The organism is Mesorhizobium sp. M7A.F.Ca.US.010.02.1.1 (assembly GCF_004023085.1).
GTDB lineage: Bacteria > Pseudomonadota > Alphaproteobacteria > Rhizobiales > Rhizobiaceae > Mesorhizobium.
This window is the reverse complement of the sequence record NZ_RZRV01000001.1, coordinates 95,242-209,741: the sequence shown is the minus strand read 5'-3', so window position 1 is coordinate 209,741 and position 114,500 is coordinate 95,242. Positions and strand designations below refer to the sequence as shown.

Genomic DNA, 114,500 nt, shown 5'->3' with positions numbered 1-114,500 from the left:
ATCCGCAACTGGACGCTCTACAGCCACACGCTGGGGCCGGTCTCGTTCACCCTCAACGCGACCTTCTTCATCGGTGCGGTGCTGATGCTGATCATCTTCGCCATCCAGCATCGCGGCATCCTCGGCACTGCCAACGTGCAGAAATATATCGGCCTGCTGGTCATCATTCCGATGCTGATCGTCGGCGTGGTGCCGATCGTCACCGGCCAGATCAACTGGGCGAATTTCTCGCCGCTGGTGCCGCTGGCGGCCGCCTATGCGCCCGAACCCGGCGCCTGGAACATTGCCGGCTGGACGCTGGTGCTTGGCGGCATGTTCATCGCCGCTTGGTCGACCTACGGTTTCGAGACCGCCGTCTGCTACACCTCGGAGTTCAAGAACCCGGGCACCGACACGTTCAAGGCGATCTTCTATTCCGGCCTTTTGTGCATGCTGCTGTTCATCCTGGTGCCGTTCACCTTCCAGGGCGTGCTTGGCCTCAACGGCATGCTGGCGACACCGATCGTCGACGGCTCCGGTGTCGCCGACGCGCTGGCCGGCATGGTCGGCGGCGGCGCACTGATCCACAGCCTCTTGGTGATGCTGATGATCCTGGCTCTGGTTCTGTGCATCATGACCGCCATGGCAGGCTCTTCGCGCACGCTCTACCAGGGCTCGGTCGATGGCTGGCTGCCGCGCTATCTCAGCCATGTCAACGAACATGGCGCGCCGACGCGGGCAATGTGGACCGATCTCGTCTTCAACCTGATCGTGCTGGCCATCGCCTCTGCCGACGCGACGAGCTTCTTCTTCATCCTCGCCGTGTCGAACTGCGGCTATATCATCTTCAACTTCCTCAACCTCAACGCCGGCTGGATCCACCGCATCGACAACGGCCATATCGCCCGGCCCTGGAAAGCACCGAGCTGGTTGCTCGGCGTCGGCGCGATCTTCGCCTATGTCAACATGATCTTCATGGGCGCCGGCGCCAAGGTGTGGAACCCGATGGCGCTGTGGGCCGGCCTGATCACCGCGGCCCTGATCATCCCGGTGTTCTGCTTCCGCCACTATATCCAGGACAAGGGCAAGTTCCCCGACCACATGCTGGCCGATCTCGGCATGACGGGGGCCGACCTCTCGGTCAAAAAGGCGGGCATGCTGCCTTATCTGACGCTGGTCGCCGGCGTGGTGGTGATGCTGCTCGCCAACTGGTTCTTCGTCATCTGACCTCGTAAAAGTGAAAAGGATCGGGCGCGCTTCGGCGCGCCCGATCCTTTTCGACTGGCGTGATCGATCTATTCGGCGGCCAGCGCCAATTGCGGCTTTTCGGCTTCCTGGCTCAGTTCCAGATCGTCCGTCCGGCCCTCCGCCCCGCGCTTCTTCGGCTCCCGGCCGAAGAACAGGGCGTAACCGGCCGGCAGGACCAGGATGGTCAGCACCGTGGCAACCAGGATGCCGCCCATCATGGCGTAGGCAAGCGGACCCCAGAAGACGCCGCGCGAGATCGGGATCAGCGCCAGTACCGCCGTCAGCGCCGTCAGCGTGATCGGCCGGAAACGGCGAACGGCCGAACCGATGATCGCCTCGTAGCGGTCCATGCCCGCGGCGATGTCCTGGTCGATCTGGTCGACCAGGATGATCGAGTTGCGCATGATGATGCCGAGCAGCGCGATGACGCCGAGAATGGCGACGAAGCCGAACGGCGCGCCGCTGATCAAGAGTGCCGCGGCAGCACCGATAATGCCAAGCGGACCGGTCGCCAGCACCAGCATCGCCTTGCCGAAGTTCTGCAGCTGGATCATCAAAAGCACGACGATGACGGCCAGCATGATCGGCGCCTTGGCGGCGATCGAAGCTTGGCTTTCCGCCGAATCCTCCGCACCGCCCTGGATCTCGACCTTGTAGCCGGGCGCCAATCCGTCACGCAGGCCCTGCATATCCTTGTACAGTTTGGTGACGACGTCATTGGACTGCACGCCGTCGGGCAGCGTTGCCCGCACACTGATGGTCGGCAGACGGTCGCGGCGCCACTCGATGCCTTGCTCCAGCACCGGCACCACCTTGGCAACCTGCGACAGCGGCACGAAGCCACCGAAGTCGGTCGGGATATAGACCGAGTCGACCGAGGACAGCAGGCTGCGGCTGGCATCCGGCTCGCGGGCGACGATGGACACCGTCTCCTCGCCGTCGCGGAAGTCATCGAGCGGCGCGCCGGACATCGCCGCCTGCAGCATCTGGCGGATGCGCTGCGAGGTGACGCCGAGTGCGCGGGCACGATCCTGGTCGATGACCAGCTTCATCGCCGGAACCGGCTCCAGCCAGTCATCATGCACGGCGCCAAGCAGCGGATCCTCGCGGAACTTCGCCTTCACCTGGTCGGCGATGCGGCGCACCTCCTGGCGATCCGGCCCCATGACGCGCATCTGCACCGGCCAGCCGGTCGGCGGGCCGAGGAACAGACGATCGACTTTGGCACGGATGGATGGGAAGTCTTGCGCCAGGACGGTGCGCAACTTGACGATCAGCCGTTCGCGGGCCGGTTCGTCATTAGCCATGACGAGCAGCTGGGCGAAGTTGGGGTTGCTCAGCTGCTGGTCGAGCGGCAGGAAGAAGCGCGGCGCGCCTTCGCCGATATAGGTGGCGATGAAACGCTTGTCCTTGTCGTCCATCATCTTGGTTTCGAGCGCCTTGGCCTGCGCCTCGACTTCCTTGATGCTGGTGCCTTCCGGCAGCCAAAGGTCGACAAGGATTTCCGGCCGCGACGATTGCGGGAAGAAGTTCTGCGGAATGAACTGGAAAGCCCACAGGCTGGTGCCGAAGGTGACCAGCGTCATCACCAGGACGATGATGCGATGGCGCACGGCCCAGCTGACGGTAGCACGAAGCCGGCGGTAGAAACGTGTGTCGAAGACATCGTGATGGCTGCCGGCATGCTTGCGCTGCTTGAGGATCATGTTGCCGAGCCATGGCGTGAAATAGACCGCGACGAACCAGGAGACGATCAGCGCGATGCCGACGACATAGAACAGGGTGCGGACATATTCGCCGGCGGTCGAGGCCGCGAAGCCGACCGGAATGAAGCCGGCCGTGGTGATCAGCGTGCCGGTCAGCATCGGGAAGGCGGTCGAGGCATAGGCGAAGCTCGCCGCCTCGACCTTGACCATCCCCTCCTCCAGTTTGCGCTCCATCATCTCGACGACGATCATCGCGTCGTCGACCAGAAGACCGAGCGCGATGATCAGCGCGCCGAGCGAGATGCGCTGCAGGTCGATGCCGAGTTCGTACATGATGGCGAAGGTCGCAGCCAGCACCAGCGGGATGGCAATGGCGATGACCAGGCCGGAACGCCAGCCTATCGACAGGAACGAGACGACGAGCACGATCAGCAGCGCTTCGCCAAGCGCATGCATGAACTCGGCCACCGCATCGGTGACGACGCCGGGCTGGTCGGAGATCTGGTCGACCGCAACGCCGTAGGGCAGCGCCTCTTCGAAGCGCTTGTAGGTGGCCTCGACATCCTTGCCGACGTCGGTAACCTTGAAGCCCTTGGCCATGACGACGCCCAACTGCACGCTGTCGTGACCGTTGAAGCGGTATTTGCGCTGGAACGGATCTTCCAGCCCCGAGGTCACCGTGGCGATGTCGCCCAGCCTTGTGACCTGTCCGCCGGCGCGCAGGCGCAGGTTCCGGATATCCTCGACCTTGCCGACATCGCCCTCGACGGAGATGCGTACCGAGTTGGTGCCGGTATCGACGGAGCCGGCCGGGTCGACATTGTTCTGTCCCTTGATCGCATTCTGCAGATCGGTCAGCGTCAGGCCGCGTTCGGCCAGGGCCTTGGACGAGACGTCGATATAGAGCTTTTCCGGCTGGTCGCCGATGATGACGGCCTTCTCGACGCCGGGCGTCGTCAAAAGCATGTCGCGCGCCTGGATGGCGAACTTCTTCAGCTCGGGATAGCTGAAGCCATCGCCGCTGATCGAATGCAGCGTGATGAAGGTGTCGCCGAACTCGTCGTTGAAATAGGGGCCGAGCAGACCTTGCGGCAAGTCACCGGCAATGTCACCGACCTTCTTGCGCACCTGGTAGAAAGCGTCCGTCACCTCGGCGGTGTTGGTGTCGCCCTTGATCTGCACAGTGATGATGGCGCTGCCGGCGCGGGTGAAGGAGCGCACGAAATCGAGATGCGGCGTTTCCTGCAGCTTGCGTTCGATCTTGTTGACGACCTGGTCTTCCATCTCCTTGATCGAGGAGCCCGGCCAGATCGCCTGGACGACCATGATCCGGAAGGTGAAATCGGGATCTTCCTTCTGGCCCATACGCATCAGGCCGAGCGCGCCGGAAATGATGATCAGGCCGAACAGGAACCGCGCAATGGCGGGATGGCCGATTGCCCAGCGCGACAGGTTGAAGGGCCGCTTCTCTTCCGTGGAATTGGTCATCGACGCTGGTCCATCTATCTAGCGCAACAAAATCGAGGGTTCGTAGTGGCTTCCGGGCGGCAAGGCTCTCCGAGAGGAGAAACGCTCATCGCGGTGGGACGCGAAATCGATGTGGGGGTTACATCAATCGAGCGTCTCGGTCGGGCGCCTGCCGCCCGGAAACCAGCGACTGCGGGAACGCGCAGCCGGTTGTCTGTCGTCAGCGCACCTGCTTGGCGTCGCCGTCTGCCGCGGATGCCGATTGCAGCGCCGTCTCACCGGCGAGCTTCACCTTCAGGTTTTCGGTCATGAATTGCGTGCCGGCGGCGACCACGACATCGCCGGGGTTCAAACCCTCTGCGACACGCACCCCATCGGCGGCGAATTCGGCGACCTTGATCGGACGGGCATGAACGGTGTCGGCGCCACGATTGACGGTCCAGACGATCGATTGCGTGCCTTGCTCGGCCAGTGCGCTCAGCGGGATCGAGACCAGCTGCCGCTCATTGGCCGCCGAGGCTTCGATGCTGGCGGTCATGCCGAGCAGCACACGCGGATCGTTGGGCAGGCTGACGCGGACGGCAAAGGTGCGTGACTGCGGATCGGCGCTGCCGGCGACTTCGCGGACCTTGCCATCGAGCGCCAGCGCATCGTCGGACCAGAAGCCCGCCTTGACGGCCTTGCCCGGCTTGAATTCGGCGATTTCCATTTCGGGAACGGCGATCAGCACTTCCTTTTCGCCGTCGACAGCGACAGTAACAACCGGCGTGCCGGAACCGACCACCTGGCCGACGTCGGCGCTGACGGTGGTGACGATGCCATCCCTGTCGGCCTTGAGATCGGTATAACCGACCTGGTTCTTCGCCTGAGCAAGTGTCGAAAGGGCGGAATCACGCGTGGCGACCGCTTGGTCATAGGTCAAGGTCGCCTGTTCGAGCTGTGATTTCGGGGCAAAATTCTTGGCAAAAAGCTGCTCGGCACGCTTGCGGGCAAGCTCTACGGTCTCGACCTGCCGCTCGGCGGCATCGAGCGCTGCCTGCGCGCTCTTGACCGAAAGGTCGTAGTCAATGGGATCGATGCGGGCGAGCACATCGCCCGAGGCCACATGCTGGCCGATATCGACGAGGCGCTCGGTGATCTTGCCATTGACGCGGAACGCCAGAGCGCTCTCGGTGCGGGCCCGCACCGATCCGGAATAGGAGAGCATGCGGGTGTCATGCACCTTCGCGATCTCGACAACCTTGACCGGACGGATGATATCCTTGACTTCGGCTTTTTCCTGGCTGCAGCCGGCAAGCCCGAGAGTGGCGGTGACAAGCAGCACCGGGCCCACAGCCGGCAGCCTGCCGATGATTGAACTGAACGAAGACACGCGCGTACTCCCGAAATGGAGATGAATCGTTGAACCGGCGCCCGGCGGGCGGCGGCTACTTCAAAGCCTTGATTGCATAGTCGATGAGGTCGTCAGGCATTGCCCGGTTGGTCTTGGCAAGGCATTGCGCCACCATCTGCGGATGACACAGGATGACGGTCGCGGCGCCGAAACAGCGAGACGCGATCACCGGATCCTGTTTTCTGAACTCACCGGCCTCGATGCCGTCACGAATGATTTCCGCAAACAGGTCGTGGATGCTGTCGACATGCTTGTCGATCACACCCCAATCCCGTTCGAGGGCGACGATGACCATCTCGTGGACCTTTTGGTCGTCGAGCATGACCTCCATCGTCATCTTGTATTGCGCATGCACGTAACGCCGGAGCCGCTCCTCGGCGCTGATCGGCAGGCGCGAAATCTCGTAGGCCATCTTGTAGCTGGCACCGAGCATCCGGCCGCAGACGGCCTGGTGGATTTCGACCTTGGAGGCGAAGAAACGATAGATGTTGGCGGGCGACATGCCGAGTTCACGCGCGATGTCGGCGACATTGGTCTTGCCGTAGCCATAATGCCGGAACAGGCGCTCGGCGCAATCGAGAATGCGCGTTACATTTTCCTGTCGGGCGGCTTCGGCGACTATGGTGGCGGCTTCGGACATGATCCTCTGTCAATTTACGAGTGACGAATTTCGATTTTCGTCACTCGTAAATTGAAAAGAGCGGCCTGTCAACGCGGATTCGATGTACGCGTACGAATGGTGACAGATGGTGACAGATGGTGACAGTGAGAAGGTGGAATCGACGATCGCTATTAGCGGCTGGCCCTGATGAATTCGTCATCCTAGGGCGAAGCAAGGAGCGAAGCGAAGCGACGCGGCGCAGACCCTAGGATCCATGCCGCGACGTCTGCTGAAGAGTGTGGCGGATCAAGAAGTTACGCTGGTAAGCGCGCCCTGTCATCCTCGACGTTGGAGCATGGCTGAGAGGTCACGGCATGGATCCTAGGGTTTCCGCGACGTCGCTTCGCGACTGCTCCACCCTAGGATGACGAAGTCAGGTCCTTTGCCATCTCGCGCAACCGGAATTTCTGGATCTTGCCGGTCGAGGTCTTCGGGATTTCGGCGAAGATGACCGCCTTCGGCACCTTGAACCGGGCAAGCAGCGCGCGGCAGTGATCGATGATCTCGGCTTCGGTCGCGATCTTGCCGGGCTTCAGCTCGACATAGGCGACAGGCACCTCGCCCCATTTGTCGTCGGGCCTGGCGACGACGCCGCAAGAGGCAACCGACGGGTGCTTGTAGAGCGCGTCCTCGACCTCGATAGAGGAAATGTTCTCGCCACCGGAGATGATGATGTCCTTGGAGCGGTCCTTGAGCTGGATGTAGCCATCGGGGTGCATGACGCCGAGATCGCCGGAATGGAACCAGCCGCCGGCGAAGGCTTCGTCGCTCGCCTTGCGGTTTTTCAGGTAGCCCTTCATGACGATGTTGCCGCGGAACATGACCTCGCCGATGGTCTCGCCATCGGCCGGTGTCGTCCGCATCGTCTCGGGGTCCATGACTGTCAGGCCTTCGAGCGCTGCATAGCGCACGCCCTGCCGCGCCTTCCTGGCGCTGCGCTCGCCCTTTTCGAGATCATCCCAGGCGCCATGCCATTCGTTGACGACCGCCGGGCCATAGGTCTCCGTCAGGCCGTAGAGATGGGTGACGGCAAATCCGGCATCCGCCATCCCCGATAGCACCGCTTCCGGCGGGGGTGCTGCGGCGGTGTTGAAAGTGACCGTCTGCGGAAATACGCGCTTGTCCTCGTCCCTGGCATTGATCAGCACCGACATGACGACCGGCGCGCCGCACAGATGGGTGACGCCCTGATCGGCGATCGCATCGTAGACCGGCTTCGGCCGCACCCAGCGCAGGCAGACATGGGTGCCGGCCTGGACTGCGAGCGTCCACGGAAAGCACCAGCCATTGCAGTGGAACATCGGCAGCGTCCAGAGATAGATAGCGTGCTTGGCCATGCCGGCATGAATGGTGTTGGTGTAGGCCATCAGCGCGGCACCGCGATGGTGGTAGACGACGCCCTTCGGATTGCCTGTCGTTCCGGAGGTATAGTTCAGCGAGATCGCGTCCCACTCATCGTCGGGCATCGACCAGGCGAAGTCCGCGGCGCCCCCGGCGATGAAGTCCTCATAGTCGAGCGAACCGATGCGCTCACCCTTCGGGTACGGCGCGTCGGCGGCGTATTCGGGATCGTCATAGTCGATGACCAGCGGCTTGACCTTGGCCAGTTCCAGGGCCTGTCTGACGACGCCGGAGAATTCGCGGTCGACGATCAGCACCTTGGTCTCGGCATGATCGAGCTGGAAGGCGATGACCGCGGCATCGAGGCGGGTGTTGAGCGAATGCAGCACCGCCTTGGTCATCGGCACACCGAAATGCGCCTCCAGCATCGGCGGCGTGTTTGACAGCATGACGGTGACGGTGTCGCCCTTGCCGATGCCGCGCCTGTCGAGCGCCGAGGCAAGCTTCAGCGACCGCTGCCAGAAGGTGCGATAGTCGATGCGCTGGCGGCCATGGATGATGGCGATATGGTCGGGATAGGTCTTGGCCGCGCGCTCCAGATAGGTGAGCGGCGTCAACGGCTGATGGTTGGCCGCGTTCTTGTCGAGATCCTGTTCGTAAGGACTGCCCATCCCATGCTCCCCCGCGGTTTTCTTTCAGACGTTCTAATCACAGGCTCGGGCCGCGTCACCACAAACGATGCCACGACAGAGCGCATTCGGCGCAATGATGAACCAGATTCGGCGTAAGCGGGAGCATCGCATACCTCTGCCCAGTTTGACTTTTGTCGAGAGCCGTGAATAATGTCAGCCGAGGAGACGGCATGGCGATCCGACCGGCAGAACAACTCATCCACAAGGCCGCCTGGCTCTACTATGCCCATGGCCTGCGGCAGGACCAGGTGGCGAGCCAGCTTAACATTTCCCGTGCCTCAGTCGCCATGTACCTGCGCAAGGCTCGCGAGACCGGCATCGTCAACATCTCGACTTCGACCCAGCTTTTCACCGACGACGTGCTGGCGCGCAAGCTCGAGGATGCGTTGAGCCTCGACGCCGTCTGGATCGCACCGGAGAATGATCATATTGCCGACCCGTCGACGGAAATCGCCGTGCTGGCGGCGAGTGTCTTTCTCGAACTGGTCAAGAAGGGCGACCGCATCGGCGTTGCCTGGGGCCGAACCGTCTACATGATCGCCGACGTCATGTCCTATGCCGATCTGCAGGACGTCACTGTGGTGCAGCTCTGCGGCAATCTCGGCGCACCCTATTCCTATCGGCCCGACCAATGCACCATGGAGATCGCGCGGCGGCTCAACGCCAAGGGGCTCAATTTCTACGCGCCGCTGGTGCTGTCGACGGAAGAACTCGCGCGGGCGCTGCGTGCCGAGCCGGTGATCCGGGAACAATTGTCGGGTGTCAGCGAATGCGACCTGGCATTATACTCGGTCGGCGCGGTCGACGCCGACAGCCATCTGGTCAAATGCGGCGCGCTGACGCCCAGTGAAATGGCGGATCTGCGCAGCCAAGGCGCTGCCGGCGTGATTGCCGGGCAGATCATAGACGCCGAGGGCAAGGTGCTCGACTGCAGTTATAACAGGCGGGTGATCTCCGCCGAGCTTGCCTCGCTGCGCGCCATCGCCAGGCGTTTGGTGGTGGTGCAGGAGGACAGCAAGTTCGAACCGCTGCTCGCGGCGATCGCGGGCGGCCTTTGCACGCATCTGGTGGTCGGCGCGCACATGGCGCAGCGGCTCCTGGACCATGCGGCTGCCACCATAGAAAAGGCCTCCTAGAAATCCTCCTCTCCGCTGCCGGCGCATTGTCATCAAAGCGTCGCGGCAATCCTGTTTCACCAACAAAGACAGCAACCGGACGAAGCGAACATGAAGAACTTGTGGAATGACGAAGCAGCCGAAAAACTCGTCGGCGACTACGCGAAAAAGGGTGTCGGCCGCGACCTGGCGCTGCGCGTCTACACGACCCGGCTGCTCGGCGGCGAACCGCGGCTGGTTCTGCATGGCGGCGGCAACACCTCCTGCAAGACGACGGCCACCGATCTCGTCGGCGACCAGTGGGACGTGCTGTGCGTCAAGGGCAGCGGCTGGGACATGGGCGTCATCGAGCCGCAGGGCCTGCCGGCGGTCAAGCTCAAGCCGCTGCTCAAGGCGCGCGCGCTGAACAGACTGGCCGACGAGGACATGGTCGCGCTGCAACGCGTCAACCTCATCGATCCATCCTCGCCCAACCCCTCGGTCGAGACGCTGCTGCATGCCTTCCTGCCGCACAAATTCGTCGACCACACGCACTCGACCGCCATCCTCGCCATCGTCGACCAGGAGGACTCCAAGCCGCTGGTGAAGACGGTTTTCGGCAGCAAGATGGGTTACGTGCCTTATATCATGCCCGGCTTCGACCTCGCCAAGGCGGCGGCCGACATCTTCGATGCCGACCCTGATGTCGAAGGGTTGATCCTCGACAAGCACGGCATCTTCACCTTCGGCGACGACGCCAAACAGGCCTACGACCGGATGATCCACTATGTGAATGTCGCCGAGGACTTCATTGCCGCAAGCGGCAAGCCGAAGGCGGCAAAGGCAGTCTTGCCGGCAAAGCTCGCGACACCGGCGTCCATTGCGCCGATGCTGCGCGGAGCGGTGGCGGTAGCGCGCGGCGAAGGCCGCTTCGACCGCATGATCTCTGACTTCCGCACTTCGCCGGCAATCGTCGATTTCATCAATTCATCCGAGATTGCCGATTATGCCGGACGCGGCGTGTCGACACCCGATCTGTCGATCCGCATCAAGACCGGGCCGATGGCGCTGCCGGCGCCCGATGCGGACAAGGCCGGCGACTACAAGGCGGTGATCAAGAGCCATGTCGACGCGTTCGCCAATGATTATCGCGCCTATTTCGAAACCAATGATTCGCTCGACGACGTCAAGCGCACCATGCTCGACCAGATGCCGCGGCTGACGCTGGTGCCCGGCCTCGGCATGTTCGGCCACGGCCGCACGCTGAAGGACGCGAAGATCGCCTCGGATGTCGGCGAGATGTGGATCGAGGCGGTGCGCGGCGCCGAGGCGGTCGGCCGTTTCCACCCGCTCTCCAAGGCCGATCTGTTCCCGCTGGAATACTGGTCGCTGGAACAGGCCAAGCTCGCGTCCAACAAGCCGAAGCCACTGACTGGCCAGGTGGTGCTGATCACCGGCGGCGCCGGCGCGATCGGCGCAGCGACAGCCAAATTGTTCGCCGACAATGGCGCCCATGCCGTCGTCGTCGATCTCGACGCCGAAAAGGCTGCCGACGCGGCGAAGAAGGCCGGCAACAACTCGATCGGCGTCGCAGCCGACATCACCGACCCGGCGCAGGTGCGTGCCGCCTTCGACAGAGCCGTCGCCGTGTTCGGCGGTGTCGACATCATGGTTTCCAATGCCGGCGCGGCCTGGGAAGGCCGCATCGGTGAGCTCGATGACGCACTCCTGCGCAAGAGTTTCGAACTCAATTTCTTCGCCCATCAGTCGGTGGCGCAGAATGCCGTGCGCATCATGCTCGAGCAGGGCACAGGCGGCGTGCTTTTGTTCAACACCTCCAAGCAGGCGGTCAATCCAGGTCCGAAGTTCGGCGCCTATGGCGTGCCGAAAGCAGCGACGCTGTTCCTGTCCCGGCAATACGCGCTCGACTATGGCGCGCATGGCATCCGCTCCAACGCCGTCAACGCCGACCGCATCCGCTCAGGGCTTCTGACCGACGCCATGATTACCAGCCGCTCAGGCGCGCGCGGCGTGTCGGAGAAGGACTACATGTCCGGCAATCTGCTCGGCCAGGAAGTGACGGCGCAGGACGTGGCGCAGGCCTTCCTGCATCACGCGCTGGCCGACCGCACCACCGCCGATGTGACGACGGTCGATGGCGGCAATATCGCGGCAGCGCTGCGCTGATGTAGAGATCCGTTAGACGAAAAGGTGCGGTGCAACTCCGAAACTTGAGCTTATTGCCCGGAAACGCGCTGGAGAAAGGGCGGTTGGGAACTTTCGACCCGACCGGCCATTGAGATCGAGCAAGGTCAAGCAGCCAAATTTTTGCCTTCTCGAGGAGTTCCCTCATGCCAGCCGAAAACTGGTCCCTGCCCGAACGCTTTATTTTTTCGGGTCACCCGATCGCATGGGGAACGATCGGCGACGGCCCGCCGGCGGTCTTGCTTCATGGCACCCCGTTCTCGTCGGTGGAATGGCGGCGGATTGCAGCTTGGCTCGGGCAACGGCGCCGGATCTACTATTTCGACATGCTCGGCTACGGGCAATCCGCCAAGCCCGACGCGGACGTGTCGCGCGGCATTCAAAACCAGCTGTTCGCGGCGCTCTACGCTCACTGGGAGCTGGAGCTGCCCGACATTGTGGCGCATGACTTCGGCGGCTCCGTCGCGTTGCGTGGCCACCTTCTCAACAGGCTCGATTATCGCTCACTGGTGCTGATCGATCCGGTCGCGATCAGCCCTCAGGGATCGCCCTTGGTTCAAGCGGCAAAAGAAAACGAGAAAGCGTTTGCCAGTCTGCCGGCCTATATCCATGAAGCCATGCTTCGCGCCTATATCGGCGGCGCTGTCGCGAACGCATTGCGCGCGGACGAAATGCAGCTCTATCTGCAGCCATGGCTTGGAGACGAAGGACAGAAGGCTTTTTGGCGTCAGATCGCACAGATGGACGACAAGTACAGTCGAGAGGTCGAGTGGCGATATGGCGAGATACGTTGCCCTGTGACGATCCTGTGGGGTGAAGACGACGAGTGGATTCCGCTCGACGACGGGCGAGAACTCGCGCGCCGCATCCCCGGTGCGCCGTTCATCACGGTTCCAAATGCCAAACATCTCGTTCAGGAAGACGCGCCAGAGGCAATAATCTCGACTGTGCTCGACTTCTGGAACGACCAGCATTCTTCAGCCGCCGCGAAACGCGTGCTACAGCAACTCTAGGATGTGTTTCCAGGCCCTGGTTCCCAGCCTCGAATCAGCCTCGTCACTGCCGCCATGCTCATGCGACACCGAGCGCGGCGTGATCTCCCCCGGTAAGAGAATTCGGTGCCCCGCATCCGGCGATGAAACGAGGTGGGTGATCTTGCCGGCTTTGCCGCGCCGCCGGACAATCTCTTCCGCAAACCATAGGGAGGGCCACAGCGCATCGTCGCCACCCGCGACAAGCACAATCTCGGCCGATATCTTTTCCACCGGGATGGTCGCGGCATTCGCCTCCCGCTTGAAGGTTTTCAAGCTGCGTTCGAATAATCCGCTGTAAGACACCAGACCATCCACGAGCTTGGGTACCCAATCCGGATCTGTCGGCACGAATGGCAGGGGGATACCGTCGAGCGACCATGAGGACCGCTCAGGCCAGCTGACGCCATCCCGGCCCGCACCGATATTTCCCCAAACCACCGATGAGGGGCTGATGGCGACCACAGCGTTGATGCGCTGGTCATGGACGGCCGCAAGGAGTGATGCCTCGGCACCCTTGGATGTGCCGACATAGACTATGCGGCGGCATCCCGTTCCAATGAGATAGTCGGTTGCCGCAAAGAAGGTTTCGAGGGGAATTTCGCATATTCCGGGAGCCTGGCCCTCACCGCCGAACCATTGCAGGGCAAGGGCCGACAAACCCTGGTTTGCAAAGAGCCGTGCGCGCCCGACATCGACGCGACCACTCGATCCACCCAGCACCACCACGCCGGTGGTAGCGTGCGGGCATCGAAACAATGTTCCAGCGACGGCGCCGGACAGGTTTTTCTCGATTGCCGCCTGTGCTTCCATTTACGCACCGAATCTTGGCCCGGAACCTGTGAGCCGGCTGCAGATATTCGGCAAAAGGCCGCCTGCAGCAAGCGGCTGCAGGCGGCCTTCGACAGCGAAAGTTACTTGGCGTTCGGGTTGGGCATCCAGGCCGGCATCGCGACATCGGCGTGGGCGAACTGCGGCAGCTTGGCCGACAGGTCCTCCATGTTCTTGATGTCCTTGTCGATGAGGTCCTTCTGGGTGATCAGCGTCGGCGGCACGACGACGTTGTGGCCGGGATCTTCGCCGGCCAGCAGCTGCGCCAGAGCACGCACCGAGACCTGGCCGACGACGGCCGGATTGGTCGCGGCGGTCGCGGCCCAGGCGCTGTCGGGCTCACGCATCGCAGCAATATCTGAGGTCGAAATGTCAGCCGAATAGATCTTGATGCCCTTGTTCAAGCCTGCTTCGTCGACAGCGATCTTCACGCCCTTGGCGAATTCGTCATAGGGAGCGAACATCACCTTGATGTCGGGATGCGCCGTCAGCACCGAACGCGCCTGGTTGGCGACGGAGTTGGCAATCGGATTGTCGAGCGTGCCGAACATCGCGACTTCCTTGATGCCGGCATACTTCTTCTTGACGTCGACCCAGGTCTCGTTGCGGCGGTCGAGCGGCGCGATGCCGGCGACATAGACATAGCCGGCATTCCAGCTTTCGCCATTGTCCTTGACCGCCTGCTCGAGCGCGAGGCGCGCCAGGTCGCGGTCGGATTGCTCGACCTGCGGGATCTTGGGATTTTCGACATTGACGTCGAACGCCACCACCTTGATGCCGGCGTCGACCGCACGCTGGGCGGCGTCCTTCATCGATTCCGTCAGGCCGTGCTGGATGATGATGCCCTGCACGCCGAGCGCGATGGCCTGATCGACCATGTCGGACTGAAGGGCGGCATCCTGGCGGCTGTCGAGGACGCGCAGGTCGATGCCGAGCGCCTTCGACTGTGCCTCGACGCCCGAGAGATAGGCCTGGAAGAAGTCACCGGTCGAGAGATAACGCACCAGCGCGATCTTGACGCCAGGCTTGTCGAAAGGCGCCGGCTTGTCCGCGGCAAAAGCCGGGACCTGCATCAGCATGGTTGCGCCGGCCAATCCGAGCGCCACCTTCCCCAGAAGTCTTCTTGTAATGCTCACTTTGTTTTCCTCCACTCTTGTTGAACTCGAAAATCCTGTTCCGGTCGAAAGCTACCTCCTGCCCCTGCCCGAAAGCGCAAAGGTGAAGACAAGGGCGACGACCAGAACCACGCCCTTGACGAAATCCTGCGTGTAGTAAGGCGCGTTCATCATCGTCAGGCCTTGCAGCAAGATGCCGACGAACAGCGCACCGATGGCAGTGCCGAAGGCGTTCGGCTTGGCGGCACCTAGCACCGCGTAGCCGATCAGTGCCGCGGCGACCGCATCGAGTAGCAGATTATTACCCGAGGCGATGTCGCCGCGTCCAAGCCGGGCAGCGAGCAAAATACCGCCGATCGAGGCAAAAACTCCTGAAATAACGTAGGCCCAGATCTTGTATGCCTTGACAGGCGCACCGGCGAGTTCGGCGGCGCGCTCATTGCTGCCTACGGCATACATCATGCGCCCGAAGCGGGTGTATTCGAGAAAGAACCAGATCAGCACGGCGAGCACGAGCAGCACGACTACCGACACCGGAATGAGGTTCGGGATGAAGAAGTCGAAGCGGTGGCGGCCGAGCGCCAGGAAGGCGTCGGAGAATTTGCCGTTGGCGACCGAACCGTCCGGCATGGTCATGCCGGTGGCGATCGAGCGGCCTTCTGTCGGAATGCGCTGCAGGCCGACCAGCAGGAACATCATGCCGAGCGTCGCCAGCAGATCGGGCACGCGCATGTAGACGATCAGCCAGCCATTGATCAGGCCGACAACGGCGCCGATCAGCAGGCAGACGACGACCGCGACAAGGGCGTTCTGTTCCAGCACCACCATCACATAGGCGGCCGCCATCATGGCTGATGTAGCGACCGATCCGATCGACAGATCAAAGCCGCCGACGACCAGCGTGGCGGTGACGCCGAGCGCCAGCACGCCGGTGATGGCGACTGACTGGAAGATGAAAACGGCACTTTGCGGCGAAACGAAACCGTCGGCGGCGATCGAGAAATAGGCGACGAGCCCGAACAAGAGCACGATGAACCCGTAGCGGATGGCGTGGTCGCGCAATGTCATCCGGCGCTCCCGCGCGCTGCTGCCGTCTTTACCCAACCCGAACCCATGCTCTCTCCATTCCAATTCCTATCGCCCACGCTCAGGCCGCACTGTGCAGCGGCCCGCCGGCGACCTCGGCCAACAGGCGGTCGAGATCGACATCGGCATTGCGGTGCTCGCCGACGATGGTCTGTTCCGACATGACCAGGATGCGATCAGCGGTCTCCAGCGCCTCATCGAGCTCGGTGACGAACAGCAGCGTGGCGCGGCCGTTGGCACTGGCCCTGAGCTTGGCGGCAATGTCGCGCCGGGCCGAGATATCAACGCCCTGAAACGGCTCATCCAGAATGAACAGTCTTGCCTCCTGCGCCATCCAGCGGGCGACCATCACCTTCTGCTGGTTGCCGCCGGACAGCTCCGACATTTCGTCCTTCTCGGAACGGCAGACGATGCTCAGCTCCTCGATCTGCCGGCGTGCCGTGGTGCGTTCGAGGCGGCGCCTCAGGATGCCGAAGCGCGACATGCGCTTGTGAAACGGCAGGCTGATATTTTCCTGGATGTTGAAGCTTTGGACGATGCCGTTCTCGCCGCGGTCCTTGGCGACGAGGAACACGCCGGCGGCGATCGCCTCGCCGGCTGTTTCAGGCGCATAAGGCCTGCCGTTCAGCGTCATTGTACCGGCGAGCGGCTGGCGCACGCCAAACAGCGTCTCGGCAAGCGCCGTCTTGCCGACGCCGACGAGGCCGGTGATGGCAACGACCTCGCCGTCGCCGAGCGTCAGCGAAATCGGCCGAGCGCCGTGTGCAATGCGCAGACCTTCTATCTTGAGGACGGCCTTGGCCGAATTCCTGACGACGATCTGGTCGAGATGGATCTTGCGGCCGAGCATGGCATTGACCGCGCCCTCATAGTCGAGCGGTTTCTTGTCGAAAATGCCCGAGATGATCCCGTCTCGCATCGAGATGATGCGATCAGCCAACCGCCTGATGTCCGACATGCGATGCGAGATGTAGAGGATCGCCACGCCCTGCTCGCGCAGCCTGTCGATCAGCGCAAACAGCCGATCAGCCTCGGCGCTGGAGAGCGATGAGGTCGGCTCGTCGAGGATCAGCACTTTCGGCTTGTGCGCCAGCGCGCGGGCAATCGCCACCATCTGGCGATCGGCCAGCGAAAGATCGCTCACCCGCGCCTTCAAATCGATGGTCAGCCCCATGCGGTCGGCAACCGCCTTGGCCTCCCGCCGCACGCGCATTGGATTGAACAGGGTCGGCGCACCGCTGCCGCTCAGTCGGTCGAGGGTCAGGTTGGTGGCGACGTCGAGATCGGCGACGACACCGTCGTTGATATTCTGGTGCACGGTGACGACGCCGGCGCGGATCGCTTCGGCAGGGGTTTTCGGTGCGAAATCCTGGTCGGCGAGCGCCATCGTGCCGCCGCCGCGTTCGTAGACACCGGAGATGATCTTGACGAGGGTGGATTTGCCGGCGCCGTTGGCGCCCATCAGCACGGTGACTTCGCCGGCATGCAATTCGACCGAGACGCCGCCTAGCACCTCGTTATGGCCAAAGGATTTCCTCAGTCCCTCTACGCGGAACACGGCATTACCGACCATGCGTTCCTCCCTGACATGACGCTATGGGCTGCATCGGCAATTGTCAACACGATTGACAATTGCCAGATCGCTTCCTAGCTTGGCCCAGCCGCCATGCGTCCGTTATGTTCGGAGCGCATAAGCGGGAGGATGACGATGACTGAAAAATTGCCGTTCGAAGCACTATCGGTCGAAACCCTGGCTGCACGCCTTGGCGGCAACGAGGCGCTGTGCGCGAAGATCGGCAAGGACACTGGCGCCTGGAAGGTCCGCGAGGTCGGCGACGGTAATCTCAACCTGGTGTTCATTGCCGAGGGCGCCAATGGTGCAGCCGTCGTCAAGCAGGCCCTGCCCTATGTTCGCCTGGTCGGCGACAGCTGGCCGCTGCCGTTGAAGCGCTCCTTCTTCGAATATCACGCGCTGACCAGGCAAGAGGCGCGCGCGCCAGGCTCGGTGCCGGCGATCCATTATTTCGATGAAGGCCAGGCGCTGATCATCATGGAATATCTTGCGCCGCCGCACATCATCCTGCGCCGCGCCCTGATCGACGGCCGCCAGCTGCCGAACATTGCCCGGGACATCGGCCTGTTCATGGCCCGCACGCTGTTTCGCGGCTCCGACCTGCACATGGCCGCCAAGGACCGCAAGGCCGATCTGGCGCTGTTCGCCGACAATGTCGAGCTCTGCGACATCACCGAAAGCCTGGTGTTTTCCGACCCCTATTTCGACGCCAAGATGAACCGGCACACCTCGCCGCAGCTTGACGGCCTGGTCGCCGAACTGCGCGCCGACCGTGACCTGAAGGTCGAGGCGCAGCGGCTGAAGCACATCTTCGCCGCCAATGCCGAAACGCTGCTGCATGGCGATCTGCATTCCGGCTCGATCATGGTCACTGACACCGAAACCCGGATGATCGATCCGGAGTTTGCCTTCTACGGCCCGATGGCCTTCGATGTCGGCATGCTGCTCGCCAATTTCTGGATGTCCTTCTTCTCGCAGCGCGGCCACGAGCAGGAGGGAAAGCGCGACGCCATGCGCGCCTATCTGCTCGGGGTGACGACCGAGACCTGGGCGGTGTTCCGCGCCGAGTTCTCGCATCTATGGCGGACCGAACGCACCGGCATGCTCTACCAGAGGAGCCTGTTCGAGGATCAGGGCGACAGGCTCGGTGCCGAGCAGGCGCTCGACCATGTTCTGCACCAGATGTGGACCGATTTGCTCGGCTTTGCCGGCATCGAGGTGCACAGGCGCATCCTCGGCCTCGCCCACAATGCCGATTTCGAGACCATTGCCGATGAGGATTTGCGCGCCAGTTGTGAGGCAAAGGCGCTGAAATTCGGCCGTCACCTCGCCGTCAACCGGCGCCAGATCCACAGCATCGACGAGGTCAACCAACTGGCCGCGCTGATCGAACAGGAGAGCAGCCTTTGAACGTCGGCGACCGCCACTATCGCACCATCTGGCTGAGCGACGACGGCCGTTCGGTCGAGATCATCGACCAGCGCTGGCTGCCGCATGATTTCCGCATCGAAACGATCGGCACGGTCGACGGCATCGCCACCGCCATCCGCGATATGTGGGTACGCGGCGCGCCGCTGATCGGCGTCACCGCTGCCTACGGCGTCGCCATGCAGATGGCCGACGATCCGTCGGATGAAGCGCTCGACGCCGTGTGGGAGACCCTGCACGAGACGCGGCCCACGGCGATCAATCTGCGCTGGGCGCTGGACGAGATGCGGCGCTTCCTGCGGCCTTTGCCTCCCGAACAACGCGCGGCAGCCGCCTATCGGCGGGCCAGTGAGATCGCCGACGAGGATGTCGGCCTCAACCGCGCCATCGGCGAGAACGGTCTCGCCATCATCGAGGCGATCGCTGCGCGCAAGCAGAAGGGCGAGCCGGTCAACATCCTGACCCACTGCAATGCCGGCTGGCTGGCGACAGTCGATTACGGCACGGCGACCGCGCCGATCTATCTGGCGACGGAGGCCGGCATTCCGGTCCACGTCTATGTCGACGAGACACGGCCGCGCAACCAGGGCGCCCAGCTGACCGCCTGGGAGATGGCCGGCCACGGCGTGCCGCACACGCTGATCGTCGACAATGCCGGCGGCCATCTGATGCAGCGCGGCGAGATCGACATGGTCATCGTCGGCACCGACCGCACCACGGCCGACGGCGATGTCTGCAACAAGATCGGCACCTATCTGAAAGCACTAGCAGCCGCCGACAATGACGTGCCGTTCTATGTCGCGCTGCCGTCGCCGACCATCGACTGGACCGTGCATGACGGACTGGCCGAGATCCCGATCGAGCAGCGCTCGGCCGACGAGGTCTCGCTGGTCTGGGGCAAGACCGCTGCCGGCGAGATTGCCCAGGTGCGCATTTCGCCGGAGACGACGCCTGCGGCCAACCCGGCCTTCGACGTGACGCCGGCGCGGCTGGTCACCGGCCTGATCACCGAGCGCGGCGTTGCCAAGGCATCGCGCGAGGGATTGAAGGCGATGTTCCCCGAGCGGGCGTAGCCACGTCCCTAGTACAGAGGCTCGGCCATATGCTTCGGCGTCGGCCATGTCTCGGTAATGCCCGGCTGCACCGGCCGCTCCAGATAGGTCGATAAAACCACATAGCTGCGCGTCGAGGTGACGCCCGGCGTTTCGTACAGGCGCGCCAGAAGGCCTTCGAGTGCTCTGGTGTCTTCCGTGCGGACCTTCAGCAGCATGCAGGTATCGCCGGCGACGGTATGGATTTCCTCGACCTCGGGATATTGCGAGACCGCCATCAGTTCCGGTGTCTTTCCCCAGCCCCTGGTGTCGATATGGACAAAGGCAAGCAAAGGCTTTTTCACCGCCCGGGGATCGATGATGGCGACCGTGTTGCGGATGGCGCCGCTGCGACGGAGCCGTTTGACCCGCTCATGCGCTGCGGGTGGCGACAAGCCGACGCGATCGCCGAGTTCGGCGTAGCTGATCGTGGCGTCATCGACCAGGACGCCTAATATTCTTCGGTCAATCGCGTCGAGGTCGCGGGCCGTAGCCTTGTTCTGCGGAATACCATCTGTTTCTTCATCCATGGCGAAATTCCTGGTTCTCCACTGAATAGAATACGGCCATTATGCTGATATGTCGAACATTGATCAAGTTGCGCCATTGACTGCCCGAGCCCCGATCCCGGCGCTTGCCTATCTCTTGACGGGCTGCATCGCCGTCATCGGTTCGAACTCGCTAGTGCTGGGTCCGATTGCACCGGCTGTCGCCTCGTCGTTCAGAACCAGCGTGCCTGCCGTGATGATTGCGGCGGCCGCGTTCGGCCTCGGCACCTCCGCAAGCGCCCTGTTCCTGGCGCGCTACATCGACCGGCTCGGCGCACGCCGGATGCTGCAGGGCGCACTGTTGCTGCTGGCACTGGCGCTGGTGGCGAGTGCCGCCGCACCGACGGTGATCATGCTGGTCTCCGCACAGCTGCTGGCCGGCATCGCTGCCGGGATCGCCATGCCCGCGATCTATGCCAGCGCCGCGGCCATCGCCCCACCGGGCAGGGAGAGCGGCACGATCGGCGTCGTGCTGACCGGATGGACGCTCAGCATGGTCGCCGGCGTTTCGCTTTCGGCCGTGCTTGCTGATCTTGTGCATTGGCGCGCCGTTTTCGCAGCGGTCGCGGTGCTTGCGGCCCTTGCATGGATGGGGCTGACAGTGACGTCGCTTAGCGACATCAGGAAGGCCGGACCGGCGCCCGCCCCGCTGGAAGCGCTCGGCATTCCCGGAATCCTGCCGCTGCTGGTCGCATGCGCGGCCTTCATGACTTCGTTCTACGGCGTCTATGGCTATCTCGGCGACCATCTTCATGTCGGGCTCGGACAGCCGGTGAGCGCCAATGGCCTGGCGGCGCTTGCCTACGGCATAGGCTTCGGCACCGCTGCTCTGCTCGACGGCGTCATCGACAGACTGGGTGCGCGGCGCGTCATGCCGTTCGCCTATCTTCTGGTTGCCGTCGTCTACGTCGCGATGGCCACGACGAGCGGCAGTTTCGGGCTGACCTTGACCATGGTGGCGATCTGGGGACTGGCCAATCATTTCGGCCTGAATGTCCTGGTGATGCGCCTGTCGGCGCTCGATCCGTCGCGGCGCGGCACGATCATGGGCCTGAACAGCGCGGTGACTTATCTCGCGGTCTTCGTCGGCACCACCAGCTTCGGGCCGCTCTACTCCAGCTTTGGTTTTGCCACCTGCGCACTGGTCGCGGCATTGCTGATGCTGGTTGCCGCTTCGGCAGCGGCGTGGCGCACGCGGTAATCGAACGGACTTGGTCCAACCTTCTCACGGTTGACAGCAGCGCCCTGCCCTTTCATACAAAGCCGTTAATGTTCTCAGGGCGGGGTGAGAGTCCCCACCGGCGGTAAAGGTTTCGGCCTGAGCCCGCGAGCGCTTTCCGGTTTCGGAAAGGTCAGCAGATCCGGTGTGATTCCGGAGCCGACGGTTAGAGTCCGGATGGAAGAGAACGAAACGGAAGCCGGCCCGCTTTTCGCGGGCTTAATCCGTATCGTGCGTCCTGATTCTGGTTCGAAACGGAAGGATGGACCCATGAATCAGCATTCCCATAAAGACTATGAAACGACTCGCATCGCCGTTATCCGCGCGCGCTGGCATGCCGATATCGTCGACCAGTGCGTACAGGCCTTCGAGGCGGAACTGGCCGGCATCGGAGGCGAGCGCTTCACCGTCGATGTCTTCGACGTGCCGGGAGCCTATGAAATTCCCCTGCATGCCAAGACCCTGGCCGGGACCGGCCGCTATGCCGCGATCCTCGGCACCGCTTTTGTCGTCAATGGGGGCATCTACCGGCATGAATTCGTCGCAAGTGCTGTGCTCGACGGCATGATGAACGTGCAGCTGTCGACTGGCGTGCCGGTGCTGTCGGCGGTGCTCACCCCGCACAACTACCACGACAGCGCCGAGCACCACCGCTTCTTCTTCGAGCACTTCACGGTCAAGGGCAAGGAAGCGGCGAACGCCTGCGTGCAACTCCTGGCGGCGCGGGAGTCGATCGCGGCTTAAGTCACCAAAACGGCCGGATTTCAACCCTGCAACAAGAATTGCGATCGAGAAGAGCTCTGAAGGTTGCGGTTCCGTTGAAATCCCGCCAGAAGCATCAAGGGCCGACCGGCAACCGGCCGGCCCGCGACGTTGCGCTTGAAACCAGATACGGGAGACTATTGGGTGGCTCGCATAACACTGAGACAATTGCTCGACCACGCTGCCGAATACGGCTACGGCGTGCCCGCTTTCAACATGAACAACATGGAACAGGGCCTTGCCATCATGGAGGCCGCCGAGGAGACCAAGTCACCGGTCATCCTGCAGGCAAGCCGCGGCGCCCGCGCCTATGCCAATGACGTGGTGCTGGCCAAGCTGATCGACGCGCTGGTCGAAATCCACCCCGACATTCCGGTCTGCATGCATCTCGACCATGGCAACAACGAAGCCACCTGCGTCACCGCTATCCAGTACGGCTTCACCTCGGTCATGATGGACGGGTCGCTGAAGGAAGACGGCAAGACGCCGGCCGACTACGCCTACAATTCCGGCATCACCAAGCGCGTCGTCGACATGGCGCATTGGGGCGGCGTGTCCGTGGAAGGCGAGATTGGCGTGCTCGGCTCGCTGGAGAGCGGCGGCGGCGAGCAGGAAGACGGCCACGGCGTCGAAGGCGCGATCAGCCACGACCAGCTTTTGACCGATCCCGAACAAGCGGTCGAGTTCGTCAAGGACACCCATGTCGATGCGCTGGCGGTTGCCATGGGCACCAGCCATGGTGCCTACAAATTCTCGCGCAAGCCCGACGGCGCGGTGCTGGCCATGAACGTCATCGAGGAGATCCATCGCCGCCTGCCCAATATGCACCTGGTCATGCACGGCTCGTCCTCTGTGCCCGAGGACTTGCAGGAGATCATCAACAAGTATGGCGGCCAGATGAAGCCGACCTGGGGCGTGCCGGTCGAGGAAATCCAGCGCGGCATCAAGCACGGCGTGCGCAAGATCAACATCGACACCGACAACCGCATGGCGCTGACCGGCGCGATCCGCAAGGTGCTGACCGAGAACCCGAGCGAGTTCGATCCGCGCAAATATTTGACACCGGCCATGGCCGCCATGCGCAAGCTCTGCAAGGAGCGCTTCGAACAGTTCGGCACCGCCGGCAACGCGCAGAAGATCAAGCCGCTGCCGGTCGCCGAAATGGCCAAGCGCTATAAGTCGGGCAGCCTCGACCCGAAGTTCGGCTGAGCTCCAGCGATTTATCCCAGAGCTGCCAGAAGCAACCTGGCAGCTCTGGCGACGGCTGTTTTACTCCGGAGTCTCGGCCTCGGCACGAACCAGCTTGATATCTGCGCCAGCCGCCCATGCGCCGATATCTTCCCGACGCAATGCCGCCGCCATCATGTCTGGAAACAGATCCGGCGTGCAGGCAAAGACCGGAATGCCGAGGGCGGCCACCGAGCCTGCCATCTTCGGGTCATAACCCGGCCTGCCCTGGTCGGTCAGCGCCAGGAGCACCACGACGTTGACGCCGGAGCGAACGAGTGCAGCAAGCCGCTGCAGCAATTCCTGCCCGTTGCCGCCCTCATAAAGGTCAGTGATCAGCACCATATGCGACTTGGTCGGCCGTTCGATGCGGTCCGCGCAATAGGCCACGGCCTGGTTGATGTCGGTGCCGCCGCCCAGCTGCACGCCGAACAGGACTTCGACAGGATCGCTAAGCTCCTCGGTCAGATCGACGATTGCCGTGTCGAAGCAGACAAGCTTGGTCCGCACCACCGGCAGGGAGGCCATCACCGCCGCGAATATCGAGGCGTAGATTACCGAGCTTGCCATAGAGCCCGACTGGTCGACGCACAGCACCACCTCATCCAGGTCGACCAGCCTTCGCTGTTTGCGCATGAAGCCGACCAGCTTCTCCGGCACGATGGTCTTGTGCTCGGGCTGGTAATGGCGAAGGTTGGCTGAGATCGTACGCGGCCAGTCGATGTCGCGCTGGCGTGGGCGGTTGGTGCGCTGCGATCGGTCGACCGCGCCGCGTATCGCCTCGGCTGTCTTCTGTTCCAGCCGCTGCATCAGCTTGGCAACGATATCGGCGATGATCGTGCGCGCAATGTCCTTGGTCTTGGCCGGCATGACCGAGCGGAGCGAAATCAGGTCGGCGACGAGATTGACGTCGGCCTCGATCGCTTTGAGGAATTCCGGCTCCATCAGCATCTGCTTCAGGTTGAGCCGTTCGAAGGCATCCTTCTGGACGATCTGGACGACCTGTGCGGGAAAGAACGACCTGATATCGCCCATCCACTGTGCCACCCTTGGCGCCGAGCGGCCGAGGCCGCCGCGCCGCTTGCGCGGATCGGCAGCCGCATCGCCGGCACCATCGCCGTAAAGCGCATCGAGCGCCGCGGAAAGCCGCTTGTCGGTGTCGGACAGCGCTGACGAGGTTTCCTCATCGGCACCGATCGCCATGCGCCAGCGGCGCTCCCGTCCGTCGCCGGCTTGGATTGGCTCGCTGATTTCGGCCTCGTCATCCATTGCCGGCCTCGCTCATCAGCAGGGGTCCAAGCCGTTCCAGGTGCCGGCGCCACGCTTCGCCGCCATCCGGAGTCGGCGTCAGTCCGGCAGGCAGCCGTGCGGTGCGGCCGAGCACCGCTTCGATCAACCGTCGCCGCTCCATCGAGTCCAGATGCGAAAAGACCCGGCGCAGCAACGGCAGATGAGCAATGAAGGCCTCTTCGTCGAGGGATGCGAGCCAGGCATCCACCGCACCGCGCAGGCCCTCGTCGTAGATCAGCCGTTGGCCGGCAGTGCTGAAGAAACCCTCGAAGAACCCTGCAGCCTCGGTGACCGGCGTTCCTGGAGACAGACGTCGTGCGATCAGACCGGTTGCCGCGTCGGCTGACAAATGGCCGGCTTCGTAGAGCAGATGCGCGGCACAGCCTGCCACCAGCGCCGTCGAGCGCGATCCATCGAGCACCGCAGCCAGTCCATTGCGCCAGATGTCCAGCACGTCCTGTTCAGGCTCGACCAGACTGATCGCTTCGTCGGCTTTGCGCATGGCGCCGACCAGCGTCGTGGATGCCTGGGCATCGAGGTCGCGGGCGGCATAGGCAAGTGCGATCCCGCCTTCGACGATCAGCCGCTCCAGGAGGCCGGACAGACGGGCGGTTTCCGTCTTGCGAGCCTCGCCGTAGCGGATGATGTCGGCGAGCGGCGGCACCGATGTCAGGATTTCCAGGCATTCGCTGCTGCGCGCCGCCCGTTCCTCCAATGCCGCGAGACCGGCGATCGACGCTTCCGACAGGTTTGCCGTGATGGCGCCCTGGACCAGTGCGGCCATCGCATCAAGAGACGTCGCCGCGCCGATCATCTGGATCAGCCGGCCATTGGCCGCCTTTTCGATGGTTGGTCCGTAGACCAGGTTCTCGACCAGTCGAACGGCATATTCAGGTTCCCACGACAGCATCCAGCGCTCGCGAAAGGTGCCGCGGCTGCGGCCGCTGTCGGTCAGCTTGCCCCAATGCACGCCAAGCACGGACAGCCGGTGCAGCAAGGTCGATCGAAACAGCCCGCTTTCGCTGCGCAGGTCGACCGACAATTCACGCTCCAGCGCTTCGGGCTTCAGCCGCGCCGCCTTCTGGCTGCGCTGCAGGTCCTCGATCAGCGGCGCCAGCGGCGTGTCCGGCGGAATTTCACCGACATCGGCGCCCAGCAGCAATTCGGCTTCGACCAGCGCCCACAGCAGCGCTTCCCCGTTGAACAGGGCGGCGATCGCGGCGTCACGCAATTCCTCGAAACCGGGCTTTGGCCGTTCACGGATCACAGCCAGCGTGCGGGCCAGCCGTTCGGCTTCGATCAGCGAGGCGGTCGAGACCATGTGCCCCTTGGCCCTCAGGACCGCCGCGATCTTCGCCAGCCACAGGACCGAGGAGTCCCCTTGCCCGCGCGTCTGCCACAGATGCTTGCACCAGCCGGGCGCGACAACGCCGGCGCCATAACCGAAGCCCAGCGCCAGGCGCGGCCCCGTCCACGGCGCCCAGGTCATCATGCTTTTGCGGCGGGCGAGCCCCTTGAGTAGCGCCTGGTCCTCCTTCAGCGGTCGCGTCGCCTGCAGTGCCGGCACATGGAAGGCACCGCAAACGATAGCGATCGGCCCATCGAATTCCTTTCGCGCGGCGGCGATTTCAAGTCGCATATGCGCTTCGCGCTTTGCCTCGAATTCGGCAAGCGGACCTTCGCCTTCGCGCAACGTCGTCATCGCGTCGGCTATTGCCGCGAAGATTGGGCCGGGCTCAGGGTTCTGCTCGATGATATCAGCCCACCAGCTTTCGCCATCTTCGTAGCCGGCAGCTTGTGCCAGCGTTCCGATCGGGTCCCGCAGATGCGGCGCCAAGTCAGCCTCAACGCTGGCTTCCGTTCCATCGCTATCGGTTTCCCCCACGGCCTCAATCGGCGCAGTGCGGGCTGAAGACGGCAAATCGATGAAGCGCACTGCCGCATTGTTGGTGACGGCCCAGAGCGTCGCCTGGTACTCCGGCGAGAATTCGGCGAAGGGCCAGAAGCTTGTCGAGGCCGGATCGTCTTCGGGATAGCAGAGCAGCGCCACCGGCGGCTGCATTTCGGGGTGGGCCAGCAACGGCAGCAGCGGGCTGGCGTCGGCCGGTCCTTCGATCAGCACGGCGACCGGTTTCAACTCCTGCAACGCCTGCACCAGGCTGCCGGCGGAGCCTGGCCCGTGATGGCGTATGCCGAAATAGGAAACGTCGCTAAGCGCCATGGCGTCAGATCGCCGCGTTCAAGGCCGCGTAGTAGCCGGCATAGTCTGGCCGCTTTTTGAGCACGGTTTCCAGATACTCCTCCAGCACCAGTTTGTCCTGCACCGGATCCTTCACGATCGCACCGACGAGGCTGGCGGCAAGACCTTCGGCGCCGAGCTTGCCGCTGTCGAACCAGGCCGCCTGGCTGAGGCCGCCGACCATGGTGGCAATGGCTTCGGCCGTGGACAGCGAACCGGACGGCGTCTTCAACGTCACCTTGCCGTCGGCTGTAGCGCCGGAGCGCAACTCGCGAAAAATGGTCAGCACGCGCGCGATCTCCTCACCGACATTCTTCGGCACCGGCAGGTCAAGACCGCCGGCCATCTCGCCGACCCGCTTGGAGACAATCGCCACTTCCTCCGCCATGTCTTCGGGCAAGGGCAGTACGACGACGTTAAAGCGGCGCTTCAACGCCGAGGACAGCTCGTTGACGCCCTTGTCGCGGTTGTTGGCGGTGGCGATGATGTTGAAGCCGCGCTGCGCGTAGATCGAGGTGTTGAGTTCCGGGATCGGCATCATCTTTTCGGACAGCACGGTGATCAGCGTGTCCTGGACATCGGAGCCCATGCGCGTCAGCTCCTCGAGGCGGCAAAGCTTGCCGTCCTGCATGGCGCGGTAGAGCGGCGTCGGCACCAGCGCGTCCTGGCTTGGGCCCTTTGCCAGAAGCTGTGCGTAGTTCCAGCCATAGCGGATCTGGTTCTCGTCGGTACCAGCCGTGCACTGCACGATCAGGGTCGAATCGCCCATGATGGCGGCGGCGAGATGTTCCGACACCCAGGATTTGGCCGTGCCGGGGACACCCAGCAGCAACAGCGCGCGATCGGTGGCGAGCGTCGCCACCGCGGTTTCCATCAGCCGGCGCCGGCCGACATATTTCGGCGTTATCACTGTCCCGTCGTCAGCCTTTCCGCCGAGCAGGTAGGTAAGGACCGCCTTTGGCGAAAGGCTCCATCCGGCAGGCCTTTGCCGCTCGTCATTGCGCGAGAGCGCCTGCAATTCGGCGGCATAGGCCTGCTCGACCGGAAGACGGATGGCTGCGTTCATTAGCTGTTCTCCGGATTGATCATGTGTCAGTTAAGGCTCGGCCAGCGCTGCGTTGAGGCGCAGAAGACCGAGTGAAGGCGCTGCCGGCGCCATACCGCCCGCAACGACGTCTCCGATCAATTTCTCCGCCGTCGCCGCCGTGGCGAGAAAGCCCATAGTTTCCAGGAGCTGGTCGACGCCCCGCTTCACAGCGTCATCGTTTCCTGCAACAGCGGAGCGAAGCGCCGGGAGCGTCTGGCCGTTTGTCAGGTCGGCCCATTCCAGCCAGCTTGCTTCGAGGCCCTCGGCCAGATTGAGCGCGCCGAGATGTTGCGTGTCCTTCAGGATCGACCTGACCAGGACGCGCTTCCTGCGGCTGTCCAGACGCGCCATGAGGTGGAGGACGAAGAGTGCGGGCTTGCCACCTTCGGCGACAAGCATATCCGCCATGTGCGTCACCGCGGCGTCGCTGCCCGACGCCGCGACCATTCGGGCAACAAGGATATCGGCATTGTTCTCAGCGCCGAATTGCCACGCCCCGATAAACTCGGATTCGGTGGTGCCGAAGCGCGTGGCGAGGTCGACCAGGTTGCAGGTCTCGAACAGTTCGGCGCGACGTCTTTCCTGCGCCGGCGATTTGAGTTTTGCCGGCGTGTAGGTGGTGCGGCGGCGGATGAAGCCGGATTTGCCTTCCGCGATGAAGGCAGCGAGTTCGGCCGTCGGATCTTCCGGCCCGCCATCGCCTGGCGAGCCGTGCTCTCCCAATCTTGCCAGCAACCGGCCAGCGAGCTCGCGCAGCTTGCCGGAACGATCGGCGGAGAGGCTCTTCAGGAACGGCACGTCATCAGCGCCCAGGCCGAAGCGCAACAGGTCGACGAGTGCAATCCTGATTTCCGCCGGCTCGCCGGATGCCTTGGTTTCGATCAGCTGCCTAGCCGAAGCCGGTGCGGTGCGGCGCATATCGGCGAGCGCGGTGCGGCGTGCGGCGGGATAGAAGTCATCCCAGTTTTCCACCGTCAGATGCTCCTGGCTTGCAGGTTTTTCGCCGTCCGCGCCTGCCTGCCAGTCGATCCAGGGTGCATAGACGTCCGGACTGCTCTGATCCGACGCGGCTGGCATCCAGTCCATCGGATGCAGCACGAAGCCGCGGCTGGAGACGAGCGTGACCACACGCGACTTGCTTCTTGTGTCGGCGGCATGCTTTAGCGCGGCTCGCAATAGCGGCCGCAGCCGTTCCGGCAGCATCGGCAAGGCGAGTTCGGGCAATTGCGGGCGGCGTTTCAGCGTCTTTGGCGCGGCTGGCCGCAAGGCGATGTCGAGAGCTTGTGCGGCGATCGCCAGCAGCCGGCGTTCGCGCTCGTCGGGGCTGGCACCGCCGGCGATCTCCTTCCACGCGCCCGGAGCCAGGTCGAAGGTGATCCCGCCGGTGATCCAGCAGTCGCGCATGGCCGCCAGGCCGGTCTGCTCGATCTCGTTCACGACAGGTCAAGCCTACCGAAACCGCTTTGCGCCGCCAGCAGGTCAAGCCGGCTGCCATTCCAAAGTGCTGCCGTTGCCATAAGGTCCAGCCCAAGCAGCGTTGGATTGACGGTGTCGGCAATCGGCAAGGCGATACCATGCGGATCGCCGGCGGCTTGCCACCAGGCGGCGCCCCGATCGTCCAGCAGGATCGCGCCGGGCGGCAGCATGACAGGACAATCGGTGAGCCAAGGGGCTGCGTTCTGGTGAGCAGCATGCGCCGCGAGCGGATCGGCTGTGTGAAAGCCGAAATCGGGCCACTCACCTGTCGGGACGTCGCCCTTGCGGTCCGCCACCAAGGCCCGCAGCGGCTGGCGTGCCGGGTAAAAGACCAGCCTGGCATCGAACCGGTCGCCCGGTGTGAAGGCGTTCGACCGGCGACCGGCCGAGGCCGGAAAATAGTCGAGCAAGAGAGCAAATTGCGGGCTCGCGCTCTTCAGGTCGAGGAGCCAGGTCGAATGGCTGACGAGACCGTCACGGCGCGACTCGATCTTCTCGCCAAGCACCTCCCAGACGCTTTCGACCTGTTTGGCATCGGGATTGGCCAGAACCTGCTCACGGCTTTCGGACGTCGATACGAGCCGCCTCAGTTCGGCGTCTCCTGGTGTCGATCGCCAGGCCTTGACCACCAGCACAAGCTTGCCGAGTTCGCGGAGCGCCGCGTCCGGGCGCTCCTCGCTGCGCAGCCCCATCAGCCGTGACGGAATCTCGTCGATGCGGCCGGCAAGCGCTGTCGCCTTCATGTCGACCAGCCGTGCCGCAATCCGGCGGCAACGGTCACTGCTGTTGTCGACAAAACCGGCCAGGCCAAGCCGCAACTGGTCAGCGATCCATTGATCCAGCTCATCCAACGCCGCCGACACCGCGGATTGCGTATCCAGCGTCCGCTTGCGCTGCGCTGCCTCGCGGCGCTCGACCGCAGCGGCGTCCTCGATGTCTGCGCTTCCGTCGTCGCGCGAGGCCTCGCCAATGCTCTTGCCTCCCGCACCGGGCGCTGGCGCCGCCGGCTGTGGCGAGGCCTTCCTGCGGCGGCCGAGCCAATCATTCACCCATTCCGGGGTCGAGCCTGCGGCGGTAAAACTGGCCGGCGTGGTGGCTGCAATCCACATCAGCGCCAAAGTGTGCTTGCAGGGAAATTTCCGCGACGGACAGGTGCATTTGTAGCCATGGTCGCCGGTGTCGACGACCACACGATAGGGATTGGAGCCGGAACCCTGGCATTCCCCCCAGAGGAGCCCCAGCTGATCGCTCTTTTCGAGCCGTGGCCAGTTCGATTGCCTGGTCAACCTGGAAGCGGCGCTCAACGACGCCTGATCGGGCGCGAGCGCTTCGATGGTTTTCAAGTCGAATTCCAAGCCGCGCCTCTCGTCGCTCGAACGATACGGGTAGCCAGTATAGATGGCCGTCTATGACGGATTCTTGTAGCAGCAACCGTACAGAGATCGATACAGCTGAACACAATAGTTGCGCCAGTCAATCTGATCCGTCGGCAATGCAATTGCTATTCAGCGATGTCTCCCCCGAGAAATTACCTCTTGGCGAGGATAAACGCGCGATATGACTTATTGAAGCGTCCGCGCCGGCTGACCGGCGTGGTCGCGTGCGATGCCGGCTTCGGCATCCTCGGCGCCAAAAGCACGGTCGAGGCCCGTCGCCACGACCGAGACCCTGAAGCGGCCTTCCATGCCCTTGTCGAAGATGGCGCCAACGATGATGTCGGCATCCTCGTAGACCTCTTCGCGGATGCGGGTGGCGGCCTCGTCGACCTCGAACAGGGTCATGTCCCTGCCGCCCGATATCGAGACCAGCACGCCCTTGGCGCCTTTCATCGACACTTCGTCGAGCAGCGGGTTGGCGATCGCGGCTTCGGCCGCCTTCATCGCCCGACCCTCGCCGGAGGCCTCACCGGTGCCCATCATGGCGCGGCCCATGTCGCGCATCACCGATTTGACATCGGCGAAGTCGAGATTGATCAGGCCTTCCTTGACGATGAGGTCGGTGATGCAGCTGACGCCGGCATAGAGCACCCGATCGGCAATGACGAACGCATCGGCGAAGGTGGTCTTGGCATCGGCGATCCGAAACAGGTTCTGGTTCGGGATGACGATCACCGTGTCGGCGCTCTCGCGGAGCCGCTCGATGCCCTCTTCGGCCATCTGCATGCGGCGCCGGCCTTCAAAGGCGAACGGCTTGGTGACGACACCAACCGTCAGGATGCCGGCCTTGCGTGCCGCCTGGGCGATGATTGGAGCCGCACCGGTTCCCGTGCCGCCGCCCATTCCGGCGGTGACGAAACACATATGCGTACCGGCCAGATGGTCCATGATCTCGTCGAGCGATTCCTCGGCCGCGGCGCGGCCGATCTCGGGAAGCGATCCGGCGCCCAATCCTTCGGTGACGTGGGCGCCAAGCTGGATCAGCCTGGACGCCTTCGACATGGTCAGCGCCTGGGCGTCCGTGTTGGCGGCGATGAATTCAGTACCCTGAAGCTGCTCCGCGATCATGTTGTTGACGGCATTGCCACCGCCGCCACCAACGCCGATCACGGTGATCTTGGGTCTCATCTCGGAGATTTCGGGCTTCTTGAACTCGGCCATGCCTGTGTCTCCTTCGCCAATTGCGCGCGCTTCACGACCCACCCGCAGACTGCCTTGAAACCTTGCAATCGAGCGGCATGATGCGAATCACTCCGTTGCGATGGGTAGCCCAAAAAGCCAGACAGCGGCCAGAGGTGCAAGTGCATGCGAGGTCAAGATTTGTGATGACCGTTTTGCACAGCGTGGCAGAGACGCCATATGCCTGACAATCAAGCCGTCGGCCTTGGTGCGACGCGTCGGCTTGCCGCGCAACGATCGAAGCGTCTATCATGTGCTTGATAAGTCGCTGACTTCGGCGTTCTCGCCGGGCTCGGCCACGCAGAATCCCCAGCGGCGAAACCAGCCGGCCGCACAGATTTCTGAACCGATGAAGCAGCGCCCCGCCAATGGCCGACAAAACACAATTCGGGTTGACCGCCGTCGACACCGTTCCCTTGCATGAAAAAGTCTATCTGGAACTTGTGCGGGCGCTGATGTCCGGCCAGTTCACGCCGGGCCAGAAGCTGACGTCGCGAAAACTCGCAAGGGAACTCGGCACCAGCGACATGCCGGTGCGCAGCGCCTTCATGCGGCTGCAGGCGCTGCGGGCGCTCAGCCCGATGCCGAACGGCAGCGTCGAAGTGCCGGCGATATCGGCCGAGCGGTTTTCGCAATTGACCGCGGTGCGGACTATCCTCGAAGGCTCGGCGACCGAACTGGCGACAAAACGCATCAATGGCAACAATCTGCGCACGATCCGACGCCACGCCACCGACCTGACTTTGGCGGCCCGCAAAGGCGATATCGATGATTACCTGCGCAAGAACCACGACTTCAAATTCTCGATCTATCGCCATTGCGGCAACGAGCAGATGATCTTCCTGATCGAAACCGTATGGATGCAGGTCGGCCCTTTCCTCAGGAACCTTGCCATGGGTTTCGAGGATAACCTCGCCTCCATCCTCGACATCGACTTTCACGAGGAAGTCGTCGCTGCGATCGAGGCCCAGGATGGCGAGCGCGCCCGCGCTGCCATCGTGCGCGACATCGACGAAGGGGCCTCGCACATACTGCAGCAGGCGAGATTTCCGAAGGCGAGAAACTGATGCGCGTCGCGTTTGTGCGGATTCGGGCGACGCCACTTGGCTTTCCGGCCTCTTGCCTCTATGTTGCGATCGCAGATCGCGCAATTGGTTTTGAAATGCCTCCCGACATCCCGGCTAGTGACTTGAAAAAATAAGGAAAAGCGCTTGGCGACAGCCAAGTCTGTTTTCCTAAAACTCACAAGCTATTTTTATCAGGGACAGTGCAGCCGGTCAGGTTGCGGCACCTTCGAAAACCAGAGGTCATAAATTGAGCGATGCAATTGCGGACGTTTTGAACTGGCTTGATAGCAGGACCGACATCCAGAGCCTGAGAGCCGCGGTGTGCGACCTCAACGGCATCATGCGCGGCAAGCGCATTCCCGTCGAGCAGGCAAGAAAGGCGCTGGAAGGCAAGCTGCGCATGCCTTTTTCGCTGATCGGGCTCGATGTCTGGGGCGAGGACATCGAAGGCAACACACTGGTATTCTCGACCGGCGATGCCGACGGACTGTGCCAGTGGACGGGGCGCGGCATTCTGCCGGTGGCCTGGACGGCGCATCCGACGGCGCTTGTCCCCCTCTGGCTCGCCGACGAAAGCGGCGCGCCTTATCTCGGCGACCCGCGACGGGCGCTGGCCCGCATCCTCGATCGCTACAAGGCCTTGGGCCTGACTCCGGTCGCGGCAACGGAACTCGAATTCTACCTCGTCGATCCGCAGTCGCAGCGGCCGGTCGGACCGGTCTCGCCGGTGACCGGACGCCGCCTCGATTCCGACGCGGCGCTGTCGATCGACGAGATTGACGACTTCGAATCCTTCATCCATGACGTCTACGAGGCCTGCCGGACGCAAGGCATTCCCGTCGACACGGCCATCGCCGAGAACGGCGTCGGCCAGTTCGAAATCAATCTGAACCATGTCGCGGACGCCTTGCGGGCGGCTGACGATGCGGTGCTGTTCAAGCGCACCGTGAAGGGCATTGCCCGCAAGCACGGCTTTGCCGCCTGTTTCATGGCCAAGCCCTATGGCGACCGGGCCGGCAACGGCTTTCACGTTCATTTCAGCCTGATCGACGGCGAAGGGCGCAACGTCTTCGATGACGGCACCGACCAGGGTTCTGAGACCATGCGCCATGCGGTCGGCGGCCTGCTTGCGGCAATGGCCGAAAGCACGCTGGTGTTCGCGCCGCACTTCAACTCCTACCGCAGGCTGCGCCCGAGATCCTATGCGCCGACCGCAGTCGCCTGGGGTTATGAGAACCGTATGGTCGCGATCCGCATTCCCGGCGGGCCAACCGGTGCGCGCCGCATCGAGCATCGCGTTTCGGGAGCCGACGCCAATCCCTATCTGGTGCTAGCGGCCATATTGGGCGCCGCACTGACGGGCATTGAAAGACAAATATCGCCAGGCGATCCGATCGGCACCGACGGCCAGGGACTTCCGCCGGCAAAGCTGCCGCCGGACTGGGCGTCGGCGATCGCCGCCTTCGAGAGCGGGACGCATGTGGCGGAGATTTTTCCAGCCATCCTGCGCGACTCCTTCGTTGCCTGCAAACGCCAGGAATTGAACACGTTCGCGCTCAATGTCAGCGATTTCGAGATCGAGACATACCTCGAAAGTGTTTGAGGCCCGATTGCCCCAGCGGCATTGGTTCCGGCCGATTTTCGAGCAGCCGCAAAGCACTTGCGGTGGGGTCGCTAACCGGGCATAAACATGATGGTTTTTATCATGTATTATGGCTGGGATCACAGGACTTGACCTTCGTTGCGCGCATGGAAAGCCGGATTGAGGGCTTTTCAGTCATTGGCGACCTGAAATGGCATGTCTGGGACGGCGTGGTCGCCGACCTCTGGGATGTCTCATGCGGTGACAAGGCCGAAGGCTATTACGTCTCTCCCGACCCCCGGCTGTTCGTCGCGCTCGATGTGGATGGCGATGGCGCTTTCTTCGTCGAAGACGCCAAGGGCGAATTGCGCCGCCACGACCAGGCTTTTTCCATGGCCTACATACCGGCCGGCGTGCCGATCCGCGGCCGGGTCGAGGGGCTGCGGCGGATCCGGCATCTCGACCTGCATTTCGACGCCGCAGTGCTGACGCGCCGCTTCGGCCGCAGCCTTGACCACGAGGCCTTGCGGATGTCGCGCTTCCAGTTTCGCGACGACCGGATCGCCATGCTTGCCGGCCTGATCGCCGCCGAATGCGGCAGCGACCGGCCCCTGCATGATCTCTATGGCGAGGGTCTGCTCAATGCCTTGTTCGCAAGCCTGTTCCAGATCGACCGGCCTGATACCCTTAGGCGGCGGTCGCCGCTGTCGCGCCGCAAGCTGCGCCTCGTCACCGACTACATCGACGCGCATTGCCTGGAAAGGATCCGGCTTGCCGACCTCGCCGCGCTGACCGGCCTGTCCGAAACCGCGATGAGTCACGCCTTCAAGGCGGCGACGGGCGTGCCGCCGCATCGTTGGCAGATGCAGGCGCGGGTCGACAGGGCCAAGGCCATGATGGCGCGTGGCACCGCTTCACTTGGCGACATCGCCGAGGCAACGGGTTTTTTCGACCAGGCGCATCTGACGCGTGTGTTCAAGTCGATTGTCGGCGTGACACCCGGCGCCTGGATGAGGAGCACCAGTCGCCAGTGACATTTCCGCAACATCACACCGCGATGTCCCTCGTTTGGACAAGAATGGACAAACCGCCCAATTCCGTCCAATGACCAGCAGATAAGTTGAGATAAATAATCAGGTATCTCAATATCGACAGGCGGGGACTTTCCTGATGAGCAGAACTTACCTGATGAAGGCGCTTCTGGCGGCCAGCGTCGCCGCAGCCGCGATGATCCCGCCAATGGCCGCGTTGGCGCAGTCGGTGCAAACCAGCACCCAGCTTGAACCGGTGGTGGTCGAGGGCGAGGCCGGCGATGGCGCGACCGGACCGGTTAAAGGCGTCGTCGCCAAAAAAAGCAGGACCGGCTCCAAGACGGCGACCGACATCAAGGATATCCCACAATCCGTGTCGGTGGTCGGACGTCAAGAGATCGACGACCAGGGCGCACAGAAAGTCGACGAGGCCTTGCGCTACACGGCCGGGGTGTTCGCACAGCCCTTCGGCCCGGACAGCGACACCAACTGGCTGTTCATCCGCGGTTTCCAAGCCACGGCTGATGGCACCTACATGGATGGGCTGCAACTGTTCAGCTACGCCTTTGGCGGCTTCTACGTCGACAGCTTCGGCCTCGAGCGAGTCGAAGTGCTGAAAGGGCCGGCCTCCGTACTCTATGGCGGCAGCAATCCCGGCGGCCTCGTCAACTATGTCAGCAAGCGACCGGATGGCAGGCAGCGCTATATCGAGACCGGCGTCAACGATGCCGGCAATGTCTATCTGGGCTTCGACATCGGCGACGTCGACGGCAATGGTGTTGTCAGCTACCGGGTAACGGGCAAAGTCGCCGGCGGCGACACCTACAGCGATTTGCAGAATGGCTGGCGCGGCTTCATTTCGCCCAGCATCACCTGGCAGCCCGACGAGCAGACCAAGCTGACGGTACTGGCCAACTACAGCCACATCGACGAGAACCACAATGGCGGCAGCTTCCTGCCTTACATCGGCACTGTAACGGATCGGATTATCGGCGGCGTGAATTACGGTCGAATCGACCCAGATGCCAATTTTACCGAGCCGAGTGTCGATCTCTACAAGCGCGAGCAAGGTTCGATCGGCTACGAGTTCGAGCACACTTTCGACAACCAATGGACGGTGCGTTCCAACATGCGCCTCAGTGCGGCCTCGATTAATGAAGTCAACGTCTACGCCAACGGGTGGGCGAGCGCGACGCAGCTCAATCGCATCAATTTCGGTCACGATACCGACGCCACGACATTCCTGTCGGACCTGCAGATCGAGGGCAAGGTGGAGACAGGCGCTGTGGAACACACGCTGCTGGCCGGCATCGACTACAAATATTACAACATCGACCAGGTGCAATCGTCGGCGCTCTTCGGCACAACCCCTCCCATTGATGCTTTCGACCCAATCTACGGCGCGCCACTGACGCCACGAGTCAGCTACCTCAATCAGGACTTGACCCAGAAGCAGCTCGGCTTCTACGCGCAGGACCAGTTGCGCTTCGGCGACGGCTGGCTGGTGACGCTGAACGGCCGTTACGACCGTGGCTGGCTCGACGCCGACAATCGGCCGACATATTACTCGGCGAGTTCCAGCACGCAGAACCAGACTGTCGGCGACTTCTCCGGTCGCGCGGGCCTCGCCTATGAGTTTGCCAATGGCGTAACCCCCTATGCCAGCATTGCCACCTTCTTCAACCCGCTCATCGGCACCGACGCCAACGGTAATCTGTTCAAGCCGGAAGAGGGCGTGCAGTACGAAGTCGGCGTCAAATATGTGCCGACCTTTGTCGATGGCCTGTTCACCCTGTCGCTTTTTGACCTGACCCGTCAGAATGTACCGTCGAACGTTACTTTCTTCACGCAGTTGCAAACCGGCGAAGTGCGCTCACGCGGTATAGAACTGGAAGGCAAGGTCAACGTCACCGAGGATTTCCGGCTCACCGGCGCTTTCACCGCCTATGACATCGATATCACCAAGGACGCCAACCCGGCGCTGATTGGCAAGACGCCGTTCATCGTGCCAGAGGTGATGGCCTCCGCCTCAGTCGACTATACTTTTCGTGGCGGCTGGTACGACGGCATCTCGATCGGCGGCGGCCTGCGCTACGTCGGCTCCTCATGGGCAGACAACGCAAACAACAACAAGGTTCCAGCTGTCACGCTGGCCGACTTGAAGCTTGGCTACGACAAGGAGACCTGGGGTGTCGATCTGAACATCACCAATCTGTTCGACAAAACCTATGTCTCCAGTTGTCAGACCACCACTGTCGAAGCCTGTTCTTATGGCGAAGGCCGCTCATTCAAGCTGAAGGCGCATACGACTTGGTAGCCATGTGCCGAATCCGCCAGTGATGATCCATCTGCCCAACAGACGGCAGGTGCTTGCGCTGGCGGCCGCGGCATTGCTGCCACCGGTCGCCGCCAGGGCGGCGGCGATGCGCGTTGCCGCGATCGACTGGGGCATGCTGGAGACGTTGCTGGCGCTCGGCATCGAGCCGGTGGCGGCGACCGAACTGATCCAGTTCCGCAAGATCGCGGTCGAGCCGGCGGTTCCTCAATCGGCAACCGATCTCGGGCTGCGCGGCGCGCCCAATTACGAGCTGCTGCGCATCGTCGCGCCTGATCTCATCGTGATCTCCAATTTCTACGAATACCAGCGCCCGATGCTCGAACGCATCGCGCCGGTGTTTGCGCAAACGGTCTACGAGGCCGGCGTGCCACCTTATGCGCTCGCCGAGGCGGCGACACTGGCCCTGGGCGAAAAGCTGGGACGGCAGGCCGAGGCGAAGCGCTACGTCGATGAGACGGCGGTCGAGATCACGCAGCTTGGCGCCACCTTGCCCCCCTCCCCCGCGCGGGTCTTCGTCATCAGTCTCGGCGATAGCAGGCATTTTCGAGCCTTTGGCCGCGATTCCATGTTCGGCGATGTGCTGACGCGTCTCGGCCTGGTCAATGCATGGACCAACGAGACGAGCTACAGCGCGGCGGCACCCGTCGGACTGGAGGCGCTAGCGCGCGTGCCCGAGGCGTCGATCCTGATCGTTTCGCCACTGCCGGCAGATGTCGGGCGTTCGCTTCCTACAAATGCCTTGTGGAACGCGCTACCCGCTGTCCGCCAGGGGCGTGTTGCTGTGCTGGATCCGGTCAACCATTTCGGTTGCCTGCCATCGGCACGCCGCTTCGCGCGTCTGGCGACGGCCGCCCTTGCCGGGCAGAGCCATGGCTGAGCGCACCATAAGCGATCGCACCGCGACGAGTGCCGCGCTGTCGCCAATCGCCCTGTGGAGCTTCCTGGCGGCGCTGGCCGCCCTCCTCTTCGCATGGCGCGTCGGCATGCAATGGCCGGCCGCACCGCCGGGCGACGGCATTGATCTCGACAGCGTCATCCTGGTCTACAGCACGCTGCCGCGCGCCGCCGTGGCGGTGCTGGCCGGCGCGGTGCTCGGCCTGTCCGGCCTGCTGTTGCAGCATGTGCTGCGCAACCCGCTGGCCGAACCGTCGACGCTCGGTATTTCGGCCGGCGCGCAACTGGCCATGACGATCGCCTCGCTTTACGCACCGCTGCTGATGGAGCGGTCGCAGGGCCTGGTCGCCTTCGCCGGTGGCATCGCCGCGGTGCTGCTGGTGCTGGCATTGACCTGGCGGCGCGGGCTGGAACCGGTCTCCATCGTGCTCGCCGGGATGATGGTGGCGCTGACCGCCAGTTCCGTCAGCGCAGCACTGATCCTCGCCAATGGCGAGTACCTGTTTTCGCTGTTCATCTGGGGCGGCGGATCGCTGGTCCAGCAGGACTGGGAGCCGACCATCGCGCTGACGATCAGGCTGGCGGCCGGTGTGGTTGCCGCATTGATGCTGCTGCGGCCGCTGACCATTCTTGGTCTCGACGATGCCTCGGCACGCGGCCTGGGCGTCGCCCGTCACTCAAGCCGCTTTCTCATCATCGCGCTTGCCGTGTGGATGGCGACGTCGGTCGCGGCAGAGGTTGGCGTCATCGGGTTCGTCGGTCTTGCAGCGCCGGCGCTGGCCACGCTTTCGGGCGCCCGCACACTGCGCCAAAAACTGATCGCCGCGCCGCTGATCGGCGCCGTGCTGCTGTGGCTGACGGACGGGCTGGTACAGCTGGCCGCCGGTTCCGGTGGCGAACGCATTCCGACCGGTGCCGGCACCGCCCTGCTCGGCGGTCCGCTGCTGCTGTGGCTGTTGCCGCGGCTGCGCCTTTTCGAGTGGCCGCATCTCGGTTCGAATGGTACCGCACCGCGCAAGGCCAGCCGGCCCTGGCTCATCATCCTGCTTCTGCTTGCGCTGGCGCTTGTCGCTGCCATCGTGGCGCTTGTCGTCGGGCGTGGCCCGGACGGCTGGTCTATTGCTGGGGGAGACCTGTTAACCGATCTCGCCGCGTGGCGTGCGCCGCGGATCGGCGTGGCGGCCGCCGCCGGCGCCATGCTCGCGGCCGCCGGCGTCGTCATCCAGCGGGTCACCGGCAACCCACTGGCAAGCCCCGAAGTGCTGGGAGTCGGCACCGGCGCCGGTGCCGGCCTGACAGCCGTGCTGATGGTCAGCGCCACGGCCAGTCTCGGCTGGCAGCTCGCCGGCTCAGCCCTGGGCTCACTGGCGGCCTTGATTGCCATGCTGGCCCTTGCCGCACAAGCAAAGTTCGGTGCCGAGCGGCTGCTGCTTGCCGGTATCGCCATGAGCGCGCTGTGCAGCGCTGCGATCACCGCAACGATCGCGATGGGCCACGCGCAGTCCTACATTCTGTTGCGCTGGCTGAGCGGCTCGACCGGCCAGGCGTCGGCGCTCGATGCAGGGCTAGCACTCGCCTGTCTGTTGCCGCTGACGTTGCCGCTGTTCCTTGCCGCCCGCTGGCTGGATATCCTGCCGCTCGGGTCCGACAGCGCACGCGGGCTGGGCGTGCCGGTTGCCGGCGGACGGCTGATGCTGATCATCGTTGCCGCGCTGCTGACTGCGCTGGCCGCCATGGTCGTCGGGCCATTGAGCTTCGTCGGCCTGATCGCGCCACACCTTGCCCGTCTGGTGGGCTTTTCCCACGCCCGCGTCCATCTCGCCGGAGCGATGCTTCTGGGCGCCCTGCTGATGATCGTCTCGGACTGGCTGTCGCGCATGGCGGCCTTTCCCTACGAACTGCCCGCCGGCCTGTTCGCTTCGCTGCTTGGCGGGCCGTACCTCGTCTACCTGCTTGCCAAGGGCGTGCCGCGCCAAGGCTGACGGGTTCCGAAATGCTATGAGGTTCTATCCATAGGGCTAGACCAGTGCGGCCAAGCTGGCGCGCATCGATCGGTCATGTTCCGGCAGCCGCGATACGGTCGGCAGGCCGCGGGCTTCCTGGGCACCGAAGCCCAATCGTGTCAGACAGGCTCGCGCCAAGGCCGCATTGCTGTCGATGACGACCAATCCATTGATATCGTTGAGGCTGGCGGCCACCACCGACAGTTCGGTGCAGCCGAGCAGGGCTGCATCGGCGCCGGCCGCTTGCGCGATGTCGAGCGCGCGCTCGGTTTCAACCGCCGCATCCGCGATCGAACCCGCCTTGACGAGGCTGATCGCGCTGTCGACGCAGGCCTGAAACTCGGTGTTCGCGGGAAGGCAGAGCTCAAATCCCGCTGCCGACATCCTGTCCTGGTAGAAGCCGGAGACCAGCGTGCCTTGGGTGGCGAGAACAGCAACCCGGCCCTGATCCAGGCTGCGACGCGTCTCCGTCACCACAGCATCTCCGATATGGATGATTTCCGCGCGCGAATTCGCCGCCAGTTGGCCGTACCAATGGTGGGCGGTGTTGCACGGCATCGCGATGCGGGCGACGCCGAGCGCATTGAGCGTCGCGACCGCGGCTTTCAAAGGCGCCAGCGGCCCGTCATGGCCGGCAAGGATCGCTTCGGTCCTGTCGGGCAGCTGCGGGACACTGAGGATCACGGCAGGCACATGTTCGTTGTCTCTGAGCGCCTGGGTCATCCGGGTCAGCTTGAAGTAGAAATCAGCCGAAGCAAGCGGCCCAAGACCGCCGATAATGCCGAGCTGGGGACGGATGCTGTCGTCGATCATCTGGCAGGCTCGGCTTCGAGCTGTTCCGAGACGGTTTCAGGCTGTGCCGCCTCCCTGTGGCTGGGAGCGATCATTGCCGTGCTCGCCGCGACGGTGCAGACGCTGGCCAGCGTCATGAACGTGTCGACGGCTGCATCCACCGCGACGAACAGGACGAACGCCGCCTCGAAGGGAAGCTTCAGGTAGCCGCAGACGATGGACATCTGCGACAGGATGAGCAGGCTGCCCATGCCGCCGGTGGTGAGCGCGAGAAGCGCTGAGATGATACCGACGAGCACGAGGTCCGGGACTGCAAGCTGGTGGCCGTAGAGCTGAGCGATGAACAGCGCACCCGAGGTATAGAGCAGTGCCGGGCCTGTCCGCAGCAGTGCCGCCTGTAACGGCACGAGCAGTTCGACGACCACCAGGCTGAACCGCAGGCGCTCGCCCAACAGGTTGATGACCCATGGGAGCGAGGCGACCGAGGAGCGTGTGGTGATGGCCACCATGAGAAGCGGCTGGCAGGTCTTGATCGTCGTCCAGTAGCTGCGTCGCGACCGGATCGCGATAATGGCAAATGCCCCGGCAACGAATGTAAGGCAGGAAAGACCCATCACCAGCAGGTAACCGCCCATCAGCATGAGCGGCTTGGTTCCGGTCGACGCTGTCTGGTCCGCGATCAGGATGAAGGTTGCAAAGGGCAACCCCCAGATGAACCAGTTGGTGAGCACCGTGCAGGCCCGGTAGACCGCGTTGAGCGCCTGGGTCAGGCTCATGGACGAGGGCTGGGGAATCTTCCCCATCGCGAGCCCGAAAAGCAGGCAGAACAGCAGGACCTGAATGGTCTGGCCCGAGGCCAGGGCATTGAAGACGTTGTTCGGCACCAGGTCGAGCAGGATCGAGTGCCCGCCATTGGGATCCCCATTGGAGGCTGGCGGCTGGAACGGGAAGGCGAGATCGGTGGATACGCTGCCTTGCGAATTGATGAACTCGCCAAGCTCGATGCGCGACTGGGGATTCTCGATCTGGCCCGGCTGCAGGATCAGCGACAAGGTGCCACTCACCAGCACGCTCAGGAACGACACGACCAGCACGGCCATACCCACCTTGCCGAGGTAGCGGACCGATTTCGGGTCCTGGACCATCGCCGTGATGGAGAAGATGACCGACGAGACCAAATAGGGCAGGACGACCATCTTGAGGAAATTCAGGTAGAGCTGTGCGACAGGGCTGATCGCATGGGCAAAATCTGGATAGTAGAGGCCGCACAGGATCCCTGCAGCAATCATCGCGATCGTCGTCACGGGTGATCGCAGTATGCGCCTGGCCATCAGGCGCCAATCGAAAGGCAGGGGTCCGGCTAACTCGGAGATTGCCATGTCAGGCTTTGCTCCCCTGGCGATAGCGGGCGATGATCTCGTCCGTGCTGAGAACCTGCTGACCCCGCGCGAGATCGAGATACAGATCGACAAAGGCTGCGAGATGCGGATTGTCCGGCCGCACGCCGACTGCGATCGTATCGACCTTGTCGGTCAGCGTGATGGAGCGCGCTACGACCGTCATCGACGGATCGTCGACCATCAGCTTCTTGATCTCGAAATCATCGCGATAGGCCATGTCGATCGTCCCGTTTCGGATCGCATCGATGATCAGATCCCAGCTTGCCAAGCGGTGGATTTGCGCATGCGGGAAAGTCGTGGCCGCATAAGTGGCGAATGAAGAGCCCTCGATCACGCCAAGATCGCCTGAGAAATCACGGACGATCCCTTCGGGCGGCTTGCCTTGCGCGATACGCGCCAGGTTGAGGCGGTTGGCGATCAGCCCTTGCCGCAGCATGGCGTAGGGGCGCGAATAGATGATCGACCGGCCGCGCTGAAGCGTCCGGCTGAGCTTGCCAATCGCCAGGTCGGCCTGTCCGGAACTGACCTGTTTCACAATATCGTCGAACGTTGCGGCGGATCGGTCGAACACCGGCTCGACGCCAAGCGCCGCGGCGATGCCGTGGGCCAGTTCCATGTCTATACCATCGTCCCCCGATCCGTCGGCCGGGAAGAACGGATTGGAAGCGAAGGCCGGCATTGCGATGCGCAATGCATCGCCGCTCGCGATAGGTTGAGGGGCGCTCTCCGCCTGCTGTCCCAGAGTGCTGGCTGCCCGGGCTTGTGAAATCAGCAACCCGCCGCTCCCGGCCGCAAGCAGTGTACGACGTGTAACCGACATGCGCGTTCTCAATTAACCCGGGAAAGCTGCAACATGCACAACCGGCGTTAAACAAACGTATATATTACCCTATGTCTTTTTATGTATTGGATAAGCAGCTTAGCGCCACAAAATATCAGCATTGCCTAATATGCAAGGAACGGCGGAAGGATCGCATTACTTCCCGCCCGCCGGTCAGCTGGATTGTCAAAACGTCTCGACCCAGGGCCGCAACTCAAGCTCCGAGCTCCAGGCGCTGCGATGCTGGCGATGGGTTGTGAGATAGGCCTCGGCGATGGCATCCGGCGACAGGCGGCGGTCCGGCCGGTCGGGATCGGCTGCCTGTCCGGGCGGCTCGATCTGGCCGTCGATGATGAAGTGGGCGACATGGATGTTCTTCGGGGCGAGTTCGCGGGCCATGGACTGCGCCAGGCCGCGCAGGCCGAATTTCGGCATGGCAAAGCCGCCCGAGCCGGGAAAGCCCTTCACACTGGCGGTGGCGCCGGTGAACAGGATCGAACCGGATCCCCGGACAAGCAGCCGGCGCGCCGCCTGCTGGCCGACCAGGAAGCCGCCATAGGCGCCGACCAGCAATGCCTGTTTGACCGCTTCCGCATCGAGCTCGGCGATCGGGCCGCGTGTGCGTGCGCTGGCGTTGAACACCACGAGCGCCAGCGGGCCGGCCTTGTCGGCGGTGTCGAACAGCCTGGCGACGGACGCAGCGTCGGCGACATCCGTCTCAACGGCCAGCGCACCGGTCTCATCGTCCAGAGCGCCCAGCTTCTCGACGTTGCGGGCGGCCAGAACCACGCGAAAGCCTTCCCGGGTGAGAAGGCGCGCAAGCGAGGCGCTCACACCAGCGCCCGCGCCTGCAATGACGGCCACATCGGATGATGTCATGATTTTCTCTCCCTTGCGGATTTCGGCGGAAGCGTTTGCCAGATCGAGCAAGGTCGCGCCTTCGCGCATGATAGGCAAGAGGTGGCATTGCCGCTGTGTTGAGCCCAAACGACCGCAGAACCGGCGTTGCGCAGTCCAGTGTCGCCCGTGGCGCTACGAGGATAGGTCCGCCTCGGCACCGCGACCCCCGCCTCGACAGGGGCAAGGCTTGGACCTTGCTCACCAACCGGATCCATCCGACACGTCATTTCGACAGTGGAATCGTTTTGCTTCGTCAAGCGGTCGGCGGCCTCATTAATGGGGACTGGAGCATGGCCCCGAAAAGTGGGAAACCGTTTTCGGAAAAGATCATGTTCGATAAGGAAACGATTATGGAACCAATCTGGGCCGTCGGCCTGATGACCGGCACGGTGCTGGACGGCAACATCGACGTCGCGCTGATCAAGACCGATGGCGAGCAGATCGAGGATTTCGGCACCTATCGGCTGATGCCCTATCCCCCATCTATCCGCTCCCTGCTGGAAGAGACGCTGACGGAGGCGCGGGCGTGGAACTTTGTCGGGCCGGAGCCGGCGATCTTCCGCACCGCGGAGGAAGCCCTGACGCGTGCCCAGTCGGCAGCCGTCAAGGAATTGGTCGAAGGCTATGGCATGACGATGGCCGATATCGGCGTCGTCGGTTTTCACGGCCAGACCGTTCTGCATCGCGCGCCGCAGGTTGGACGGCTGGGCCAGACAAGGCAGCTCGGCGATGGCGAGCTGATGCATGCCATCTTGGGCACCAAGGTCGCATACGATTTCCGCTCGGCCGACATACGCGCCGGCGGGCAAGGCGCGCCGCTGGCCGCGGTCTATCACACCGCGCTGATGCGCAGCGCCGGCGCCAATGGCGAGGTCGCCGTACTCAATCTCGGCGGCGTCGCCAACATCACCTGGTGGGATGGCGCCGACAATGTCGTCGCCTTCGACACCGGACCCGCCAACGCGCCGCTGAACGATTTCATCAAGTCGAAGGGGCTCGGCGAGATGGACCGCGACGGCGCGCTTGGCCGTGCAGGTAAGGTGGACGAGGCCCGGCTGGCCAAGCTGTTGCAGCACCCTTATCTGAGCAAAGCCTACCCGAAATCGCTGGACCGTTTCGACTTCGGTGCCGCGATGGCGGACGGCCTGGATGCCGAGGATGGTGCCGCCTTGCTCACCGCCTTCACCGCCGGCGCCGTCGGCAAGGCACTCGACCTCTTACCAAGCCGGCCTAAAAAGCTGGTGGTCAGCGGCGGTGGTCGCCATAACCCGACCATGATGGCAATGCTGGCCAGCCGCGCCGGCGTCGAGGTGGTGCTGGCGGAAAGCCTCGGTTGGAGCGGCGATGCGGTCGAGGCGGAGTGTTTTGCCTTCCTCGCGGTTCGCGTGTTGCGCGGCTTGCCGATCAGTTTCCCGAGCACCACCGGCGCGCCGCAGCCGATGCGTGGCGGAAAACTCGCCGGCTAGACTCTTGCTTTGACGCAATTCCGGACGCAAAACCGCTTCACACTTTTCCTGGAATTGCTCAACCGCCAACCAGTTCCTTCTGCAGGAAGATGCGGCTGCGGCCGACAGGGAAATCGGCCAGCGAGCCGAAGGGCCGATAGCCCTGGCGCTGATAGACCTTGGCGGCGTTCGGATTGAAGGTATCGATCCAGGCATTGTTGCAGCCGCGCGCCACCGCTTCCTGTTCGGCCGCGTCCAGCATTGTGCCGGCCATGTGCTGGCCGCGCAGCCGCTCATCGACCCAGAGCCATTGCACATAGAGCCAGCCCCAGGCCGTGTAACCGGAAATGCCGGCGACGACCGCGCCATCCTCGTCGCGCACAAACACCACAAGCGCCTTCCTTTCGGATGCGCCGACATCGCCGTCGTTGAACGCCGTCAACCTTTCGCCGAGAAAGGCGAGTTCTTCCGGCGAGGGATTTGCCGTCGTTTCAATGGTCGTATTCATCGCTTTTCCGAGATGGGTTGCGTATCGGTATCGCCGCCATTGCGAAATTCGGATGCGGCAATGCCGTGGCGCTTGAGCTTGTCGTAAAAGGTCTTGCGCGGCACGCCGAGGGCGTCGATGGCGCCGCGCACGTCGCCGCCATGGTCGCGCAGCGCGTCACGGATGAGCTGCGCTTCGTATTGGCCGACCCGTTCGGGCAATGCTGCCGCAGGCTCCGGCGCGTGCGCGGAGACCGTCCTCACCTCATCGTCCGGACCGAGACCGAGCGCGACGCGATCGGCGAAATGGGCGAGCTCGCGGACATTGCCCGGCCAGTCATGCGACTGGAGATGATCGCTGACGGCTGCATTCATCTTGGCGACGGGCCGGCCGAACCGTTCCGCCGCCTTGCCGAGGAAATGCCCAAACAGCATCGGGATATCGCCGCGCCGTTCGCGCAGCGGCGGTATGCGCAGCGTCACCACGTTGAGGCGAAAATACAGATCCTCGCGAAAATCACCGCGCTGGTCCGACCGCCCGAGATCGACCTTGGTCGCCGCAACGACCCTGAGATCGATGCGCCTGATATCGTTCGAGCCAAGCGGGGTGAGGCTGCGCGTTTCGAGCACCCGCAGCAGCTTGACCTGGAGCGCCGGGGGCATGGATTCGATCTCGTCGAGAAACAGCGTGCCGCCACTGGAATGCTCGATGCTGCCGATCCGCCGCCGCTGCGCGCCGGTGAACGCGCCCGCCTCATGGCCAAACAACTCGCTCTCGATGACCGTCTCCGGTAGGGCGCCGCAGTTCAGTGCCACGAAGGGTTTTGAGCGCCGCCGCCCCCACCTGTGCAGCAGGTCAGCCACCACTTCCTTGCCGGTTCCCGTTTCTCCCTCGACCAGCACGTCGACATCCATGTCGGCGATCTGACGCAAGGTCTCGCGCAGCCGCTTGATGGCAGGAGCCTCGCCGATCAGCGGCAGGCCGTCAGTGGCGAGCGCCGCGGCTTCGCGCAGCCGCCGGTTCTCCATCACCAGTCGTCGCTTCTCCGATGCCCGTTTCAGCGCCTCGACAAGGCGGTCGCCGGCAAAGGGTTTCGGGATGAAATCGTAGACACCATCCTTGAGCGCGGCCACTGCGAGATCGACGTCGCCATGGCCGGTGACCAGGATCACGGGTATGTCCGGGTCGATCGCCTTGATGCGATCGAACAGCTGCAGCCCGTTCATGCCCGGCATGCGGATGTCGCTGACCACCACGCCTTCAAAGGTCCTGTCGACAACGGCAAGCGCTGCCTCGGCGGCGTCGCGCGCGACCACAGTGAAGCCGGCAAGCTCGAGCAATTGCGTTGTGGCGTGAAGGAGGTCCGCATCGTCGTCGACGAGCGCCACCAACCCTGATCCCTCAATCATTCAATTCGCCTCAAGTCGACGGTAAAAGATGTGCCGGTGCCATTGCTGGGATCGAGCCGCAGCGTGCCGCCCAATTCCTGGGCAATCTCCAGCGAGATCACCAGCCCGAGACCAAGCCCCTTCTCCTTGGTGGTCTGGAACGGCATGAACAGATTGCCGGCTGCTTCCGGGCCGAGACCTGGGCCATTGTCGCGCACCGAAATCAGCACCCTGTCGTCGTGCTCGGCGAGTTGGATCTCGATGCGGGGATCAGACTGGTCCTTCATCGCGTCGAGCGCATTCTGCAAAAGGTTGACGAGTATCTGCTCCAGCCGGATGCGGCTGGCCAGGACCACCGGCGAGGCATTGCCGCGCGGCTTGACGATGGTCACGCCGGAATCACGGATGCGGCCCGACAGCAGCGACAGCGCGCCATCAATTGCCTCGCGCACCGGCAGCGGCGAAGCGGCAACCCCGGGTCGACGGGCGAAAGTGCGCAAGGTGCCGGTGATCGCGCCGATGCGCTCGGTCATCGACACGATCGACGTCAGATTGCCGCTGGCCGGTTCGGTTTTGCCGGTTTCGAGAAAGCGGCCCGCATTCTCGGCATAGGTGCGGATAGCGGCGACCGGCTGGTTGATCTCGTGCGCCACGCCGGCGGCGATTTGGCCGAGGATGGAAAGCCGGTTGGCCTGGGCGAGGTCGTCGCGCAGCCGGCGCACCTTGGCTTCGGCATTCTCGCGCTCGGCGATTTCACCGGCAAGTGCGGTGTTGGAGCGGGTCAGCTCGGCCGTTCGCGTGCTGACTCGGCTCTCCAGCTCGGCATTCATACGCGCCAGCGCCTCCTGCCTCAGCCTGCGCGTTCGCCGGCGCCGGGTCAGCACGTAGGCAAGCAAGCCCATCAGCAGAAGCCCAAGCAGCGTGGTCAGGCGCGCCGTGTTGGCGGCCGATGAAAGAGCAGCGTCGGCGGGAGTGAGCAGCCAGAGACGCCAGCCAGGAACAGCACCAGGCAAATCCTGCACCACCTCGACGAACTGGCGCGGTTTTCCCGCGTTGTCGATCGTCGCCAGGCCGTCACCCGCGCCGCGCCGGATCGGCAGCGGCTCGAAGCCTGCATCGGCCAACTGGAGCTGCTCGTGGGCTGCGGCGGTGTCCTCGGCCGACAGTGGTGCCAGCGCACGGAACCGCCAGTCGGGCTGGCTGGTAGCCAGCACCACGCCGCGTTCATCAGTGATGAACACAAGCAAACCGCTGGAACGCCAATTGGCTTCGACGCCGTCGAGTTCGACCTTCAGCACCGCAACGCCAAGCGGCTTGCCGCCATCGTCGACGCGGCTGGCAAGGTACAGCCCCGGTCTGCCGCTGATTGTGCCGAGGCCATATTGGCTGGCAGCACCCTTGCTCATCGCTTCCTGGAAATAGTGCCGAAAATTGTAATCGATGCCGACAAAGCTCGCCGGTTCGTCGGCATTGCTGGCTGATATGGCGATGCCTGCCGTATCGATGATGTAGATGGCGGATGCCGAGGCATCGCCGGCAATCGACTTGAGCTTGTCGTTGAGGGCCTTTTCTTTCATTTTTCCGGCCCGGCGCAGAGCGCCGCGCACCGCATCGTCTCTGGCCAACACCAGTGGAACCAGGCGCTGCTTTTCGATTTCGCCGGTCAGGGTTCCCGCCGCCAGCGGCAGTGCGGCGAGTGCCGTCTCGCGCAGATTATCGGCCGCCTGGCCGGAGGCGATGCGCCCGGCAATGGCGATCGCGCCGGCCAGAAAGGCAAGAGCGACGACCACGGCAACCCAGCGGCCATCGCGCAGCCGCGCCACCGCCTCGCGCAGCAATTCACGGCCGGCAAATCCAGGGAATCCGCTATCGGTGTCTGCTTGCGGCGTCTGCCCTCTCCCCTTTGCTTGCGGCTTTCGGCCAGTGTAATGCGAAAATCCGCCCAGGCAAACACTGCCTGTGCGGAAATCCGCACAGGCTTTGCCCGCATGACGTCAGACAAAGGCGGAAATCCCGTGGTTCCGGCCTTTCCGCGAACTGGCACAACGCTTGCAAAACTCCCTGGCAGCGGCGTGCGACCGGAGCGCCGCGATGGGAGAAGTCACGCAGGGCGCTCCGCCCCATCCGGCCAGGGAGAGTTCGATGCACATCGCAGACCAATCAGGCGCGCTTGCCGCGCAGCGCAAGCCTTTCTATGCCCAACTCTACGTGCAGGTGCTCGTCGCGATCACGGTCGGCATCCTGCTCGGCCATTTCTATCCGTCGGTCGGCGAGAGCATGAAGCCGCTCGGCGACGCCTTCATCAAGTTGGTCAAGATGATCATCGCCCCGGTCATTTTCCTGACCGTGACGACGGGCATTGCCGGCATGAGCGACCTGCAGAAGGTCGGACGTGTCGCCGGCAAGGCGATGCTCTATTTTCTCACCTTTTCGACGCTGGCTCTGATCATCGGCCTTGTCGTCGCCAATGTCGTGCAGCCGGGCGCCGGCTTCAACATCGACCCGGCGACGCTCGACGCCTCGACCATCAGCACTTACGCCGCCAAGGCGCACGACCAGTCGGTCACCGGCTTCCTGATGAACATCATCCCGTCGACCATCGTCGGCGCCTTCGCCGATGGCGACATCCTGCAGGTGCTGTTCTTCTCGGTGCTGTTCGGCATCGCGCTGGCGTTGGTCGGCGACAAGGGCACGCCCGTGCTCAATTTCCTGCAGGCGCTGACGACACCGATCTTCAAGCTGGTCAGCGTGCTGATGAAGGCCGCCCCCATCGGTGCCTTCGGCGCCATGGCCTTCACCATCGGCAAATACGGCATCGGCGCGGTCATCAACCTCGCCATGCTGGTCGGCACCTTCTACGTGACGTCGTTCCTGTTCGTGTTCGTCGTGCTTGGCGCGGTCTGCCGCTACAACGGGTTCTCCATCCTGTCGCTGATCCGCTACATCAAGGAAGAGCTGCTTTTGGTGCTGGGCACCTCCTCGTCGGAGGCCGCCCTGCCCTCGCTGATGGAAAAGATGGAGAAGGCCGGCGCCAAGCGCTCGGTCGTCGGCCTGGTCATCCCAACCGGCTATTCCTTCAACCTTGATGGCACCAACATCTACATGACCTTGGCGGCGCTGTTCATCGCACAGGCGACCAACATCCACCTGTCGATGGGTGACCAGATCCTGCTGCTGCTGGTGGCCATGCTTTCCTCCAAGGGTGCCGCCGGCATCACCGGGGCCGGCTTCATCACCCTTGCGGCGACGCTTTCGGTGGTTCCGGCGGTGCCGGTCGCTGGCATGGCGCTGATCCTCGGCGTCGACCGCTTCATGTCTGAATGCCGGGCGTTGACCAACTTCGTCGGCAATGCTGTCGCCACGCTGGTGGTGGCGCGCTGGGAAGGCGAACTCGACGAGGCCAAGCTGGCGAGGGCGCTGGCGGGCACGGCCGACGATAGCCTGCCGGCGGACGTTGTTCCCGCCGAGTAATGACGCGCGGTCAATGCGTAAAAGGCCGGAGGCGTGCTGCCTCTGGCCTTTGTCATGCAGGTCGCAACGTCAGACCGTGCCGGTCTTGCTCAGCGGTGTCCGGAAACGTGCTTGGGCCAACAGGCATGCGGGCTGCCAAAGTGCCGCCGTCGTCGAACAGCACAAGGCTGGCGGCGCCGACGAGCCCGGCATGGCGGCCGAGCTGGGCCTGAACGACCGGCACGTCGCGATAGGCGCGCATGGCCCGTTGCCTGATGGTCGCCTCGATGGTCGGCAGCATCAGGTCGAGCCCATTGGCGATGCCGCCGCCAACGACCAGCACATCGGGCGAATAGAGATGCAGGAGATTGGTGAAGCCAACACCCAGCCAGCGCGCTTCCTCCTCCAGCAAGGCCGAGGCAAGAGCGTCCTGCAGCCGTGCCGCCTCGACGACATGGCGGCCGGTTACCTCCGCGTCCGCTGACAAGCGTCGCAAGGTAGAGCCGTCTCCGGCTGCCGTGGCGGCGCTGGCGCGGCGGCCAAGTGCCGTTCCCGAGGCGATGGCCTCGAAGCAGCCAACGACACCGCATACGCAGCGCTCGCCTTCATTGGTGATGGTCATGTGACCGATCTCGGCGGCAAGGCCACGGCGGCCATGCAGGATGCGGCCGTCGACGACGACACCACCGCCAATGCCGGTGGAAACCGTGACGAAGACCAGCGAGCCCGCACCATGGCCGGCACCGAAACGCCATTCGCCGAGCGCCGCGGCATTGGCGTCGTTCTCCAGCCGCACCGGCAGGCCGAGCCGCCGCTCGAGGATGTCGGCAAGCGGCACGTCCAGCCAGCCGGCGAGTGTCGGCGGGCCGACGGCGATGCCGGCCAGCGGATCGAGCGGTCCCGGCGCACCGACGCCGACGCCGACGATCGAGAGTGCCGGCGCCTCGGCGTGGACTGTCGCCGCCAACGCCTCGATCTGGCCGATCACCACATCGGGACCGGCCTGCGCCTGCGTCGGCACCGCCGCGAATGCCAGGATCTTGCCGTCGCGGTCGACCAGGGCGACACGAAGCTCCGTCCCGCCAAGATCGATCGCAAGGGCGGCTTCTGATGTCATGCCGCGACCTTCAAGCCGTGCAGCCAGCCGATGCGGCCGGCGAGGTCCTTGTCACCGAAGGCGAGCGAACCGAGAACCACGGTTTCAGCCCCGGCGGCACGCAGCGACGGCACGGTCTCGTGGCGGATGCCGCCATCGGCCGCCAGAACCACCTGTGCCTCACGGCCGGCCTTTCTCAGGATGGCGCGGGCAGCGCCCAGCCTGTCGCAGGCCTTGTCCGACAGGCTCTGTCCCTTGACGCCGATTGCGGTTCCAAGAAGCGTCACGAAGGCGACTTCCGGGGCAAAGGCCGTCACCGCTTCCACAGGCGTCTCCAGCCTGAGTACGACGCCGGCCTCGGCGCCGAGCTCCCGCGCCAGCCGCACGGCGCGCAATCCGGCCTCGCCATTCTCGGCATGGACGCTGATCATGTCGGCGCCGGCCTCGATGAACTGGCGCGTCTGCGCCTCGACGATTGCTTCATCGACCATCAGATGGACGTGGATGGGTTTCGCCGTCAGCCCGGCGATGCGGGCGACAAGATCGGGAAAGAACAGGAAGGACGGGGCGAAGTGGCCGTCCGCCACATCGATATGATGAAGATCGACATAGGGCTCGATGCGCTTCAAGTCGTTTTCGAAATTGGCGAGATTGGCCGACCAGAGCGAGAATTCGGCGATCATCCGATCGCGTGGCAATGCGGCGATGGCGGCCGGGCCTGAGAGAGGTTTCGAGATCATGACTGGTCCTGGTTGTTGAAATTTATGTCGAGAAAGTCCGCGATGGCGGCGCGAATTTCGGCGAAATGGCGCTCCTTGTCGGTGGCCTTCGGCCTCACCTCGGCAAAGGTCGCATTGGGGATGGCGTCGGCGAGGCTGCGGGCGGCGGCCAGCGGATGGACCAGATCGATGCCGCTGCCGATGACGAGCGTAGGGAACGCAAGGCTAGCGGCCGCTGCCCGCGTCACGCCAGGTCCATCCTCTGCGATCGCCTGCATCACCTCGGCGAAGACGGGCGCGTCTTCGCGCGCGAAGAAGCCGAGCAGGGAAGCAAGATTGTCCGGCGCTTCGGTTCGAAAGCGTGCGGTCGTCGCGGACGCCGCGAAGATATCTCGCGCCTCCGATAAAGGACGGCTGAGGATGAGCTCCGCCACTTCCACGTAAGGGCGCATATTTTGCGGTGCCGCGTCGAAAGCCCAGGCAGGGCGAACAAGCACCAAACCCAGGACGCGGTCAGGGTGGCGGGCGGCAAGCTGCAAGGCAATGGCCGCACCCATCGAAATGCCGCCGGCGACGAAACGGTCGAGGCCGGCCGCATCTGCGGCGGCCAGCACATCATCGGCGAACATCGCGATCGAAAACGGGCGCTTGCTACCGGCGCCGGAACCGCCCTGCGCGCGGCATTCGACGGTCAGCCGGCGGTATGACGGGCTGTCGGGATAGTTCTGCGCGACCTGCGCTGCGTCACCGCCGAGGCCATGCTGGAAGACGACGGGAAGTCTGCCCTGCCCCGTGTCGAAGACACGAAGCGCTGCATCGTCGCGGAGCAGGATCGTCGGGGCGGCGCCCATCAGAGGAGCCTTCGTAGAAAGGCGGCGACATCGGGGGCTTCGTCGGCGGACAGCCCGTGGGTGACGAGCGATCCCTCGAAGCCGACTGCCTTCAGCCGCGCGCCGAAATCCGGGAAATCGACGATGCCTTGCCCTGATGGGGCAAAGCGGCCGTCACTATAGCGGTCCTTGGCGTGCGCCATGGCGATGTGGCCGGCGGCCTCGTCGATCGCGGCGGCAACGATGGCGCGCGCCTCGCCGGGCGTGGCGTGTTCGAACAGGTTTGCCGGATCGAGCACGATCTTCAGATGCTTCGATCCCATCTCGGCGATCAGCCGGGTCGCTTCCCTGGCCGAGGTGACGATGTTGGCCTGCTCAGGCTCGATGCCGAGATCGACATTGGCACCTTCGGCCAACGCCAGCGCCTTCGCCATCTCGGCGGCCATGTCGGACCAGGCGGCCGGATCGGCATTGTCGGGATGATAGGCCCACTGATCGGCGGCGTTGCGCGAGCCGGTGCAGAGCGTGACCAGCGGGATGTCGAGGGCAGCAGCAGCCTCGATGACGACGGCGAGACGCCGAAGGCCATCGTCGCGCACGGCTTTGTCGGGATGCGCCATGTTGTAGGTGCCCGAAAGTGCTGCAAGTGAGACACCGCTCGATTGCGCTGCGGTGCGGATGGAGGCGATGGCGTCCGCCGGCACAGCATCCGGCATCGACGGCAGGCCGGCACAGGCCAGATTGAGCTGCGTCGTCTCGTATCCCGACTGCTTCACCGCAGCCAGCACGGCGGCCGGGTCGGTGCCGGCAAAGGTCTTGGCGAAAATGCCGAGACGCATCACACCGCCCCCGAAACCGAGGCGAGTTCGACTCGCTCGCCTGATACCACCGAACGCGCGATGGCGACCATGGCGCGGATCGAGCCGATGCCGTCCTCGACATTGGCGCCGCGCATCGGCGCGCCGTTCAGCACCGTGTCGGCAAGACCTTCCAGCTGGCGGCGGAAGAAATGGCCATCGGCGCCGAGCGGCCGGCGCGATGTCGCGTCCTTCTCATAAAAAATGTCGACCTCGCTGGCGCGGAAATACCAAGGGTTGAATGTCCTGGCGATAACGGAGCCGTTCTCGCCATAGAGCTGAAAACCTTCGTGCCAGTCCATGCGCACGGCAACCGTCAGGTCGAGATGGCCGAGCGCGCCGCTGGCGAACTCGGTCTCGACGAACCAGCAATAGGCGCCGAAACGCTCGTTGAGGCGCGCGCGGACCGCAAGGATTTCGCCACACAGGAAACGCGCCGTGTCGACGAGATGCGAGCCATGCGCCAGCATGAAATATTGCCTGAGATCAGCCTTGGGATTTCCCGCTGGCTTCCTGGCTAGCCTGCTGGTGACGGGCAGCGGCTGCACGGCATCGGTGTTGGTGTAGCGATGGGTGGAATCGCAGTACCAGGCCTTCAGCGCCAGCACTTCGCCGATCTCGTCTCGAACGAAGTCGCGCGCCGCCTCCAGTGCCGGATCGAAGCGCTTCATGTGCCCGACCTGCAGGATCTTGCCCGAGCGCCTGACCGCTTCGGCCAGCGCCTCGCCTTCCTCAACCGAGGTGCCGATCGGCTTTTCACAGAGAACATGCTTGCCGGCGTTGAGCGCCCTGATCGACATCGGCACGTGATAGGCGTCCGATGTGGCGACGATCACCGCTTCCAGCTCAGGATCGGCGAGCATTGCCTCATAGTCGGAATACGTCTTCTGCGGCTCGTAGGTCGCGCCCATGCGCGCAAGCAGATCGGGTGCCGCGTCGCAGATGGCGTAGAGGTCGGCATTGCCGGCCTTGGCGCAGGATTCCAGATGCGCGAACTGCGCGATGGGGCCGCAGCCGAGCACGCCGACCCTGAGGCGTCTGTCCTGTTTCTTGATCATCGTCTCGTTCTTCAGGCGCCGTAGGAGCGCATCGTCTGGCGGTTGGTCTTGACCGCGCCGGCGGGATCGGCGGCGGCCGTTTCGGATTCTTCCTCCAGCACCAGCCAGCCATTGAAGCGCGGTGCGGTGCCGGCGATCTCGATGACCGCAGGCGTGTCGCAGACGCCCTTGCCAAGCATGGCCCAGGTACCGTTGGCATCGACGTCCTTGAGGTGGATGTAGCGGATGCGGTCGCGGTGGGTGCGCAGCGTGTCGGCCATGTCCTTGTGGCCGCGCAGGATATGGCCGGTATCCGGCACCCAACCGACCAGATCGGGATCGAGCAAGGCAAAGATCGTGTCGTAGTCGGCCCGGTCGAACAGCAGCGTGTTGTGGTGCGAGCTTGGATGCACCGCGACCTGGACGCCGGTCTTGCGGCCAAGCTCGCCAGCCTCGTTGTAGACCTCTGCGGCGATGGCGAATTTGTCGTCGCGCGGACCGTCGGAGACCACCGTCGCAGAGCCCATCGACACGAGCGCGCCAGGGAAGGCGGCGGCGAAGTCGATCCAGCGTTTGGCGGTCTCGAGATCGGCGCCGATCTCCTCCTTCAGCGTAAAACCACTGTTCGAGCCAAAGGCGAAGGAAACCAGCGTCAGCCCCGACGCCTTCAGCGCGGCGGCGAACTCCTCCGGCTTGTCGCCATAATGTCCGATCATGGTGTCGGTGATCTCGATGCCGGCATAGCCACCGTCAGAGATCGCCTTCAGCAGATCGTCGGGGCCGCCGGTGAACCGGTCTCCCAGCATTTCCCAGGTGAAGGTCTGGCAGCCGACTTTGAGGTCTTTCACGTTCATCCTTTCATTCCTTGGTATCGCCTATTGCTTGATGCCACCCTGCGTCGCCGTCGGATGGACGTCCTACTTGACCGAGCCCGCGGTCATGCCGGCGAGGAAGTACCTCTGGGCAACGAGGTAGATGAGCAAGAGCGGTAGCGAGCCGAGCACACTCATTGCCATCATCTGGTTCCATTCGAAGGCGTGCTGCCCCATCAACAGCTGGATGCCGATCGGGACGGTGCGCATGGACGTTGACTTCGTCAGTGTCAGCGCAAAGAGAAATTCGTTCCAGCACAACAGGAAGGTGTAGACTGACGTCGCCACGATGCCAGGCAGTGAAATCGGGACTATCACCCGCCAAAGCGCTGTCCAACTGGTGCCGCCATCGACGGCTACAGCTTCATCGAGATCGCGGGGCAAGGTGTTCAGATACCCCGTCATTAGCAGGATCGCGTAGGGCAGCGTAAACACCAGATAAGTCAGGATCAGTGCGACATAGGTGTCGAAGATGCCGTATGAGACGACGAGCCCGAAGAAGGGGATCAAAAGTGTGATCGGCGGAATCGTCTGCGTGCTGATGATGATTGTGTTGAGGCTGCCCTTGCCGCGGAAGTTGAAGCGGCTGAACCCGTAGGCCGCCAGCAGGGCGATCAGCACCGTCAGCACAGTCACCGCTCCCGCCACGAAATAGCTGTTGAAGAAGAAGCGCAGCTTTACCGGGTCGCCAAGGATGGCTGCATACGCTTCCAGCGTAAACGCCTTTGGCAGGATGGTTGGTGGCAGGGCAAAGATTTCGGTATTCGATTTGAACGAGCTGCTCAGCATCCAGTAGATCGGAAATGCCGCGAAAAAGAGCCCCGCTGCAAGCGCTACATGGAGCGCGACGGTGATCAGCCTGTCTTTCGGCGTATGCCTTTTCCTCATGATGACTACCGAGCCTTTTGATAGCGAATATAGAACAGCGTCAGGCCGAGAGAGATCAACAAGATGACCACAGCGCTCGCCGAAGCCTGCGACAGGTTGTAGCTCGAAAACGCCAGCTTGTACGTGTAGGTGCTGAGGACCTCGGTCGAGTAGATCGGGCCACCGCCCGTCGTTATCCAGATTAATGGGAAGACCTGCATGGTCCAGATGAAGTCAAGCAGCGAGATGCTGATGATGATCGGCATCAGCTGCGGAATGGTGATGAAGATCAGCTTCTGGTAGGCTTTCGCCCCGTCGATATCGGCGGCCTCGTAGAAATCCTTGGGAATGCCCTGCAAACCCGCGAGCAGGCTGACCATGAAGAGCGGATAGCCCGCCCAGATATTGGCGAAGGTGACGGCGTGCAGCGCGGTCTCAGGCGAGGAAAACCATTCGACCTTGGAACCGATGATGCCGATTTGCATGAGTATGCTGTTCACGACACCGTTCGGCTCAAGCAGCAGGCGCCAGATCACGGCGATAATCACCGCGGTGAACAGCCAGGGCAATATGTAGAGCACGCGCAGAATATTGCGCAGCGTCGGATTGATGCGGTCGCTGTTCAGCATGAGCGCGAAAACCATGCCGATGGTCATGTGGAAAATGACACTCATGCATGTGAAGTAGAGCGTGTGCCACAGCGAAGCCCAGAACACGGGGTCGCCGAAGATCGCCTGGTAGTGTTTCAGTCCGGCAAAGGATGGGTCACGACGCAGCACCGCGCTGTTCTGGAACGAGTAGCCAATCACCGTCACCATCGGCAGCAGCATCAGAAGCCCGATTATGAGCAGCGAGGGCGACAGATAGAGGTAGGGTGCGACCGCTCGTTTAAGCTTATGGTGGGAGCGCTTTTGCCGGGTCATGTGCCAACCTTGGGATACGCCTTCAAGAGAAGGTAAGCTTCAAAAACAGGTCCACTCAAATTGCCGATCCGTTGTTGCCGGGTGGCCTGCCCGAAGTCAGGCCACCCGGTCAAAGATAGCAAACGGGAACAGGCCGATCAGAATTTCGCCATCCAGCCCTTCTGAGCGGCGGCTGCGGCTTGTTCCGGAGATTGCTCGCCGGCGAGCATCTTTTGAGCTTGCACGTCGAACTGGGTCATCAGGTCTTCTGCCACCGGCAGGCCCGTGAACTCATTGGCGAGATAACCGGTCTTGAAGATTTCAAAAGCCTTGCCGAAAGCCTTGTCCGAGGTCACGAAATCGGGCTTGGCGTTGACATTGCCCGGGAAGGCGTTTGCAAGCGACACGAGCTTGGCGTTCACCTTTTCACTCATCACATATTGGACGAGTTTCCAGGCCTCTTCCTGATGTTTCGAGGCAGCAGAGATGCCGATGCCCCAGGAGGCATAGGGAAGGCCGCGCTTGCCGGTATAGTTTTCCACGACCGGGACCGGGATCAGGTCGAAGTTCAGCTTGGGATTGCGCTTGCGGATGAGGTTCACATGCGCGAGCGAGTCGATCATCATCCCGACGCGGTTGTTGACGAACTCCTCGACCTTTTCCTGCTCGGTCTTGGTGGCGATGCCGGGCGAGATGGTGCCGGCGTCGTTGAGAGATTTGACGAAGGTGAGCATATCCACCACCGGTTTGCCCTCAAGGTCCGGCTTGCCGTTCGCCATCATCGACTGACCCGAAGCCCAAACCCACGACATCATGTCGTTCTGGACGCCGGATGGCGTTTGCAGCGAGAGGGGCAGCACCCAGCCATACTGGTTCTTGTCGGCGATCGTCATTTTCTTGGCGGCTTCGAGAAACTCCGCACGGGTCGACGGCAGCTTGGTCACGCCTGCCTGGGCAGCAAGGTCCAAATTCACGAAGACCGGATAGACGAAGGAAGCCACGGGAAACATCACCGCCTTGCCGTCCACCTTGATGATGTCCGCGACCTGGCTCTTGTCGAAAGCGCTCGCATCCATCATCGGATTCATGTCGGCGAGTGCGCTCTGCGCATTCAGATTGTTCACCCAGGCACCGTCGAGACCGACGACGTCGCTGAGCGTTCCGGTTGCAGCACCAACCGAGATCTGGTCTCGCGTGGTCGCGTAGGGGCCGCTGACCAGCGTCACTTTGATTCCGGGATTTGCGGCCTCGAAGTCATCCATGATTGCCCTGAGCGAGCCAGCCGGCAATTCGGGCTCCCACCATTGGGTGAATTCCAGCGTCGTATCCGCCATGGCGCCGGTTGCGCCAAGCAACCATGCGGCTGCGGCTATTTTCAGCATCGCGGGTTTTATACGAAACGTCATCTTCTCCTCCTTCTTTATATTCGACCGCACAATGCGGCCGATCGTCTGGTTATTCACAAGTCTTCTTATGCAGGTGCCTCACCCTCACCCGCGGGTCTTATCGCTGATATTCAGATTGCCAGATGCGTCTCGGGATCGAAGAAATGGAGCTTGGTATCATCCAGGGCCAACCTGATTTCCGAGCCGGAGCGGACTGTGCTGACCGGTTCGAATTTCGCCACCGCATTCGACGCCAGGCCGAAATCCTGCACCGCGTCGGGGTCGCCGGAGTCCACCCGGACCGCGTCGATGTCGAGATGGACGATTTGTTCGGATCCAAGTTCTTCGATCGAGGTCACCTTTGCCGGTATCGTCTGATACTTGCGGCCGGATTCGAGGCTGCTGTCATAGAGATCCTCCGGTCGTATCCCGAACACGACCTTGCGCCCCGCATACGACCTCAAGTCCGGCCTGCGGACGAAGGCTGCATCCTGCAGCCGGATGGCTAAGGCGCCGGACATCAGTTCGTCGCCCGTCAGGGTCGCCTCGAAAAGGTTCATTGAAGGAGACCCGATGAAGCCGGCAACGAAGGCGTTCACCGGCGATTCATAGAGCCTCTTGGGTGTGTCGACCTGCTGCAGCACGCCGCCTTTCAACACCGCGACCCGGTCGCCCATCGTCATGGCTTCGGTTTGGTCGTGGGTCACATATATGGTCGTTACGCCGAGCTGCTTTTGCAAACTGGTGATTTCGGCGCGCATTTGAACGCGCAGTTTCGCGTCCAGATTGGAAAGGGGTTCGTCCATGAGAAAGGCTGCCGGCTCGCGCACCATGGCGCGGCCCATGGCAACCCTTTGACGCTGTCCGCCTGAAAGGTTCGCGGGCTTGCTGTCCAGCAGAGACGTCAGTTGAAGGGTTTTGGCGATCTCGTCCACGCGCTTTTTGCGCTCGGCCTTCGGCTTGCCTGCCAGCCGCATCGAAAAGCCGATGTTTTCGAACACCGTCATATGCGGGTAGAGGGCGTAGCTCTGGAAGACCATCGCGATGTCCCGGTCCTTGGGCGGCATGTCGACGACGTCGACACCGGCGATCCGAAGGCTGCCGCTGGTGACGTCCTCCAACCCCGCGATCATCCGCAGCGCGGTGGATTTGCCACAGCCGGACGGCCCGACGAGAATCAAGAACTCACCGTCCTTGACCGACAGGTTCAATTGGTCGATTGCGTGAAAATTGTTCCCGTATGTCTTGCAGATATTTTCAAGAACGACTTCTGCCATATTCCTCCTCCACAAGTCTAAGCCACTGATTTTTATGATTGTCCTCGGCTTACGTTCACCTGCGAATTTTTCCTCGGATAGTTCGGCTATGTTCCGGTATCAAGCCGCGCATATTTCAGTTCGACTGCCGACGGCGCGTTCGTCGATGCCAGGAGTTCCGTGACCTGGGCGTCGGTCGGAAGCGCCTCGCGCCCGCCACGCCCCGTTATCGAAAGGGCCGCCGCCGCGGCCGCGAACGCGACCCGGCCTGCGGTATCGGCCCCGCGCGTCAATGCAAGGGCATAGGCGCCATGAAAGCAGTCACCGGCGCCGGTCGAGTCGACGACGGCAACCCGGTGCGGAGGCAGGTGCCAGAGCCCTGTCTCGTTGCGTCCGCGATAGAAGACGCCCCTGCCGCCATCCGTCAGAACCACGGCGGACCGCGACGGCAACCACAATGCGTCGAGTATCTCGGCCGGCGACCGGCGGCCGGTGGCGGTCCGCGCAAAGCCGAGCGGAAGAATGAGATGGTCGCAGAGCCCGATCAGTCTCTCGGTGGCCGGGCCGTGGCTCCATTCGACATCACCGAGGATCGCAAGGCCGAGATCGCGAGCCCGGGCCACGACATCCAGCGACCCGATCCCGTAACTGTCGACGATCAGGACTGTCGCGCGGCTGAGAACCTCGTCCGGAAAGTCCGGCGCGGTGCCCAGCATCGCTTCGTCGTCATACGCGATGAATCGCTCGCCATCCGAACCGACGGTGATCCGCGAGCGCACCGGGCGCGCGTGCGGGTGGCGCGGCGCGAACGCGGTTTCAACGCCGCTCGCAACGAGATCGCACAACACGGCGTCGTCGGCGGCATTGCCCAGCCATCCGACGAACCCGGCGCTTCCGCCGAGCCGCGCGACGGCGGCAAGTGCCGTCGCGACATTTCCTCCGAAAGCTCGGGCACTTTGCAGAACCTTCCCCTTGCCCGCCGACAACGGCTGATCGACATAGACGATGTCGTCGATCGCAATAGCTCCGAAGCCGAGGATTGAAGGGACGGTGGGCATCGTTCAGGCACCCGCCTTCGCCAAGGCGTCTTGCGCCGAAAGGCCGTCATGGATGACGCCTCGAAAGGCGATCGCTGCCTTTTCCGGATCGCCGTGCCCCCAGAGATTGCGACCCACCACGGCACCGCGCGCGCCGGCACGGATGGCGTCCGCCGTCTGCTGAAGGGCGCCGAGCAGCGTGTCGGTCTTCGGACCGCCGGCGATCACAACCGGCACCGGGCAGGTCCGAACGGTCTCTCGAAACGACTCGAAATCGCCCGTGTAACCGATCTTGATCACGTCGACGCCGGACTCGTAGCCGATGCGTGCCGCATAGGCGATCTCGTCGGGGGTGAAGACGATTTTTGCCCCGTCGGTGAAATCGCGAGGGTAGATATGCGCCACCACCGGCATGCCGTAACGGGCCGCCGCATTCACCGAATCGGTCAGCCAGCGTATGTATTTGCCCTCGGTCGCGCCGCGCACCGGAATGGCCACGGCCAACGCATCGGCGCCAGCGCGCACCGCATCCTCGGGCGTTGCAATTAGTTCACTGATGCGATCGTCCGGGGTGAAGCAGCCGGCCTGGATCACCAGGCAAGCCTTGCCCGCGTATTGCGGCCACAGATGGCGCGCAGTGCCAGGCTGGATGCTGACGTAGTCGGGTTTGCCTACCATGACGCGTGCAAGCGCGCCCGGCAGGTCGGCAAGACCTCCTTTGCGCACGTCGCCATAGCCGACAAAGTGGTCGACCGCGCCGCCAAAAAGATTCCCCGACGGATGTGAGAAGAGGCGCGCCAGGCGCACCTTGGTTCCGAGGCTCATCAGTCCAAAACTCTCCAATCGATTGATTTCAAAATCCTGGACCCAGTGTTTGCGAAAGAAAAGACAAATGCAATCTTTCGAAAGCTTTCGAATTCGCATATTTTTGGTAGAGTGAACCGAAGCCAGGGCGATCGCTTGGCGCATGGAGGCAAGGACAGGGCATGTTGTCAGAGCAGAGACGCCAGTCGATCCTGGGTGAAGTGCAACGCAGCGGACAGGTTCGCATCAAGGACCTGTCAGACGATTTTGGCGTGTCGGAAGTCACGGTGCGCTCCGACCTCGAGATACTGGACCGCAAGGGACTGCTGACCAAGACCCGTGGAGGCGCAGTGACCCGGACCACGGATTCGACCACGGCCGCGTTCGCCCGGCGGATGCAAACGAACCTCGATGCAAAGAAACGCATCGCCCGGGCAGCGGTAGAACTGTTCGGGGACAACCAATCGGTCATCTTCGACGGCGGCTCGACATTGATGCAGGTTGCCATGCTGTTACCGCCGCTCAGCAATGTCGTGGTCGCGGCCACGGCGATGAATATCGTGCAGCATCTGATGCATCGGCCCGGGCTCGACGTTCACATGATCGGCGGCCGGGTCTATCCAGACACGGTGAGCACACTGATCACCGATGCCGACACGGCTCTCGGCGGCTTGGTAGCGCATCAGGTCTTTGTTGGAGCGCATGCGATTGACTCGTCACTGGATGTGGTCGACGTGAACGAAGACATGGCGCGAACGAAGCGAAACCTCGTGCGCATGGCCCGGCGCGTTGTCCTCCTTGCGGATTCGAGCAAATGGGGCGTCAGCGGGACCTCAAAGGCCTTTTCGCTGTCGAGCGTCGATGTCGTGATCACGGACGATGGCCTGTCCGGCGCGATACGCAGCCAGCTTGATAGGACCGGGGCCAAGGTGATCTATGCCTGACTCCCTCGCGGTCCCTGGCCACGACGGAAATACCCAATGCGCGCATGACCCACGGGATTCGCATCGGCGGTCGGCCGTTTTTTCATGTCGGTCATTTTCTCCTCCCAGGGCTGGCAGCCTCCCGATATCGCGCCAGCATTTTCGCATGTTGGATAAAAATTTTACGCGCGTCAATATTTAAAATGTTGTATAGCCCTTTGCGAAAGCGATCCGTTGCCGGCTGGGCGAATCCGGCGGAGCATGGCGCATCGGGAGGTACGATCGAAATGCACGGGATACCAATGACGAAACTCGGGATCGGCGTCATCGGATGCGGCAATATCTCGATGACCTATCTGCGCAATGCCGCTTTCTTCGGCGGCATCGAATTGCGCGCCTGCGCCGATATCTCGGCCGACATGGCGGCGCTGCGGGCGAAGGAATATGGCATACGGGCACTCGGCGTCGATGCACTGCTGGCCGACCCCGAGATCGATCTTGTCCTCAACCTGACCATTCCGGCGGCGCATTTCGATATTTCGTTTGCCGCGCTTTCGGCCGGCAAGCACGTCTTCACCGAAAAGCCGCTCGCCACCTCGGCCGCCGATGGACAGCGCCTGGTCAATGAGGCGCGGTCGCGCGGCCTGCTGCTCGGCTCGGCGCCCGACACGTTCCTCGGTGCGGCCGGGCGCCGTGCGCGCCGGTTGATGGACCAGGGCGCCATTGGCCGTCCGGTCACCGGCACCGCCTTCATGATGGGCCGCGGCATGGAGCACTGGCACCCCAACCCGCAATTCTACTACCAGCCAGGCGGTGGCCCGGTGTTCGACATGGGTCCGTACTATCTGACCATGCTGGTCAATCTGCTCGGCCCGGTCGAGCGCGTCATGGCAATGGCGACACGCGGCCAGGAAGAAAGGCTGATCACCGCCGAAGGGCCATTCAAGAACACCACATTCAAGGTCGGCACGCCGACCAATGTGCTGTCGCTGCTCGAGTTCCGCTCCGGCGCGACCGTCACCTTCGGCGCCTCGTGGGACGTCTTTCGCCACTCCAACCATCTGATCGAACTGCACGGCACGGAGGGCTCGCTGCGCCTGCCCGACCCCGACACGTTCGGCGGCACGGTGTCGCTGTCGGAACGCGGCACCGACTGGCAGGATTTCGCCAGCGAGGGCGAGCTCTACGGCGCCCGCAACTGGCCTTACGCGGCACCCGATCGCGCCAATTACCGCATGCTCGGCGTCGCCGATCTGGTGCGCTCGCTTCAAACCGGCAACACCCCACGGGCCTCCGGCAGCCTTGCGCTGCATGTGCTGGAGGTCATGGAGGCTATCCTGCGCTCCGGTGAAACACAGGGATCAGTCGCCATCGCGGGCGATGTCGTGCAGCCGGCCCTGCTGACCGAGGAAGAGGCGAGCAGCCTGCTGGCCTGAGGGTATGATCATGACGCTCGATCCGGATGCGCTGCGCGTCCTCGAAATTGGTCGTGCAGCCGGCGGCGAGCCATTTGAGACCGGCAGCGTGGCGGCAGCGCGAACTGCCTACAACGCCTCGTTCCCGGCGCTACAGGGTGAGCACGAGCCGGTCGCTGCGACCCAAGAACGGCAGATCGACGGGCCGAATGGGCCTATTGCGCTCCGCATCCATCGCGGCATCGGCGCACCGCAAAGCGGGGCGCCGGCGCTGCTCTATTTGCATGGCGGCGGCTGGGTCATCGGCAACCTCGATTCGCATGACGAGATCTGTCGCCTGATGGCCAATCTCGGCAACGCCGTCATTGTCTGTCCTGACTATCGCCTGGCGCCGGACCATAAATTTCCCGCCGGGCTCGAGGATTGTCTGGCAACTCTTCGTTTCCTGGCCGAGAACGCCGCCGATCTCGGCATCGACATCAGACGCATCGGTGTGGCCGGCGACAGTGCCGGCGGCAACCTCGCCGCTGTGCTGGCGCTGCTCGCCCGCGATGGGCTGGCGCCAGCCCTTGCCGCGCAGATCCTGATCTACCCCAACACCGACGCGCGGCAGAAGGCCGACAGCTACCGGCGTTTCGGCGACGGCTTCGGGCTGACAGCGACCACCATGGCCTGGTTCCGCGACCATTATGTACGAACGCCCGACGAAATGCTGGACTGGCGCGTCTCGCCCTTGCTGGCGCCCGATCTTGCCGGCGTCGCGCCGGCATTCGTCGCGCTGGCCGGCTGCGATATCCTCGCCGACGAAGGAGCAGCCTATGCGGCGCGCCTGCAAGCCTCGGGCGTGCCTGTGACCCTGCGGCAGTGGCCGGGCCAGATCCATGGCTTCGTCTCGATGGGGCGCCATATTCCCGCTGCCCGGCAAGCGGTGGCCGAGGCGGTGGCGGCCTGGCGCCAGTTCGAGAAAAGCTGACGCCGGTCGCTCAGGCTGACTGACGCATCACCAGGGTGGCGCCGAGCTTGACGGTGCGCGCCATGCCCTGCTTCGGCGGATCGGCCTCGTCCAGCAAGGCCAGCAGGATCTCGACGCTGCGCCCGGCCATAGCGGCGAAATCCTGCGCCATGGTGGTCAGCGCCGGGCAGGTGTAGCGGCTCAGCGGATGATCGTCATGCGCAGCAACGCGCAGATCGCAATCGGGCCTGCGGCCGACCTTCAGGCCGCGCGAGAACGCGGCCGCCATCACACCAAAGGCGAGACGATCATTGGCGCACAGGATGGTGCGGCCGGGCAAGGCGCCGGCCTCCAGCATTTTTTCCGTCTGCTCGTAGCCGATGCGTTCGAAGTCCCAGGTGTAATCGCGGGTGCCTTCGATGACGACCGGCTTGAACCCGGCGGTCTCCATCGCGACGATGTAGCTTTCCTGGCGTTCGCCGGAGTTGTGGTTGACGTGTGGGATGTCGAGATAGACCGGCGGCTCACCCGAACGGCAGAGATAGTCGACGATGGTCGAGACGCTCTGCCGGTTGTCGTTGCCGACGAACGGCGTATCGCCCTCGATATAGGTGTCGAAATAGACAATCGGAATGCCCTGCCCGAGCTTGTCGAAGACGCCGCGGTCGGAAGCCAGACCCAGTGGGGCGATGATCGCGCCGGCGACCTTCAGGGACAGCAGCGTCCTGACCGACTCCGCCTCCAGCTTCGGCGAACCATGCGAGGAGATGACGATCGGCCAGTAGCCTTCGTCGCGGCAGCGAAATTCGATGCGGCTGACCATCTCGGCGTAGAACGGATCGGTGATCGTCGGCACGACGATGCCGATGTTGCGGGTGCGCTTGCGGTTGAGATTGCGGGCGAAAAGGTTGGGCTGATAGTCCGAGGAGCGCAGGGCGGCTTCGATGCGCGCCCGCGTCGCCGGCTTCACGCTCGCCGGATCGTCGAAATATTTGGACAGCGTCGGCCGGGACACGCCGCATGCCTGGGCGAAGTCGTCCATCGTGCGGTGTGTCTTCTCCGCCATCGATATATTCCTGATCCCCTGCCATGATCGGCCCGCCACCAGTCATGCGGCCGTTGACCGGATGCGACAATGCTCGACAGAACTTATTCAGTCAATTTTCACGGTTACCAATAGAGCGCAAAAAAAATTGCATGCGTCAAATTATTTGTTAACGTTTAAAGCTGACGTGGCTCGCCGCCGTTTTCCCGCCAAACGCTTTCGGACAGCGCTGTTTCGTCGACTTGATCGTCAGTTCGACGATCGAGGGATAGGCTGCAGAAGCTTGCCGCTCGCTCTCGGCTACGGGCCTGCTTGCCAAATGTCGCCATGCCGCCCATACACGGCTTGGGCAATCGCCTCGCCCGTTCGCCACCTGCCAGGGATACTGTCCGATGTCCGCGACGCCGTGGTCAAAGCCGTGACGGACCACTCCATGCCATCGCTTGCCGGCCTGGGCTGGACGGATTTTTTTGGCGACCAGCTCGAACCCGGCGACGCCGATCTTGTCCCGACGCGGATCGCCACCGTCCACCGCGATCGCCTGACCGGCCTGTCCCAGGCAGGGCCGGTCGATCTGACGCTGCCGGCGCAGGCGAACACCGGTGACTATGCGGTCGGCGACTGGGTACTGGTCGATGGGCATGAACACCTTGTGCAGCGCCGCCTGGCCCGCAAGACGGTGCTGGAGCGCCGCATCCAGGGCGGCAGGGTGCCGCAGCTTGCCGCGGCCAATGTCGACACGCTGTTCATCGTCACCTCGTGCAATGCCGACTTCAATCCCGCCCGGCTCGAGCGTTATCTGGCGCTCGCCAATGAGGCCGGAACGACGCCAGTGATCCTGCTGACCAAGGCAGATACCGCTGAAGACGCCGAGACATATGCAAGGCAGGCTGCCGCGTTGCAGCGTGGATTGCCGGTCGTGACGCTGAACCCCCGGACATCGGATGCGGCAACCGTCCTGGCTGCCTGGTGCGGTGTCGGCCAGACGGTGGCGCTGATCGGCTCCTCCGGCGTCGGCAAATCGACGCTGGTCAACACACTGGCCGGATCGGGGCAGCAATCGCCGCAGCAGACCGGAGGCATTCGCGAGCACGATGCCAAGGGACGCCACACCACCACGTCGCGATCGCTGCACGCCATTGCCGGCGGCGGCTGGGTGATCGATACGCCGGGCATGCGGACTTTGCAGGTCAGCGACGTCGCCTCCGGCATCGACACGCTGTTTGCCGAAATCACCGAGCTCGCGCCGCTCTGCAAGTTCCGCGACTGCACGCATGTGCATGAGCCGGGCTGCGCTGTGCAGGCTGCCTTGAAGGCCGGGACGCTCGATCCGGAGCGCCTTGCCCGCTGGCGCAAACTGTCCGACGAGAACCAGAACAACACGCCGGTTCAGAGCGGACCCCGCGGAGCCAAGTCTCCCGGCGGTCGCGGGAAGAGGCGTTGAACGGTTGGGGTTGATCTGGCCTCGGACTAGAGCCGCGCCGTCCCGAAAAAGCGATCCCAGAACGTCGACGTCACACCGAAATTGGCCGCTTCGTCAATGTGGTGATGCACCGCGTGGCGACGCTTGAGCCTGTAGAGATAGCTCGGATGGGCGGGGTGCCAGTGATGGATCATGTGGTGGATGCTGATGTACCAGAGGTACCCCAGCATCAGCCCGCAGCTTACCGCGCTCGCGGTTGCGAAGTCCGAGACCACCCAAACGGGCACAAACGCGATCAGCGCATGCACCCCGAGGCTGAGCCAGGTCGGGGTGCCCACCGAACTGCGCTCCTCGACATGGTGACGATCATGCAGGTCCTTGATGTAGGGAATATGGTGAAGAACGAACCTGTGCAGCACATACTCGATCAGCGTCCAGAGGCCGAGACAGGCGAGGACCGTGCCTATCCAGCCTGGCGCACCCTCTTCGCCGGCCTCGAGCAGCCCGGCCACTGCCAGCACGGCGATTACCAGCGGATACACGACGAAGTCGCTATAGTAGCCAATAAGTCCGAGTTGCATCGTCACCTAGCCTTCGAGCCGCCAAATAAGCGATGGTATCAGATTGCCGGACTCGCGGGTGAGGTGCAATGCAGACGAACCTGACATAGCGTCGCAATCCCTAGGTGCAAGGTTCGCGTCAACGATTCAAGGACCATCGGCAGGCTGCCGGCTTCGCAAACGGACGTATCACAATGGCAAAACGCAGTGCGGGATTGCTGATCTATCGCCGCGGCGACGGCGATCTCAGGGTGTTGCTGGTTCATCCGGGCGGACCGTTTTGGGCGAAGAAGGACGACGGTGCGTGGTCGATACCGAAGGGCCTCATCGGCGAGAACGAGGACGAGTTGGCGTCAGCGCAGCGCGAGACCGAGGAAGAGCTCGGCATCAGGGTCGATGGGTCCTTCACGCGTCTCGGCGACTACAGGCAACCAGGCGGAAAGATCGTCATGGCCTGGTCTGTCGAGGCGACCGCCGACATTGATGTCGCCGCCATCACGAGCAACATTTTTACCATGGAATGGCCGCCAAGGTCGGGATTCCTGAAGGAGTTCCCGGAGGTGGACAGAGCGGGCTGGTTCACCTTGGCCGAGGCCGAGGTGAAGATCCTCAAAGGGCAGCGCCCGATGCTGTCGGACTTTGCCAGGCAGCAAGGCGCCGGATGATCCGCGGCCCTCAGTACGGCAGGCCGACATAGTTCTCGGCGAGCGCGGTCGATGCGGCACGTGACTGCACGAGGTAGTCGAGTTCGGCCTCCTGGATGCGCTGGCCGAACTCGCCGGTGTCTGGAAAGCGGTGCAGCATCGTCGTCATCCACCAGGAGAAACGCACCGCTTTCCAGACCCGTGCCAGAGCCTTGCCTGAATAGGCGTCGATGCCGGCCGTTGACTTGTCGCGATAGAAATCGTGCAGGCCGGCAAAGAGATAGCGCACGTCGCTGGCGGCGAGGTTGAGGCCCTTGGCGCCGGTCGGCGGCACGATGTGGGCGGCATCACCGACCAGGAAGAGCCGGCCGAAACGCAGCGGCTCGGCAACGAAGGAGCGCAGCGGCGCGATCGATTTCTCGAAGGATTGCCCGGTGACGACATTTGCCGCCGTCTGCTCGGGCAAGCGGCGGCGCAACTCGTCCCAGAAGCGCTCATCCGACCACGCCTCCACGCGATCGTCCTGCGGGCACTGCAGATAGTAGCGGCTGCGATGCGTCGAGCGCATCGAGCACAGCGCAAAACCCCGCTCGTGATTGGCGTAGACCAGTTCGCGGTCGGCTGGCGGCACCTCGGCCAGCACGCCGAGCCAGCCGAACGGATACCGCCGCTCGAAGGTTTTCAGCGCACGCTCGGGCACCGATTTGCGGCTGACGCCATGATAGCCGTCGCAGCCGGCAACGAAGTCGCAGTCGATGCGATGCGTGACGCCGTCCTTGTCATAGGTGGCGAAAGGCGCGGTGCCGTCGAAATCGTGCAGAGCGACATTTGCCGCCTCGTAGATCGTGGTCAGCCCTGCCGCGTCGCGTTTGTCCATCAAATCATGCGTCACCTCGGTCTGGCCATAGACGGTGACATGCCTGCCGCCGGTCAGCGCCTCGAGGTCGATGCGATGCAAGCGTCCGTCGAAGGCGAGCGAGATGCCGGAATGCGGCAGCCCTTCGGCATGCAGCCTTGCCGCCGCGCCGGCCTGTTCCAGCAATTCGACCGTGCCCTGTTCGAGCACCCCTGCCCGCACGCGGCCAAGCACGTGCTCGCGGCTCGCACGTTCCAGAATGACCGTCTCGACGCCGATGCCGGCCAGCAGTTGCCCAAGCAGCAGGCCGGACGGTCCGGACCCGACGATGACGATTTGCGTGCGCATCAGTGGCCGAGACTTTCGACCTGTGCGGCCAGTTCGGCGGCAAGGCGCAGCGACGCGGCCGTTGCGACGACCATCTGCGGCAGCAATAGCCACTCCAGCGTCCATGCAGCACCCGACCGCTCCTGCTCATGCACGAGCGCGTGATGCATGCCGGCAAGTTGCGTGGCGTTGAAGCGGGCAAGCGCCACCAGCGCTTCGGCCTTCACCGGGTTCTGCTTGTGCGGCATGGCCGACGAGCCGCCGCCACTGGAAAGCTCGATCTCGGTTCCATCTTGCGCCAGCAGCGCGATGTCCTGGCCGAATTTGCCGAGGCTGCCTGATACCAGCGACATCAGGCCGGCAAAGTCGGCGAGCGCGTCACGCTGACTGTGCCACTGCGGTGCGTCGCCAAGACCAAGCCTGGCGGCAAGTGCCGCGCGCACCGCCGGCCCCTTGTCATCAAGCTTTTCCAACGTGCCGGCGGCACCGCCGAATTGCACCACCAGCAGACGCCTGGACTGCTCGGATAGCCTCTCCTGATGCCGTTGCAGCGGCGCCCGCCACGCCCTGACGCGATCGGCCACTTTGATCGGAAGCGCCTTCTGCATGCGCGTCATCCCGGTCAGCGCCCTGCCGCCAAAACGCTCTTTGAGCGAAGCGAGGCGTATGACGGTTTCGGTCAACAGCAGATCGAGATGCTCGACGACGGATTTCAGCCGAAGCGTCAGGCAGGTGTCGATCACATCCTGGCTGGTCGCACCGAAATGCACTTTCCGGCCATGCGGTTCGCCGACCGCAGCCCTGATCTGGCGCACCAGTTCCGGCACCATGACGCCGTCCTTGGCGACCCCGGCTCGCAGCAGAGCCGTGTCCGGCCGGAAGGTGCCAAGCGCCGCCACGATCGCTGCCCCGGCATCCTTGGGAATTATCCCGTTATCGGCCTCCGCTTGCGACAGCGCCTGTTCAAAGATCAGCATGGCCTCGATTTCCGCCTCAACGGAAAAATGCCTCGCCGCTTCTTCGTCGCCGAGAAGAGCGGAGAGCAGCGGATGGTCGAAAGGCGATACAGTCATGTCACAGGCCTCCTGAGCATCAGCTATCGAAGAAGACCGTTTCCTTCTCCCCCTGGAGATGGACGTCGAAGACATACATATCGCCTTGGCGCTCGGCGATCAGCGTCGGCACGCGAACGCGGTGCTCGATACGCGCGAGGATCGGATCTTCGGCATTGGCCTTTTCCTCGTCGGAGAAATACAGCCTTGTGTGCAGGCCGAGATTGATGCCGCGGGCGACAATCCAGAGCGTGATGTGCGGCGCCATCAGGCGGCCGTCCCGGAACGGCACGCGACCCGGCTTGACCGTCTCGAACGTGCAGAGGCCGGTGTCCATATCGGTCGGGCAACGGCCCCAGCCGAAGAAATTCGGATCGGCAGCACCACGCAGTTCGGCCGGCGAATTGTAGAGCCCATCCGCATCCGCTTGCCAGATCTCGATCAGCGCGTCCTTGAGCGGCGTGCCGGTGCCATCGAGCACCCGGATGCGCAGGCCGATGCGCTCGCCCTTGGTCTTGTCGTTGACCATGGTGGCGCCGAGATCACTGGGATAGACGCCGCCGATGCCGCAGAAATTGGGTGTCAGCCCGATATGGACGTAGGGTCCGGCGGTCTGCGAAGGGCTTTCCCTGAGCCGGTCGAGCGACTGGGCCATCAATTGCCCTCCAGCCTGTTTTCGAACAGCGACGCGCGGCGCCCGCGCAGCACGATGTCGAACTTGTAGGCGCGCGCGTCGAAGGGGATCGTCGCTTGCATGTCGAGCGCGGCGATCAGCGTCTCAACGGCTGCCTTGTCGGGAATGCCGCGCGCGATCGGGCACTGCCAGATCAGCGGGTCGCCCTCGAAATACATCTGCGTGATCAGCCGCTGGGCAAAGCCGTGGCCGAACACCGAGAAATGAATGTGCGAGGGGCGCCAGTCGTTCGGCCCATTCGGCCAGGGATAGGGTCCAGGCTTGACGGTGCGAAACGCATAGCCGCCGTCCTCGGTGGTGAGGGCTCGGCCGCAGCCGCCAAAATTCGGGTCGAGCGGCGCCAGATAGCCATCCTTCTTGTGGCGATAGCGGCCGCCGGCATTGGCCTGCCAGAATTCGAGCAGCGCGCCGGGCACGCCAACGCCTCGCTCGTCGAGCACTCGGCCATGGACGATTATCCGCTCGCCGAGCGCGCTCTCGCCGGGCCTGGCGAAATTGTGGATCAGGTCGGCGTCAAGTTCGCCCAATATTGCGTGGCCGAAAACGGGACCTGCAATCTCCGACAGCGTGTTGTCGAAGGCGAGCGGTGCTTTTTGCGGCGAGCGCAGCACCGAGGTTTTATAGTTCGGCGTCAGAGCCGGCGGATGCCAGGTCCGGTCGCGCTGGAAGAAGGCGCCGGTCTCGGGCCTCGTCGCGCCGGACTCAGCGGGCATTCCTGGCTCCGTCCATTTCCGAAAACACGTCCTTGGCTATTCTGAAGGCACGGTTGGCTGCCGGCACGCCGGCATAGATGGCGACATGCAGGAACGCCTCGCAGATGTCGTCGCGCGAAGCACCGGTGTTGGGGGTGGCGCGCACATGCATGGCGATCTCCTCATCATGGCCGAGTGCGGCCAGCAGCGCCAGCGTGACGATCGAACGCTCACGCTTGGTGAAGCCCGGCCGCGCCCAGACGGTTCCCCAGGCAGCCTCGGTGATCAGCTCCTGGAAAGGCTGGTCGAAATCGGTGGCGGCGATTTCGGCCCGGTCGACATGGCGGTCGCCGAGCACCGAGCGCCGCACCGCAAGGCCGGTGCGATATCTGGCTGCGTTGCCGGGGACTTCATCCATGGGTTTCTGCTCCAGGGGCAAGCGATGCGATAAAACTGCGAATCAGAGCGGTGAGCGCCTCAGGCTGTTCGACGCAAGGAATGTGCCCGGCATCGCGGATGATCTCGAAGCGCGCGCCGGGGATCAGCGCAGCCAGCGAGCGGACGAGATCGGGAGGCGTCGAGCCATCCTGATCGCCGGCGACGCAGAGCGTCGGTACCGCGATGTGGCGCGCGCTGTCGGTGAAATCCGCATCGCGAACGGCCGCGCAAGTCCCGATGTAACCTGCAAGCGCTTGCCTGGTCATCATGTTCCAATAACCGTCCAACTCGGCCAGACGCGCCGCGTGGAAGGCGGGGGTGAACCATACTTTGAGCACACCGTCCGCCACGGCCTGGATGCCCTTGCTTTCGACCGTCGCGATGCGTGTGTTCCAGCTGTCTGTCGTGCCGATCTTGTGGGCCGTATCGCACAGGATCAGGCCCTCGACCATTTCAGGGCGCCTGGCATAGAGCCCCTGCGCGATCATGCCGCCGACCGACAGGCCGCAAAGCACCACCTTGCCGAGACCGAAATAGTCGATGAGCGCCGAGAGATCATCGACATGATCGTCGATCGACCTGATATCGCCGATGTCGGAGAGCCCATGGCCGCGCTTGTCGTAGACCAGCAGCGGCATTTCACCATTGAGCGCCGAGACAATTTCGTCCCAGATGCGGAAGTCGGTGCCGAGTGAATTGATGAATATGATCGGGCACGCATTGCCGGTCGCCTTGATGTGGCGATGGTGCAGCGTGATGCCGCCGATGGTGACGAATGGCACGATTTCGATCCTCCATCCCCACATTGCACAAGGCGTTTGGTTCGGTAAAATGATATTTTGTGCCGTTTCATTAACTCAGGGGTTATCAAATCCATGTCCCAGAGCCGCATCCGGTTCCGTCACCTGCAGGCATTCCTGGAAGTTGCGCGGCAGGGAAGCGTGGCACGAGCGGCCGACTTGCTGCATGTCAGTCCGCCGGCTGTGACCAAGACATTGCGCGAGTTGGAGGAGGCGCTGGGTGTTGCGGTGGTGGAGCGCGACGGCCGCGGCATCCGACTGACGCGCATCGGCGAGATCTTCCTTCGCCATGCCGGCACGGCGATCACGGCACTCAAGCAAGGCGTCGATTCCGTCCGCCAGGACGGAGCGGTCAGCCGGCCCCCAATTCGCATCGGCGCGCTGCCGACAGTGTCGGCGCGTGTGATGCCGCTTGCCATGAGCCTGTTCCTCAAAGAGGGCACCGGTGCGGCGATCAAGATCGTCACCGGCGAGAATTCGGTGCTGCTCGAACAGTTGCGCACCGGCACGTTAGATCTCGTCGTCGGACGGCTGGCGGCACCGGAGAACATGACCGGCTTCTTCTTCGAGCACCTCTATTCTGAACCGGTGCTGTTCGTGGTGCGCGCGGGACACCCGTTACTCGATCCGGGACAGGATGTGTTTGCACGGCTCGACGAATTCCCGATGCTGATGCCGACGCGGGAATCGGTCATCCGCCCCTTCGTCGACCGCCTGTTCATCACCAACGGCATGACGGCGCCGGCAACCGAGATCGAAACCGTCTCGGACTCCTTCGGCCGCGCCTTCCTGCGGCAGAGCAATGCCGTCTGGATCATTTCGGCTGGCGTCGTTGCCAACGAACTCGGCAGCGGCGCCTTCGTCGCCTTGCCGGTCAACACCGAGGAAACCAAGGGACCGGTCGGCCTGACCATGCGCACCGACACGGCCCCCTCGCCGGCCTTCTCCATCCTGCTGCAGACCATCCGCGAAGCGGCAAGGCAAAGCAGTTGATGCGGCTCAGACTGGCGATCAGGCCGCCTGCGAAGGCGTGAAGCGAACGCTTGCGGATCGCATTTGCCCGGGTGCCAATACGATGCAGCCAGTGTCGATGCCCGCGTTCCTGCGATTGAAGGAATCGGTGATGTTGCTGACCGGTTCGGCGCAAAAGAACGGCTCGCCGGGCGGCGTGTAGAGGACGAGGAAATCGAGCGGCGCCTCGGCCTCGATGTCCAGTTGCCGCCCACGCTCCGGCCAGGAGATCCGGGCACGGCGCGTCCATCCGGTGAAGACCGTGTCGAAGTCCGTCTCCGACACGTCGAAGCCGGTGGTAGGATTGGAGCCAGCGGGCGGCAGGACGTGCCGGGTGGGCAGGATTTCCGCATCGGTCTCCCACATGCCGGATACCTGCGCCTGGACATGTGTCCACGGTGTCGACGGGAAATAGGGATGGAGGCCGAAGCCTGCCGGCATCGGCATGTCCGAGAGGTTGCGCAGCGAAAGGGCAATGATCAGCCCGCCATCGACCAGCGAGATCGCTTGCCTTGCCTCATAGCTCCACGGCCAGGAATCGGCGGCATGGCGATAGGATAGGAGAGTGGTGCTGGCTTCGTGCCGGACGACTGTCCATGGCCGACGCCAGCCATGGCCATGCTCATGATGCGGATCTTCCGGGCTGGTCGGCAGTTCGACGGTGCGGCCCGCGAATGCGAAGCGCCCGCCCCTTATGCGATTGGAATAGGGAACCAGCGGGAAGCAGGCCATGGCGCCGGCATCGCGGCTGTCGATCGCCGCCTGATCCGCAGGACGCAGCCAATCCACGACGGATCCGTTTTGCCGCCAGCGATACGACGCCAGCGCGCCGCCGGCGGCCGGGGCAATCTCTACAGTCGCAATGCCATCGCTGATCGAGACCAGCTCTTGATGCCGCTCGGCAACGGCAGCGGAATTCTTTGTCACCGGCATTCCCCCTCCCTTGACTCCAGTCGCAATGCCGATAAGACATATCATATGAATAGTATGAAGAATAAGAAATCTTTCAGCACGGCGCGCACGTCGAGGGTTGCGGTCGCGGTCTCCAGCGGCTCGACGGCGTTGCACGCGACCGTCGTCGAACAGATCGGATTGCGCATCGTGCAGGGCGATTTCCTGCCCGGCGAGGCACTGCCCAATGCCGACGATTCCAGCGAGATGCTGGGGGTCAGCCGCACGGTGCTGCGCGAGGCGATCAAGGTGCTGGCCGGCAAGGGACTGGTCGAATCGCGGCCGAAGACCGGCACAAGGGTGCGTCCCCGTGCCGACTGGAATTTCCTCGACCCGGACGTCCTGTCATGGCGCTACGCAGGCGGCGTCAGCGCCGACGATGTCCGGGCGCTGTTCGAGCTGCGCCGAGCCATCGAGCCGATGTCGGCCGCACTTGCCGCGCAACGCGCCACGCCGGCGCAGATTGCCGAGATCAATGCCGCGCTGGCCGAAATGGAAGCGGTGGTTGACGACGGCGACCGCTTCGCCAAGCCCGATCTTTTGTTCCATCAGACCATCCTGCGCATGACCGGCAATGAGCTGATCGGCTCGCTGGCGGCACTGGTCGAAACCGCATTGGTGATGAGCTTTCGCCTCTCCAACGACAATCCGGACGGGCAGCGTCATTCTTTGCCGCTGCATCGGGAAGTGGCCGAAAAGATCGCATCCGGCGACGCCACTGGTGCGCAAAACGCGCTGCTGGTGCTCATCGACAATGCCGAGGAAGACGTGCGCCGCAGCGTCCAAAGCCGCAACAAGCGCCGCCAGGATCGGGAACAGACATCGTGACCGACACCAAACGCAAGCTGCGGTCCGAGGCCTGGTTCGGCGGTGAGGGCAAGAACGCCTTCATGCACCGCAGTTGGATGAAGAACCAGGGCATCCCCGCCGACGCTTTCGATGGCCGCCCGGTGATCGGCATCTGCAACACCTGGTCGGAACTGACCCCATGCAATGCCCATCTGCGGGCGCTGGCCGATCACGTCAAACGCGGCGTCTATGAAGCGGGCGGCCTGCCGCTCGAATTCCCTGTGATGTCGCTCGGCGAGAGCAACATGCGCCCCACCGCCATGCTGTTTCGCAATCTGGTTAGCATGGATGTCGAAGAGTCCATCCGCGGCAATCCGATCGACGGCGTCATCCTGCTGGTCGGCTGCGACAAGACCACGCCGGCACTCTTGATGGGCGCTGCGTCGTGCAACCTGCCGACCATCGCTGTTTCCGGCGGGCCGATGCTCAACGGCAAGTTCCGCGGACAGGATATCGGCTCGGGCACCCATGTCTGGAAATTCGCCGAGGAAGTTAAGGCCGGCCGGATGCCGGTCGCCGACTTTCTCGCCGCCGAGCAGGGCCAAAGCCGATCTGCGGGCAGCTGCATGACAATGGGCACGGCCTCGACCATGGCCAGCATGGTCGAGGCGCTCGGCATCGGCATGCCGGACAACGCCGCGATCCCCGCGGTGGATTCGCGCCGTGGCGTGCTCGCCCAGATGGCCGGACGCCAGATCGTCGACCTCGTCCGCAGGGACGTGACAATCGCGCAGATCCTCACCCGGGAAGCATTCGAGAACGCCATTCGAGTCAACGGCGCGATCGGTGGCTCGACCAATGCGGTGCTGCATCTGATCGCCATCGCCAACCGGATCGGTGTCGATCTCAGCCTCGATGACTGGGACCGCCTTGGCCGGGACATTCCAACTATTGTCGATTTGATGCCGTCGGGCCGGTTCCTGATGGAAGATTTCTACTACGCCGGGGGGCTAGCTGCGGTCATGGCGTCGCTTGATGAAGTGGGGCTTCTTCATCGCGACGCCATGACCGTCAGCGCCAAGACCATCGGTGAACTGATCGACGGCGCGCCCAACTACAACAGCGAGGTGATCCGGCCGCTGAGCCAGCCGCTGACCAAGGAAGGCGGCATCTCCATCCTGCGCGGCAATCTGGCGCCTGACGGGGCAGTCATCAAACCGTCCGCGGCAACGCCCGCGCTGATGCAACATCGCGGCAAGGCGGTGGTGTTCGAGAACATCGAGCACTACTACGCCCGCATCGACGATCCGGAGCTGGACATCGACGCCTCCTCGGTGATGGTACTAAAGAATTGCGGACCGCGCGGTTATCCCGGAATGGCCGAGGTCGGCAACATGCCGCTGCCGGCGAAACTGCTGAAGCAAGGCGTCTCCGACATGGTGCGCATTTCGGACGCGCGCATGAGCGGCACCGCCTACGGCACCGTGGTTCTGCACGTGGCACCCGAAGCAGCCGCAGGCGGCGCGCTGGCGCTGGTGCGCGACGGCGATCTTATCGAGCTCGATGTCGCCGGCCGCCGGCTGGAGCTTTTGGTATCGGACGAAGAGCTCGCAATCCGCCGGCGTGACTGGAAGCCGCCGGCGCCGCCGGAAGGCGGCTATCAGAGCCTTTATGTCGAGCGCGTGCTGCAGGCCGACAAGGGCTGCGATTTCGACTTTCTCGTCGGTCGGCGCGATGCCGGCATTCCTCGGCATTCGCACTAGAGAGGCGCGCGATGACGGATGAAATCGGCTATGCGATCTATCCAAGCCTCAAGGGCCGCAGCGTCTTCATAACCGGCGGCGGCAGTGGCATCGGCGAAAGCCTGGTGCGCCATTTCTGCGCGCAAGGCAGCCGCGTCGCCTTCGTCGACATGGCCGAGGAGCCTTCCCGGCGTCTGGTCGACGCGATCTCGGCCGAGGGACATGCCGCGCCGCTGTTCATTCCCTGCGACCTGCGCAACGTCGAAGAGTTGCAGGCGGCAACCGTTCAGGCGATGCAGCACAACGGCCCTATCCAGGCGCTGTGCAACAATGCCGGCAATGACGACCGCCACCAGACCAAGGACGTGACGGTTGCCTACTGGGACGACCGCATGGCGGTCAATTTGCGCCATCAGTTCTTCGCGGCGCAGGCGGTGCGTCCACAGATGAACGCGCTGGGCGGCGGCTCGATCATCAATTTCGGCTCCATCACCTGGATGGTCGGCGATCCGGATTGCCCAGCCTATGTCACCGCGAAAGCGGCTGTTTACGGCATGACGCGGGCGCTGGCTCGCGAACTCGGCCCCGAACGCATCCGCGTCAACTGCATGGTGCCGGGATGGGTGATGACAGAGCGCCAGATGCGGCTGTGGCTGAACTCGGCCGGCGAACGCCAGATCGCGGAAAGGCAGTGCCTGCCCGACCGGCTGCAACCCTCCGATATCGCGCGCATGGCGCTGTTTCTCGCCGCAGACGACAGCCGCATGTGCACGAGCCAGCAGTTCATCGTCGATGCGGGCTGGGTGTGACCCGTACGGCTCCAAGGGAAGAAGGTTAGTATTCATGCGTCTTGTTCAGTTCAGAATGGCCGACGGCAGCAGAGGGGTTGGCCGTGTCTCGGATGACGGCAATCATCTGCACCCGCTCGAAAAGACCGGCAGCGTGCTGGAGCTGGCCGAAGCGGCAATTGCCCAGGGCACGTCGATCGCAGCGCTGGTCGAGAAGCAGACGGGCACAGCGAAAATCGACTACGACCAACTGTTGCGCGATGGCCAGGTGCTCGCTCCGGTCGACCATCCGGAACCGGCGCGCTTCCTGGTCACCGGGACCGGCCTGACCCACACGGGAAGCGCCGCCGCGCGCAACCAGATGCATGTTCTGACCCATGGCGAAGGCACCGAGGAATCGGATTCGCTGAAGATTTTCCGTATGGGCCTGGAAGGCGGCAAGCCTGCCGCCGGGCAGATCGGCATCCAGCCCGAATGGTTCTTCAAGGGCGTCGGCACCTGTGTCGTGCCGCCCGGCGCGCCGCTACCGATGCCGGCCTTCGCGCGCGCCGGCGCCGAAGAGGCCGAGATCGTCGGCCTCTATCTCAACGGGCCGGACGGCCGCCCCTATCGGATCGGCTATGCGCTCGGCAACGAATATTCCGACCATGTGACGGAGGGCGAGAACTACCTCTACCTCGCCCATTCCAAGCTGCGCTCCTGCTCCATCGGACCCGAGCTGCTGATCGGCGACCTGCCCGACGAAGTGCGCGGCCATTCGCGCATCCTGCGCGACGGCACCGTCATCTGGGAGCAGGAGTTCCTGTCGGGCGAAGCGCACATGTCGCACTCGATCGCCAATCTCGAACACTTCCATTTCCGCTACCCGATGCACCGCAGGGCGGGCGACCTGCATGCCTATTTCTTCGGCGCGGCGGTGATGAGCTACGCCTCCGGCGTCAAGACGGCTTCCGGCGACGAGTATGAAATCCAGGCACAGACATTCGGCAAGCCACTGCGCAACCGGATGGTGTCGGTGCCGGACGAGGGACTGGTCGCTGTTACCCAGCTGTGACGGCGCAGGCCCGGAAATTACGGTCCACCAGAACGACAATGGGAGATTAAAAATGGGACTGAAGAAAGCGTTTCTAAGACTAGCGACAATCGGGCTCGGCATCGGCCTGATGACATCGGCGGCACTCGCCGCGAACCTGCGGGTACTGGCCTGGGACGGCTACGCCGATGCCGACTGGGTCAATGACTTCACCGCCGCGACCGGGATCGGCGTCGATGTCGTCTTCATCGGCAGCGACGACGAGATCTGGGCCAAGATCAAGGGCAGCGAAGGCCAGGACTTCGACGTCTTCGCCGTCAACACCGCCCAGTTGCAGCGCTACATCAAAGCCGACCTGGTGTCGCCGATCGACGTCACGAAGCTCGCCAACCAGAAAGAAGTGCTGCCGCGCTTCCGCGACCTGACGGCGGTCAGCGGCGTGACCAAGGACGGCAAGGTCTACGGCATTCCGTTCTGCTTCGACTCCATCGGCCTGATCTACGATACGGACAAGGTCAAGCCGGCGCCGACCTCGATGTCGGTTCTGTGGGACCCGGCCTACAAGGGCAAGGTTCTGGCCTATGACAATGGCGAGCACAATTTCTCGTTCACCGCACTGACGCTCGGCTACAAGGATCCGTTCAACCTCAACGAACAGCAGATGGCGGCGGTCAAGGCCAAGCTGGTCGAACTCAAGCGCAACGTGCTGAGCTTCTACACCACCGCCGACGAGGCGCAGCAGATCTACCAGAACAATGACGTGGCTCTGATCTGGGCCAATTACGGCCAGCAGCAGGTCAAGGCGCTGCAGAAGATCGGCGCCCATGTCGCCTACGTCAACCCAAGCGAGGGCGCGCTCGCCTGGCTCGACAACTGGGTCATTTCCAAGGGTGTCCGTGACAATGCGGCAGCCGAGAAATGGATCGACTTCACGCTGAGCAAGAAGGTCGGCGGCGAGCTTTCCGAGCGCACCGGCTTCGGCAACACGGTGACGGAAACCGGCAGCGCCGGTGGCAACGACACGCTGGTCTGGCTCAACAATGTCGAGGACCCGCTCAAGCGGTCGGACATGTGGAACGAGGTCAAGGCGACGCCCTGATCTTTCCGCACCATGCCTTCGAAGGACCAGGCGGTCCGGAATTCCGGACCGCCGAAGCGTATGCGAGAGTATTTCATGAACCAGAACACCGACCTCTTGACGCTGCGGTCCGTCTCGAAATCCTACGGCACGGTTCCCGTGCTGCACGACATCGACCTGTCGATCCGGGACGGTGAGTTCCTCACCGTTCTTGGACCATCCGGCTCCGGCAAGACCACGGTGCTGCGGCTGATCGGCGGGCTGGAGCCGCTGACGTCGGGCGAGATCCACCTTGATGGGCAAGACATCAGCCGCATGCCGATCAACCGGCGGCCGTTCAATACCGTGTTCCAGGACTATGCGCTGTTCCCGCACCTGACCGTTTCCGGCAATGTCGGCTACGGGCTTTCGGTTCGCCATATCCAGCGCAAGGAAATCGCGCGCCGTGTCGCGGAGGCGCTGGAGTTAGTCCAGCTTGGGCGTTTCGCCGACCGCTTTCCCGCGCAGCTCTCCGGCGGCCAGCGCCAGCGCGTCGCGCTCGCCCGTGCTCTGATCTGCCAGCCGCGCCTGATCCTGCTCGACGAGCCGCTCGCAGCACTCGACCTCGAACTGCGCCGGCAGATGCAGATCTTCCTGAAATCCATCCAGCGCGAAATCAAGACCACCTTCCTGTTCGTCACCCATGACCAGGAAGAAGCCATCGGCATGGCCGATCGGATCTGCGTCATGGAGGCCGGTCATATCCGCCAGCTCGGCACGCCGCACGACCTTTACTACAGGCCGAATTGCGAGTTCGTCGCGCGTTTCTTCGGCGAGAACAATCTGGTGGCCGGAAAACTTGGGGCCGTCCAGGGCGAGCTGCGATCAATTGAAACGACGCTGGGCCGCCTGGTCTGCTCGATCAGTGACCAGCCGCATTTGAAGGCCGCAGCGGATAGCGCCAGCGCCTACGCTGCGTTCCGTCCCGAGGCCTTGCATCTTGCAGACGCAAAGGACACCGACAACCGTTTTTCCGGCACGATCTCCGACATGGCCTTTGCCGGCTCGTCGAGCGTCGCCACCATCGCGGCAGGCCCAGACAATGCTGCGCAACGCTTGCGGCTGCGCGTGCCGAGCCGCGTCGACGGCAGCGCGCTCAAATCCGGCGAGGCTGTATCGCTTTCGTTTGCGCCGCATGAAGGCCATCTGGTGCTCGCATGAGCGAAGCCGGCTCGACACTCACTGCGGAAAGACGACTGTCGCTGCTGGTCACGGTGCTGGCGTTTGCCTTGCCGGTGGTCTTCGTCCTGGTGCCGCTGGCGATCTTCCTCGGCTACAGCTTCTTCAGTGTCGACCAGGGCACCATCGTCTACGGGTTGTCCCTGGGCAACTATGTCAGGTTCCTCACCGACCCAGTCTTTCTGCCGGTGTTCTGGAACACCATCGTGCTGTGCGTGTCGGTGGCCATCATCTGCATCCTGCTCGCCTATCCCGCCGCCTATTTCCTGACGACACTGAAAGGCCGCTGGCGCTATGCCTTGCTGATGCTGCTGCTGGTGCCGCTGCTGATGAGCTACGTCATCAAGATCTATGCGATCCGCAGCATCCTCGGCCTCAACGGCTTCCTCAACAAGGCACTGGTGGCGCTCGGTATCCTGCAGGAACCGTCGACGCTTTTCGTGTTCAACATGAACGCCATCCTGCTGACGCTGACGTTGTTGCTCATTCCCTTCGCCATCCTGCCGATCTTCCTGTCGCTGGAGCGGATTCCGCAGGTGCTGCTGCGCGCATCCGACGATCTCGGCGCGAGCGGCTTGCAGACCTTCCTGCGCATCACCTTGCCGCTCAGCCTGCCCGGCGTCGCCTCGGCGGCGAGCTTCGTCTTCGTGCTGGCGATCGGCGATTTCCTGACGCCGCAAATGGTCGGCGGGATCAGCGGCTTCACCTTCGGCCGCATCCTCTACAGCCAGTTCGGCACGGCTTATAACTGGCCGTTCGGCGCCGCGCTGTCGGTGGCTTTGGCAGTCGTGGTGATCGCGGCAATTCTCGTCGGCGAACGCTTCGGACGCAACCGGGGGATTTCGGTATGAGCGCCCTGCCCCGACTGTCCACGATCTTTCTGGCCGCGATCACGACACTGGTTGCGGTGCTGCTCTACAGCCCGCTGTTCGTGCCGATCGTGTCGTCGTTCTTCACCATTTCGCATGGCTCCGTCGACTGGTCGGCGCCGACCCTGTCGACCTATGTGGCGCTGGCTGAAAACCACGACATACTGGTCGCCTTGCGCACCACGCTGATCGTCGGCGTCTGCACCGTCATCCTGTCGGTGGTCAGCGGAACGCTGCTGGCGCTCTATTATCATGGGCGCCGCTCCGGACGCTCGCTGCTGCAGTTCATCATCTTCCTGCCGTTCCTGATGCCTCCGATCATCAGCGGCCTGGCGCTGCTGATCTTCTTTCGCGAAATCGGTCTCGAACGCTCGCTGCTGACGGTCGTCATCGGCCATACGGTTTTCGTGCTGGCGATCGTCTACCGCACGGTGCTGATGCGGCTGCAGTCGATGAGCCGCACGCTGGTCGAAGCGTCCTACGATCTCGGTGCCACGGGCTGGCAGACCTTTTGGCGCATCATCCTGCCGAACCTGTCGAGCGCCATGGTCGGCGGCGCCATCCTGGCCTTCGCCCTGTCGTTCGACGAGACCATGATCACCATCCTGGTCACCGGCACGCAAAGCACGCTGCCGGTCAGGTTGTGGGCGATGATGCGGCTTGGCTTCTCACCCGACATCAATGCGCTGGTGGCGCTGATCCTGATGTTCACCGTGCTGCTCTGCGTGCTTGCCGCCCGCTTTCTCATCCCCAGACAGCTCGCAACGGAACGGACTTGAGATAGCGGGCAATCGTCATCGGGAGAAGGCGGTCGGGTTGAGGTCGAAGACCCGTCCCCGATTGAGGATGTTTCTGGGGTCAAGGGCTGTCTTCAGCCGCCGCATCGTGGCGATCTCGGCGTCGCTGCGGACCAGATGCAGCCACTTCTTCTTGTCGAGGCCGATGCCGTGTTCGGCCGAAACGCCGCCACGCCGCGATAGACGATGTCATATGCCGCCGCCGCATCGACCGTGCGGACCTGGTAATGCAGATTGCCGTCGCCGAGATGGCCGAAGAAATAGATGTCGGCGCCGGGATCGACGGCGTGGATGGCTGCGTCCGCCTCTTGCAGGAACGCTCCCATGCGGGCCAACGGGATGCTGATGTCGACGCCGATCAAACCCTTGATCGAAAACAGGACGCGATTGGCGTCCTCCCGCACGTCCCACAGAGCGCGAAACTCGCGCGGCGATTGCGAGACCACCACATCGTCGATGACACCGTCTTCGACCGCCTGCATCAACACCTCGGCGAAGCGCTCGCCGTCGCGTTCCGGCTGACTGCCCTGGATCTCGGCCAGCACATAGACGGGCGAGCCTGCCGGCAGCGGCGCCGGCATAGCCATGCTGGCGACCATGAGGTCATAGAGCGGTGCGAAGTTGACCTCATAGGCGGACAGGAGCGGGCCGAGCTTTTGCCGCAGCAGCCCAAGCAGGGCGATTGCCGCATCGAGCGAAGAGAGCGCGCAGAAAGCGTTCACCTCGGACGCCGGCTTGGGATGCAGCCTGAGCGCGGCGCGGGTGACCACGCCGAGCGTTCCTTCCGTGCCGATAAAGAGCTGACTGAGGTCGTAGCCGGAATTGTCCTTGGGCAAGCCCTTGAGCGAGGTCATCACGCTGCCATCGGCAAGCACGGCTTCCAGTCCCAGAACCTGAGCGCGGTACATGCCGTAACGCAGCACGCGGATGCCGCCGGCATTGGTGGCGATGTTGCCGCCGACCGTCGCGGAGCCGCGTGCGCCGATATCGACGCCGAACATCAGCCCGGCGCTGTCGGCCGCCTCCTGCACCGCCTGCAGCGTCGCGCCCGCTTCGGCGACGATGCTAGCAGCCTGGCGATCCGGAACGGCGAGGTCGGTCATGCGCTCCAACGACAGCACCACCTCGCCCGGCTGCACACGGGCGGCGCCTGCCAGGCTGGTGCGTCCTCCCTGGACGACAACCGGCTGGCTGAGATCGTTGCAAACCGCCAGCGCTGCCGCGACACCTTGTGTGTCGCGCGGGGCGCAGCACCGCTTCGGGAAGCGCCCCCAGCTTGCCGTCGGGATCGTCACGATAGCGCTGATCCACCTCCGGACCGGCGAGCACGCCGCCCGCGCCCAGCCGGTCGCCGAGCGCAGAGAGGAGCTGTTGGATTTCAGGCGACATCGGCCGATCCTATCCATGATCGCCTGCCGGTCAAACGCTCGTCCACGCAAAGCGACGTCGTCCGTGCCCGTGGTAATGCAAAACAGGACAATCGTCCGGTATCGACCACGATGGGATCGTGATCGATACCGGAGAATAGGTAGTCTTACTGAAGTTTCGCTTGCAGGGCGTTGACGTCGTCGGTGGTCATTTCACCGTCGGTCGCCACCTTGCCATCGACGATCTTCCACAGCCGGAACGGGCCGGTGATGTCGCCATATTTGTCGAAGGCGACAGGGCCGATGACGCCTTCATAGCGGATCGGCTTGCCGTCCTTGATCAGGCCAAGCGCCTTGGCGAACTCTTCCTTGCCGGCAAAGATCGGCGTGCCGGCCGGATCGACCGCCTTGTACATCGCGTCCTTGATCTTGGCCGGATCCTCCGAACCGGCAATGGCGATGGCGAGGCCAACAATCGCGCCGGCGTCATAGGAACGGTCGGCTGCCGGATTGGTCGGTTCGATGCCGGAGAATTCCTTGTAGTTCTTGGTGAAGTACTCTGTCGAAGCGGTCGGGCTGGTGCCGGACGAGGTGCCGTAGGCTTCCTTCAGATAGTCGGCGCCGACGGACTCGATGAAATCAGGGCTGTTCATGCCGTCATTGAGGAGGAATTTCTGCACGCCGCCCTGCGAGATCCAGGTACGGGCGACCGTTGCACCGTCGACCGGCGTGCTGACGAGATAGAGCCCGTCCGGTTCGCCGGCCATCGCCGCCGTGACTTCGGAGGCATAGCTCGACTGCTTCTCGTTATAGGGCGTGTCGGAGACGATGGTGCCGCCGAGCGCTTTATAGGCACGCGAGAATTCGGCCACCATGTTGACGCCGAAATCGTTGTTGACGTGGATGATCGACAGTTTCTTGAAACCCTTGTCGACGGCGTATTTGGCGGCGGCGACGCCCTGCAGCGCATCCGAGGTGATGGTGCGGAAGAAGATGCCGTTGGTCTTGCCGTCGCGGCCGAGCGCGGTCAGCGTCGGCGAGGACGAAGCCGGCGAGACCTGGACGATCTTGGCTGGCGCGGTGACGGAGGTCAGGATCGGGATCGACACAGACGAGATGATGCCGCCGATGATGACCGGCACCTTCTTGACCTGAACCAGCTGGGTGGCTGCGTCGACCGCTATGTTGCCCTGGCTCTGGCTGTCGCGCGTATCGGTGACGAGATCGCAGCCGCGCACACCGCCGGCTCCGTTGATGTCGCGGAAGGCCATCTCGACCGACTTGGCCCCGGCCTGACCGTATTCGCCGGCCGGGCCGGTCAGTTCCATGACGAGGCCGACGGTGATCTTGCAATCGGCTGCCTGCGCGGCACCCGCCATCGTGACGAGGGCGAGCGCGGTGGTGAGTTGGAGTATCGTCTTTGTCATTGTTGTTCCCCTTTCGTTACTCGACTGTATTTGAATTCTGGAGCCTGTTCAGCGTTCCGGCACCTGCAGCCAGGTCTCATGCAGATGTCGCCATTCGACGCCGTTGGGCGCCGATGAACTGGTGGTGAAGACGGCGCTCGACTGGCGGCGGCTGTGCTTGCCTGCGCGCAGCTGCGCTTCGACATAAAGGACGACGATGGTATCGGCGTCCTGCCAGCCGGGCCGGATGTCCTCGATCGAAATGGCAAAACCGTCGTCGCAAGAGGCGCGGCTTGAGCGGACATGGTCGACGACCGCTTCGCGATCGAGGACCTGCCCGTCCGGCGCCACCATGCTGAGGTCTTTACCCATGGCGCGTTCGAAGCGGCCGAAGTCCACCGTGTTGGCGCGCGCGGCGACGAACCAGTCGACGAAGAAGCGGTGCAGGTCGATGATTTCGGCGCTGGCGCGTGAAAACAGGGAGGGTTCGCCGCTCATTTCTTCCCCGCATTGAGGTTGTAGTGCATGATCGAACCGTGGCGTCCGTGGCGGTCGCGCTCCAGCGTGTAGACGTCGCCCTCCAGGCCCGTGCCTTGCGCGATGACGGCCGCAATCCGCGCCCGGTCCTCGGCGTCAAGCGCCACGTCCATGATTTTCGCATTGGCAATGGCGTGCGCCTGGTTGCGGGCACCGACGATGACAGCCGCCACTTGCGGCTGTTCCAGCACCCAGGCGCTGGCGATGGTGGCAATGTCGACGCCGTGGCGGTCGCCAATGGCTTTCAGTGCCTGAAGCAGGTGCTGGAACAGATCCCAGCCGCCGAAATCATCGATGATCAGCTTGTATTTGACCAGCGAGCGGTTTTCGAGCGGCGTGGCGGGTTCGGCCGCACCGAGCCATTTGTCGCTGAGGAAGCCGCCGGCAACCGAGCCGTAACAGAGGAAGCCGACGCCGTTCTGTTTTGCGAGTGCCGCCAGGCTGTTGCCCGGCCGCTGGTCGAGCACGGAATACTGCAGCTGTTGACTGACAAGCGGGATGCCGGCGGCGAGGATTTCGGTGAGCCGCGGCGTATCGAAATTGGTGGTGCCGAGATTGCGCACCTTGCCTTCCAGCCGAAGCTCGTTGAGCCAGCCCATCGCCTCGACATAGCGAGGCTGCGCATAGTCCCACCAGTGGAACTGGACGAGATCGAGCCGCTCGGCCTTCAGCCGCCGCAATGACTGGTCGACGATGCCCCTGATGTAGTCGCGGCTGATGCTGGCCAGCCGTTCCAGGTCGGGCACCAGCTTGGTGTGCACCTTCATCCGGGCGGCGACGTCGAGGCCGCGCTCGCTGGCCAGCCGCAGGCGCGCCGCGCCGATGAGCTCCTCGACACCGGTGTAGATGTCGGCGCAATCATAGGTCCAGATGCCGGCATCGAAGGTGGCGATCAGATCGGCAACCGCTTGGCTGCGGTCGATGGCGCCGTGGCCGCCGGCCAGCTGCCAGCCGCCGCGAATGACGCGCGAGATGGTGTAGCCGGGGCCGAGTTCGAAGGTCTTGGCGGTCATGTCAGGTCATCCTCCTTCGGCAGCGGCACCGCTGTGGTCTCGGCGTGGCTGAACCGTCGCTTGGCCACCCTGACAATCCGGAGGCGGCTGGCGCAATTGGGATCGGGACAAGCGATCTCGGCGTCCGATGTCATCCAGTCGTTCGGGTGGGTCGGGCGCTGCTTGGCCGCCAGCAGCGGCAAGACGGCGGCGAGCGAATAAATCGAAAAGCCCTGCCCTGCCGGCATCGACAGCATCTCGCCCTTGAGCTCGAAATAGTCACCGGCCCTGGCGCCGCAATAGATCGGCTTGCCCTCCGGGATGACCACCTCGACGCGAAGATCGAACAGCTCGAAACTGTCGTCGGCCATGTCAAGCCTCCACCAGACTGAAGGTGACATCGCAGGCGCCGTTGCGCCGGATGCCGCCGCAAGCGGCGGCGAACTGATCGCGCTCCCCGGCACGCACCTGCGCCACCACGCTGCCGGCCAGCCAGCCGATCGGGAACAGGAGCCGCGCACCCTGGCCGTAATAGAGGCCGATGTCGAAGATCGCATTGGGATTGCCGCCCCACATGCGTGGCGGCACATAGGACAGCACGATGTCGCCCGGCTGCGGGTTCAGCGTTGCGTTCTCGGCCGGCAGCGGTTTTGCATAGGCCTGGCCCTCGAGGTCGGCTGGTGGAACCGGACAGGAAATCTCCGGCCCCGTCCACATCGCGTGGATGCCCGGAACAACGCGTGGCGTGCCGAGATAGGCCAAGAGGAAGGCAGCGTTTTCCGGTGCCTTTTCGGGCAGCAACAATGCCGTGACGGAAAGCTGCGAGCGCGGCTCGGTGATCCTGATGGCGGTCATGTCTGGTCTTTCGCGGCGGCAGCCTGCAGCTTGCTGCGCAGAAAGGTGAAGGGGCGGCTGATGTCGGCGACCAGCGACTCGCGCGCCGCCTGCGCATCCTGCGTGGACAGCGCCGTGACGATGCGGCGGTGATACTGGGCGGTGTCGACCTCGCCGGCTTCCGAGAAGGCGTAGATGGCGACACGGATGCAGGGGCCCGATTGCAGCCACAGGCTCTCGATCATCGGGATCAGCACGGCCGAACCGCAGGAGCGGTAGATCTCGAAGTGAAAGCTCTGGTTGAGCGTCACTTCGCGATCGACGTCCTTCTTGTGTTTCAGCGCCCGCATCTCGTCCCATTCGCCGAGAATGGTCTCTATGGTGGCGATCTGGCGCGGACCCATGCGGGCGGCGGCAAGCGCGATCGCCTCGCCCTCGATCAGGATGCGGGCCCGCAAGAGATCGTCGAGGCGTTCCAGCGTGATCGGCGGCACGCGCACCGAACGGTTGGGCAACGCCTCCAGCGCCTTTTCGGTGATCAGCCGGCCCAGCGCCTCGCGCACCGGCATAGTCGAGGTGACCAGCGCATCGGCCAAGCCACGGATGGTCAGCACCTGGCTTGGTTCGAACAGCCCGCCGATCAGGGCACGGCGCAGTTCGGAGTAGACGCGGTCCTGTACCGTTTCGCGGCCGACCGGCGCAAGTTGGGCCGCGATCGCCTCGTTGTTCTTTTCGATGGCAGCCTTTTGCATGGAATTCCGTTCTTGGCCGGTTTTCGGCTTGCGGATCAAATTAAAGCCGAATAGCGTGATCAAAGCAAGTGTGATCACAAATCAATAATCAGAAGGCGGCAACGATCGTCTTCGGCCAGAGGGTTTGATGAGCGAGGCAACCAAACGGCAAGGGGAAACCCGCGCGCCGGTTCTGACGGCAAGAAATGTCGTCAGGCGGTTCGGCGGCCTTGTCGCGGTCAACGATGTCTCGTTTGAAGTCAAAGCGGGAGAAATCCTCGGCCTGATCGGCCCCAACGGCGCCGGCAAGACGACGATGTTCGACCTGCTTGCCGGAAGCATCCTGCCGACCAGCGGTGAAATCCTTCTCAACGGTACGCCAGTCTCGGGCGAAGCCGCACATCTGCGCATCGGACGCGGTCTCGGCCGCACCTTCCAGATACCGCGCCCGCTGCCCAATCTGACGCTGATCGAAAACATCATGCTGGCGGCACAACGTCAGGCCGGCGAAAAGCTGCTCGCCAATTTCGTCACGCCATGGCGCGTCGCCGCGCAGGAAAGAGCCGCCAGGACAAAGGCGCTCGAACTGCTGGAACTGGTCACCCTCACCCGCCTCGCACACGAGCCGGCGCGCGTGCTTTCCGGCGGCCAGCGCAAGCTCCTCGAACTCGCCCGCGTCATGATGGCCGACCCGGCGATCATCCTGCTCGACGAACCGGCCGCCGGAGTCAACGCGACGCTGCTCGAAGTCATCATAGACCGCATCCGCGATATCAACGCGCGCGGCATCACCTTCCTGCTCATCGAGCACAATATCGACATGGTGACGCGGCTTTGCCATCGCGTCCTCGTCATGGCGAGCGGCCAGCTGCTCAGCGAAGGCACGGCAGAGGAAGTCGCCCGCGACCCACGTGTCATCGAGGCCTATCTCGGAGGCGCGGCATGAGCGAGATCGTCCTCGATGTCCGCGACCTCGAGGCCGGCTACGAGCCCGGCGTGCCGATCGTGCGCGGCGCCTCGATCATCGTCGCCAAGGGTGAGATCGTCGTCGTGCTGGGCCCCAACGGCGCCGGCAAGTCGAGCTTCATCAAGGCAATCGCCGGCCTCGTCCCGATCACCGGCGGCACGGTGTTTCTGGACGGCAAGGACATCACGGCCGCGCCTGCCCACACCATGGTTCGGCTCGGGCTTGCCTTCGTGCCGCAGACCGAAAACATCTTTCCGCTGATGTCGGTCGAGGACAATCTCAAAGTCGCCTGCGGCATCCTCGAACGGCGCGAGATCCCTGGCCGCATCGAGGAGATGTATTCGGCCTTCCCCGATCTCGTGCGCCAGCGTCGCACCGCCGCCGGCAATTTGTCGGGCGGGCAGCGGCAGATGCTGGCCGTCGCGCGCGCGCTGATCGTCCACCCCAAAGTGCTGGTTCTGGACGAGCCGTCGGCCGGCCTGTCGCCGAAATTCGTCTCGATGGTGTTCGAGATGCTGGCCGGCATCCGCAAGTCCGGCGTCACCATCCTTTTGGTCGAGCAGAATGCCAAGGCGGCACTCGCCATCGGCGACCGCGCCTATGTGCTGGTCGAAGGCAAGGACCGGCACGAGGGCATCGCCTCCGAACTATGGAACGATCCGGTGGTCGCCGAACTCTATCTTGGCCAGCGCCCCCGTAAGGCCGACACGGGAGGTGCGGCATGAGCCTGCAATTTGTCGTCGACGGATTGCTGACGGGTTCGATGATCGGCCTCGGCGCCATCGGCGTGACGCTCACCTATTCGATCCTGCGCTTCTCGAACTTTGCCCATGGCGACTTCATGGCCTGGGGAACCTATGCGACGCTGGCCGTCGTCAGCGCCATCGGCGCGACAGTCGGCAAGGTGGCGCCGATCGCACCGTTGTCCTTCGGCTGGCCGCTCATTGTTGCGCTCGCTATCGGCATGGCCTTCACCGCGCTCTTGGCGCTGCTGCTCGACAAGGTGCTGTTTTCGCGGCTTCGCTCGCAAGGCCAGGCGATCATCGTGGTGATGGCGAGCTTCGGCGCCTCGATGGCGCTGAGAAGCTTGCTCGAATTCACTTTCACCTCGCGGCCGACCTATTTCAGCCGGGCAATCCAGATCGCCATGCCGGTCGGCTTCGGCATCCGCATCACGCCCGACCAGATCGCCCTGCTGCTACTGACCGCGGTGCTGGTGCTCGGCGTGCATCTGTTGATGACGCGCACGCAAACCGGCCGCTCGATGCAGGCCCTGAGCCAGAACGCGGCACTGGCCCGCATCGTCGGCATCGATGTCGCCAGCGTGGTGCGCGTCACCTGGGTCATCGGCGGGGCGCTGGCCTGCGTGGCCGGCGTGATGATCGGCATTCTGGTGCAGATCCGCCCGTTCATGGGTTTCGACATGCTGCTGCCGATGTTCGCTGCCGCCATTCTCGGCGGCATCGGCAGCATTCCTGGCGCGGTGCTCGGTGGCTTGATCATCGGGTTCGCCGAAGCCGGTGCAGTACAGCTGATCGGAGCCGAGTGGCGCGCCGCCGTCTCCTTCATCATCCTGATGGCGGTGCTGTTCGTGCGGCCTATCGGCCTGTTTGGTGTGAGGGAACGCTGATGGACCTGCTCGGCTACGGCGCCTTCTTCCTGACCACCGCGCTGATCTTTTCGCTGGTCACGCTGGGGCTCAATCTGCAATGGGGGCTGACCGGCCTGTTCAATGTCGGCCTCGCCGGCTTCGTCGCCATCGGCGCCTATACATCGGCGCTGCTGACCACACCGGACGATGCCGCGCGGCTGGGCGGCTTCGGCCTGCCGATCCTTGTCGGCTGGCTCGGCGCCATGGTTGTCGGCGGCATCGCCGCGGCGCTTACCGGCATGGCGACGCTGCGGCTGAGATCCGACTATCTTGCGATCACCACCTTCGGCGTCGCCGTGGTGGTGCAACTGGTCGCGCTCAACGCGCAGAAGCTGACCGGCGGCCCGTTCGGCATCGGTTTCATCCCGCGCCCCTTCGGCAGCCTTGCCGAGACGCCGCTGCTGTTCAACCTGTCCAACCTCGCGGTCGTATCGGTGGTGACGCTGATCGCCTATCTCGCTTTGGAGCACCTGTCGCGCAGCCCATGGGGGCGGGTTTTGAAGGCGTTGCGCGAGGATGAGCGGGCGGCGATCTCGCTTGGCAAGAGCGCGCGTTTCTACCGCGTCCAGGCCTTTGCCGTCGGCGGCGCCATCATGGCGCTGGCCGGCGCGCTGCAGGCGCACTTCACCGGCTTCATCGCGCCGGACAATTATTTGCCGATCCTGACCTTCCAGGTCTGGGTGATGCTGATCGTCGGCGGCTCGGGCAGTAATCTTGGCGCCGTCATCGGCAGCATCCTGGTGTGGGCGATATGGGCCGGATCGGGCACGCTGACCAGCATCCTGTTCCCGCCGGAACAGCAGGCTCGCGCCGCCGCGCTGCAGATCGCCGCCATCGGCGTCATGCTCTGCGTCATCCTGCTGATCCGGCCGAACGGCCTGTTCGGCGACAGGCCGCGGCGGCGCCGCTTCAGCAAGCGGGCGAAGATCGCTGCGGGCGAGAGCAGTTCCGGCTCATGAATGCCGTGATCCGGCAGGAGGCACAAGGCGCTTCGCTCTGGCATGCCGTCAGCGGTAGCCGCCGCGAGCGGCCGGCGCTGCAAGGTGGGCTCAATGTCGACCTGGCCATTGTCGGCGGCGGCTTTTCCGGCCTTTCAACCGCGCTGCACGCCGCCGGGAAAGGCCTTTCCGTCGCCGTTCTCGAAGCCGAATTCATCGCCTGGGGCGCGACCGGCAGGAATGCGGGATTTGTCGTGCCGAACTTCGCCAAGATGGACCCGGCCGACATACTGGCCCATCTCGGACCGTCGCGCGGCGAAAGGCTGATCGATTTCGCCGCCGGCAGCGCCGACCTGGTCTTCCGCCTGATCCGGCAGCACGGCATCGACTGCGACGCCGTGCAGAACGGATGGATCCAGCCAGCGCATTCGCCTGCCGCCTTCGAGAAGGTCAAGTCACGTGCCGGGCAATGGGCACAGCGTGGCCGGCCGGCTGTCACATTGGATCGGCAGGATGTCGAAGCCCTGACGGGAGTGCCAGGTTATGTCGGTGGCTGGATGGATCGTTGCGGCGGCGTGCTCAATCCGGTCGCCTATGCGCGCGGGCTCGCCGATGCGGCGGAGAAGGCCGGCGCGAAGATCTTCGAGCAGACGCGCGTCACCTCGGTTGATCGCATAGCCGATGGCTGGGTGCTGAAAACGCCGGTGGGATCGGTACGCGCCGCAAAGGTGCTGATCGCCACCAACGCCTATGGCTGGTCCCTCAACCCGTCATTGCAGCGAACCTATTTCCCGCTCAAGGTTTTCCAAATCGCCACGGCGCCGCTGCCGCCCGAAATCCGCGCGCGCCTGTTACCCGGTGGGCAAGGTGTCGGCGACACCAGGCGCAATCTGTTCACATTCCGCTTCGACGCCGAAAACCGGCTGATCAGCGGCGGCATGCATATCCTTGGCGCCGGTGCGGATACGCGCGTACCGCAGACGATCTGGCGAAGGCTTGGCCGGCATCTCGGTCTGCCCGATCTCCCGCCGCTTGCCTACAGCTGGTCGGGAATGGCGGCGGTCGAACCGGATTTCCTGCCGCACCTGATCGACCTCGGTCCGGGCCTGATCGCCGGACGCGCCTGCAACGGCCGCGGCATCGCCATGACCACAGCGATGGGCAAGGTGCTGGCCGACTGGGCCGCTGGAACCGAGGCCCGCGACCTGCCGCTGCCCTTCGCGCCACCGGCGCCTATCCCGTTCCATGCCTTGCTGCGGCATGCGCCCAACATGCTGCTCGGCTGGAGCATGCTGCGCGACCGGCTGGACGGGACGAGCTAGGCCGACGGCTACCTGGCAGCGTCAAGGTTTGCAGATAATACGGCGGCCGCCACGGCGATGTCCTCTTCTATGAAAGTCCGCACAGTGGGACCGCTGCGCCGCTCCAGCGCGGCGACGATCTTGCGATGCGCGTCGTTGGACTGCGGGATGTAGCGATCGGCCTGCATCAGCAGCTTGAGATAAGGCCCAACCCGCCCCCAGAGGTCGCGGATCATGTTGAGCAGGATCGGCGCGCCGGCATGCTGGTAGATGGCGAAGTGGAACGCCTCGTTCAACGAGAGATAGGCCCTGGCGTCGCCGGCCTCGATGGCACGCTGCATGCCGGCGAGCGTCGCCTGTATGTCAGCCAGTCCGCTTTCGCTCATCCTGGTCGCCGCCATCTCGCCCGCCAGTCCCTCGACGGCGATACGGATGCGCGTCAGTTCCTCGAAGGCGGGCGCGGACAGCAACGGCACGATGACCGAGCGGTTGTTCTGCATCTCGAGCAGTCGCTCGGCGACAAGCCGCTGCAGCGCCTCGCGGATTGGCGTCGTCGAGATGCCGAACGTTTCGGCGAGCTTGCGGATGACCAGCGTCTGCCCCGGGCTGAAGCCGCCTGAAATCAACTCCTGCTTGAGCGCGCCATAGGCGCGGTCATTCAGGGTTTGATGTTCGAGCTTCAGCATGCGTTCGGCCCGATCACCAGTTCGACAGCGCGCGATCGAGCGTCTCGGCCAGTTGCTCGGCATTGTCCCTGGCAAACGGCAGTGGCGGCCTCATCTTCAGCACATTGCCGCGCGGACCGCAGGACGAGATCAGCACGCCGTCCTCGCGCATGGCTTCGACGACCGCCGATGTCTTGGTGGCGGCCAGCGCCTCGTCACCGTCCGCCGTCAGCTCGACACCGAAATAGAGGCCGTTATGCCTGATATCGGCGACCGCGCCATGCCGGCTCTGCAGGGTGCGCAGCAGTTCACTCGTATACGCGCCGACATTGCGCGCATTCTCGATCAGCCCCTCGCCCTCGATCACCGCCAGCACGGCGAGACCGACGGCGGCAGCAACCGGATTGCCGCCGAAAGTGTTGAAATAACCGGTGTTCGAGCCGAACGAAGCGACTAGCTGCGGCCGCACGAGCACGGCGCCCATCGGGTGTCCATCGCCGATCGGCTTGCCCATCGTGACGATGTCGGGCTCGATGCCATAATTGGCGAAACCCCACATGCCTTGGCCAAGCCGGCCGAAGCCGGACTGGACCTCATCGGCGATGACGATGCCGCCGGCCTTTCTGACGTGATCCACCGCCTCGCGCATCACCGCCGCATCGGGAAAGAAGATGCCGTCGCTGGAAAAGGCCGAGTCGAGAAGGAGTGCGGCCGGCTTGATATCTTTTACGCGCATGTCCTCGATGGCGGCGGCGACATTTTTTGCGAAAACATTCGCGGCCCGGCCATGGTCGCGGAACGTGTCCGGCGCCGACACGGTGCGGTGCTGCGCGCGCACGCCCTTTGCTCCGACCGCCGCCGGCGACAGTTGCGCCGTCGCGATGGTGGCGCCGTGATAAGCGAAGTCGGTGATGATCACGCCGGTGCCGCCGCTGGAATGCTGGGCGATGCGGATGGCGAGGTCGTTGGCCTCGCTTCCGGTGCAGGTGAACATGGCGTGGCCAAGATGGGCCGGAACGGTGCCGAGCAGTTTTTCCGCGTAATCGAGGATGATCTCGCTGAGATAGCGCGTGTGGGTGTTGAGCGTGGCGGCCTGTCCGGACAGCGCCTCGACAACGCGCGGGTGGCAGTGGCCGACCGAGGCGACGTTGTTATAGGCGTCGAGGAATTTACGGCCCTGGGCATCGTAGAGCCACACACCGCTGCCGCGCACCAGATGAATAGGGTTGCGGTAGAAGGCGCGATAGGTCGGCCCAAGCAGCCTGGCGCGGCGTTCAAGCAGCGCGCGCTCCGATGCAGCCGCGTCGGCATTTGAAGGATATGGCGAGGACTGGGACACGAGCATTTACTCCGGATTGGAATGGTCGAGAAAATAGCGGCGGGCATCGGTGGATGACAGACCATCCAGCTTTTCGAGCGAGGCCCAGACCTCGGTGGCGAGGCGCAGCACATAGTCGCGCTTGGCCGGGAAGCGCTCGGCCTGCCAACTGGCGATGTTGACGATGAGCGCAAGCCGGGCACGGATCAGATCGAAGAGAATGCCGATCTCTTCCTCCTCCAGCAGCTGAACCGATTGATAGCCGGCGACGAAGCGCGCGGCCGGCGCCAACGGATGGCCTTGCGCCGGCCAGCGATAGACGGCGCCGATGGCGAGGTCGCAGATCAGCGGCGAATGGATCATGTCGCCGAAATCGAGGATGCCGCTGACGACCTCCGGCCGCGACGCGTCCATCACCACATTGTAGGAGTTCATGTCGTTGTGGACGATCTGGGCGCGCAGGGTCGGAATGATTGGCGCCGCATGCTGCTCGAAGGAGTCGATCGCGCGCTCGACCATCGCCCTCCGGCCCGGATCAGTGATGTGCACCGTCATCGGTCGTATCTTGGCGACCTTGCGGATATCCCAGAGCAGGTCGCTGCCGGCGGCCGGGTGGAAGAAACCGCGCAGCGCCCGGCCAAGGCGGGCGAGGAAGATCCCGAGATTGCGATCCTGCGCATCGGAAGTCGGCGAGCGCGACAGCAGCTGACCGGGCAGATAAGTCACCAGCCGGACGATGCGCGGTGCCGATCCACCAACACTGGCCGTAAATTGCGCTTCGCCCTCAAGGCTTTTGCGCACCGAGGGAACCGGCAAGGTGGGGTCGACTGCAAGGATGTGGTCGAGCGCCTTGTTCTGGAAGTCGGTGAAGCCGGCCTCTTCCGCCGGATGGGAAACCTTGAGGACGAACTCGCCCTCGCCGTCGGTCTGGATGTGGAAGTTATGGTCGCGTTCGCCAGGCAATGGACGCGCGGTGCCGGTCAGCCCGTAGTGCCGGCGCACGATGGCAAGCGCGTCGGTCGTCGAGACATGGGGCGCGTCCTCGGCGAGCGTTTCGCCGAAAGCATCGGGGACGGCTGCATTCATGGCTTGGCCTCGATAGGTTCGAGGCCGCACCAGTCGGCGATGAACAGCGCGATCGTCTGGGTGACCTTGCGCACCGAGTCGAGATCGACGGCCTCGTCATAGCCGTGCGGCATGCGGCAGATCGGGCCGTAGACGATCGCCGGCGTTTCAGCATAGAGGCCGAAGAAGCGCGCATCAGTGGTCGCCGAGGTGACGTGCTCCGTCAGCGGCTCGCCCCACACGGCGGTGTGGCTGCGGCGCAGCACCGCTTCCATCTCGTCGGCGCCTTCCAGCACATAGCCCTCGGCCATGAAGCCGTTGTAGGTCATCATCGGTGGGCGATTGGCCAGGAACGGATCGGCACGCGCCGCTTCGGCGATACAGGCCTCAAGCTCGGCCCTGGCGTCTTCGAGCCTCTGGCCGGGATAGGTGGCGACGCGCATCTCGAAGACACAGCGCGCCGGAACGCTCGATGTCCATTCGCCCCCTTCGATCTTGCCGAGATTGAAGCGGATCGGGTGCGGGTGATCATGGAAATGCTTGTCGTCGACCTTGCGCGCGTTCCAGACGATTTCGAGCTGCTTCAGCGCCTGGATGATGACAAATGCCTTTTCGATGGCATTGGCCCCGGCAGAAAATGCACCCGACGCATGCTGGGGATCGCCGTCGACCTCGACCCGGAACCAGATCGGCCCGACCTGCGCCCGCATCAGCCTCGGCTCCAGCGGTTCGGGAATGAAGGCGGCGTCGGCGCGGTAGCCGCGCTGCAGACAGGCAAGCGCGCCATTGCCGGTGCATTCTTCCTCGACCACCGACTGGAGATACAAGTTCGCGGCCGGCTGATAGCCAAGGCTGCGCAATGCGGCCAGCGCATAGAGGCAGGCGGACAGGCCGGCCTTCATGTCGCCGGCGCCGCGGCCATGCATCCAGCCGTCCTCGATCACCGGATCGTAGGGATCGCGCACCCAGCGGTCGAGTGGCCCTGTCGGCACGACATCGATATGGCCGTTGAGGATCAGCGAGCGGCCGGTCGCGTTTCGCGGCGTATGCGTGGCAACGACATTGAAGGCGTCGTCATAAGAAACTGCCACGGGTGAAAAACCCGGCAGGTCGCGAATCGCATCGACATCGACGCGCCACATGTCGACGGCATAGCCGTCAGCCTCAAAGGCAGCCGCCATGAACGATTGTGCGGCATGTTCCTCACCACGCTGCGAAGGAAAACGCACGAGGTCTTGCAGAAACGCTACCTGCCGCGCGAAGCCGCCATCGACCGCGCTGAGAATGGCCTCGTCCGCAATCCGCTCAGGCATTATGTTTCACTTTCATCTGAATGGTGTATCATATCTCATATGCCATTTCTGTGAAATGCAAGAGGCATACGCGCCAAACTTTCAGTCCAGGACTTGCCGTTCAATGCTGCCATGGTCTGGGGAGTTGGCATCGGATGCAGCAAGCCGATACTGCTATCTCTGGAAGACATGACGAGGAATGCGTTGATCACCGAAGACACGATGCCGGCCGAAATCACCGATCTCGCCATTGGCTACCATCGCCTGCCGGCGGGCAAGCTTGCCAATGCGGTGACGTGGATGGAGGCGCGCTCGCCGCAGCCCGATCTCGCGCACCCCTTGGCCATGACACGGATCACGCCCCCCGACTGCGCTTCCTACCGGGCGATTTTCCTAGAGATCGGCGCGCCCTGGCTTTGGGACCGTGTTTCCGAAATGTCCGATGCCGAAATCACCGAGCATTTCGCCGACCCGCGCCAGCATCTCTACTACGGCCATGACGAGACCGGCGCGCATCTCGGTATGGTCGAATTCTTCGTCGCCGACAGCAGCGAGATCGAGATCACCTATTTTGGCCTGTTCCCGTCCCTGACCGGCAGGGGTTTCGGCAAACGGCTGATGGCCGGGGCACTGGACCTCGCATGGCGTCTCAACCCGAGCCGCATCTGGCTGCATACAAGCAGCTTCGATCATCACAGTGTCATCGGGTTCTACAGTGCCTGCGGGTTCGTCCCCTTCGCGACCGGATTTGAGATCATCGACGATCCCCGGATCAAGGGAACCTTGCCGCGCGATGCCGCACCGCAGATTCCGCTGATCGAAACGGAGTGGAGCAATGGCAAGGGAGCCGCGCTTTCCCGGAAAAGCGGCAGGTTGCACGGACCTAGATGAGAACAGCTCCGCAATCCGTCAGCCAAGCGTCGCCGCACCATCGCCGATGGGTGCGCCGCGAGACCATCCTGTCGACGCTGGAGCGCCACATCGACACGCGGATCGTGCTGTTCGCCGCGCCCGCCGGCTTCGGCAAATCGACGACAATGGCGCAATGGGCCACGGAGGTCGCGCGCCACGGTCGGCTGACCGCATGGCTATCCTGCGAGGCAACCGACAATGACGAGGGCGCCTTCCTGTCGCATCTGGTGGGCGCGCTCCGCCATCTCGTCCAGAGCCCAGCGGAACTCGACCTTGCCTTCCAGTCCAGCCCGATCCCCCAGCTCGATGTCATGCTCGCGGCACTGGTCACGGGCCTTGCAGCGCGCGAAGCTGACATCACGCTGTTCTTCGACGACTACCACGCTGTCGAGGCGACGGCGGTGAAGCGGTTCATGGAGCGCCTGACCCGGCAGGCGCCGGCAAACGTCGCCTTCGTCATCGGCTCGCGCAGCCTGCCCGATCTGCAACTCGGCAAGCTCAGGGTGCTGGGCGACATCTTCGAAATCGGCCCCGACGATCTGCGTTTCGCCTCGTCCGAGGCCGAGGCTTTCTTCAACGAGAAGCTGGGCCTGAGCGTCAGCAGCGGCACAGTGGAGACCTTGTGCTCGCGTACCGAAGGATGGGCCGCCGGCCTGCAGCTCGCCTCGCTCTCGCTGAGTGCCGCACACGCACCCGAAACCGTCATCGGCAATTTTACCGGCGCCAACCGCAACGTCGCCGACTTCCTGATGGGCGAAGTGTTTCTGGAGCTGCCGCCGGCAATCGCAAAATTCCTGCTCTACAGTTCGATCTTCGAACGCTTCAGCGCCGAAGCCTGCCGGGCGGTGATGCGCGCGGCGGATGCCGAGGCGGCGATTACCGAGATCGAGACGCGCAACCTGTTCCTGGTGCCGCTCGATGAAGAGCGACGCTGGTTCCGCTACCATCATCTGTTCCGCGATTTCCTCAGCCGCGAAATGGAACGGCGCGAACCGGAGATGATCGCGCCGCTGCATCTGGCGGCCGCCGAATGGTTCGGCGAACGCAAGATGCTGACCGAGGCGATCGGGTACGCGCTGGCCGCCGGCGACCAGGCACGCGCGGCGGTATTCGTCGAAAACAACGCGCTCGACCTCATCGCCCAGTGCCAGCTTCTCTACGTGCGCCAGCTGCTCGCGCTGCTGCCTAGGAAACTGATCGACCAGCGCATCCGGCTGCAACTGGTGGTGCTTTGGCTGGCGGTGCACAGCAGCCAACCCGAGATTGCCCAGCAGACGCTGAGCAATGCGCGCAAGCTGGTCGAGACCGGACCGACTGACAGCAATGACCCAGGCACCATGACCGGCACAACGATCGAGGCCGAACTGGTGGTTCTCGCCGCTGCCGTCCACAGCACGCTGGAGCAGTTCGATCAGGCGCGCGACACAGCACTTGCGGCCCTGCGCGTCATCTCACCCGATGCCTGGTTCATGGAAGGCGCGACCGCCAATGTCATCGGCTACAACCTCTATGCGCTGGGTGACCTCGAAGGTGCCCGCGCCGCGATCGATGCGGCGCGACGGGCGCATGAGCGAAGCGGCAGCCTGCTCGGCGTCACCATTGCCAATTGCTACATGGCCGTTGTCGAGCGTTCGGCGGGCCGCTTGCCCGCCGCCGAGCGGCTGCTGCGCAACGCCATCATCGAGGCCAGGGCGCGGATCGGTGCTAATTCCTATGCCGAGGCCCTGGCCGGAACGCTGCTAGCCGAGCTCGCCTACGAGACCAATGCGTCGGGCGAAGCGCTGACCCTGGTCGAGAATCTCGGCCCGCAGATCGAGGGCGCGGCGGTCATCGTCTATCCCCTTGCCAGCGTGCCGACCTATGCCCGTGTGCTGCAGCTGACCGGTCGCACCGAAGCCGCACTGGACATGCTGGAGCGCGTCTATCAACGCGTGCGCGGCACGGTGTATCGCCGCCTGGCATCGATGATCATGCATGACCGCGTACGTGTGCTGCTCGACCAGAACCGCAATGCCGAGGCGCGCGCGCTGCTGGCCGAGCATCGCGGCGAAGAGACCGAGACTTCGACGGTCATCACCACCGCAAACGAGTTCGAGTTCTTTGCCGAGGGCCGTTTGCTGACGGCGGAAAAATCCTATGCCAATGCAGCGGGGGTTTTCGACGCGCTTCTGGAGCGCACGAGAACCAGCGGGCGCATGCGTCGCCATATATTGGCGCTGATCCTGCGAGCCAAAGCGGCCAGCGCTGCCCACGACCAACGCGAGGCAGACCGCAATCTCCTCGATGCGTTGCGTCTCGCCCAACCTTCCGGCTTCATCCGTTCCTTCGTCGACGAGGGAAGGTCTGTCGTCGAAGGGTTGATGCGGCTGCGTGCTGCCCAGGCGAAGACCGACCCCGCGCTGTCAGCCTATGCCACGCGCATCATCGATGCAGCGCAGGCGATGCCCGTGGCGGCGCGCAAGCTGGCCGCACCAGCCGCTGAGAAGGAACAGCTCACCCAGCGCGAGGCCGAACTGCTGCGCTATCTCACTGAGGGCATGTCCAATCGCGATATCGCCTTGGCGCTGTCGGTGAGCGAAACCACGGTGAAATGGCACCTGAAGAACATTTTCGGCAAGCTTGCGGTATCCAACCGGGTGCAGGCGGTGCGCGCCGCGCAAGGGTCAGCAGGCGCCTATACCCCTCCGAAAGGAGGGGCATAGATACAGGCGCAGCCCCTCTTTCGGGTCGGGCCACATGATCGTTAGCCTGCTAGCGTCACCTGGTTTTTAGAGGACGCTGCGAATGGCGACAGGCTACGTTTTTCACGAACAGCTGATGTGGCATGACACCGGCTCCAGCGCCGACATGATGCCTCCCGGCCGTTTCGTGGAACCCGGCCGCCATCTGGAATCCCCTGGCTCGAAGCGGCGGCTGAACAACCTCATCCAGGTCAGCGGCCTGTCGCGCCATCTCGTCCCGATTATCCCCGAGCCGGTCTCGGTCGAGGACCTGTTGCGCGTCCACACGCAACGTCACGTTGACGACATCAGGATGCTCAGCGAGCGCGGCTCCGGTTTCGCCGGGCCGCAGGCGCCAATCGGCCTCAACAGCTTCGACATCGCGCTGCTGTCTGCCGGCACCACCTATGCCGCGATGCGCGCCGTGCTGACCGGACGCGTCGACAATGCCTATGCGCTGGCGCGGCCGCCGGGGCACCATGCCGAGCCTGATCAGGCGATGGGCAACTGCCTGTTCTCCAACATCGGCGTCGCTGTCCGCCGGCTGCAGCATGAAGGCCTGCTTGGCCGCGCCGCAGTGGTCGACTGGGATGTGCACCACGGCAACGGCACCGAGACGGTGTTCTATTCCGACCCGTCGGTGCTGACCATTTCCTTGCATCAGGACAATCTCTACCCGACCGGGCGCGGTGCGCTGGCCGACAACGGCAAAGATGCCGGCGAAGGCTACAACATAAACATACCGCTGCCGGCGGGCAGCGGCACCGGCGCCTATGAAGCGACTTTCGACCGTGTCGTCGCGCCGGCGCTGCGTGCCTACAGACCGGACCTCGTCATCGTCGCGTCCGGCTTCGATGCGTCCGGCTTTGATCCGCTCGGCCGCATGATGCTCAACAGCGAATGCTTCAGGCGGCTCGCCGCGCGCATGGTGGCGCTGGCCGCCGAAACTTCGCAAGGGCGCCTGATGATGACCCATGAGGGCGGCTACTCCGAGGGCTATGTGCCGTTCTGCGGCCATGCCGTCATCGAGACTCTGGCCAACCATCGCACCGAAGTGGTCGACCCGTTGTCGGAGCATATCGACGAATGGGCGGGGCAGGATCTGCAGTCGCATCAGGCCGCGGCGATCGATGCCGCCGAAGGCCTGCTCGCCGGCCTGCGCCAACGTCTCGCCAGTGCGGCCTGACGCGATGGATTTTCTCATCACCACGCTGCTCAATGCGCTGACGCTGATCAGTATCCTGATGCTGGTCGGGCTCGGGCTGGCGATCAGCTTCGGGCTGATGAACGTGACCAATTTGGCGCATGGCGAGTTCGTCACCGTCGGCGCTTTCGCGGTTTATTTCGTCCAGAGCGTGGGCGGCTCGTTCTGGCTGGGCCTGGCGGCGGCGCCCGTTGCCGGCGCGGTGGTCGGCTGTATCCTCGAGTTCGCCATCATCCGCCATCTCTATTCCAGGCCGGTCTCGACCGTGCTTGCCACCTGGGGCGTCAGCCTGATCCTGCAGCAAGGGCTGGAACTGATCTTCGGGCTCGGCGCCAAGCCGGTGACGCCGCCGATCGAGGGCACGCTCGATCTTTTCTTTACCGTCTATCCGGCCTACCGGCTGATCCTGATCGGCATTGCCATGCTGACCTTGCTCGGCGTCATCCTGTTGATCAGCCGGACGCCCTTCGGTCTCGACATCCGCACCGTCATCCAGAACCGCGAGATGGCCGAAGGCGTCGGCATCAATACCCGGCGCACCTACGCCATCGCCTTCACCTTCGGCGCGGCAATCGCCGGCCTTGCCGGCGGACTGGTCGCACCGCTGGCAATCGTGCTGCCGCAGATGGGGGTGAACTATCTCGCCAACGCCTTCTTCGTCGTCATCGTCGGTGGTGTCGGCTCGATCGGCGGCCTTGTCGCCGGCAGCGTCTTCGTCGGCGGACTGACCAGCATCCTCAATTATCAGATTTCGCCGTCGCTGGCGCAGGCGATCGTGCTGCTGGCTGCCATCGTCGCTGTCCGTCTGCGGCCCAACGGCCTGTTCAACGGAGGGTCGCGATGATCGCCCGCGACCGCAACTGGCTGATGATCTTTGCCGTCTGCGTGGCGCTCGCGATCATCTATCCGTTCTTTGCCGGCGGCTATCAGTTGACGGTGATCCGCGACGCGCTGATCTTCGGCCTGTTCGCGGCGAGCCTCGACTTCTTCTGGGGCCGCACCGGAATCCTGTGTTTCGGCCACGCCGCCTTCTTCGGCATCGGCGGCTACATCATGGCGCTGGTTACGCTCAATGATGCCATCCCCTTCGGAAGCCTGCTTGGCATCATCGGTGCGGTGGCGGGTGCGGCCTTCGTCGCCGCCATCATCGGCTACTTCCTGTTCTTCGGCGGCATTCGTGGCAGCTATTTCACCATCGTCACGCTGGCCATGGGCGTCATCTGCCGGCAGGCCGCGGTTTCCTGGAGTTCGGTCACCGGCGGCGACAGCGGCCTGATCGGCATTCCGCCGATCGAGTTCGATCTTGGCGGCCTGCATGTCGATCTGAGCCAGGATCTGCCCTCCTATATCTTCGTCTCGGCTATCGTCGCCGTGACGGTGCTGGCGCTGTGGTCGATCAGCCGCGGCCGCTGGGGCACGGTGCTGACCGCAATCCAGGACAATGAAGTCCGGGCGGCCGCGCTCGGCCACAATGCGCCGTTGCGGCTGCTCGTTACTTTCGTCTTGTCGGCGGCGATCGCCGGACTTGCCGGCGCGCTCTATGTCTGCATGGCAGGACTGGTGGCGCCCGACCTGTCCGGACTGCTCCTGTCGACGGAGGTGATCGTCTGGGTGGCGGTCGGCGGGCGCGGCACGCTGCTTGGGCCAGTACTGGGCGCCATCTTCATTCAGCGCGCGCAGCAGACGATCAGCAGCTTCAACCCGAGCCTGTGGCCCCTTCTGCTCGGCTGTGTCTTCGTCATCATCGTCTTCGTCCTGCCGGATGGCATCCTGTCGATCTACGCGCGGCTGAAAGGCCTGTTCAAGGGCGGGAGGCGCGCGCAATGAGCGACATCCTGCTGCAGGCCGAGAACGTCGGTATCCGCTTTGGCGGGCTGCAGGCGCTGGAGGCTCTGAACCTCACGGTGCGCGACAAGGAACTCTGCTGCATCATCGGGCCGAACGGCGCTGGCAAGAGCACCTTCCTCAACGTGCTGACCGGCACGCTGCGTCCGACCAGCGGCAGCGTGCGCTTCCTCGGCCACGACATAGCCGGCTTGCCGCTGCATCGCATCGCCCGGCTCGGCATTGCCCGCAAGTTCCAGATCCCCTCTGTCTTCCCGAGCCTCTCGGTGGAGGATAATCTCAAGGTCGCGCGCTGGGGGGCGCCTTCGCCTGCGCGCCCGGTTGGCGAACTCTTGGAGCTGGTCGCGCTGACCAACCGCGCCGCCACGTTGGCCGGCGAACTCGCGCATGGCCAGAAGCAATGGCTGGAGATCGGCATGGCGTTGGCGATAGAGCCGCGCCTGCTGTTGCTCGATGAACCCACTGCCGGCATGACGCCGCAGGAGACGCTGGCGACGGCGCAGATGCTGCTGCGACTCAAAGGTGAATTCTCGATCGTTGCCGTCGAGCACGACATCCGCTTCGTGCGGGCGCTGAACTGCGAGACGTTGGTGCTGCATCAGGGACGCCGGCTGCGCAGCGGTCCTTTCCATGACATCGAGACCGACGAGATGGTCCGCGATGTCTATCTGGGGAGGCGCTGATCATGCTGCGAACAATGGCGGTGTCGGCCGGCTACGGTCTGCTCCCCGTGCTGAACGGCATCGACCTCAGCGTCGCGCTGGGCGAAGTCGTGGGCTTGCTCGGCCGTAACGGCGCAGGCAAGACAACGCTGCTGCGCGTCATCTCCGGCGGCTTGCGGGCAAGCGGCGGGGCGGTGGTTCTCGGAGACAAGGATCTCACCAACGCGCCGGCTTTCCGCCGTGCGCGCGCAGGCATCGCGCATGTGCCGCAGGGGCGCGGGATCTTTAACCAGCTGACGGTGCGGCAAAACCTGGAGGTCGGCACCCGCGCTGCCAAGGACCGTGGCGACGGCGGCATTCCGGCCGACATCTTCGGCTATTTTCCAATCCTGCGCGAACGCGAAGCGCAGGTCGCCGGCACGCTTTCGGGCGGCCAGCAGCAAATGCTGGCGATCGGCCGCGCGCTCTGCGGCCTGCCCTCGGTGCTGCTGCTCGACGAGCCCTCGGAAGGCATCCAGCCGAACATCGTGCAGTCGATCGCCGAACTGGTGCCGCGCATCGCCCGCGAGCGCGGCATCGCGATCATTCTTGTCGAGCAGAATCTCGATCTCGTTCTCAAGGCATCGGACCGCTGCCTGGTGATGGAGAAGGGCAGGATCGTCCACGAAGGTGCTGCTGAGACCTTCGCCGACGAGACCCTGCTGAAGGACCTGTTGGCTTTGTAAGGCGTGCATGGGGCGCGCCTGGGACTGGAAGGGAACACAACAATGATAAGCAGAAGAACTGTCTTGAAATCGGGCGGCGCTGCCGCCGCCTTCGCCATAGTCGGCGCGCCGTCGATCCTGCGCGCCGCCGACACCGTCAAGGTCGGCCTGTCGATCCCGATCACCGGACTGCAGGCGATCCTCGGCGAGACGTTGCTCAATTGCTACAAGCTCGCCGCCGCCGAACTCAACGCCGCCAACGGCATTGGCGGGCGCCAGGTCGAACTCATCATCGAGGACAACCAGACCACGACCAAGGGCTCCATCGACAAGGCGCGCAAGCTCATCAACGAAGACAAGGTCGACGTGATCATGGGCACGATCATTTCGCCTGAGCGCAGCGCCACGCTGTCGGTCACCTCGAAGGCCAAGAAGCTGTTCTTCTACCCGACCAATTTCGAAGGCGGCGAATGCAACCGCTACTTCGTCGCCACCGGCCCGATCCCGATGCAGCAGGTCGACCCGATGATGCCATGGGTGGCAGAGAACCTCGGCAAGACGATCTATGTCATGGCTTCGGACTATGCCTGGCCGCAGAAGATGACCGAGGCGATCACGGCGGCCTATGAGAAGGCCGGCGGCAAGATCATCGGCGCCGATTACTATCCGTTCGGGACCACAGATTTCGGCCCGGCCTTCCAGAAGATCAAGTCGCTGAAGCCCGATGTCGTCTGGTCGATGGTGGTCGGCAACGACGCCGTCACCCAGCTCAAGCAGTATCGCAGCTTCGACATCAAGCAGCCGCTGATCGCCCCGCTCGACGAGGTCTTCAACAAGGACGCGCTGCCGCCCGGCGTTGCGGCCGGCACCTATGCGCCGCAGCCCTACTGGATGGCGCTGGACAATCCGGTCAACAAAAAGTTCATCTCCAGCTTCCGTGAGAAATTCGGCCAGGAGAAGATGGTCAACGGCATCGGGGAGGCCGGCTACAACGGCCTGCATCTCTACGCGCTGGCCGCGGAGAAGGCGGGATCGCTGAAGGACGACGATGTATTGGCCGCGCTGCCGTCGATCGAGTTCGACGCACCGCAAGGCAAGATCCGCGTCGACGCCACCAACAACCACACACTCTGCCATTCCTATGTAGGCAAGGCGGCGGCCGACGGCATCGGCTACGAGATCGCTAAGGATTTCGGCACCATCGCGCCGGTAACGCCTTACTGCAAGGTGTAGGGTCTTCCGCCCAAGCAATCCTGACGGCGGCTTTGTCGCTGCCGTCAGGGCGTCTGCGGCGCAGGCAGACGCTCGCGCAATTCGTCGACGAGCACCCTGGTGTTTTCGGAATAGTCGATAGGCACAACGACGAGATGCACGCCGCCGCCGGTGAAGGCCTGTTCCAGCGCCGGCCGCAAGTCGGCGATCTCTGCAACCCTGGTTCCCTTGGCGCCATAAGCCTCGGCATACTTGACGAAATCGGGATTTCCGAAGGTCATGCCGAAATCCGGAAATTCGTCAACCGCCTGCTTCCAGCGGATCATGCCATAGGCATGGTCCTCGAGCAGCAGGACGACGAGGTTGAGCTTGAGCCTGACGGCGGTCTCCAATTCCTGGCTGTTCATCATGAAGCCGCCATCGCCGCAGATGGCCATGACACGGCGCTGCGGATAGAGCAGTGCCGCCATCATCGCCGACGGCAAGCCCGCGCCCATGGTGGCCAGCGCATTGTCGAGCAGGATCGTGTTTGCCATGCGCGTCCGGTAGTTGCGCGCGAACCAGATCTTGTACATGCCGTTGTCGAGGGCGAGGATCCCGTCGGCCGGCATCACGGCGCGCACGTCGTGCACGATGCGCTGCGGCGTGAAGCGATCTTCGGTGGCCCGCGCGGCGATCCGGCTCAGAATGCCTTCCCGTAGCGGCAGCAGGACCTGCGCGTTGGGGATCTTGCCCTCGATGCGGTCGGCCAGCAGCGCCAGCGAAGGGCCGAGGTCGCCGACGATTTCGGCTTGCGGGAAATAGACCTGCTCGACATCGGCTGATTGGTAGCCGACATGAATGACCTTCGGCCCCTTCGCCCCCATGATGAAGGGCGGCTTCTCCACGGTGTCGTGACCGATGGTGATGATCAGATCGGCCTGCTCGATGGCCTCGTGCACGTAGTCGCGCTCCGAAAGGGCTGCCGTTCCCATATAGAGCTCCGTGCCGCCGGGCACGGTGCCCTTGCCCATCTGCGTGGTGAAATAGGGAATTTGCGTCCGCAGCACGAACTGCGCGACGTCGGGGGTCACGCGCGGTCGCGACGCCGCCGCGCCGAACATCAGCAGCGGGCGCCTGGCTTCCAGGATCATACGGGCGGCGCGATCAAGCGCGCCTGGACTGGCCAGCGGCAGTTCGACCGGGTGCGTCGGCACCAGCGCGATCGGTTCGCACTCGGCCGCCGCAATGTCTTCCGGCAGTTCCAGATGTACGGGACCGGGACGCTCTTCCTGGGCGACACGGAAAGCTTCGCGCACCAGCGAGGGGATCATCTTCGGCGAGACGATCTGGCGCGACAGCTTGGTCAGCGGCTTCATCGCCGCGACGATGTCGACGATCTGAAAGCGCGCCTGCCGGGATGACAGGATGCCCTTCTGGCCGGTGATCATGATCATCGGCATCGCGCCGAGCAGCGCATAGGCCGAACCGGTCGAAAGGTTGAGCGCGCCTGGGCCAAGCGTGGTGATACACACACCCGGCTTGCCGGTAAGCCTGCCATAGGTGGCGGCCATGAAAGCGGCTGCCTGCTCGTGACGGGTCAGGATCAACTGGATCGAGGAGCGGCGGATGGATTCGACGATATCGAGATTTTCTTCGCCCGGAATGCCGAAAATCCGTTCGACCCCTTCGTTCTCGAGGGCCGCGACGAACAGATCCGAACCTTTGGTCATAAACTGTCTCTCCCGCAACATTCCGTCGGCCCCCCTTCATATGGCATCGGAATGCGACGCCTCAAAGAGGCATCTTCGGCCGCGGGTCAGAGGCGCGTGTTGCAACTCGCCGCTTTCGGCGAAGCGAAAAGTTCCTTCGGCGCAGACCATTGGCTGACGGTCGCGCCGCGCGTGCCGGTGATCAGCGAGCGCAGTTCCGACAGATAGGTCTGCACGAAGAACGAGGTCTGGCTTTCCAGCGGCGTATAGGGCCCCGGCCGGTAGGCGCGCGACATGATGCCGTCGGCATTGTCCTCGGTGATCTTCTTGTCCTGCACCGTGGTGACGTCCCACATCCAGCTGATCGCATCGGAATCGACGCCGCCATCGGCATCCTTGTCGACGAGCCAAGCGGCCCGGCCGCTGGGTGGCGGAGCCGGCGTGGCCGGGACCAGGCGTTGGCGAAAAGGTGCTGAACCTTGCGCCGCATGTGCTGAGCGAGGCCAGGGGCGAAGATACGATCCTGGAGATTTCGTCGCCGCAGACGGCCGGCCTGTCGTCCGGCGCCTGGTGCGGTTATGGCGTCATGCCGACTTTGCCGGTCGACCAGCGCACGGAGGAAGGCAATGCCCTGATCTTCGAGACCGCGCCGTTGACCGAAGCCATCGAGATCCTTGGTTTCCCCGAATTCGAGGTCAGGCTCTCCTCTGACAAGCCCGTCGCCCTTCTGTCCGCCACGCTGTCGCAAGTGTTCCCTGAAGGTGCTGCCTCGCGCATCAGCTACGGCATCCTCAACCTGAGCCATCGCAACGATGATCTGGACATCGCACCCATGGTGCCGGGCCAGGCGGAAACGGTGCGCATCAAGCTGCGCTGCTGCGGGCAGCGTTTCGAGGTTGGCGAGCGTATCCGGCTGGCACTGGCGACATCGCATTGGCCGATCGTCTTCCCGACCGCCGAACAGGCGACGCTGTCGATCCATTGCGGCGACAGCCGGCTGATCCTGCCGGTACGCCCACCGCAGAAGCTGGACGACACGCTAGGGGCCTTCCTGGGACCTGAAAGCGCCAAGCCGATGGAGCAGGAGGTTCTGGCCAAGGGCGACGGCTTTCAGCGCTCGGTGTCGGCGGACCAGGTCACCGGCGAGACCGTCTCTCAGGTCGTCAATGATGGCGGCACGGTGCGGCATCCACATACGCAGATGACCGTTGCGGCGAGGCATGTCGACCGGTTCACCATCCACCCCGACGATCCGAACTCGGCGGTCGGCACCTGCACCTGGGAAAAGTCCTATGGCCGCGGCGACTGGCAGGCGCGCCTTTCGGTGAAAGCGACCGTGCGCGCGCTGCGCGATGTCTGGCGGATCGAGACCCACATCACTGCCCATGAGGGAGATGAAGTGGTCGTCGATCGCAGTGAGGTCAAGGAGTATCCGCGCGACCTCAACTGAAAGCGGCTGCGATTGGCAATCAGGCCATCGATCTCGGCAAGGCGGCAGCCAGCGCATCGACGGCCAGCCGCACCTTCAGCGGCAGATGCGGCGTCTGCAGCCAAAGGGCATGGCAGTCGTAGAGATATCGCGGCTGGTCCGGCAACAGTGCGACCAGCGCGCCGGCTTCAATGCGCTCGCGCACCAGCCACCAGGGCAGCCAGGCAAGCCCCATGCTCTCAACAGCCGCATCGGCGATGGCATCGAGATCGTCGAGCCGCAGCCGCCCGGTTGGCGTAATCTCCTGTACGGATTGCCCCTCGCGCGCAAACAGCCACGGCTGAACGACTTGGCCGAGCCGGCGGTAGACAATCGCCTGATGATCAGCGAAGTCTTCGATACGCTGCGGTTCGCCATGAACTCTGAGATAGGAGGGTGCGGCGCAGACGACCATGTCCTGGCGCGCGACGCGGCGTGCGATCAACCCCGCCTTGTCGCCCAGAGCACCGGTCCGAATGGCGAGATCGTATCCGTCTTCGGCAAGATCGGCGAAGCGGTCGGTGAGCGACAGGTCGAGCTCCAGCATCGGATATTGCCGCGCCAGCCGCAGCAGCACGGGTGCAACGCAATGGCGGCCGAAATGTGCCGGCATGGTGACGCGCAGTTTTCCACGTGGCTCCGAAAACTGGTCGGCGGCGAGCGCATCGGCGGCTTCGGCCTCGGCCAGCACCACCCGGCAGCGTTCATAGTAGGCGCGCCCGAAGTCGGTCAGGCTCTGCCGCCGCGTGGTCCGGTTGAGCAGCCGCACGCCCAGCCGCTCCTCGAGGAACCGCACATGCTTGCCAACCATTGGTCCGGACAGATCGAGTGCGACTGCGGCGGCTGCGAACGAGCCGAGGTCGACGGCCCTGACGAACACGGACATGCTCTCAAGCCGATCCATATTCAAAACTCCTGGTTTCTACTGTTCTTCCCTTACAGCCATTTATCCCCGGCAAGCCTAGCTGCATAGCTCATTCGGTTCAGATGATTTGGAGTATCCCGAATGACACGCGTAGTTCGCTTTCACCAGCATGGTGGCCCGGAGGTTCTGCGCATCGAGGATGTCGCGCTTTCCCCACCGGGGCCGGGCGAAGTTCAAATCCGGGTCAAGGCACTCGGCCTCAATCGCGCCGAAGCGCTGCTGCGCGCGGGGGCCTATATCGAGACGCCGACGCTCCCCTCGGGGCTTGGTCTTGAAGCGGCGGGTGTCGTCGAGACTATTGGCGACGGCGTGAAGGATCTCGCGCCAGGTGAC

General features: G+C 63.7%; 102 protein-coding genes, 1 pseudogene and 1 riboswitch (1 of these 104 running past the window's edge). Of the genes and pseudogenes, 46 read left to right on the top strand and 57 right to left on the bottom strand.

What is annotated here, in order from left to right; translation table 11 throughout:
- Positions 1-1,206 carry the 3' portion of an APC family permease gene (locus tag EOA19_RS00965; RefSeq protein ID WP_128302425.1) on the top strand. The gene continues 504 nt to the left of window position 1, outside the view, so the window shows 1,206 of its 1,710 coding nt (coding positions 505-1,710); the start codon falls outside the window, past its left edge; it ends in the stop codon at positions 1,204-1,206.
- Positions 1,207-1,274: 68 nt separating this feature from the next.
- Here the strand turns inward: EOA19_RS00965 and EOA19_RS00960 are convergent, their stop codons facing one another.
- The 4 genes from EOA19_RS00960 to EOA19_RS00945 form a co-directional block, all read right to left on the bottom strand.
- A complete protein-coding gene (locus EOA19_RS00960; protein ID WP_128302424.1) occupies positions 1,275-4,421 on the bottom strand; it encodes an efflux RND transporter permease subunit in 3,147 nt (1,048 codons plus the stop codon).
- Positions 4,422-4,620: 199 nt separating this feature from the next.
- On the bottom strand, positions 4,621-5,772 hold the full coding sequence (locus EOA19_RS00955; protein WP_128302423.1) for an efflux RND transporter periplasmic adaptor subunit: 1,152 nt from the start codon (positions 5,770-5,772) through the stop codon (positions 4,621-4,623).
- A 55-nt stretch (positions 5,773-5,827) separates the two neighbouring features.
- A complete protein-coding gene (locus tag EOA19_RS00950) occupies positions 5,828-6,433 on the bottom strand; it encodes a TetR family transcriptional regulator (protein ID WP_023808749.1) in 606 nt (201 codons plus the stop codon).
- Between the two features lie 380 nt (positions 6,434-6,813).
- Entirely contained in the window at positions 6,814-8,466 is a 1,653-nt protein-coding gene (locus EOA19_RS00945; protein ID WP_128302422.1) for an acyl-CoA synthetase, read from the bottom strand.
- Between the two features lie 191 nt (positions 8,467-8,657).
- Between EOA19_RS00945 and EOA19_RS00940 the strand changes: the two genes are divergently transcribed.
- The 3 genes from EOA19_RS00940 to EOA19_RS00930 all read left to right on the top strand — a co-directional run bounded on the left by EOA19_RS00940 (position 8,658) and on the right by EOA19_RS00930 (position 12,799).
- A complete protein-coding gene (locus tag EOA19_RS00940) occupies positions 8,658-9,623 on the top strand; it encodes a sugar-binding transcriptional regulator (RefSeq protein ID WP_127291072.1) in 966 nt (321 codons plus the stop codon).
- Positions 9,624-9,713: 90 nt separating this feature from the next.
- On the top strand, positions 9,714-11,768 hold the full coding sequence (locus EOA19_RS00935) for a bifunctional aldolase/short-chain dehydrogenase (protein WP_128302421.1): 2,055 nt from the start codon (positions 9,714-9,716) through the stop codon (positions 11,766-11,768).
- Between the two features lie 164 nt (positions 11,769-11,932).
- Entirely contained in the window at positions 11,933-12,799 is an 867-nt protein-coding gene (locus EOA19_RS00930) for an alpha/beta hydrolase (RefSeq protein ID WP_128302420.1), read from the top strand.
- Here EOA19_RS00930 and EOA19_RS00925 read toward each other — a convergent pair.
- The 4 genes from EOA19_RS00925 to EOA19_RS00910 all read right to left on the bottom strand — a co-directional run bounded on the left by EOA19_RS00925 (position 12,785) and on the right by EOA19_RS00910 (position 17,422).
- Positions 12,785-13,630, bottom strand: a complete 846-nt coding sequence (locus tag EOA19_RS00925; protein ID WP_128302419.1) for an acyl-CoA thioester hydrolase/BAAT C-terminal domain-containing protein — start codon at positions 13,628-13,630, stop codon at positions 12,785-12,787. The two genes, EOA19_RS00930 and EOA19_RS00925, sit on opposite strands and share 15 nt — an antisense overlap.
- A 101-nt stretch (positions 13,631-13,731) precedes the next feature.
- Positions 13,732-14,784, bottom strand: coding sequence for a substrate-binding domain-containing protein (locus EOA19_RS00920; protein ID WP_128302418.1), 1,053 nt, complete (start codon positions 14,782-14,784; stop codon positions 13,732-13,734).
- A 51-nt stretch (positions 14,785-14,835) separates the two neighbouring features.
- Positions 14,836-15,831 carry an ABC transporter permease gene (locus EOA19_RS00915; protein ID WP_127291078.1) on the bottom strand — a complete coding sequence of 332 codons (996 nt, stop codon included), beginning with the start codon at positions 15,829-15,831 and terminating at the stop codon, positions 14,836-14,838.
- A gap of 79 nt (positions 15,832-15,910) precedes the next feature.
- A complete protein-coding gene (locus EOA19_RS00910; protein WP_128302417.1) occupies positions 15,911-17,422 on the bottom strand; it encodes a sugar ABC transporter ATP-binding protein in 1,512 nt (503 codons plus the stop codon).
- A 135-nt stretch (positions 17,423-17,557) separates the two neighbouring features.
- Between EOA19_RS00910 and mtnK the strand changes: the two genes are divergently transcribed.
- Both mtnK and mtnA read left to right on the top strand, forming a co-directional pair.
- Positions 17,558-18,832, top strand: coding sequence for an S-methyl-5-thioribose kinase (mtnK, locus tag EOA19_RS00905; RefSeq protein ID WP_128302416.1), 1,275 nt, complete (start codon positions 17,558-17,560; stop codon positions 18,830-18,832).
- The gene (gene mtnA, locus EOA19_RS00900) at positions 18,829-19,923 is read left to right on the top strand and encodes an S-methyl-5-thioribose-1-phosphate isomerase (protein WP_128302415.1); all 1,095 of its coding nucleotides are present in this window, start codon (positions 18,829-18,831) and stop codon (positions 19,921-19,923) included. The genes mtnK and mtnA overlap by 4 nt, the downstream gene beginning before the upstream one ends.
- 8 nt (positions 19,924-19,931) lie before the next feature.
- Here mtnA and EOA19_RS00895 read toward each other — a convergent pair whose 3' ends face one another.
- Complete coding sequence (locus EOA19_RS00895; RefSeq protein WP_023808760.1) at positions 19,932-20,471, bottom strand: Lrp/AsnC family transcriptional regulator; 540 nt, start codon at positions 20,469-20,471, stop codon at positions 19,932-19,934.
- A 49-nt stretch (positions 20,472-20,520) separates the two neighbouring features.
- Here EOA19_RS00895 and EOA19_RS00890 point away from each other — a divergent pair, with 49 nt between their 5' ends.
- The 3 genes from EOA19_RS00890 to fba all read left to right on the top strand — a co-directional run bounded on the left by EOA19_RS00890 (position 20,521) and on the right by fba (position 23,679).
- Positions 20,521-21,690 (top strand): MFS transporter, encoded by a 1,170-nt coding sequence (locus tag EOA19_RS00890; protein WP_128302414.1) that lies wholly within the window; start codon positions 20,521-20,523, stop codon positions 21,688-21,690.
- A 66-nt stretch (positions 21,691-21,756) separates the two neighbouring features.
- A riboswitch (FMN riboswitch) is annotated at positions 21,757-21,901 on the top strand.
- A 77-nt stretch (positions 21,902-21,978) separates the two neighbouring features.
- Positions 21,979-22,452, top strand: a complete 474-nt coding sequence (locus tag EOA19_RS00885; protein WP_128302413.1) for a 6,7-dimethyl-8-ribityllumazine synthase — start codon at positions 21,979-21,981, stop codon at positions 22,450-22,452.
- Positions 22,453-22,614: 162 nt separating this feature from the next.
- Positions 22,615-23,679 carry a class II fructose-bisphosphate aldolase gene (fba, locus tag EOA19_RS00880; protein ID WP_013532928.1) on the top strand — a complete coding sequence of 355 codons (1,065 nt, stop codon included), beginning with the start codon at positions 22,615-22,617 and terminating at the stop codon, positions 23,677-23,679.
- A gap of 60 nt (positions 23,680-23,739) precedes the next feature.
- Here fba and EOA19_RS00875 read toward each other — a convergent pair whose 3' ends face one another.
- The 6 genes from EOA19_RS00875 to ftsZ form a co-directional block, all read right to left on the bottom strand.
- Entirely contained in the window at positions 23,740-24,966 is a 1,227-nt protein-coding gene (locus EOA19_RS00875) for a VWA domain-containing protein (protein WP_128302412.1), read from the bottom strand.
- Positions 24,959-27,208 (bottom strand): DUF5682 family protein, encoded by a 2,250-nt coding sequence (locus tag EOA19_RS00870; RefSeq protein ID WP_128302411.1) that lies wholly within the window; start codon positions 27,206-27,208, stop codon positions 24,959-24,961. The genes EOA19_RS00875 and EOA19_RS00870 overlap by 8 nt, the downstream gene beginning before the upstream one ends.
- Before the next feature lie 4 nt (positions 27,209-27,212).
- Positions 27,213-28,292 carry an AAA family ATPase gene (locus EOA19_RS00865; protein ID WP_023808766.1) on the bottom strand — a complete coding sequence of 360 codons (1,080 nt, stop codon included), beginning with the start codon at positions 28,290-28,292 and terminating at the stop codon, positions 27,213-27,215.
- 30 nt (positions 28,293-28,322) lie between these two features.
- Positions 28,323-29,750, bottom strand: a complete 1,428-nt coding sequence (locus tag EOA19_RS00860; RefSeq protein ID WP_128302410.1) for a DUF5691 domain-containing protein — start codon at positions 29,748-29,750, stop codon at positions 28,323-28,325.
- Positions 29,747-31,132 (bottom strand): SWIM zinc finger family protein, encoded by a 1,386-nt coding sequence (locus EOA19_RS00855; protein ID WP_245486020.1) that lies wholly within the window; start codon positions 31,130-31,132, stop codon positions 29,747-29,749. Before EOA19_RS00855 ends, EOA19_RS00860 begins: the two co-directional genes overlap by 4 nt.
- A gap of 219 nt (positions 31,133-31,351) precedes the next feature.
- Positions 31,352-32,386 carry a cell division protein FtsZ gene (gene ftsZ / locus EOA19_RS00850; protein ID WP_023808769.1) on the bottom strand — a complete coding sequence of 345 codons (1,035 nt, stop codon included), beginning with the start codon at positions 32,384-32,386 and terminating at the stop codon, positions 31,352-31,354.
- Between the two features lie 386 nt (positions 32,387-32,772).
- On the opposite strand from ftsZ, the gene EOA19_RS00845 reads away from it, so the two are divergent.
- From EOA19_RS00845 to fhuB, 6 genes are all read left to right on the top strand, one after another.
- On the top strand, positions 32,773-33,471 hold the full coding sequence (locus EOA19_RS00845; protein ID WP_023808770.1) for a GntR family transcriptional regulator: 699 nt from the start codon (positions 32,773-32,775) through the stop codon (positions 33,469-33,471).
- Positions 33,472-33,718: 247 nt separating this feature from the next.
- Positions 33,719-35,074, top strand: a complete 1,356-nt coding sequence (locus tag EOA19_RS00840; protein WP_127268594.1) for a glutamine synthetase family protein — start codon at positions 33,719-33,721, stop codon at positions 35,072-35,074.
- 128 nt (positions 35,075-35,202) lie between these two features.
- Positions 35,203-36,087, top strand: coding sequence for an AraC family transcriptional regulator (locus tag EOA19_RS00835; protein ID WP_023808772.1), 885 nt, complete (start codon positions 35,203-35,205; stop codon positions 36,085-36,087).
- Positions 36,088-36,223: 136 nt separating this feature from the next.
- Positions 36,224-38,401, top strand: a complete 2,178-nt coding sequence (locus EOA19_RS00830; RefSeq protein WP_245486018.1) for a TonB-dependent siderophore receptor — start codon at positions 36,224-36,226, stop codon at positions 38,399-38,401.
- A gap of 22 nt (positions 38,402-38,423) precedes the next feature.
- Positions 38,424-39,299 (top strand): iron-siderophore ABC transporter substrate-binding protein, encoded by an 876-nt coding sequence (locus EOA19_RS00825; RefSeq protein WP_128302525.1) that lies wholly within the window; start codon positions 38,424-38,426, stop codon positions 39,297-39,299.
- Positions 39,292-41,298, top strand: coding sequence for a Fe(3+)-hydroxamate ABC transporter permease FhuB (gene fhuB, locus EOA19_RS00820; RefSeq protein WP_023808775.1), 2,007 nt, complete (start codon positions 39,292-39,294; stop codon positions 41,296-41,298). Before EOA19_RS00825 ends, fhuB begins: the two co-directional genes overlap by 8 nt.
- Positions 41,299-41,334: 36 nt before the next feature.
- On the opposite strand, the gene EOA19_RS00815 is transcribed toward fhuB, so the two are convergent.
- The 4 genes from EOA19_RS00815 to EOA19_RS00800 all read right to left on the bottom strand — a co-directional run bounded on the left by EOA19_RS00815 (position 41,335) and on the right by EOA19_RS00800 (position 45,210).
- Complete coding sequence (locus tag EOA19_RS00815) at positions 41,335-42,132, bottom strand: amino acid racemase (RefSeq protein WP_023808776.1); 798 nt, start codon at positions 42,130-42,132, stop codon at positions 41,335-41,337.
- Positions 42,129-43,490: a cation:dicarboxylase symporter family transporter gene (locus EOA19_RS00810; protein ID WP_128302408.1), complete on the bottom strand. Its 1,362-nt coding sequence runs from the start codon at positions 43,488-43,490 to the stop codon at positions 42,129-42,131. The genes EOA19_RS00815 and EOA19_RS00810 overlap by 4 nt, the downstream gene beginning before the upstream one ends.
- A 1-nt stretch (position 43,491) precedes the next feature.
- Positions 43,492-44,331, bottom strand: a complete 840-nt coding sequence (locus EOA19_RS00805; protein ID WP_031212267.1) for a transporter substrate-binding domain-containing protein — start codon at positions 44,329-44,331, stop codon at positions 43,492-43,494.
- Positions 44,332-44,517: 186 nt separating this feature from the next.
- On the bottom strand, positions 44,518-45,210 hold the full coding sequence (locus tag EOA19_RS00800) for an SDR family NAD(P)-dependent oxidoreductase (RefSeq protein WP_128302407.1): 693 nt from the start codon (positions 45,208-45,210) through the stop codon (positions 44,518-44,520).
- Positions 45,211-45,581: 371 nt separating this feature from the next.
- Between EOA19_RS00800 and EOA19_RS00795 the strand changes: the two genes are divergently transcribed.
- Entirely contained in the window at positions 45,582-46,697 is a 1,116-nt protein-coding gene (locus EOA19_RS00795; RefSeq protein ID WP_023808779.1) for an anhydro-N-acetylmuramic acid kinase, read from the top strand.
- A 58-nt stretch (positions 46,698-46,755) separates the two neighbouring features.
- On the opposite strand, the gene EOA19_RS00790 is transcribed toward EOA19_RS00795, so the two are convergent.
- Genes EOA19_RS00790 through EOA19_RS00780 form a run of 3 tightly spaced genes read right to left on the bottom strand, consistent with a single transcriptional unit; the run spans position 46,756 to position 50,389 of the window.
- Complete coding sequence (locus tag EOA19_RS00790) at positions 46,756-47,184, bottom strand: GNAT family N-acetyltransferase (protein WP_023808780.1); 429 nt, start codon at positions 47,182-47,184, stop codon at positions 46,756-46,758.
- On the bottom strand, positions 47,181-48,572 hold the full coding sequence (locus EOA19_RS00785; RefSeq protein WP_128302406.1) for a sigma-54 dependent transcriptional regulator: 1,392 nt from the start codon (positions 48,570-48,572) through the stop codon (positions 47,181-47,183). The genes EOA19_RS00790 and EOA19_RS00785 overlap by 4 nt, the downstream gene beginning before the upstream one ends.
- A complete protein-coding gene (locus EOA19_RS00780) occupies positions 48,569-50,389 on the bottom strand; it encodes a sensor histidine kinase (RefSeq protein WP_128302405.1) in 1,821 nt (606 codons plus the stop codon). The genes EOA19_RS00785 and EOA19_RS00780 overlap by 4 nt, the downstream gene beginning before the upstream one ends.
- Positions 50,390-50,693: 304 nt before the next feature.
- On the opposite strand from EOA19_RS00780, the gene EOA19_RS00775 reads away from it, so the two are divergent.
- Positions 50,694-52,022, top strand: coding sequence for a dicarboxylate/amino acid:cation symporter (locus tag EOA19_RS00775; RefSeq protein ID WP_023808783.1), 1,329 nt, complete (start codon positions 50,694-50,696; stop codon positions 52,020-52,022).
- A 52-nt stretch (positions 52,023-52,074) separates the two neighbouring features.
- Here the strand turns inward: EOA19_RS00775 and EOA19_RS00770 are convergent, their stop codons facing one another.
- The 12 genes from EOA19_RS00770 to EOA19_RS00715 all read right to left on the bottom strand — a co-directional run bounded on the left by EOA19_RS00770 (position 52,075) and on the right by EOA19_RS00715 (position 63,684).
- Positions 52,075-53,118, bottom strand: a complete 1,044-nt coding sequence (locus tag EOA19_RS00770) for an ROK family protein (RefSeq protein ID WP_128302404.1) — start codon at positions 53,116-53,118, stop codon at positions 52,075-52,077.
- Entirely contained in the window at positions 53,115-53,837 is a 723-nt protein-coding gene (locus EOA19_RS00765; RefSeq protein WP_023808785.1) for a ribulose-phosphate 3-epimerase, read from the bottom strand. Before EOA19_RS00765 ends, EOA19_RS00770 begins: the two co-directional genes overlap by 4 nt.
- On the bottom strand, positions 53,834-54,667 hold the full coding sequence (locus tag EOA19_RS00760; protein WP_128302403.1) for an alpha/beta hydrolase: 834 nt from the start codon (positions 54,665-54,667) through the stop codon (positions 53,834-53,836). Before EOA19_RS00760 ends, EOA19_RS00765 begins: the two co-directional genes overlap by 4 nt.
- Positions 54,667-55,485: a sugar phosphate isomerase/epimerase gene (locus tag EOA19_RS00755; RefSeq protein ID WP_128302402.1), complete on the bottom strand. Its 819-nt coding sequence runs from the start codon at positions 55,483-55,485 to the stop codon at positions 54,667-54,669. Before EOA19_RS00755 ends, EOA19_RS00760 begins: the two co-directional genes overlap by 1 nt.
- Positions 55,485-56,561, bottom strand: coding sequence for a Gfo/Idh/MocA family oxidoreductase (locus tag EOA19_RS00750; RefSeq protein ID WP_128302401.1), 1,077 nt, complete (start codon positions 56,559-56,561; stop codon positions 55,485-55,487). The genes EOA19_RS00755 and EOA19_RS00750 overlap by 1 nt, the downstream gene beginning before the upstream one ends.
- A gap of 11 nt (positions 56,562-56,572) precedes the next feature.
- On the bottom strand, positions 56,573-57,394 hold the full coding sequence (locus EOA19_RS00745) for a sugar phosphate isomerase/epimerase (RefSeq protein ID WP_023808789.1): 822 nt from the start codon (positions 57,392-57,394) through the stop codon (positions 56,573-56,575).
- A gap of 63 nt (positions 57,395-57,457) precedes the next feature.
- Positions 57,458-58,300, bottom strand: coding sequence for a carbohydrate ABC transporter permease (locus tag EOA19_RS00740; protein ID WP_023808790.1), 843 nt, complete (start codon positions 58,298-58,300; stop codon positions 57,458-57,460).
- A 5-nt stretch (positions 58,301-58,305) separates the two neighbouring features.
- Positions 58,306-59,202 carry a sugar ABC transporter permease gene (locus tag EOA19_RS00735; RefSeq protein WP_128302400.1) on the bottom strand — a complete coding sequence of 299 codons (897 nt, stop codon included), beginning with the start codon at positions 59,200-59,202 and terminating at the stop codon, positions 58,306-58,308.
- 137 nt (positions 59,203-59,339) lie between these two features.
- Entirely contained in the window at positions 59,340-60,587 is a 1,248-nt protein-coding gene (locus EOA19_RS00730; protein ID WP_127811094.1) for a sugar ABC transporter substrate-binding protein, read from the bottom strand.
- A gap of 110 nt (positions 60,588-60,697) precedes the next feature.
- On the bottom strand, positions 60,698-61,843 hold the full coding sequence (locus EOA19_RS00725) for an ABC transporter ATP-binding protein (protein WP_128302399.1): 1,146 nt from the start codon (positions 61,841-61,843) through the stop codon (positions 60,698-60,700).
- Between the two features lie 86 nt (positions 61,844-61,929).
- A complete protein-coding gene (locus EOA19_RS00720) occupies positions 61,930-62,880 on the bottom strand; it encodes a PfkB family carbohydrate kinase (RefSeq protein ID WP_128302398.1) in 951 nt (316 codons plus the stop codon).
- A gap of 3 nt (positions 62,881-62,883) precedes the next feature.
- A complete protein-coding gene (locus tag EOA19_RS00715; protein WP_127255183.1) occupies positions 62,884-63,684 on the bottom strand; it encodes a class I fructose-bisphosphate aldolase in 801 nt (266 codons plus the stop codon).
- A gap of 161 nt (positions 63,685-63,845) precedes the next feature.
- On the opposite strand from EOA19_RS00715, the gene EOA19_RS00710 reads away from it, so the two are divergent.
- The 3 genes from EOA19_RS00710 to EOA19_RS00700 all read left to right on the top strand — a co-directional run bounded on the left by EOA19_RS00710 (position 63,846) and on the right by EOA19_RS00700 (position 66,974).
- Positions 63,846-64,607 carry a DeoR/GlpR family DNA-binding transcription regulator gene (locus EOA19_RS00710; RefSeq protein WP_128302397.1) on the top strand — a complete coding sequence of 254 codons (762 nt, stop codon included), beginning with the start codon at positions 63,846-63,848 and terminating at the stop codon, positions 64,605-64,607.
- A 266-nt stretch (positions 64,608-64,873) separates the two neighbouring features.
- Complete coding sequence (locus EOA19_RS00705; protein ID WP_128302396.1) at positions 64,874-66,022, top strand: Gfo/Idh/MocA family oxidoreductase; 1,149 nt, start codon at positions 64,874-64,876, stop codon at positions 66,020-66,022.
- Positions 66,023-66,032: 10 nt separating this feature from the next.
- A complete protein-coding gene (locus EOA19_RS00700; protein ID WP_128302395.1) occupies positions 66,033-66,974 on the top strand; it encodes an alpha/beta hydrolase in 942 nt (313 codons plus the stop codon).
- Positions 66,975-66,984: 10 nt separating this feature from the next.
- Here the strand turns inward: EOA19_RS00700 and EOA19_RS00695 are convergent, their stop codons facing one another.
- A complete protein-coding gene (locus tag EOA19_RS00695; protein ID WP_128302394.1) occupies positions 66,985-68,019 on the bottom strand; it encodes a LacI family DNA-binding transcriptional regulator in 1,035 nt (344 codons plus the stop codon).
- A 412-nt stretch (positions 68,020-68,431) separates the two neighbouring features.
- On the opposite strand from EOA19_RS00695, the gene rsgA reads away from it, so the two are divergent.
- Entirely contained in the window at positions 68,432-69,442 is a 1,011-nt protein-coding gene (gene rsgA, locus EOA19_RS00690; RefSeq protein ID WP_164892807.1) for a ribosome small subunit-dependent GTPase A, read from the top strand.
- A 26-nt stretch (positions 69,443-69,468) separates the two neighbouring features.
- Here the strand turns inward: rsgA and EOA19_RS00685 are convergent, their stop codons facing one another.
- Positions 69,469-70,002 (bottom strand): sterol desaturase family protein, encoded by a 534-nt coding sequence (locus EOA19_RS00685; protein WP_128302392.1) that lies wholly within the window; start codon positions 70,000-70,002, stop codon positions 69,469-69,471.
- Positions 70,003-70,175: 173 nt separating this feature from the next.
- Between EOA19_RS00685 and EOA19_RS00680 the strand changes: the two genes are divergently transcribed.
- Entirely contained in the window at positions 70,176-70,646 is a 471-nt protein-coding gene (locus tag EOA19_RS00680) for an NUDIX domain-containing protein (RefSeq protein WP_128302391.1), read from the top strand.
- Between the two features lie 10 nt (positions 70,647-70,656).
- On the opposite strand, the gene pobA is transcribed toward EOA19_RS00680, so the two are convergent.
- The 6 genes from pobA to pcaD are packed head-to-tail and all read right to left on the bottom strand — an operon-like array spanning position 70,657 to position 75,466.
- Positions 70,657-71,829: a 4-hydroxybenzoate 3-monooxygenase gene (gene pobA / locus EOA19_RS00675; RefSeq protein ID WP_128302390.1), complete on the bottom strand. Its 1,173-nt coding sequence runs from the start codon at positions 71,827-71,829 to the stop codon at positions 70,657-70,659.
- A complete protein-coding gene (locus EOA19_RS00670; protein ID WP_128302389.1) occupies positions 71,829-72,881 on the bottom strand; it encodes a 3-carboxy-cis,cis-muconate cycloisomerase in 1,053 nt (350 codons plus the stop codon). The genes pobA and EOA19_RS00670 overlap by 1 nt, the downstream gene beginning before the upstream one ends.
- 19 nt (positions 72,882-72,900) lie before the next feature.
- Entirely contained in the window at positions 72,901-73,515 is a 615-nt protein-coding gene (gene pcaG / locus EOA19_RS00665) for a protocatechuate 3,4-dioxygenase subunit alpha (RefSeq protein WP_128302388.1), read from the bottom strand.
- Positions 73,515-74,267, bottom strand: a complete 753-nt coding sequence (gene pcaH, locus EOA19_RS00660) for a protocatechuate 3,4-dioxygenase subunit beta (protein WP_128302387.1) — start codon at positions 74,265-74,267, stop codon at positions 73,515-73,517. The genes pcaG and pcaH overlap by 1 nt, the downstream gene beginning before the upstream one ends.
- Positions 74,257-74,664, bottom strand: coding sequence for a 4-carboxymuconolactone decarboxylase (gene pcaC, locus EOA19_RS00655; RefSeq protein ID WP_128302386.1), 408 nt, complete (start codon positions 74,662-74,664; stop codon positions 74,257-74,259). Before pcaC ends, pcaH begins: the two co-directional genes overlap by 11 nt.
- Positions 74,657-75,466 carry a 3-oxoadipate enol-lactonase gene (pcaD, locus tag EOA19_RS00650; protein WP_128302385.1) on the bottom strand — a complete coding sequence of 270 codons (810 nt, stop codon included), beginning with the start codon at positions 75,464-75,466 and terminating at the stop codon, positions 74,657-74,659. Before pcaD ends, pcaC begins: the two co-directional genes overlap by 8 nt.
- A gap of 93 nt (positions 75,467-75,559) precedes the next feature.
- On the opposite strand from pcaD, the gene pcaQ reads away from it, so the two are divergent.
- A complete protein-coding gene (pcaQ, locus tag EOA19_RS00645) occupies positions 75,560-76,477 on the top strand; it encodes a pca operon transcription factor PcaQ (protein ID WP_128302384.1) in 918 nt (305 codons plus the stop codon).
- Positions 76,478-76,495: 18 nt separating this feature from the next.
- On the opposite strand, the gene EOA19_RS00640 is transcribed toward pcaQ, so the two are convergent.
- Positions 76,496-77,428, bottom strand: coding sequence for an aldose 1-epimerase (locus EOA19_RS00640; protein ID WP_245486017.1), 933 nt, complete (start codon positions 77,426-77,428; stop codon positions 76,496-76,498).
- Positions 77,429-77,482: 54 nt separating this feature from the next.
- Between EOA19_RS00640 and EOA19_RS00635 the strand changes: the two genes are divergently transcribed.
- The 8 genes from EOA19_RS00635 to EOA19_RS00600 all read left to right on the top strand — a co-directional run bounded on the left by EOA19_RS00635 (position 77,483) and on the right by EOA19_RS00600 (position 85,742).
- Positions 77,483-78,274: a FadR/GntR family transcriptional regulator gene (locus tag EOA19_RS00635; RefSeq protein WP_128302383.1), complete on the top strand. Its 792-nt coding sequence runs from the start codon at positions 77,483-77,485 to the stop codon at positions 78,272-78,274.
- Entirely contained in the window at positions 78,271-79,998 is a 1,728-nt protein-coding gene (locus EOA19_RS00630; RefSeq protein WP_128302382.1) for an IlvD/Edd family dehydratase, read from the top strand. Before EOA19_RS00635 ends, EOA19_RS00630 begins: the two co-directional genes overlap by 4 nt.
- 11 nt (positions 79,999-80,009) lie before the next feature.
- Positions 80,010-80,786 carry an SDR family oxidoreductase gene (locus EOA19_RS00625; protein ID WP_128302381.1) on the top strand — a complete coding sequence of 259 codons (777 nt, stop codon included), beginning with the start codon at positions 80,010-80,012 and terminating at the stop codon, positions 80,784-80,786.
- Positions 80,787-80,820: 34 nt separating this feature from the next.
- Positions 80,821-81,819 (top strand): AraD1 family protein, encoded by a 999-nt coding sequence (gene araD1 / locus EOA19_RS00620; protein WP_128302380.1) that lies wholly within the window; start codon positions 80,821-80,823, stop codon positions 81,817-81,819.
- A gap of 52 nt (positions 81,820-81,871) precedes the next feature.
- Positions 81,872-82,897 carry an ABC transporter substrate-binding protein gene (locus tag EOA19_RS00615; RefSeq protein ID WP_128302379.1) on the top strand — a complete coding sequence of 342 codons (1,026 nt, stop codon included), beginning with the start codon at positions 81,872-81,874 and terminating at the stop codon, positions 82,895-82,897.
- A gap of 75 nt (positions 82,898-82,972) precedes the next feature.
- Complete coding sequence (locus EOA19_RS00610) at positions 82,973-84,076, top strand: ABC transporter ATP-binding protein (protein ID WP_128302378.1); 1,104 nt, start codon at positions 82,973-82,975, stop codon at positions 84,074-84,076.
- Positions 84,073-84,945, top strand: coding sequence for an ABC transporter permease (locus EOA19_RS00605; protein WP_128302377.1), 873 nt, complete (start codon positions 84,073-84,075; stop codon positions 84,943-84,945). The genes EOA19_RS00610 and EOA19_RS00605 overlap by 4 nt, the downstream gene beginning before the upstream one ends.
- Positions 84,942-85,742 carry an ABC transporter permease gene (locus tag EOA19_RS00600; protein ID WP_128302376.1) on the top strand — a complete coding sequence of 267 codons (801 nt, stop codon included), beginning with the start codon at positions 84,942-84,944 and terminating at the stop codon, positions 85,740-85,742. The genes EOA19_RS00605 and EOA19_RS00600 overlap by 4 nt, the downstream gene beginning before the upstream one ends.
- A gap of 15 nt (positions 85,743-85,757) precedes the next feature.
- Here the strand turns inward: EOA19_RS00600 and EOA19_RS00595 are convergent.
- The 7 genes and pseudogenes from EOA19_RS00595 to EOA19_RS00565 form a co-directional block, all read right to left on the bottom strand.
- Positions 85,758-87,149, bottom strand: a pseudogene (locus EOA19_RS00595) (FAD-binding oxidoreductase).
- A gap of 145 nt (positions 87,150-87,294) precedes the next feature.
- Positions 87,295-88,554, bottom strand: coding sequence for an ABC transporter substrate-binding protein (locus tag EOA19_RS00590; protein WP_127327037.1), 1,260 nt, complete (start codon positions 88,552-88,554; stop codon positions 87,295-87,297).
- Positions 88,555-88,602: 48 nt separating this feature from the next.
- A complete protein-coding gene (locus EOA19_RS00585; protein ID WP_023808818.1) occupies positions 88,603-89,031 on the bottom strand; it encodes a DUF4440 domain-containing protein in 429 nt (142 codons plus the stop codon).
- Entirely contained in the window at positions 89,028-90,083 is a 1,056-nt protein-coding gene (locus EOA19_RS00580) for an aldo/keto reductase (RefSeq protein WP_128302375.1), read from the bottom strand. Before EOA19_RS00580 ends, EOA19_RS00585 begins: the two co-directional genes overlap by 4 nt.
- Positions 90,080-90,433 carry a TIGR04076 family protein gene (locus EOA19_RS00575; RefSeq protein WP_128302374.1) on the bottom strand — a complete coding sequence of 118 codons (354 nt, stop codon included), beginning with the start codon at positions 90,431-90,433 and terminating at the stop codon, positions 90,080-90,082. The genes EOA19_RS00580 and EOA19_RS00575 overlap by 4 nt, the downstream gene beginning before the upstream one ends.
- A gap of 1 nt (position 90,434) precedes the next feature.
- The gene (locus EOA19_RS00570; protein WP_128302373.1) at positions 90,435-90,917 is read right to left on the bottom strand and encodes a DUF3830 family protein; all 483 of its coding nucleotides are present in this window, start codon (positions 90,915-90,917) and stop codon (positions 90,435-90,437) included.
- The gene (locus tag EOA19_RS00565) at positions 90,914-91,648 is read right to left on the bottom strand and encodes a GntR family transcriptional regulator (protein ID WP_127327034.1); all 735 of its coding nucleotides are present in this window, start codon (positions 91,646-91,648) and stop codon (positions 90,914-90,916) included. The genes EOA19_RS00570 and EOA19_RS00565 overlap by 4 nt, the downstream gene beginning before the upstream one ends.
- 127 nt (positions 91,649-91,775) lie before the next feature.
- Here EOA19_RS00565 and EOA19_RS00560 point away from each other — a divergent pair, with 127 nt between their 5' ends.
- Genes EOA19_RS00560 through EOA19_RS00540 form a run of 5 tightly spaced genes read left to right on the top strand, consistent with a single transcriptional unit; the run spans position 91,776 to position 96,505 of the window.
- Positions 91,776-92,573, top strand: a complete 798-nt coding sequence (locus EOA19_RS00560; RefSeq protein WP_128302372.1) for an ABC transporter ATP-binding protein — start codon at positions 91,776-91,778, stop codon at positions 92,571-92,573.
- Positions 92,570-93,319 (top strand): ABC transporter ATP-binding protein, encoded by a 750-nt coding sequence (locus EOA19_RS00555; protein ID WP_128302371.1) that lies wholly within the window; start codon positions 92,570-92,572, stop codon positions 93,317-93,319. The genes EOA19_RS00560 and EOA19_RS00555 overlap by 4 nt, the downstream gene beginning before the upstream one ends.
- Positions 93,316-94,224 carry a branched-chain amino acid ABC transporter permease gene (locus EOA19_RS00550; RefSeq protein WP_128302370.1) on the top strand — a complete coding sequence of 303 codons (909 nt, stop codon included), beginning with the start codon at positions 93,316-93,318 and terminating at the stop codon, positions 94,222-94,224. The genes EOA19_RS00555 and EOA19_RS00550 overlap by 4 nt, the downstream gene beginning before the upstream one ends.
- A complete protein-coding gene (locus EOA19_RS00545) occupies positions 94,221-95,204 on the top strand; it encodes a branched-chain amino acid ABC transporter permease (RefSeq protein WP_023808826.1) in 984 nt (327 codons plus the stop codon). The genes EOA19_RS00550 and EOA19_RS00545 overlap by 4 nt, the downstream gene beginning before the upstream one ends.
- Positions 95,201-96,505, top strand: a complete 1,305-nt coding sequence (locus EOA19_RS00540) for an FAD-dependent oxidoreductase (RefSeq protein WP_128302369.1) — start codon at positions 95,201-95,203, stop codon at positions 96,503-96,505. The genes EOA19_RS00545 and EOA19_RS00540 overlap by 4 nt, the downstream gene beginning before the upstream one ends.
- Before the next feature lie 8 nt (positions 96,506-96,513).
- Here EOA19_RS00540 and EOA19_RS00535 read toward each other — a convergent pair whose 3' ends face one another.
- From EOA19_RS00535 to EOA19_RS00520, 4 genes are read right to left on the bottom strand one after another with little or no spacing between them, the layout of a single operon-like run.
- Entirely contained in the window at positions 96,514-97,170 is a 657-nt protein-coding gene (locus EOA19_RS00535) for a GntR family transcriptional regulator (RefSeq protein ID WP_023808828.1), read from the bottom strand.
- Between the two features lie 13 nt (positions 97,171-97,183).
- The gene (locus EOA19_RS00530; protein ID WP_031212279.1) at positions 97,184-98,494 is read right to left on the bottom strand and encodes an aspartate aminotransferase family protein; all 1,311 of its coding nucleotides are present in this window, start codon (positions 98,492-98,494) and stop codon (positions 97,184-97,186) included.
- Positions 98,495-99,553 carry a phosphotransferase gene (locus tag EOA19_RS00525; protein WP_023808830.1) on the bottom strand — a complete coding sequence of 353 codons (1,059 nt, stop codon included), beginning with the start codon at positions 99,551-99,553 and terminating at the stop codon, positions 98,495-98,497. It lies immediately after the preceding gene.
- Entirely contained in the window at positions 99,550-100,845 is a 1,296-nt protein-coding gene (locus tag EOA19_RS00520) for an ArgE/DapE family deacylase (protein ID WP_164892806.1), read from the bottom strand. Before EOA19_RS00520 ends, EOA19_RS00525 begins: the two co-directional genes overlap by 4 nt.
- A 168-nt stretch (positions 100,846-101,013) precedes the next feature.
- Between EOA19_RS00520 and EOA19_RS00515 the strand changes: the two genes are divergently transcribed.
- The 8 genes from EOA19_RS00515 to EOA19_RS00480 all read left to right on the top strand — a co-directional run bounded on the left by EOA19_RS00515 (position 101,014) and on the right by EOA19_RS00480 (position 110,104).
- On the top strand, positions 101,014-101,715 hold the full coding sequence (locus EOA19_RS00515) for a GNAT family N-acetyltransferase (RefSeq protein ID WP_245273050.1): 702 nt from the start codon (positions 101,014-101,016) through the stop codon (positions 101,713-101,715).
- Positions 101,712-104,438 carry a LuxR C-terminal-related transcriptional regulator gene (locus tag EOA19_RS00510; protein ID WP_128302367.1) on the top strand — a complete coding sequence of 909 codons (2,727 nt, stop codon included), beginning with the start codon at positions 101,712-101,714 and terminating at the stop codon, positions 104,436-104,438. Before EOA19_RS00515 ends, EOA19_RS00510 begins: the two co-directional genes overlap by 4 nt.
- 82 nt (positions 104,439-104,520) lie before the next feature.
- Positions 104,521-105,642, top strand: a complete 1,122-nt coding sequence (locus EOA19_RS00505) for a class II histone deacetylase (RefSeq protein WP_023808834.1) — start codon at positions 104,521-104,523, stop codon at positions 105,640-105,642.
- 4 nt (positions 105,643-105,646) lie between these two features.
- Positions 105,647-106,504, top strand: coding sequence for an urea ABC transporter permease subunit UrtB (urtB, locus tag EOA19_RS00500; RefSeq protein ID WP_128302366.1), 858 nt, complete (start codon positions 105,647-105,649; stop codon positions 106,502-106,504).
- Positions 106,501-107,487, top strand: a complete 987-nt coding sequence (locus EOA19_RS00495) for a branched-chain amino acid ABC transporter permease (RefSeq protein WP_128302365.1) — start codon at positions 106,501-106,503, stop codon at positions 107,485-107,487. The genes urtB and EOA19_RS00495 overlap by 4 nt, the downstream gene beginning before the upstream one ends.
- Positions 107,484-108,188, top strand: coding sequence for an ATP-binding cassette domain-containing protein (locus EOA19_RS00490; RefSeq protein WP_023808837.1), 705 nt, complete (start codon positions 107,484-107,486; stop codon positions 108,186-108,188). The genes EOA19_RS00495 and EOA19_RS00490 overlap by 4 nt, the downstream gene beginning before the upstream one ends.
- A 2-nt stretch (positions 108,189-108,190) precedes the next feature.
- Positions 108,191-108,892: an ABC transporter ATP-binding protein gene (locus EOA19_RS00485; protein WP_128302364.1), complete on the top strand. Its 702-nt coding sequence runs from the start codon at positions 108,191-108,193 to the stop codon at positions 108,890-108,892.
- A 42-nt stretch (positions 108,893-108,934) separates the two neighbouring features.
- On the top strand, positions 108,935-110,104 hold the full coding sequence (locus tag EOA19_RS00480; RefSeq protein WP_023808839.1) for a substrate-binding protein: 1,170 nt from the start codon (positions 108,935-108,937) through the stop codon (positions 110,102-110,104).
- A 44-nt stretch (positions 110,105-110,148) separates the two neighbouring features.
- On the opposite strand, the gene EOA19_RS00475 is transcribed toward EOA19_RS00480, so the two are convergent.
- Together EOA19_RS00475 and EOA19_RS00470 are read right to left on the bottom strand one after the other, a co-directional pair.
- Positions 110,149-111,795, bottom strand: a complete 1,647-nt coding sequence (locus tag EOA19_RS00475; RefSeq protein WP_128302363.1) for an acetolactate synthase large subunit — start codon at positions 111,793-111,795, stop codon at positions 110,149-110,151.
- 86 nt (positions 111,796-111,881) lie between these two features.
- Positions 111,882-112,130, bottom strand: a complete 249-nt coding sequence (locus tag EOA19_RS00470) for a hypothetical protein (protein WP_245486015.1) — start codon at positions 112,128-112,130, stop codon at positions 111,882-111,884.
- A gap of 71 nt (positions 112,131-112,201) precedes the next feature.
- On the opposite strand from EOA19_RS00470, the gene EOA19_RS00465 reads away from it, so the two are divergent.
- Complete coding sequence (locus EOA19_RS00465; protein WP_281040466.1) at positions 112,202-113,224, top strand: CocE/NonD family hydrolase C-terminal non-catalytic domain-containing protein; 1,023 nt, start codon at positions 112,202-112,204, stop codon at positions 113,222-113,224.
- A 19-nt stretch (positions 113,225-113,243) separates the two neighbouring features.
- Here EOA19_RS00465 and EOA19_RS00460 read toward each other — a convergent pair whose 3' ends face one another.
- Positions 113,244-114,146 (bottom strand): LysR family transcriptional regulator, encoded by a 903-nt coding sequence (locus EOA19_RS00460; RefSeq protein WP_128302362.1) that lies wholly within the window; start codon positions 114,144-114,146, stop codon positions 113,244-113,246.
- 102 nt (positions 114,147-114,248) lie between these two features.
- Between EOA19_RS00460 and EOA19_RS35745 the strand changes: the two genes are divergently transcribed.
- The coding region (locus EOA19_RS35745; protein WP_245486012.1) for an alcohol dehydrogenase catalytic domain-containing protein at positions 114,249-114,500 on the top strand (252 nt) is incomplete at its 3' end.

Excerpts from the sequence above, each read along its gene's own strand:
- EOA19_RS00535 (WP_023808828.1), bottom strand. The coding sequence starts at position 97,170 with ATGCTGAAGCTCGAACATCAAACCCTGAATGACCGCGCCTATGGCGCG.
- EOA19_RS00735 (WP_128302400.1), bottom strand. The coding sequence starts at position 59,202 with ATGACCCGGCAAAAGCGCTCCCACCATAAGCTTAAACGAGCGGTCGCA.
- EOA19_RS00950 (WP_023808749.1), bottom strand. The coding sequence starts at position 6,433 with ATGTCCGAAGCCGCCACCATAGTCGCCGAAGCCGCCCGACAGGAAAAT.
- EOA19_RS00775 (WP_023808783.1), top strand. The coding sequence starts at position 50,694 with ATGCACATCGCAGACCAATCAGGCGCGCTTGCCGCGCAGCGCAAGCCT.
- EOA19_RS00520 (WP_164892806.1), bottom strand. The coding sequence starts at position 100,845 with ATGCCTGAGCGGATTGCGGACGAGGCCATTCTCAGCGCGGTCGATGGC.
- EOA19_RS00515 (WP_245273050.1), top strand. The coding sequence starts at position 101,014 with ATGACGAGGAATGCGTTGATCACCGAAGACACGATGCCGGCCGAAATC.
- EOA19_RS00555 (WP_128302371.1), top strand. The coding sequence starts at position 92,570 with ATGAGCGAGATCGTCCTCGATGTCCGCGACCTCGAGGCCGGCTACGAG.
- EOA19_RS00615 (WP_128302379.1), top strand. The coding sequence starts at position 81,872 with ATGGGACTGAAGAAAGCGTTTCTAAGACTAGCGACAATCGGGCTCGGC.
- fhuB (WP_023808775.1), top strand. The coding sequence starts at position 39,292 with ATGGCTGAGCGCACCATAAGCGATCGCACCGCGACGAGTGCCGCGCTG.
- EOA19_RS00895 (WP_023808760.1), bottom strand. The coding sequence starts at position 20,471 with ATGGATGAAGAAACAGATGGTATTCCGCAGAACAAGGCTACGGCCCGC.
- EOA19_RS00935 (WP_128302421.1), top strand. The coding sequence starts at position 9,714 with ATGAAGAACTTGTGGAATGACGAAGCAGCCGAAAAACTCGTCGGCGAC.
- EOA19_RS00525 (WP_023808830.1), bottom strand. The coding sequence starts at position 99,553 with ATGAATGCAGCCGTCCCCGATGCTTTCGGCGAAACGCTCGCCGAGGAC.
- EOA19_RS00770 (WP_128302404.1), bottom strand. The coding sequence starts at position 53,118 with ATGACATCAGAAGCCGCCCTTGCGATCGATCTTGGCGGGACGGAGCTT.
- EOA19_RS00565 (WP_127327034.1), bottom strand. The coding sequence starts at position 91,648 with ATGCAAAAGGCTGCCATCGAAAAGAACAACGAGGCGATCGCGGCCCAA.
- EOA19_RS00725 (WP_128302399.1), bottom strand. The coding sequence starts at position 61,843 with ATGGCAGAAGTCGTTCTTGAAAATATCTGCAAGACATACGGGAACAAT.
- EOA19_RS00795 (WP_023808779.1), top strand. The coding sequence starts at position 45,582 with ATGGAACCAATCTGGGCCGTCGGCCTGATGACCGGCACGGTGCTGGAC.
- EOA19_RS00485 (WP_128302364.1), top strand. The coding sequence starts at position 108,191 with ATGCTGCGAACAATGGCGGTGTCGGCCGGCTACGGTCTGCTCCCCGTG.
- EOA19_RS00815 (WP_023808776.1), bottom strand. The coding sequence starts at position 42,132 with ATGATCGACGACAGCATCCGTCCCCAGCTCGGCATTATCGGCGGTCTT.
- EOA19_RS00960 (WP_128302424.1), bottom strand. The coding sequence starts at position 4,421 with ATGACCAATTCCACGGAAGAGAAGCGGCCCTTCAACCTGTCGCGCTGG.
- rsgA (WP_164892807.1), top strand. The coding sequence starts at position 68,432 with ATGCCATCGCTTGCCGGCCTGGGCTGGACGGATTTTTTTGGCGACCAG.
- EOA19_RS00460 (WP_128302362.1), bottom strand. The coding sequence starts at position 114,146 with ATGGATCGGCTTGAGAGCATGTCCGTGTTCGTCAGGGCCGTCGACCTC.
- EOA19_RS00885 (WP_128302413.1), top strand. The coding sequence starts at position 21,979 with ATGAATCAGCATTCCCATAAAGACTATGAAACGACTCGCATCGCCGTT.
- EOA19_RS00605 (WP_128302377.1), top strand. The coding sequence starts at position 84,073 with ATGAGCGAAGCCGGCTCGACACTCACTGCGGAAAGACGACTGTCGCTG.
- EOA19_RS00570 (WP_128302373.1), bottom strand. The coding sequence starts at position 90,917 with ATGACCGCCATCAGGATCACCGAGCCGCGCTCGCAGCTTTCCGTCACG.
- EOA19_RS00590 (WP_127327037.1), bottom strand. The coding sequence starts at position 88,554 with ATGACAAAGACGATACTCCAACTCACCACCGCGCTCGCCCTCGTCACG.
- EOA19_RS00610 (WP_128302378.1), top strand. The coding sequence starts at position 82,973 with ATGAACCAGAACACCGACCTCTTGACGCTGCGGTCCGTCTCGAAATCC.
- EOA19_RS00760 (WP_128302403.1), bottom strand. The coding sequence starts at position 54,667 with ATGGGCGCCGCCCCGACGATCCTGCTCCGCGACGATGCAGCGCTTCGT.
- EOA19_RS00715 (WP_127255183.1), bottom strand. The coding sequence starts at position 63,684 with ATGAGCCTCGGAACCAAGGTGCGCCTGGCGCGCCTCTTCTCACATCCG.
- pobA (WP_128302390.1), bottom strand. The coding sequence starts at position 71,829 with ATGCGCACGCAAATCGTCATCGTCGGGTCCGGACCGTCCGGCCTGCTG.
- pcaH (WP_128302387.1), bottom strand. The coding sequence starts at position 74,267 with ATGCCCGCTGAGTCCGGCGCGACGAGGCCCGAGACCGGCGCCTTCTTC.
- EOA19_RS00585 (WP_023808818.1), bottom strand. The coding sequence starts at position 89,031 with ATGAGCGGCGAACCCTCCCTGTTTTCACGCGCCAGCGCCGAAATCATC.
- EOA19_RS00700 (WP_128302395.1), top strand. The coding sequence starts at position 66,033 with ATGACGCTCGATCCGGATGCGCTGCGCGTCCTCGAAATTGGTCGTGCA.
- EOA19_RS00635 (WP_128302383.1), top strand. The coding sequence starts at position 77,483 with ATGAAGAATAAGAAATCTTTCAGCACGGCGCGCACGTCGAGGGTTGCG.
- EOA19_RS00550 (WP_128302370.1), top strand. The coding sequence starts at position 93,316 with ATGAGCCTGCAATTTGTCGTCGACGGATTGCTGACGGGTTCGATGATC.
- EOA19_RS00750 (WP_128302401.1), bottom strand. The coding sequence starts at position 56,561 with ATGATCAAGAAACAGGACAGACGCCTCAGGGTCGGCGTGCTCGGCTGC.
- EOA19_RS00730 (WP_127811094.1), bottom strand. The coding sequence starts at position 60,587 with ATGACGTTTCGTATAAAACCCGCGATGCTGAAAATAGCCGCAGCCGCA.
- EOA19_RS00925 (WP_128302419.1), bottom strand. The coding sequence starts at position 13,630 with ATGGAAGCACAGGCGGCAATCGAGAAAAACCTGTCCGGCGCCGTCGCT.
- EOA19_RS00505 (WP_023808834.1), top strand. The coding sequence starts at position 104,521 with ATGGCGACAGGCTACGTTTTTCACGAACAGCTGATGTGGCATGACACC.
- EOA19_RS00495 (WP_128302365.1), top strand. The coding sequence starts at position 106,501 with ATGATCGCCCGCGACCGCAACTGGCTGATGATCTTTGCCGTCTGCGTG.
- EOA19_RS00805 (WP_031212267.1), bottom strand. The coding sequence starts at position 44,331 with ATGTCGGTTACACGTCGTACACTGCTTGCGGCCGGGAGCGGCGGGTTG.
- EOA19_RS00800 (WP_128302407.1), bottom strand. The coding sequence starts at position 45,210 with ATGACATCATCCGATGTGGCCGTCATTGCAGGCGCGGGCGCTGGTGTG.
- pcaQ (WP_128302384.1), top strand. The coding sequence starts at position 75,560 with ATGTCCCAGAGCCGCATCCGGTTCCGTCACCTGCAGGCATTCCTGGAA.
- ftsZ (WP_023808769.1), bottom strand. The coding sequence starts at position 32,386 with ATGGCCGAGTTCAAGAAGCCCGAAATCTCCGAGATGAGACCCAAGATC.
- EOA19_RS00490 (WP_023808837.1), top strand. The coding sequence starts at position 107,484 with ATGAGCGACATCCTGCTGCAGGCCGAGAACGTCGGTATCCGCTTTGGC.
- EOA19_RS00530 (WP_031212279.1), bottom strand. The coding sequence starts at position 98,494 with ATGCTCGTGTCCCAGTCCTCGCCATATCCTTCAAATGCCGACGCGGCT.
- EOA19_RS00870 (WP_128302411.1), bottom strand. The coding sequence starts at position 27,208 with ATGGCGCTTAGCGACGTTTCCTATTTCGGCATACGCCATCACGGGCCA.
- EOA19_RS00745 (WP_023808789.1), bottom strand. The coding sequence starts at position 57,394 with ATGAACGTGAAAGACCTCAAAGTCGGCTGCCAGACCTTCACCTGGGAA.
- EOA19_RS00540 (WP_128302369.1), top strand. The coding sequence starts at position 95,201 with ATGAATGCCGTGATCCGGCAGGAGGCACAAGGCGCTTCGCTCTGGCAT.
- EOA19_RS00945 (WP_128302422.1), bottom strand. The coding sequence starts at position 8,466 with ATGGGCAGTCCTTACGAACAGGATCTCGACAAGAACGCGGCCAACCAT.
- EOA19_RS00740 (WP_023808790.1), bottom strand. The coding sequence starts at position 58,300 with ATGAGGAAAAGGCATACGCCGAAAGACAGGCTGATCACCGTCGCGCTC.
- EOA19_RS00890 (WP_128302414.1), top strand. The coding sequence starts at position 20,521 with ATGTCGAACATTGATCAAGTTGCGCCATTGACTGCCCGAGCCCCGATC.
- EOA19_RS00475 (WP_128302363.1), bottom strand. The coding sequence starts at position 111,795 with ATGACCAAAGGTTCGGATCTGTTCGTCGCGGCCCTCGAGAACGAAGGG.
- EOA19_RS00790 (WP_023808780.1), bottom strand. The coding sequence starts at position 47,184 with ATGAATACGACCATTGAAACGACGGCAAATCCCTCGCCGGAAGAACTC.
- EOA19_RS00875 (WP_128302412.1), bottom strand. The coding sequence starts at position 24,966 with ATGGATGACGAGGCCGAAATCAGCGAGCCAATCCAAGCCGGCGACGGA.
- EOA19_RS00670 (WP_128302389.1), bottom strand. The coding sequence starts at position 72,881 with ATGACTGTATCGCCTTTCGACCATCCGCTGCTCTCCGCTCTTCTCGGC.
- EOA19_RS00720 (WP_128302398.1), bottom strand. The coding sequence starts at position 62,880 with ATGCCCACCGTCCCTTCAATCCTCGGCTTCGGAGCTATTGCGATCGAC.
- EOA19_RS00930 (WP_128302420.1), top strand. The coding sequence starts at position 11,933 with ATGCCAGCCGAAAACTGGTCCCTGCCCGAACGCTTTATTTTTTCGGGT.
- EOA19_RS00915 (WP_127291078.1), bottom strand. The coding sequence starts at position 15,831 with ATGACATTGCGCGACCACGCCATCCGCTACGGGTTCATCGTGCTCTTG.
- EOA19_RS00910 (WP_128302417.1), bottom strand. The coding sequence starts at position 17,422 with ATGGTCGGTAATGCCGTGTTCCGCGTAGAGGGACTGAGGAAATCCTTT.
- EOA19_RS00470 (WP_245486015.1), bottom strand. The coding sequence starts at position 112,130 with ATGTGGGACGTCACCACGGTGCAGGACAAGAAGATCACCGAGGACAAT.
- EOA19_RS00710 (WP_128302397.1), top strand. The coding sequence starts at position 63,846 with ATGTTGTCAGAGCAGAGACGCCAGTCGATCCTGGGTGAAGTGCAACGC.
- EOA19_RS00680 (WP_128302391.1), top strand. The coding sequence starts at position 70,176 with ATGGCAAAACGCAGTGCGGGATTGCTGATCTATCGCCGCGGCGACGGC.
- EOA19_RS00575 (WP_128302374.1), bottom strand. The coding sequence starts at position 90,433 with ATGGCCGACGACAGTTTCGAGCTGTTCGATCTTCGCGTCGAGGTGGTC.
- EOA19_RS00765 (WP_023808785.1), bottom strand. The coding sequence starts at position 53,837 with ATGATCTCGAAACCTCTCTCAGGCCCGGCCGCCATCGCCGCATTGCCA.
- EOA19_RS00845 (WP_023808770.1), top strand. The coding sequence starts at position 32,773 with ATGGCCGACAAAACACAATTCGGGTTGACCGCCGTCGACACCGTTCCC.
- araD1 (WP_128302380.1), top strand. The coding sequence starts at position 80,821 with ATGCGTCTTGTTCAGTTCAGAATGGCCGACGGCAGCAGAGGGGTTGGC.
- EOA19_RS00600 (WP_128302376.1), top strand. The coding sequence starts at position 84,942 with ATGAGCGCCCTGCCCCGACTGTCCACGATCTTTCTGGCCGCGATCACG.
- EOA19_RS00640 (WP_245486017.1), bottom strand. The coding sequence starts at position 77,428 with ATGCCGGTGACAAAGAATTCCGCTGCCGTTGCCGAGCGGCATCAAGAG.
- EOA19_RS00940 (WP_127291072.1), top strand. The coding sequence starts at position 8,658 with ATGGCGATCCGACCGGCAGAACAACTCATCCACAAGGCCGCCTGGCTC.
- EOA19_RS00560 (WP_128302372.1), top strand. The coding sequence starts at position 91,776 with ATGAGCGAGGCAACCAAACGGCAAGGGGAAACCCGCGCGCCGGTTCTG.
- urtB (WP_128302366.1), top strand. The coding sequence starts at position 105,647 with ATGGATTTTCTCATCACCACGCTGCTCAATGCGCTGACGCTGATCAGT.
- EOA19_RS00695 (WP_128302394.1), bottom strand. The coding sequence starts at position 68,019 with ATGGCGGAGAAGACACACCGCACGATGGACGACTTCGCCCAGGCATGC.
- EOA19_RS00685 (WP_128302392.1), bottom strand. The coding sequence starts at position 70,002 with ATGCAACTCGGACTTATTGGCTACTATAGCGACTTCGTCGTGTATCCG.
- EOA19_RS00830 (WP_245486018.1), top strand. The coding sequence starts at position 36,224 with ATGAGCAGAACTTACCTGATGAAGGCGCTTCTGGCGGCCAGCGTCGCC.
- pcaC (WP_128302386.1), bottom strand. The coding sequence starts at position 74,664 with ATGGATGAAGTCCCCGGCAACGCAGCCAGATATCGCACCGGCCTTGCG.
- EOA19_RS00755 (WP_128302402.1), bottom strand. The coding sequence starts at position 55,485 with ATGCGTCTCGGCATTTTCGCCAAGACCTTTGCCGGCACCGACCCGGCC.
- pcaG (WP_128302388.1), bottom strand. The coding sequence starts at position 73,515 with ATGGCCCAGTCGCTCGACCGGCTCAGGGAAAGCCCTTCGCAGACCGCC.
- EOA19_RS00705 (WP_128302396.1), top strand. The coding sequence starts at position 64,874 with ATGCACGGGATACCAATGACGAAACTCGGGATCGGCGTCATCGGATGC.
- mtnK (WP_128302416.1), top strand. The coding sequence starts at position 17,558 with ATGACTGAAAAATTGCCGTTCGAAGCACTATCGGTCGAAACCCTGGCT.
- EOA19_RS00865 (WP_023808766.1), bottom strand. The coding sequence starts at position 28,292 with ATGAACGCAGCCATCCGTCTTCCGGTCGAGCAGGCCTATGCCGCCGAA.
- EOA19_RS00580 (WP_128302375.1), bottom strand. The coding sequence starts at position 90,083 with ATGACCGCCAAGACCTTCGAACTCGGCCCCGGCTACACCATCTCGCGC.
- EOA19_RS00625 (WP_128302381.1), top strand. The coding sequence starts at position 80,010 with ATGACGGATGAAATCGGCTATGCGATCTATCCAAGCCTCAAGGGCCGC.
- EOA19_RS00825 (WP_128302525.1), top strand. The coding sequence starts at position 38,424 with ATGATCCATCTGCCCAACAGACGGCAGGTGCTTGCGCTGGCGGCCGCG.
- EOA19_RS00480 (WP_023808839.1), top strand. The coding sequence starts at position 108,935 with ATGATAAGCAGAAGAACTGTCTTGAAATCGGGCGGCGCTGCCGCCGCC.
- EOA19_RS00785 (WP_128302406.1), bottom strand. The coding sequence starts at position 48,572 with ATGATTGAGGGATCAGGGTTGGTGGCGCTCGTCGACGACGATGCGGAC.
- EOA19_RS00810 (WP_128302408.1), bottom strand. The coding sequence starts at position 43,490 with ATGGCAATCTCCGAGTTAGCCGGACCCCTGCCTTTCGATTGGCGCCTG.
- EOA19_RS00510 (WP_128302367.1), top strand. The coding sequence starts at position 101,712 with ATGAGAACAGCTCCGCAATCCGTCAGCCAAGCGTCGCCGCACCATCGC.